The organism is Mesorhizobium sp. LSJC285A00, assembly GCF_000503155.1.
GTDB lineage: Bacteria > Pseudomonadota > Alphaproteobacteria > Rhizobiales > Rhizobiaceae > Mesorhizobium.
Map to the genome: position 1 here is coordinate 1 of NZ_AYVK01000017.1, position 95,661 is coordinate 95,661.

101 protein-coding genes, 2 tRNA genes, 6 pseudogenes and 1 riboswitch are annotated in these 95,661 nt (G+C 62.7%); of the genes and pseudogenes, 62 read left to right on the plus strand and 47 right to left on the minus strand.

Going from position 1 to position 95,661, the window contains the following annotated elements; genetic code table 11:
* Window positions 1-196, plus strand: a 196-nt coding sequence (locus tag X726_RS1000000171410) for a hypothetical protein (protein WP_210164216.1), incomplete at its 5' end; no start/stop codon positions are given.
* A gap of 45 nt (window positions 197-241) precedes the next feature.
* The gene (locus tag X726_RS153325) at window positions 242-493 is read left to right on the plus strand and encodes a hypothetical protein (protein WP_348626759.1); all 252 of its coding nucleotides are present in this window, start codon (window positions 242-244) and stop codon (window positions 491-493) included.
* Between the two features lie 34 nt (window positions 494-527).
* Here X726_RS153325 and X726_RS153320 read toward each other — a convergent pair whose 3' ends face one another.
* The 3 genes from X726_RS153320 to X726_RS1000000171120 form a co-directional block, all read right to left on the minus strand.
* Complete coding sequence (locus tag X726_RS153320) at window positions 528-830, minus strand: DUF982 domain-containing protein (RefSeq protein ID WP_023670262.1); 303 nt, start codon at window positions 828-830, stop codon at window positions 528-530.
* Between the two features lie 158 nt (window positions 831-988).
* Window positions 989-3,070: an ATP-dependent helicase gene (locus X726_RS153315; protein ID WP_023670263.1), complete on the minus strand. Its 2,082-nt coding sequence runs from the start codon at window positions 3,068-3,070 to the stop codon at window positions 989-991.
* A gap of 50 nt (window positions 3,071-3,120) precedes the next feature.
* Entirely contained in the window at window positions 3,121-3,288 is a 168-nt protein-coding gene (locus tag X726_RS1000000171120; protein WP_023670264.1) for a hypothetical protein, read from the minus strand.
* A gap of 136 nt (window positions 3,289-3,424) precedes the next feature.
* Between X726_RS1000000171120 and X726_RS1000000171125 the strand changes: the two genes are divergently transcribed.
* Window positions 3,425-3,577, plus strand: coding sequence for a hypothetical protein (locus X726_RS1000000171125; RefSeq protein ID WP_023670265.1), 153 nt, complete (start codon window positions 3,425-3,427; stop codon window positions 3,575-3,577).
* Between the two features lie 240 nt (window positions 3,578-3,817).
* On the opposite strand, the gene X726_RS153310 is transcribed toward X726_RS1000000171125, so the two are convergent.
* On the minus strand, window positions 3,818-4,786 hold the full coding sequence (locus tag X726_RS153310) for a LysR substrate-binding domain-containing protein (protein ID WP_023670266.1): 969 nt from the start codon (window positions 4,784-4,786) through the stop codon (window positions 3,818-3,820).
* Between the two features lie 111 nt (window positions 4,787-4,897).
* Between X726_RS153310 and X726_RS1000000171130 the strand changes: the two genes are divergently transcribed.
* The 6 genes from X726_RS1000000171130 (at window position 4,898) to X726_RS153280 (ending at window position 11,806) form a co-directional block, all read left to right on the plus strand.
* A complete protein-coding gene (locus X726_RS1000000171130) occupies window positions 4,898-5,731 on the plus strand; it encodes a hypothetical protein (protein WP_023670267.1) in 834 nt (277 codons plus the stop codon).
* 13 nt (window positions 5,732-5,744) lie between these two features.
* Window positions 5,745-6,713 (plus strand): DMT family transporter, encoded by a 969-nt coding sequence (locus tag X726_RS153300; protein ID WP_245272116.1) that lies wholly within the window; start codon window positions 5,745-5,747, stop codon window positions 6,711-6,713.
* The gene (locus tag X726_RS153295; protein ID WP_023670269.1) at window positions 6,706-6,939 is read left to right on the plus strand and encodes a hypothetical protein; all 234 of its coding nucleotides are present in this window, start codon (window positions 6,706-6,708) and stop codon (window positions 6,937-6,939) included. The genes X726_RS153300 and X726_RS153295 overlap by 8 nt, the downstream gene beginning before the upstream one ends.
* Window positions 6,940-7,105: 166 nt before the next feature.
* Window positions 7,106-7,552 carry a MucR family transcriptional regulator gene (locus X726_RS153290; protein ID WP_023670270.1) on the plus strand — a complete coding sequence of 149 codons (447 nt, stop codon included), beginning with the start codon at window positions 7,106-7,108 and terminating at the stop codon, window positions 7,550-7,552.
* A gap of 137 nt (window positions 7,553-7,689) precedes the next feature.
* A complete protein-coding gene (locus X726_RS153285; protein ID WP_023670271.1) occupies window positions 7,690-9,567 on the plus strand; it encodes an ABC-F family ATP-binding cassette domain-containing protein in 1,878 nt (625 codons plus the stop codon).
* A 136-nt stretch (window positions 9,568-9,703) separates the two neighbouring features.
* Complete coding sequence (locus X726_RS153280) at window positions 9,704-11,806, plus strand: molybdopterin oxidoreductase family protein (protein ID WP_023670272.1); 2,103 nt, start codon at window positions 9,704-9,706, stop codon at window positions 11,804-11,806.
* A gap of 58 nt (window positions 11,807-11,864) precedes the next feature.
* Here X726_RS153280 and X726_RS153275 read toward each other — a convergent pair whose 3' ends face one another.
* Complete coding sequence (locus X726_RS153275) at window positions 11,865-12,341, minus strand: Lrp/AsnC family transcriptional regulator (RefSeq protein WP_023670273.1); 477 nt, start codon at window positions 12,339-12,341, stop codon at window positions 11,865-11,867.
* 103 nt (window positions 12,342-12,444) lie between these two features.
* On the opposite strand from X726_RS153275, the gene X726_RS153270 reads away from it, so the two are divergent.
* The 6 genes from X726_RS153270 to X726_RS153245 all read left to right on the plus strand — a co-directional run bounded on the left by X726_RS153270 (window position 12,445) and on the right by X726_RS153245 (window position 18,270).
* Complete coding sequence (locus X726_RS153270) at window positions 12,445-13,647, plus strand: diaminopropionate ammonia-lyase (RefSeq protein ID WP_023670274.1); 1,203 nt, start codon at window positions 12,445-12,447, stop codon at window positions 13,645-13,647.
* 2 nt (window positions 13,648-13,649) lie between these two features.
* The gene (locus X726_RS153265) at window positions 13,650-14,897 is read left to right on the plus strand and encodes a Zn-dependent hydrolase (protein ID WP_031214973.1); all 1,248 of its coding nucleotides are present in this window, start codon (window positions 13,650-13,652) and stop codon (window positions 14,895-14,897) included.
* The gene (locus X726_RS153260) at window positions 14,890-16,062 is read left to right on the plus strand and encodes an amidohydrolase (protein ID WP_023670276.1); all 1,173 of its coding nucleotides are present in this window, start codon (window positions 14,890-14,892) and stop codon (window positions 16,060-16,062) included. The genes X726_RS153265 and X726_RS153260 overlap by 8 nt, the downstream gene beginning before the upstream one ends.
* 96 nt (window positions 16,063-16,158) lie before the next feature.
* Window positions 16,159-16,962, plus strand: a complete 804-nt coding sequence (gene speB / locus X726_RS153255; RefSeq protein ID WP_023670277.1) for an agmatinase — start codon at window positions 16,159-16,161, stop codon at window positions 16,960-16,962.
* Window positions 16,963-17,025: 63 nt separating this feature from the next.
* On the plus strand, window positions 17,026-17,799 hold the full coding sequence (dapB, locus tag X726_RS153250) for a 4-hydroxy-tetrahydrodipicolinate reductase (protein ID WP_023670278.1): 774 nt from the start codon (window positions 17,026-17,028) through the stop codon (window positions 17,797-17,799).
* Between the two features lie 237 nt (window positions 17,800-18,036).
* Window positions 18,037-18,270, plus strand: a complete 234-nt coding sequence (locus X726_RS153245) for a DUF680 domain-containing protein (protein ID WP_023670279.1) — start codon at window positions 18,037-18,039, stop codon at window positions 18,268-18,270.
* A gap of 191 nt (window positions 18,271-18,461) precedes the next feature.
* Here the strand turns inward: X726_RS153245 and X726_RS153240 are convergent, their stop codons facing one another.
* From X726_RS153240 to X726_RS1000000171695, 5 genes are all read right to left on the minus strand, one after another.
* Window positions 18,462-18,977 (minus strand): histidine phosphatase family protein, encoded by a 516-nt coding sequence (locus tag X726_RS153240; RefSeq protein ID WP_023670280.1) that lies wholly within the window; start codon window positions 18,975-18,977, stop codon window positions 18,462-18,464.
* The gene (locus X726_RS01000000166965) at window positions 18,974-19,306 is read right to left on the minus strand and encodes a hypothetical protein (RefSeq protein ID WP_156940648.1); all 333 of its coding nucleotides are present in this window, start codon (window positions 19,304-19,306) and stop codon (window positions 18,974-18,976) included. Before X726_RS01000000166965 ends, X726_RS153240 begins: the two co-directional genes overlap by 4 nt.
* 22 nt (window positions 19,307-19,328) lie before the next feature.
* On the minus strand, window positions 19,329-20,036 hold the full coding sequence (purN, locus tag X726_RS153235) for a phosphoribosylglycinamide formyltransferase (RefSeq protein ID WP_023670282.1): 708 nt from the start codon (window positions 20,034-20,036) through the stop codon (window positions 19,329-19,331).
* On the minus strand, window positions 20,033-21,112 hold the full coding sequence (gene purM, locus X726_RS153230) for a phosphoribosylformylglycinamidine cyclo-ligase (RefSeq protein ID WP_023670283.1): 1,080 nt from the start codon (window positions 21,110-21,112) through the stop codon (window positions 20,033-20,035). Before purM ends, purN begins: the two co-directional genes overlap by 4 nt.
* A gap of 115 nt (window positions 21,113-21,227) precedes the next feature.
* The gene (locus tag X726_RS1000000171695) at window positions 21,228-21,449 is read right to left on the minus strand and encodes a hypothetical protein (RefSeq protein WP_023670284.1); all 222 of its coding nucleotides are present in this window, start codon (window positions 21,447-21,449) and stop codon (window positions 21,228-21,230) included.
* Here X726_RS1000000171695 and X726_RS01000000166970 point away from each other — a divergent pair.
* The 5 genes and pseudogenes from X726_RS01000000166970 to X726_RS153210 all read left to right on the plus strand — a co-directional run bounded on the left by X726_RS01000000166970 (window position 21,351) and on the right by X726_RS153210 (window position 24,506).
* A pseudogene (locus X726_RS01000000166970) lies at window positions 21,351-21,843 on the plus strand (CDP-alcohol phosphatidyltransferase family protein). The gene X726_RS1000000171695 and the pseudogene X726_RS01000000166970 overlap by 99 nt on opposite strands.
* Window positions 21,815-23,008 carry an AI-2E family transporter gene (locus X726_RS153225; protein ID WP_023670287.1) on the plus strand — a complete coding sequence of 398 codons (1,194 nt, stop codon included), beginning with the start codon at window positions 21,815-21,817 and terminating at the stop codon, window positions 23,006-23,008. Before X726_RS01000000166970 ends, X726_RS153225 begins: the two are co-directional and overlap by 29 nt.
* 2 nt (window positions 23,009-23,010) lie before the next feature.
* Window positions 23,011-23,715 (plus strand): DnaA regulatory inactivator HdaA, encoded by a 705-nt coding sequence (hdaA, locus tag X726_RS153220; protein ID WP_023670288.1) that lies wholly within the window; start codon window positions 23,011-23,013, stop codon window positions 23,713-23,715.
* Between the two features lie 123 nt (window positions 23,716-23,838).
* Window positions 23,839-24,093 carry a plasmid stabilization protein gene (locus X726_RS153215; RefSeq protein WP_023670289.1) on the plus strand — a complete coding sequence of 85 codons (255 nt, stop codon included), beginning with the start codon at window positions 23,839-23,841 and terminating at the stop codon, window positions 24,091-24,093.
* Window positions 24,090-24,506, plus strand: coding sequence for a type II toxin-antitoxin system VapC family toxin (locus X726_RS153210; RefSeq protein WP_023670290.1), 417 nt, complete (start codon window positions 24,090-24,092; stop codon window positions 24,504-24,506). The genes X726_RS153215 and X726_RS153210 overlap by 4 nt, the downstream gene beginning before the upstream one ends.
* A 307-nt stretch (window positions 24,507-24,813) precedes the next feature.
* Here the strand turns inward: X726_RS153210 and X726_RS153205 are convergent, their stop codons facing one another.
* The 4 genes from X726_RS153205 to X726_RS153190 form a co-directional block, all read right to left on the minus strand.
* Window positions 24,814-25,074: a hypothetical protein gene (locus X726_RS153205; protein WP_023670291.1), complete on the minus strand. Its 261-nt coding sequence runs from the start codon at window positions 25,072-25,074 to the stop codon at window positions 24,814-24,816.
* 359 nt (window positions 25,075-25,433) lie between these two features.
* Window positions 25,434-25,745, minus strand: coding sequence for a hypothetical protein (locus X726_RS153200; protein ID WP_023670292.1), 312 nt, complete (start codon window positions 25,743-25,745; stop codon window positions 25,434-25,436).
* A 180-nt stretch (window positions 25,746-25,925) separates the two neighbouring features.
* Window positions 25,926-26,002: transfer RNA gene (locus tag X726_RS153195), tRNA-Pro, on the minus strand.
* Between the two features lie 51 nt (window positions 26,003-26,053).
* On the minus strand, window positions 26,054-27,238 hold the full coding sequence (locus tag X726_RS153190; RefSeq protein WP_050588542.1) for an NAD(P)/FAD-dependent oxidoreductase: 1,185 nt from the start codon (window positions 27,236-27,238) through the stop codon (window positions 26,054-26,056).
* Between the two features lie 173 nt (window positions 27,239-27,411).
* Between X726_RS153190 and X726_RS153185 the strand changes: the two genes are divergently transcribed.
* The 3 genes and pseudogenes from X726_RS153185 to X726_RS1000000171700 all read left to right on the plus strand — a co-directional run bounded on the left by X726_RS153185 (window position 27,412) and on the right by X726_RS1000000171700 (window position 28,216).
* Window positions 27,412-27,717, plus strand: coding sequence for an ETC complex I subunit (locus X726_RS153185; protein WP_023670294.1), 306 nt, complete (start codon window positions 27,412-27,414; stop codon window positions 27,715-27,717).
* Window positions 27,718-27,777: 60 nt separating this feature from the next.
* Window positions 27,778-27,854, plus strand: a tRNA-Arg gene (locus tag X726_RS153180).
* 50 nt (window positions 27,855-27,904) lie between these two features.
* A pseudogene (locus tag X726_RS1000000171700) lies at window positions 27,905-28,216 on the plus strand (HigA family addiction module antitoxin).
* A gap of 111 nt (window positions 28,217-28,327) precedes the next feature.
* Here X726_RS1000000171700 and X726_RS153175 read toward each other — a convergent pair.
* Window positions 28,328-28,813 (minus strand): NUDIX domain-containing protein, encoded by a 486-nt coding sequence (locus tag X726_RS153175; RefSeq protein ID WP_198037330.1) that lies wholly within the window; start codon window positions 28,811-28,813, stop codon window positions 28,328-28,330.
* Window positions 28,814-29,057: 244 nt separating this feature from the next.
* Here X726_RS153175 and X726_RS153170 point away from each other — a divergent pair, with 244 nt between their 5' ends.
* Window positions 29,058-29,393 (plus strand): hypothetical protein, encoded by a 336-nt coding sequence (locus X726_RS153170; RefSeq protein ID WP_023670297.1) that lies wholly within the window; start codon window positions 29,058-29,060, stop codon window positions 29,391-29,393.
* Window positions 29,394-29,425: 32 nt separating this feature from the next.
* Complete coding sequence (locus X726_RS153165; RefSeq protein WP_245272117.1) at window positions 29,426-30,283, plus strand: alpha/beta hydrolase; 858 nt, start codon at window positions 29,426-29,428, stop codon at window positions 30,281-30,283.
* A 46-nt stretch (window positions 30,284-30,329) separates the two neighbouring features.
* On the opposite strand, the gene X726_RS153160 is transcribed toward X726_RS153165, so the two are convergent.
* From X726_RS153160 to X726_RS153135, 6 genes are all read right to left on the minus strand, one after another.
* Window positions 30,330-30,962: a LysE family translocator gene (locus tag X726_RS153160; RefSeq protein WP_023670299.1), complete on the minus strand. Its 633-nt coding sequence runs from the start codon at window positions 30,960-30,962 to the stop codon at window positions 30,330-30,332.
* Between the two features lie 89 nt (window positions 30,963-31,051).
* The gene (locus X726_RS153155; protein ID WP_023670300.1) at window positions 31,052-31,858 is read right to left on the minus strand and encodes an ABC transporter permease; all 807 of its coding nucleotides are present in this window, start codon (window positions 31,856-31,858) and stop codon (window positions 31,052-31,054) included.
* A complete protein-coding gene (locus tag X726_RS153150) occupies window positions 31,858-32,691 on the minus strand; it encodes an ABC transporter permease (RefSeq protein WP_023670301.1) in 834 nt (277 codons plus the stop codon). Before X726_RS153150 ends, X726_RS153155 begins: the two co-directional genes overlap by 1 nt.
* 21 nt (window positions 32,692-32,712) lie before the next feature.
* Window positions 32,713-33,828 carry an ABC transporter substrate-binding protein gene (locus X726_RS153145; protein ID WP_023670302.1) on the minus strand — a complete coding sequence of 372 codons (1,116 nt, stop codon included), beginning with the start codon at window positions 33,826-33,828 and terminating at the stop codon, window positions 32,713-32,715.
* A gap of 80 nt (window positions 33,829-33,908) precedes the next feature.
* Window positions 33,909-35,000: an ABC transporter ATP-binding protein gene (locus tag X726_RS153140; RefSeq protein ID WP_023670303.1), complete on the minus strand. Its 1,092-nt coding sequence runs from the start codon at window positions 34,998-35,000 to the stop codon at window positions 33,909-33,911.
* A gap of 103 nt (window positions 35,001-35,103) precedes the next feature.
* The gene (locus X726_RS153135; RefSeq protein WP_023670304.1) at window positions 35,104-36,000 is read right to left on the minus strand and encodes a LysR substrate-binding domain-containing protein; all 897 of its coding nucleotides are present in this window, start codon (window positions 35,998-36,000) and stop codon (window positions 35,104-35,106) included.
* Between the two features lie 83 nt (window positions 36,001-36,083).
* Between X726_RS153135 and X726_RS153130 the strand changes: the two genes are divergently transcribed.
* Window positions 36,084-37,685 (plus strand): peptidase M20, encoded by a 1,602-nt coding sequence (locus X726_RS153130; RefSeq protein WP_031214977.1) that lies wholly within the window; start codon window positions 36,084-36,086, stop codon window positions 37,683-37,685.
* A gap of 19 nt (window positions 37,686-37,704) precedes the next feature.
* Window positions 37,705-38,637 carry a dimethylarginine dimethylaminohydrolase family protein gene (locus X726_RS153125; protein ID WP_023670306.1) on the plus strand — a complete coding sequence of 311 codons (933 nt, stop codon included), beginning with the start codon at window positions 37,705-37,707 and terminating at the stop codon, window positions 38,635-38,637.
* A 324-nt stretch (window positions 38,638-38,961) separates the two neighbouring features.
* Here the strand turns inward: X726_RS153125 and X726_RS1000000168990 are convergent, their stop codons facing one another.
* From X726_RS1000000168990 to X726_RS01000000166980, 3 genes are all read right to left on the minus strand, one after another.
* Window positions 38,962-39,147 (minus strand): FCD domain-containing protein, encoded by a 186-nt coding sequence (locus X726_RS1000000168990; RefSeq protein ID WP_198037332.1) that lies wholly within the window; start codon window positions 39,145-39,147, stop codon window positions 38,962-38,964.
* Between the two features lie 212 nt (window positions 39,148-39,359).
* Entirely contained in the window at window positions 39,360-39,782 is a 423-nt protein-coding gene (locus X726_RS153120; protein WP_023670308.1) for a hypothetical protein, read from the minus strand.
* Window positions 39,783-39,911: 129 nt separating this feature from the next.
* Window positions 39,912-40,301 (minus strand): cytochrome c, encoded by a 390-nt coding sequence (locus X726_RS01000000166980; protein WP_245272118.1) that lies wholly within the window; start codon window positions 40,299-40,301, stop codon window positions 39,912-39,914.
* 774 nt (window positions 40,302-41,075) lie between these two features.
* Here X726_RS01000000166980 and X726_RS153115 point away from each other — a divergent pair.
* The 9 genes from X726_RS153115 (at window position 41,076) to X726_RS153075 (ending at window position 51,364) form a co-directional block, all read left to right on the plus strand.
* The gene (locus X726_RS153115; RefSeq protein WP_245259950.1) at window positions 41,076-42,509 is read left to right on the plus strand and encodes a tlde1 domain-containing protein; all 1,434 of its coding nucleotides are present in this window, start codon (window positions 41,076-41,078) and stop codon (window positions 42,507-42,509) included.
* Window positions 42,510-42,654: 145 nt separating this feature from the next.
* On the plus strand, window positions 42,655-43,440 hold the full coding sequence (locus X726_RS153110; RefSeq protein ID WP_023670311.1) for a ThuA domain-containing protein: 786 nt from the start codon (window positions 42,655-42,657) through the stop codon (window positions 43,438-43,440).
* A 103-nt stretch (window positions 43,441-43,543) separates the two neighbouring features.
* Entirely contained in the window at window positions 43,544-44,602 is a 1,059-nt protein-coding gene (locus X726_RS153105) for a Gfo/Idh/MocA family oxidoreductase (RefSeq protein WP_023670312.1), read from the plus strand.
* Between the two features lie 20 nt (window positions 44,603-44,622).
* On the plus strand, window positions 44,623-45,024 hold the full coding sequence (locus X726_RS153100) for a GFA family protein (protein ID WP_023670313.1): 402 nt from the start codon (window positions 44,623-44,625) through the stop codon (window positions 45,022-45,024).
* A gap of 196 nt (window positions 45,025-45,220) precedes the next feature.
* Window positions 45,221-45,886, plus strand: a complete 666-nt coding sequence (locus X726_RS153095; protein WP_023670314.1) for a hypothetical protein — start codon at window positions 45,221-45,223, stop codon at window positions 45,884-45,886.
* Between the two features lie 7 nt (window positions 45,887-45,893).
* The gene (locus tag X726_RS153090) at window positions 45,894-48,572 is read left to right on the plus strand and encodes an OmpA family protein (protein ID WP_031214979.1); all 2,679 of its coding nucleotides are present in this window, start codon (window positions 45,894-45,896) and stop codon (window positions 48,570-48,572) included.
* An 11-nt stretch (window positions 48,573-48,583) separates the two neighbouring features.
* Window positions 48,584-49,078: a Rab family GTPase gene (locus tag X726_RS153085; RefSeq protein ID WP_023670316.1), complete on the plus strand. Its 495-nt coding sequence runs from the start codon at window positions 48,584-48,586 to the stop codon at window positions 49,076-49,078.
* Between the two features lie 3 nt (window positions 49,079-49,081).
* Window positions 49,082-50,152, plus strand: a complete 1,071-nt coding sequence (locus X726_RS153080; protein WP_023670317.1) for an adenylate/guanylate cyclase domain-containing protein — start codon at window positions 49,082-49,084, stop codon at window positions 50,150-50,152.
* A gap of 144 nt (window positions 50,153-50,296) precedes the next feature.
* Window positions 50,297-51,364 (plus strand): cyclic nucleotide-gated potassium channel, encoded by a 1,068-nt coding sequence (locus X726_RS153075; protein WP_023670318.1) that lies wholly within the window; start codon window positions 50,297-50,299, stop codon window positions 51,362-51,364.
* 208 nt (window positions 51,365-51,572) lie between these two features.
* Here the strand turns inward: X726_RS153075 and X726_RS153070 are convergent, their stop codons facing one another.
* The 8 genes and pseudogenes from X726_RS153070 to X726_RS01000000166985 form a co-directional block, all read right to left on the minus strand.
* Window positions 51,573-52,301: an amino acid ABC transporter ATP-binding protein gene (locus tag X726_RS153070; protein ID WP_023670319.1), complete on the minus strand. Its 729-nt coding sequence runs from the start codon at window positions 52,299-52,301 to the stop codon at window positions 51,573-51,575.
* Between the two features lie 71 nt (window positions 52,302-52,372).
* Window positions 52,373-53,047 (minus strand): amino acid ABC transporter permease, encoded by a 675-nt coding sequence (locus X726_RS153065; protein WP_023670320.1) that lies wholly within the window; start codon window positions 53,045-53,047, stop codon window positions 52,373-52,375.
* Complete coding sequence (locus X726_RS153060) at window positions 53,044-53,721, minus strand: amino acid ABC transporter permease (protein WP_023670321.1); 678 nt, start codon at window positions 53,719-53,721, stop codon at window positions 53,044-53,046. The genes X726_RS153065 and X726_RS153060 overlap by 4 nt, the downstream gene beginning before the upstream one ends.
* Window positions 53,722-53,843: 122 nt before the next feature.
* The gene (locus X726_RS153055) at window positions 53,844-54,632 is read right to left on the minus strand and encodes an ABC transporter substrate-binding protein (protein WP_023670322.1); all 789 of its coding nucleotides are present in this window, start codon (window positions 54,630-54,632) and stop codon (window positions 53,844-53,846) included.
* Between the two features lie 109 nt (window positions 54,633-54,741).
* Complete coding sequence (locus tag X726_RS153050; RefSeq protein ID WP_023670323.1) at window positions 54,742-55,905, minus strand: saccharopine dehydrogenase family protein; 1,164 nt, start codon at window positions 55,903-55,905, stop codon at window positions 54,742-54,744.
* On the minus strand, window positions 55,902-56,411 hold the full coding sequence (locus X726_RS153045) for an Lrp/AsnC family transcriptional regulator (RefSeq protein WP_023670324.1): 510 nt from the start codon (window positions 56,409-56,411) through the stop codon (window positions 55,902-55,904). Before X726_RS153045 ends, X726_RS153050 begins: the two co-directional genes overlap by 4 nt.
* Window positions 56,412-56,728: 317 nt before the next feature.
* Window positions 56,729-57,772, minus strand: a complete 1,044-nt coding sequence (locus X726_RS153040) for an acyltransferase (RefSeq protein WP_084630758.1) — start codon at window positions 57,770-57,772, stop codon at window positions 56,729-56,731.
* Window positions 57,773-57,944: 172 nt separating this feature from the next.
* Window positions 57,945-58,683: pseudogene (locus X726_RS01000000166985) on the minus strand (3-keto-5-aminohexanoate cleavage protein).
* Window positions 58,684-58,883: 200 nt separating this feature from the next.
* On the opposite strand from X726_RS01000000166985, the gene X726_RS153035 reads away from it, so the two are divergent.
* Both X726_RS153035 and X726_RS153030 read left to right on the plus strand, forming a co-directional pair.
* Window positions 58,884-59,306 carry an OsmC family protein gene (locus X726_RS153035; protein ID WP_023670326.1) on the plus strand — a complete coding sequence of 141 codons (423 nt, stop codon included), beginning with the start codon at window positions 58,884-58,886 and terminating at the stop codon, window positions 59,304-59,306.
* 44 nt (window positions 59,307-59,350) lie between these two features.
* Window positions 59,351-59,890, plus strand: a complete 540-nt coding sequence (locus X726_RS153030) for a hypothetical protein (protein ID WP_023670327.1) — start codon at window positions 59,351-59,353, stop codon at window positions 59,888-59,890.
* Window positions 59,891-59,936: 46 nt separating this feature from the next.
* On the opposite strand, the gene X726_RS0135290 is transcribed toward X726_RS153030, so the two are convergent.
* Window positions 59,937-60,395 (minus strand): hypothetical protein, encoded by a 459-nt coding sequence (locus X726_RS0135290; RefSeq protein WP_156940649.1) that lies wholly within the window; start codon window positions 60,393-60,395, stop codon window positions 59,937-59,939.
* A 65-nt stretch (window positions 60,396-60,460) separates the two neighbouring features.
* Between X726_RS0135290 and X726_RS153025 the strand changes: the two genes are divergently transcribed.
* Entirely contained in the window at window positions 60,461-61,204 is a 744-nt protein-coding gene (locus X726_RS153025) for a 2OG-Fe(II) oxygenase (protein ID WP_023670329.1), read from the plus strand.
* Window positions 61,205-61,256: 52 nt separating this feature from the next.
* On the opposite strand, the gene X726_RS153020 is transcribed toward X726_RS153025, so the two are convergent.
* Window positions 61,257-61,577 carry an EthD family reductase gene (locus X726_RS153020; RefSeq protein WP_245272119.1) on the minus strand — a complete coding sequence of 107 codons (321 nt, stop codon included), beginning with the start codon at window positions 61,575-61,577 and terminating at the stop codon, window positions 61,257-61,259.
* Between the two features lie 220 nt (window positions 61,578-61,797).
* Between X726_RS153020 and X726_RS153015 the strand changes: the two genes are divergently transcribed.
* Window positions 61,798-63,420, plus strand: coding sequence for an ABC-F family ATP-binding cassette domain-containing protein (locus tag X726_RS153015; protein ID WP_023670331.1), 1,623 nt, complete (start codon window positions 61,798-61,800; stop codon window positions 63,418-63,420).
* Window positions 63,421-63,465: 45 nt separating this feature from the next.
* Here X726_RS153015 and X726_RS153010 read toward each other — a convergent pair whose 3' ends face one another.
* The 3 genes from X726_RS153010 to X726_RS153000 all read right to left on the minus strand — a co-directional run bounded on the left by X726_RS153010 (window position 63,466) and on the right by X726_RS153000 (window position 69,216).
* A complete protein-coding gene (locus X726_RS153010) occupies window positions 63,466-66,087 on the minus strand; it encodes an EAL domain-containing protein (protein WP_031214984.1) in 2,622 nt (873 codons plus the stop codon).
* A gap of 262 nt (window positions 66,088-66,349) precedes the next feature.
* Window positions 66,350-67,243, minus strand: coding sequence for a hypothetical protein (locus X726_RS153005; protein ID WP_023670333.1), 894 nt, complete (start codon window positions 67,241-67,243; stop codon window positions 66,350-66,352).
* A 326-nt stretch (window positions 67,244-67,569) separates the two neighbouring features.
* Window positions 67,570-69,216, minus strand: a complete 1,647-nt coding sequence (locus X726_RS153000) for an acyl-CoA synthetase (protein ID WP_023670334.1) — start codon at window positions 69,214-69,216, stop codon at window positions 67,570-67,572.
* Between the two features lie 201 nt (window positions 69,217-69,417).
* Here X726_RS153000 and X726_RS152995 point away from each other — a divergent pair, with 201 nt between their 5' ends.
* The 4 genes from X726_RS152995 (at window position 69,418) to X726_RS152980 (ending at window position 75,676) form a co-directional block, all read left to right on the plus strand.
* Window positions 69,418-70,539, plus strand: coding sequence for a KamA family radical SAM protein (locus X726_RS152995; protein ID WP_031214985.1), 1,122 nt, complete (start codon window positions 69,418-69,420; stop codon window positions 70,537-70,539).
* Window positions 70,540-70,689: 150 nt separating this feature from the next.
* The gene (gene metH / locus X726_RS152990) at window positions 70,690-74,499 is read left to right on the plus strand and encodes a methionine synthase (RefSeq protein WP_023670336.1); all 3,810 of its coding nucleotides are present in this window, start codon (window positions 70,690-70,692) and stop codon (window positions 74,497-74,499) included.
* A 192-nt stretch (window positions 74,500-74,691) separates the two neighbouring features.
* A complete protein-coding gene (locus tag X726_RS152985; RefSeq protein WP_023670337.1) occupies window positions 74,692-75,270 on the plus strand; it encodes a BA14K family protein in 579 nt (192 codons plus the stop codon).
* A 91-nt stretch (window positions 75,271-75,361) separates the two neighbouring features.
* Complete coding sequence (locus X726_RS152980; protein ID WP_023670338.1) at window positions 75,362-75,676, plus strand: DUF2934 domain-containing protein; 315 nt, start codon at window positions 75,362-75,364, stop codon at window positions 75,674-75,676.
* A 38-nt stretch (window positions 75,677-75,714) separates the two neighbouring features.
* Here X726_RS152980 and X726_RS152975 read toward each other — a convergent pair whose 3' ends face one another.
* The 3 genes from X726_RS152975 to X726_RS01000000166990 form a co-directional block, all read right to left on the minus strand.
* Entirely contained in the window at window positions 75,715-77,448 is a 1,734-nt protein-coding gene (locus X726_RS152975; RefSeq protein ID WP_031214986.1) for an ATP-dependent helicase, read from the minus strand.
* Window positions 77,436-79,169, minus strand: coding sequence for an ATP-dependent endonuclease (locus X726_RS152970; protein WP_023670340.1), 1,734 nt, complete (start codon window positions 79,167-79,169; stop codon window positions 77,436-77,438). The genes X726_RS152975 and X726_RS152970 overlap by 13 nt, the downstream gene beginning before the upstream one ends.
* Before the next feature lie 65 nt (window positions 79,170-79,234).
* Window positions 79,235-79,507 (minus strand): hypothetical protein, encoded by a 273-nt coding sequence (locus tag X726_RS01000000166990; protein ID WP_156940650.1) that lies wholly within the window; start codon window positions 79,505-79,507, stop codon window positions 79,235-79,237.
* A 318-nt stretch (window positions 79,508-79,825) separates the two neighbouring features.
* On the opposite strand from X726_RS01000000166990, the gene minC reads away from it, so the two are divergent.
* From minC to X726_RS152940, 8 genes are all read left to right on the plus strand, one after another.
* Window positions 79,826-80,656: a septum site-determining protein MinC gene (gene minC / locus X726_RS152965; RefSeq protein ID WP_023670341.1), complete on the plus strand. Its 831-nt coding sequence runs from the start codon at window positions 79,826-79,828 to the stop codon at window positions 80,654-80,656.
* Window positions 80,657-80,705: 49 nt separating this feature from the next.
* The gene (minD, locus tag X726_RS152960; RefSeq protein WP_023670342.1) at window positions 80,706-81,521 is read left to right on the plus strand and encodes a septum site-determining protein MinD; all 816 of its coding nucleotides are present in this window, start codon (window positions 80,706-80,708) and stop codon (window positions 81,519-81,521) included.
* Window positions 81,518-81,811 (plus strand): hypothetical protein, encoded by a 294-nt coding sequence (locus tag X726_RS1000000172380; protein WP_023670343.1) that lies wholly within the window; start codon window positions 81,518-81,520, stop codon window positions 81,809-81,811. The genes minD and X726_RS1000000172380 overlap by 4 nt, the downstream gene beginning before the upstream one ends.
* Window positions 81,812-81,936: 125 nt before the next feature.
* Window positions 81,937-82,383, plus strand: a complete 447-nt coding sequence (locus X726_RS16015; protein WP_023670344.1) for a metalloregulator ArsR/SmtB family transcription factor — start codon at window positions 81,937-81,939, stop codon at window positions 82,381-82,383.
* Entirely contained in the window at window positions 82,380-82,916 is a 537-nt protein-coding gene (locus X726_RS152955) for an SRPBCC family protein (RefSeq protein ID WP_023670345.1), read from the plus strand. The genes X726_RS16015 and X726_RS152955 overlap by 4 nt, the downstream gene beginning before the upstream one ends.
* Before the next feature lie 165 nt (window positions 82,917-83,081).
* Window positions 83,082-83,663: a dihydrofolate reductase family protein gene (locus tag X726_RS152950; protein ID WP_031214988.1), complete on the plus strand. Its 582-nt coding sequence runs from the start codon at window positions 83,082-83,084 to the stop codon at window positions 83,661-83,663.
* Between the two features lie 164 nt (window positions 83,664-83,827).
* Window positions 83,828-84,733, plus strand: a complete 906-nt coding sequence (locus X726_RS152945; protein ID WP_023670347.1) for a DMT family transporter — start codon at window positions 83,828-83,830, stop codon at window positions 84,731-84,733.
* A gap of 145 nt (window positions 84,734-84,878) precedes the next feature.
* A complete protein-coding gene (locus tag X726_RS152940; RefSeq protein WP_023670348.1) occupies window positions 84,879-86,054 on the plus strand; it encodes a hypothetical protein in 1,176 nt (391 codons plus the stop codon).
* A gap of 191 nt (window positions 86,055-86,245) precedes the next feature.
* Here the strand turns inward: X726_RS152940 and X726_RS1000000169000 are convergent, their stop codons facing one another.
* The 3 genes and pseudogenes from X726_RS1000000169000 to X726_RS01000000167000 form a co-directional block, all read right to left on the minus strand.
* Entirely contained in the window at window positions 86,246-86,344 is a 99-nt protein-coding gene (locus X726_RS1000000169000) for a hypothetical protein (RefSeq protein WP_023670350.1), read from the minus strand.
* A 58-nt stretch (window positions 86,345-86,402) separates the two neighbouring features.
* Entirely contained in the window at window positions 86,403-86,501 is a 99-nt protein-coding gene (locus X726_RS1000000169005; RefSeq protein WP_023670351.1) for a hypothetical protein, read from the minus strand.
* A 285-nt stretch (window positions 86,502-86,786) separates the two neighbouring features.
* Window positions 86,787-88,036: pseudogene (locus tag X726_RS01000000167000) on the minus strand (DNA polymerase IV).
* A 233-nt stretch (window positions 88,037-88,269) separates the two neighbouring features.
* Here X726_RS01000000167000 and X726_RS152935 point away from each other — a divergent pair.
* The 3 genes from X726_RS152935 to X726_RS152925 all read left to right on the plus strand — a co-directional run bounded on the left by X726_RS152935 (window position 88,270) and on the right by X726_RS152925 (window position 89,555).
* A complete protein-coding gene (locus tag X726_RS152935; protein ID WP_023670353.1) occupies window positions 88,270-88,506 on the plus strand; it encodes a hypothetical protein in 237 nt (78 codons plus the stop codon).
* Window positions 88,507-88,659: 153 nt separating this feature from the next.
* Window positions 88,660-89,067: a hypothetical protein gene (locus X726_RS152930; RefSeq protein WP_023670354.1), complete on the plus strand. Its 408-nt coding sequence runs from the start codon at window positions 88,660-88,662 to the stop codon at window positions 89,065-89,067.
* Between the two features lie 266 nt (window positions 89,068-89,333).
* Window positions 89,334-89,555, plus strand: coding sequence for a hypothetical protein (locus X726_RS152925; RefSeq protein WP_023670355.1), 222 nt, complete (start codon window positions 89,334-89,336; stop codon window positions 89,553-89,555).
* A 300-nt stretch (window positions 89,556-89,855) separates the two neighbouring features.
* Here the strand turns inward: X726_RS152925 and X726_RS1000000171705 are convergent.
* Both X726_RS1000000171705 and X726_RS0135310 read right to left on the minus strand, forming a co-directional pair.
* Window positions 89,856-89,942: pseudogene (locus X726_RS1000000171705) on the minus strand (PRC-barrel domain containing protein); the annotation flags it as partial.
* Between the two features lie 13 nt (window positions 89,943-89,955).
* The gene (locus tag X726_RS0135310) at window positions 89,956-90,282 is read right to left on the minus strand and encodes a hypothetical protein (protein WP_023670357.1); all 327 of its coding nucleotides are present in this window, start codon (window positions 90,280-90,282) and stop codon (window positions 89,956-89,958) included.
* 161 nt (window positions 90,283-90,443) lie between these two features.
* Between X726_RS0135310 and X726_RS152920 the strand changes: the two genes are divergently transcribed.
* The 4 genes from X726_RS152920 (at window position 90,444) to X726_RS152905 (ending at window position 92,063) form a co-directional block, all read left to right on the plus strand.
* Window positions 90,444-90,746, plus strand: coding sequence for a hypothetical protein (locus X726_RS152920; protein ID WP_023670358.1), 303 nt, complete (start codon window positions 90,444-90,446; stop codon window positions 90,744-90,746).
* A gap of 341 nt (window positions 90,747-91,087) precedes the next feature.
* Window positions 91,088-91,417 (plus strand): DUF1236 domain-containing protein, encoded by a 330-nt coding sequence (locus X726_RS152915; protein WP_023670359.1) that lies wholly within the window; start codon window positions 91,088-91,090, stop codon window positions 91,415-91,417.
* A gap of 98 nt (window positions 91,418-91,515) precedes the next feature.
* Window positions 91,516-91,731: a hypothetical protein gene (locus tag X726_RS152910; RefSeq protein WP_023670360.1), complete on the plus strand. Its 216-nt coding sequence runs from the start codon at window positions 91,516-91,518 to the stop codon at window positions 91,729-91,731.
* A gap of 92 nt (window positions 91,732-91,823) precedes the next feature.
* A complete protein-coding gene (locus X726_RS152905) occupies window positions 91,824-92,063 on the plus strand; it encodes a DUF2934 domain-containing protein (protein ID WP_023670361.1) in 240 nt (79 codons plus the stop codon).
* A gap of 160 nt (window positions 92,064-92,223) precedes the next feature.
* Here X726_RS152905 and X726_RS152900 read toward each other — a convergent pair whose 3' ends face one another.
* Both X726_RS152900 and X726_RS152895 read right to left on the minus strand, forming a co-directional pair.
* Complete coding sequence (locus tag X726_RS152900; RefSeq protein ID WP_023670362.1) at window positions 92,224-92,475, minus strand: hypothetical protein; 252 nt, start codon at window positions 92,473-92,475, stop codon at window positions 92,224-92,226.
* A gap of 355 nt (window positions 92,476-92,830) precedes the next feature.
* Window positions 92,831-93,127: pseudogene (locus tag X726_RS152895) on the minus strand (GSU2403 family nucleotidyltransferase fold protein); the annotation flags it as partial.
* 198 nt (window positions 93,128-93,325) lie between these two features.
* A riboswitch (TPP riboswitch) is annotated at window positions 93,326-93,438 on the plus strand.
* On the opposite strand from X726_RS152895, the gene X726_RS152890 reads away from it, so the two are divergent.
* From X726_RS152890 to X726_RS152880, 3 genes are all read left to right on the plus strand, one after another.
* A complete protein-coding gene (locus tag X726_RS152890; RefSeq protein ID WP_023670364.1) occupies window positions 93,429-94,037 on the plus strand; it encodes a YkoF family thiamine/hydroxymethylpyrimidine-binding protein in 609 nt (202 codons plus the stop codon). (Overlaps the previous riboswitch by 10 nt.)
* 329 nt (window positions 94,038-94,366) lie before the next feature.
* On the plus strand, window positions 94,367-95,209 hold the full coding sequence (locus tag X726_RS152885) for an ABC transporter permease (protein WP_023670365.1): 843 nt from the start codon (window positions 94,367-94,369) through the stop codon (window positions 95,207-95,209).
* The coding region (locus tag X726_RS152880; protein WP_023670366.1) for an ATP-binding cassette domain-containing protein at window positions 95,206-95,661 on the plus strand (456 nt) is incomplete at its 3' end. The genes X726_RS152885 and X726_RS152880, both read left to right, overlap by 4 nt.

The following is a 95,661-nucleotide window of genomic DNA, read 5'->3' on the forward strand; positions in this document are numbered from 1 at the left end:
AAGAAGCTCGCTCTGCGCCAAGCCGCATGACCAGCATCATGGCCGCCCCATTTTGCAGAACTTGACGCACACAACCTGGTTTGGCCAGGCATGCGGCCCCTGCCGGCAAATGGCAGCAATCCGTGGCCAGCCGCGATTCGTTCATCCCCTGGCATTAATCTCTGGCGAGCCGATCTTCGGCCGCAACGACCGTTGAAATGGCTGCTGGCGTCACCGCAATTTCATCACTGGCATCATGCCAATGAGCGCGAAGCCTGGGACAAGAATTTCGCCGGGCAGCTGCCCTTTGCTCGACATGCTGGCAGGCACATTGTTCATGCCCGACAGGATGCCGCAGAAATACGGCACCGATGACCCGGTTCCCTCGCTCTATCATCGGCAGCTTGCCTATCCCTTTGTCGGCGATCAACTCTTTGTCGGCAACACCGAACAAACCGCCCCGCCGGCAAGGCTGGCAGAGGCCTCGCCGACGTCTGCCGGCAAGTCCGAGTGATCTTTTTTGCTGGGCAGGCCTGGTCCCGGCCGTCTCAGACGGCGTAGCCGCCATAACCGTGTGCGACCGGCTTGACCGAGACGGCCGGCTGGACCGCGGGCCAGAGGATGCCTGCCGTGACTGCAAAGGTGATCAGGGCATCGCGTGCGGCCTCGGTCGAGATTTCGCCGGCGCGCGCCGCCTCGCACGCCCTCACGGCCGCGCCATAGCTCAGGCGCCGGCGTGATGGCGGAAATTCGGTCAGGAAATCATGCATCTCGAACAGCGAGGCGAGCATGCGTTTGTGGCCGGCGCCAACGCTAACGGCAACCGGGGTGAAGAACATCGCGTCGTGCATTCTGGCCTCTCTGGATGGGCGGAAAGGCGGCGGCCGCCGCCCTCCGATCGCGGGTTGGACGCCAGAAAACGCGGCTGGCGGCCCGAGGTTCCCTGAGAGATGCCATGACAGGACGATTTGCTCTTGAGGTCGCTCCCTGCCGGCATTCGCGGTTGCGGCTATTTCCACATGCCGCGCATGCGGGCGCCGAGGTCGACGCGGACTTCAGGTCTGTGGCGCGGATCGTCCTTGGCGTGGACGCTCGCCCACGACGTCTGCTCGAAGGCGCCGAGGATCGAGGCCGCGATGAAACGGGTTCGCGAGGCATAGACGTGGCGGTCGCCGCGCGCTGCCTGGCAGTGAGTGAAGAAGCGCTGCGGCGTCACCAGATGCAGGCCGTCCTTGGCCCGCGTCATCGCGACGTAAAGCAGCCGGCGCTCCTCCTCGATGTCTTCCTTGGTGCCGACGCCGAGATCGGCCGGGATGCAGCCATCGACGGTGTTGAGCACGAAGACGTTCTTCCATTCCTGGCCCTTGGCCGAATGAATGGTCGACAGGATCAGATAGTCCTCGTCGCGGTGCGGCGGCCCGGCCTGGTCGCTGGTCGCATCCGGTGGATCCAGCGTCAGCTCGGTCAGGAAGCGCTCGCGCGAAGCATAGCCGGAACCGATCTGCTCGAGCTGCATGAGGTCGGCTCGCCGCGTCGTCGCATCCTCGTGGATGCGCTCAAGATGCGGCTCGTACCACAGCCTGACCTGTTCGAGATCGGCCGGCCATTTCCCCGACCGGGCGCGCAGGCCGGAATAAAGCGCAACGAAGGCTGGCCAGTCCTCAGCCGCGCGTTGCGGCGGCCGGTAGCGGGCCAGCCCCATTTCCTCGTCGAGCGATGTCGCCATGGTCTCGACGATGGTGCTCGCCGCCGAAGGGCCGATGCCGGGCAGGAGCTGCAGCACGCGGAAGCCGGCGACGCGGTCGCGCGGGTTCTCGGCAAAACGCAGCACCGAAAGCACGTCCTTGACGTGGGCGGCGTCGAGGAATTTGAGCCCGCCGAACTTGACGAAGGGGATGTTGCGGCGCGTCAGTTCGATCTCCAGCGGGCCGCTGTGGTGCGAGGCGCGAAACAGCACCGCCTGCGATTTCAGCACCGTGCCGGCCTCGCGCTCGGCCAGGATGGCCTGGCAGACATAGTTCGCCTGCTCCGCCTCGTCGCGCACGCTGACCAGTTTCGGCTTTTGCGAGGATTTGCGCTCCGACCAGAGGTTCTTGGTGAATCGCTCCGACGCCTCCGAGATGACCGCATTGGCTGCCGCCAAAATAGTCTCGGTCGAGCGGTAGTTGCGCTCCAGCATGATGACATCGGCGGCTCGCGCGAATTGTTGCGGGAAATCGAGGATGTTGCGCACTTCCGCGGCGCGAAACGAATAGATCGACTGCGCGTCGTCGCCCACCACCGTCAGTCCGGCGCCGTCCGGCTTCAGCGCCGAAAGGATCGAGGCCTGCAGCCGGTTGGTGTCCTGGTATTCGTCGACCAGCACATGGTCGAAACGCGAGCCGAGATGCGCCGCGATCTCCGGCTCGGCGGCCATCTGCGCCCAGTAGAGCAGGAGGTCGTCGTAATCGAGCACGTTCTGCGCCTGCTTGGCCTCGACATATCGGGCGAACAGAGCCTTCAGTTGTTCGGCCCAGCCGGCACACCACGGAAAGGCCGAACCCAGCACCTCGCCGAGCGGCGCCTGCGCGTTGACCGCGCGCGAATAGATCGCCAGGCAGGTGCCCTTGGTCGGAAAACGGCTTTCGGTCTTCGAGAATCCAAGTTCATGCCGGGCAAGATTCATCAGGTCGGCGGAATCCTCGCGGTCATGGATGGTAAAGGCGGGGTCGAGGCCGATCGTCAGCGCATAGTCGCGCAGCAGCCTGGCGCCGATGCCGTGAAACGTGCCGGCCCAGGCCAGCGCATCCGCGATGACGGACGCGTCTCGGCCCAGCACCTCGCCGGCGATGCGTTCGACCCGCCTGGCCATTTCGGTGGCGGCGCGGCGCGAGAATGTCATAAGCAGAATGCGTCTGGGATCAGCCCCCTTGACGATCAGATGCGCAACCCGGTGGGCGAGCGTGTTGGTCTTGCCGGAGCCGGCGCCGGCGATCACCAGCAGCGGCCCGGCGATCTGGCCGTCGCCATGTTCGACGGCGAGCCGCTGCTCGGCGTTGAGCTTCGTCAGATAGGCGGGCTGCAAGGACGAATCATTGATGGCGATGGTCATCGCCTATCAAGCATCGTTTCCGCTTTGTTCGCAACGGGCCGAAGTCGCCCCTATCGCCGTGGCGCGACACCCGTCGCCGCCGACTGGCGCCGCAAGGTGGCGCGTTCGTCGCCAGGCACCGGCAACGGATCGAAATTGTCGGGCACGTCCTTGATGATCTCCTTGGCGATGCGATAGGTCGCGTAAGCGAAAAGGCCGGTAATGAGCAGACGGATCATGGCGCGATCTCCTTTGGGCAACCAACCTCAGAGCCGCCGTTTGGTTCCAGCCGACGCCGCGTCGTTTGCGAGCGTGCAACCAAAGCCGAACCGCCTCGTTGCCTTACGAAGGAGAGGGCAGACCTAGGAGGTCGCCATGAAGAGGCTTCTGATTCTGCTAGCCGCCAGCTTCGCGCTCGCCGCCTGCGACAACAATATCCAGCCGACCAAAGCACCCTTGCTCGACCGGGCCCCGCAGTCGGATGCGACGCCAAAGCCGGCGGCCGGCGGCGATCAGCTGGCACAATGATCGTTTTAGCGGGACGACAAGGCTGAAGGTGGCCTTCGGGAGAAGAAGGCCGGCGCCGCTTGGGAGGTGAGCCGATAGCGCCGGCCAGGCGGATATCAGGTCCGCCGCAACAACCGAACATAGCTGAGTCTCTCGCCTGCGTCATGAGGTGGGCCGCATCGACCTGCTTCATGACGGCGCTTCTGCACAAAACAACTTCGATGTCAGATGGCGTGCGGAACGAAACTCGACGGGAGGACCTCAGGCAATGGCCTTGCGCAGCACCGGGCCGCCGGCAATCCCGGCGTCCAGTTGGCACTGCGTCAGCGCCGCCTCGGCCATGATCCACTGCTTGAACAATTCCACCTTGCGCGTGTAGGGCGCGGTGACCGGGCAGACGAAATACCAGCCGGCGGTGTTGGGGTGATGCACGGCAAACGGCGCCACCAGCCGCTCTGCGCGGATCTCGCTCGCCATATAGGCGCGGTTGGCGACTGCAAAGCCCATGCCGGCATTGGCCGCCTCATAGGACATCATGCAGGAATCGAAATAGATGCTCTTGGTCTCGCCGAGCACGGAACTCGCGCCGGCAAAACCCAGCCACGACTGCCAGTTCTGCGTGCAGGTGTCGGAATGCAGCAGCGTGAAATGCCTGAGGTCGTCGGGCGTCACCTTTGACGGCGGCCTATCGCCGAGAACCTCGTGGAACAGCTTCCTGCTGCACACCGGCGTCAAATCCTCCTTGAACAGCAGGTCCGCCTTGAGGTCGGGAAAGCTGCCGTCGCCATAGCGGATCTCGAGGTCGAACTCGGAGGTGGCGAACTCATTGGTGGCGTAGGAGGTCGAGACCCGCATTTCGATTTCGGGATATTGCCGCTGGAACAGCGGCAGGCGGGCAAACAGCCAGCGCGCCGCGAACGTCGGCAGCACCGAAATCTTCAGCACATGCGCCTGCGACTGTCCGGTCGCCTCCATGCTGGCCGCCACGATGCGCTCCAGCGCCTCGCGAACGCGCGACACATAGGTCTCGCCTTCGGGTGTCAGCGACACCGCATTGCCGCCGCGCTGGAAGATCTTGAAGCGCAGCTGTTCCTCGAGGCTTTTGACGCGCTGGCTGACGGCGGAAGCAGTAATAAACTGCTCTTCGCCCGCGCGCGTGAAGTTACGGTGCCGGGCGGCACTTTCGACAATCTTCAGCGAATTTAGGTTGACCTGACTGAGCAGACGCACGCGTTTCGACCTTAAGCTGGGCTTACACTAGCACCAGCATTCCTAATTTTACAGGGGTGGGGAAATTAATCGACAGTTTACCAAGTGATGCCCCCATCCTGGAGAAGTAGAATGAACGCCCATACCATACCTGAACTGCGCTACGCGATGAGCCGAGAAGCCATTATCGGCCATGAGACGGCCTGGAAAGTGTCGGGTTTCGGCGTTGCGCAGTATCTGCATGGCTACGACCCGGCGCTGCTGGCGGCGATCGAAGAGGCGGCGTTGAAGCTCAAGGCCAGCCACGCCGTGCACAAGCACCTCGACCTTACCTTCATCACCGGCGCCGACCGTTTTATCCCGGAGATCAAGGAATTGCTGCATGACAAGCTGCGCCTGGAACGTCTGTCCGACATGATGGGCACCAAGCTCGAGCCCTATCCGCTGTCGATCGTCGGCTCGACCGTCACTTTCATGAATCCCAAGGACGGCGCCGTCGATTGGCATTGCGACGGTGTCCCGGTCACCGAACTCATTCCGCTGTCGATCAGCAATCCGCTGGTCGGCGGCCATCTCGAAATCTACTGCGACGATTCCGAGACCGGCCGCGCCATCCTTGAATCCGGCCGCGAGATTCCGCGCAACCAGGTCATGCGCATCGACCACAAGATGAACTACGCCACGCTCGGCCAGTTTCTCGGCGTCCTGCACCGCACCGCGCCGATCCAGCTCGGCTCGCGCGTCACGCTGGTCCTCAACCAGCGCTCGGTGGCCAAGCCTTATGTCGACGACAATCGCATGTTCTATCTCGCAGCCGACAATGATCACGATCGCGAGTGGGTCAACGAGCTCGCCGAAGACGTCTGGACGAACCAGCTGCCGGCCTATCGGCGCTTCGAGGAAGAACGTCCCGTTGCGGCGGCGGCCGATGCGCCGGTCCCGGGCGGGTCAAGGGAATCCTGGTAGGCAGAGCATAGAAGTGGACGCCGGTTTGGCCGTCGGTAACATCATGGTCGGCGATAAGGACAAGGCACCGTCTCGGCGATTCCGGGATGGATCGGGCTCGCCATCGGCCCTGGTCTTCGCCGCCGGCGCGGTCGCCCTGTGGTCGACCAACGCGCTGGTCGGCAAATCGCTGCTGGCCAGCCATCCGGTGTCGCTGGTGCAGTTGCTGCAATTTTGTGGAGCGGCTCTGGTGTTCGCCGTCATCCATCTGGCGAGCCGGAAGAGGGGCCTGCAAGACGCAGCCTTTTCCAAGGGTGCTGACGGCACCCTGGCGCCGGTCGCGGTCGGCTTTATTGGCCTGGTCGGCACTATGGTGCTGCAATACATCGCCTTTGCGTCCATGCCGGTGATCGAGGCCAATCTCGTCGCCTACACCTGGCCGCTGATGGTCGCGGCGGCGGTCATCGTGCTGGGCAAGCGGCAACGCCCCGTGCTGCTGGGTTTGACTGCGGTGCTCGGCTTTGTCGGCGTGGCGCTGGTGATCTCGGGTGGTCGCGGCCAGCCTTTTCTCCAAGGCAGCATCGTCGGCTATCTCGCTGCCTTCGGCTCGGCGCTGTGCATGGCCTTCTATTCGATTGCGGTCGCCCGCCTAGCCACACCGTCGGAGCGTTTGCTTTTGCCTTCGGCATTGGTCGGCGTCGGCCTGACCTTGCTGTGGTGTATTCACGACGGCGCAGCCTGGCCATCCAGCGAGCACCTCCTGCTTGGCCTCTATCTCGGCGCCGGTCCGATGGGGCTGGGATATTATTTCTGGTCGCGCGCCTTGAAGCTTAAAGGCGGCGGCAAGGTTGCGGTCATCGCCTATCTGACGCCGATCGCATCGACGCTGCTGCTGACGCTGTCGGGCGAAAGGCTGACGCTGACCGCGATAGCCGGTGCGGTCCTCGTCATCGGCAGCTGTATTGCGGTGGGCATAGAACGCTCGGAGGCTGAACATGCTTGACGACGATGAACGCCTCGCCAGACAGGAAGCATTCTGGCTGATCAAGGAGTTCGGCGCCGAGGCGCCGCTTTATGCCGCCATGAAGGCCGAAAAGGCGATAGAGCAAAAAGATTTCGGCCGGTGCGCCCGCTGGAAGCGCATTCTGGAGATACTGGCCGACTCCAAACCTGCGGGGGCCGTGCAGTTGAAATCTGCTGGCGCGAAGTCGGCCGTTTTCAAGTATTAGATTTTCTAATTTGCAACGTTGCAACCTGTTGTGGAAACATCCTCCTGTTCCGATTCTTGATCGTTTATTGAGACTTAGCGACCCGTTGGGGGGTGCAGCTAGGTCGATACATCAAGAGAAGTCTTAAAAAAAGCCGGCAACTTCATGACCGGCGGGAGAAACAGAATTGCACACCATCGACAGCAAGACCGCTATTGAACTGACTGCTGACATCGTCTCAGCCTATGTCGGCAACAATCCTCTCCCTGCGTCCGGCCTGCCGGATCTGATCGCCAGCGTCAGCGCATCGGTGCGCAAGCTGGGCAGCATTGCCGCCGTGGAAAGCCCCGCGCTGAACCCCGCTGTCAATCCGAAGCGGTCGGTGTTTCCCGATCACATCGTCTGTCTTGAGGACGGCAAGAAATTCAAGTCGCTGAAGCGGCACCTGATGACCGACCATGGTCTCAGCCCGGAGGAATATCGTGGCAAATGGGGCTTGCCGTCGGACTATCCGATGGTGGCGCCGAACTACTCCGCGACCCGTTCGGCACTGGCCAAGTCCTCGGGCCTCGGCCGCAAGCCGGCCGTTCCGGCTGCCGCGGCCAAGGTGACGAAGCGCAAACCCAAAGCCTGAACCAGGCAGCCTCTTAAAGTCAGTCTGCAGTTAGCAGTGATGGACGGCGCGCTTTGGGCGCGCCGTCTTCATGCCTTATGCCCCCGCCAGCGCCCAGGCCCTTGCGAAGCGCCGCCCTCCCGTGCAAAAGCCCCGGCATGCTTATCATCAACGATCTTTCGCTCCGCATGGCCGGACGCTTGCTTCTCGATCATGCCTCGCTGACCTTGCCGGCCGGCACCAAGGCCGGCCTCGTCGGCCGCAACGGCACCGGCAAGACGACGCTGTTCAAGGCCATCACCGGCGACTTTCCCTCCGAGACCGGCTCGATAAGCCTGCCCAAGAACACCCGCATCGGCCAGGTGGCGCAGGAAGCGCCCGGCACCGAGGAGCCGCTGATCGAAATCGTGCTCAAGGCCGACCTCGAGCGCACCGCATTGCTCGAGGAGGAAAAGACCGCCACCGACGCGCACCGCATTGCCGACATCCATATGCGGCTGGCGGATATCGATGCGCATTCGGCGGAATCCCGCGCGGCCACCATCCTCGCCGGCCTTGGCTTCGACGACGCAGCGCAGAGACGGCCGGCCTCGTCCTTCTCCGGTGGCTGGCGCATGCGCGTCGCGCTCGCCGCCGTGCTGTTTGCCGAGCCCGACCTTTTGCTGCTCGACGAGCCGACCAACTATCTCGATCTCGAAGGCACGTTGTGGCTGGAAAACTATGTCTCGAAGTATCCGCACACCGTGCTTCTGATCTCGCACGACCGCGACCTGCTCAACCGCGCCGTCAACTCCATCGTCCATCTCGACCAGAAGAAGCTGACCTTCTGGCGAGGCGGCTACGACCAGTTCGAGCGCCAGTACACCGAGCAGAAGGAGCTGCAGGAGAAGGGACGCGTCAAGCAGGAAGCCGCCCGCAAGCACATGGAATCCTTCGTCGAGCGTTTTCGAGCCAAGGCTTCGAAGGCGCGACAGGCGCAGTCGCGCATCAAGGCGCTGGAGAAGATGAAGCCGATCGCGGCGCTCGTGAACGACACGGTGCGGCCGTTCTCTTTCCCCGAGCCGGTGAAAACGGTGGCCTCGCCGATCATTGCCTTGAACAACGTCAATGTCGGCTACACCGAGGGCCAGCCGATCCTGAAGAAGATGACGCTGCGCATCGATGCCGACGACCGCATCGCGCTGCTCGGCGCCAACGGCAACGGCAAGTCGACCTTCGCCAAGCTTCTGTCGGGCCGGCTGAAGCAGGAGAGCGGCACCATGACGGTCGCGCCGGGCCTGAAAGTGGCGATCTTCGCCCAGCATCAGCTCGACGACCTACGCCCGGATGAAAATGCCTATGAGCATGTCCGCCGGCTGATGCCGGAAGCGCCGGAATCCAAGGTGCGTGGTCGCGTCGCCCAGTTCGGTCTGACCACCGAAAAGATGAACACCGCCGCCAAGGACCTGTCGGGTGGCGAGAAGGCGCGCCTGCTGATGGGCCTGTCGGCTTTCGAGGGGCCGAACCTGTTCATCCTCGACGAGCCGACCAACCATCTCGACATCGACAGTCGCGAATCGCTGATCCATGCATTGAACGAGTTTCCCGGCGCCGTCATCCTGATCTCGCATGACCGCCATCTGCTGGAAGCGACCGCCGACCGGCTGTGGCTGGTCAAGGATGGCGCGGTCAACCCGTATGACGGCGACCTGGAGGACTACAAGACGCTGGTCACCGGCGTGTCGGGTGACCGCCGCGGCAAGCGCGAGGCCGAGAAGGCATCAAAGGCCGATCGCCGCCGCGATGCAGCCGCGCGCCGCGCCGCCTTCGAGCCGCTGGCCAAGGAAATACGCGCCACCGAAGCGCTGATGGACCGCATCCGCAAGCGCATCGACCTGATCGAGGACGAACTCGCCAACCCGGCGGTGTATGAAAAGGATCCATCGACGGCGACCCGGCTTGCCAAGGAGCGCTCGCAACTGGCACAGCAGCTTGCCGGTCACGAGGAAAAGTGGCTGACCATGTCGGCCGAGTATGAGGAAGGCACGGCGGAGTGATTTACCCTCCCCCTTGTGGGGAGGGTCGATCCGCGAAGCGGAGCGGGGTGGGGNCGCTGCGCGCCGACCCTCCCCATCAAGGGGAGGGTAAGATCTGGCCCTACAAGTCGCCCGCAAAACCCGCTAAATACGCGGTATGAACCAGCAGCTTCGCATCGGCCACTCCGCCTGTCCGCATGATTGCCCGTCGACCTGCGCGCTCGAGGTCGAACTTCTCGATGGCAACCGCATCGGCCGCGTCCATGGCGCCAAGTCCAATAGCTACACATCGGGCGTCGTCTGCGCCAAGGTTGCCCGCTATGCCGATCGCGTCCACCATCCGGACCGGCTGCTGAAGCCGCTTGTCCGCGCCGGCGCCAAGGGCGACGGCATCTGGAAAGAATCCAGCTGGGAAGCGGCACTCGACCTCGTCGCCGAAAAATTCATCGCGGCCGAGGAAAAATACGGCTCCGAGACCGTCTGGCCTTATTTCTATGCCGGCACGATGGGGCTGGTGCAGCGCGACGGCATCGACCGGCTGCGCCATGCGAAAAAATACTCCGGCTTCTTCGGCTCGATCTGCACCAATCTGGCCTGGACCGGCTGGATGATGGGGGCGGGCGCCTTGCGCGGTCCCGACCCGCGCGAAATGGCCAAATCAGATTGCGTGGTGATCTGGGGCACCAACGCCGTGGTCACGCAGGTCAATGTCATGACCCACGCCATCAAGGCGCGCAAGGAACGCGGGGCGAAGATCGTCGTCATCGACGTCTACGAGAACGCGACGATGAAGCAGGCCGATATAGGCCTTGTGCTGAAGCCCGGCACCGATGGCGCGCTGGCCTGCGCGGTCATGGATGTGCTGTTCAGGGAAGGCATGGCCGACCGCGCCTATCTCGAAAGATACACCGACGATCCGAAGGGGCTGGAAGCGCATCTGGAGACGCGCACGCCGGAATGGGCGTCTGCCATCACCGGTCTTGCCGTCACCGAGATCGAGGCTTTCGCACGCCTCGTCGGCACGACGAGGAAAACCTATTTCCGCCTCGGCTATGGCTTTGCCCGCCAGCGCAATGGCTCGGTTAACATGCACGCGGCATCCTGCATCGCCGCCGTCACCGGCGCCTGGCAATATGAGGGTGGCGGCGCCTTCCATTCCAATTCCGGCATCTTCAAGCTCAACCAGGATGTGCTGGAAGGCACCGCGATGCGCGATCCCAATATTCGCCATCTCGACCAGTCGCGCATCGGTCCGGTGCTGACCGGCGCAGCGGACGCGCTTTACGGTGGCCCGCCGGTGACGGCGATGCTGATCCAGAACACCAACCCGGTGAATGTCGCATCCGAGCAGCGGCTGGTGAAACAAGGTTTTCTGCGTGATGACCTGTTCACCTGCGTGCACGAACAGTTCATGACCGACACGGCAAAGCTTGCCGATGTCGTGCTGCCGGCAACGATGTTCCTCGAACATGACGACGTCTACAAGGGCGGCGGCAACCAGCACATCACGCTTGGTCCCAAGCTGATCGACCCGCCGGAAGGGCCTCGCACCAACCATTTCGTCATCGAGCAATTGGCGCAGCGTCTCGGCGTCTCCGACCGGCCGGGCTTTGGCCTGACCGAGCAGCAGCATATCGACATCATCCTGGGCAAGCGCGGGCTGGGCTCCTTCGCCAGCCTCAAGGAAGACAAATGGGTCGACCTGCAGCCGGATTTCGAGGCGGCGCATTTCATCGATGGTTTCGGCCATGCCGACAAGAAATTCCATTTCCGCGCCAATTGGAGCGGGCAGGCGGCGCCCAACCGGCCGCCGAAAAGCATGGGCCTGTTCGGGCCGGTGGCGGAGCTCCCGGAATTCCCCGACCATGTCGACCTGATCGAGGTCGCGGATGCCGAGCATCCGTTCCGGCTCGCCACATCGCCGGCGCGCAATTTTCTCAATTCGACATTCGCCGAGACACCGGTGTCGAGAGCCAAGGAAGGCCGGCCGGAACTCCTGGTGCATCCGGACGACGCTGCCGCGCTTGGCTTGGGCGACGGCGACCGTATCGAGGTCGGCAACCGGCGCGGCGAGGTGGTGCTGCACGCAAAGCTGTTCGAAGGCCTCAAGCGCGGCGTGGTGATCGCCGAGGGCATCTGGCCAAACAGCGCCCATGAGCGTGGCGAAGGCATCAATGTGCTCACCGGCGCCGACGCACCAGCGCCCTATGGCGGTGCGGCCTTCCACGACAACAAGGTCTGGCTGCGGCCGGCGGGCTAAAGCAATTCCAGGAAAAGTGTGAGCGGTTTTCCGTCCGGAATTGCGTAAAAGAGACTGGCTATCCCGGCAGAGGCACCGTCAGCCCCACCTTGACACGGTCCATGGCAACGAAGGTGCGGAATTTTCGGACATTCTTGCTGTCGAAGAACAGTCTGCGCGTCAGGGCCTCATAGGCCCCCATGTCGGCCGCGGTGATGACTAGGATGAAGTCGGCCTCGCCGGTGACGTAGTAGCATTGCTGCACTTCGGGCTCTGCCGAGAATTGCCGCTTGGCCGCGTCGATCAGGTCCGAGCGTTCGCTCTCCAGTTCGACCTCGACGAAAATGGTGATGGGCTGGCCGACCACAACGGGGTTGATGACAGCGACGTTGCCGGCAATGACGCCGGACTGTGCCATGCGCTTGATGCGCCGCTGCACCGCCGGCGCCGACAGGTTGACGGCTTCGCCGATCAGCCGCTGCGGCGTCGTGTTGTCCCGCTGCAGGATGGCAAGGATGGCGAGGTCGAAACTGTCGAGCGAAGGCGATCGAGGCAAAGCGCTATCCTGGCGAAACAAACTTGCATTTCGAAGCGCCAATAACAGCGCTATTTGCGCCTCGGCTGCAATATGATTTCGACACACCCAAAGGAGGCCACCCGTGTTCCTGCTCAACAGCAATGCCTTGCACCGCCGGCCGCTCGATCCGGTCGATGCCGAAACGCTGGGGAATGCCGGTGCCGATACGGTCGAGCGCTTTCTTGCCCATCGCGACAATCACCTGGCAACTCCGTTGCATGCATTGCCGACGCTGGCCGGCGAACTCGGCCTCGGCGCCGTCCACATCAAGGATGAAGGCTTTCGCCTCGGTCTCGGCAGTTTCAAGGCGCTCGGCGGCGCCTATGCCGTTTTTCGACTGGTGCTGGAGGAGGCGAGCCGATCGCTTGGTCGGCCCGTTGACGTGGCCGATCTCAACCGGTTCGACGTCCGGGCGGTCGCTGCCGGCATGACGGTTGCCTGCGCCACCGACGGCAATCACGGCCGCTCGGTCGCGCAAGGTGCACAGTTGGTTGGCGCGAAAGCGGCAATCTTCGTTCACGCCGGCGTCAGCGAGGCGCGCATTGCAGCAATAGCCCGCTATGGCGCCGAGATGATCCGCGTCGACGGCAATTATGACGACTCGGTCAGCCAGGCCGCCGAGGTTTCAGCTGAGCAAGGCTGGACCGTGGTGTCCGACACCTCCTGGCCGGGCTATGAGCGCATCCCGGGCCTGGTCATGCAGGGCTATACGGCGATCGTGCGCGAAGCCTTGCGCCAGTTGCCGCAGCCGCCGACCCATGTCTTCGTGCAGGCCGGTGTCGGCGGCATTGCCGCCGCCCTGGCCGGCCATCTCGCCATCGTGCTCGGTGACGCCAGGCCGACCTTCATCGTCGTCGAGCCAGCCCGCGCCGCCTGCGTTGTCGCAGCCGCCCGGGCGGGCCACGTGGTCAAGGTCGCACACGATCAGCCGACGGTGATGGCGATGCTCGAATGCTACGAGGCCTCGCAAGTTGCCTGGCGCGTTCTGGCGCGGGTTGCCGATGCCTTCATGACAGTGGATGAGGAGGAGGCGGTCGCGGTGATGCGGCGGCTGGCACGGCCGGCTGGCAATGATCCAGTGATCGTCGCCGGCGAAAGCGGCGGCGTCGGTCTGGCCGGGCTGATCCGGGCGGTGGCCGACCACAAGGCCGCGCTCGGGCTCGACGACAAATCCCGCGTGCTGCTGATCAACACCGAAGGCGCCACAGACCCGCATCGCTATACCGAGCTGGTCGGGCAGAGCCCCGCCGATGTGCTGGCCGGCAAGCTGAAGGCCGAGGCATAGCCATGATCGGGATCGATGCACAGCGTCTGCTTGGCCGCATCCGGGAACTCGGCGCCGTTGGCCGCGACAGTGAGGATAGGCTGATCCGGCTCGCCGCCTCCGACACAGACAAACAGGGCCGTGACCTCTTTGTCGGCTGGCTCAGGCAGGCCAATCTAGAAGTCGCCATCGACCGGGTCGGTAATATCTTCGGCATCTGGCAAAGCCCCGACAATGCCGGGCAGGCGCCGCTGCTCATCGGTTCGCATATCGACACCGTCATCGATGCCGGCATCTATGATGGCTGCTACGGCGTGCTGGCCGGGCTGGAGGTGATCGAGACGCTGCAGGCTTCGGGCTTTTCGCCGTCGCGCCCGGTCGCGGTCGCCGCTTTCACCAATGAGGAAGGCGTGCGCTACACGCCTGACATGATGGGCTCGCTATGCCATGCCGGTGGCGTCAGCGCCGAGGCCGTGCTGGCCGCCATCGGCACGGATGGCAGCGTGCTCGGCCAGGAACTCGCCCGCATCGGCTATGCCGGCGACCGCGAACCCGGCTTCCTCAAGCCGCATGCCTATCTCGAACTTCATATCGAGCAGGGGCCGGTGCTGGAGCGTGAAGGCGTGCCGATCGGCGCGGTCGAGAATTTGCAAGGCATTTCCTGGCAGCGCATCACCATCGACGGCGCCGCCAACCATGCCGGCACCACGCCGATGTCGATGCGCAGCGACGCCGGCTACGCCGCCGCCCGCATCATCACCTTCCTGCACGATCGGGCCAGGGCTTCAAATGGGCCAACCGTGGCCACGGTCGGCACGATGCGCTTCGAACCCAACGCCATCAACGTCATTCCCGCGCGCGCCGTCTTCACCATCGACCTGCGCGATCCCGACGAACAGCGCCTGCAGGCGCATGAGGCGGCCCTTGCTGCCTATATCGAGGAGCTTGAGGTTTCGGAGAACGTATCGATCTCGGTCGAGCGGCTCGCCCGCTTCGAACCGGTGCTATTCGACATCGGCATCGTCGAACTGATCGAGGCGGCCGCGAAGAACCGCGGTCTCGGCGTCAGGCGCATGACATCGGGCGCCGGCCATGACGCGCAGATGATGGCCCGCCTCGCGCCGGCGGCAATGATCTTCGTGCCGAGCGCCGGTGGCATCAGCCACAATCCGCGCGAACACACTGAAGATGCCGAGCTTGTCGCCGGCGCCAACATCCTGCTTGATGTCGCCAGTGAGCTTGCAAAAGAGGTCGGGGAGAAAAATGGCTGAACTCGATCGTGATGCGCTGAAGCGGGAGATGACGGGCTGGCGGCGCGATTTGCACGCGCACCCCGAGTTCGGTTTCGAGGAAAAGCGCACCGCTGGCTTTGTCGCCGCGAAGCTGCGCGAATTCGGGCTGGACGACGTTGCAGAGGGGGTCGGCGGCACCGGCATCGTCGGCACGTTGAAGCGCGGCAGCGGCAACCGGACGGTTGCGCTCAGGGCCGACATGGATGCGCTGCGCATCACCGAGCAGTCCGCGACAGCCTATCGCTCGCAGAACCCCGGCATCATGCATGCGTGCGGTCATGACGGCCACACCACCATGCTGCTCGGCGCGGCAAAGCTGCTGGCCGCCGAGGGTGGTTTCGACGGCACCGTGCGTTTCGTTTTCCAGCCGGCCGAGGAGTGGGGCAAGGGCGCGCTGGCAATGCTCGATGACGGGCTGCTGCAGCGCTTCCCCTTCGACGAGATCTTTGGCCTGCACAACATGCCGGGCCTGCCCATTGGACATTTCGAGACCCGCGCCGGCCCGTTCATGTCGGCGGAGGACAATTTCGAGATCGTGCTCAAGGGGATCGGCGGCCATGCGGCGCGGCCACATTCCGGGAACGAGACGCTGGTCGCCGCCTGCGCGCTGGTCACCAATCTGCAGACCATCGTCTCGCGCCGGCTGAGTCCCGCCGACATTTCGGTGGTTTCGGTGACCGAGCTGATCACCGACGGCACCCGCAACGCATTGCCCGGCCTCGCCCGCATCCTCGGTGACGCCCGCAGTTTTCGTCCCGAGGTCAGCGCCGAGATCGAGCGCCAGATGCGGGTCATCGCGGCGGGCACCGCCGCTGCCTACAATGTCACCGCCGACGTGACCTATAGCAGGGAATTCGTGCCGCTGCAGAACGATGCCGACCTGGTGGACGCGGCCTTTGTCGCCGCAAGGCGCGTGCTGGCCGATGGCGCCGCCGGCATCGCGGCGGAGCCGATGACCGCCTCGGAGGATTTCGCCCGCTTTCTCGACCACGTACCGGGCTGTTTCGTCTTCCTCGGCAATGGCGAGGCCTCGGCCCCGCTGCACAATTCCAGCTACGACTTCAACGATGACGGGCTGTTGCACGGCACGAATTTCCACGCCGCGATCGTCAGGCAAAGGCTGGGCGGCGCGATCGGGAAATGACGCCTGGTCGCCTTCGCAACTGGCCCAAGCGGCACTGCTATCGCCAGCCAGCTCCCAGGTTTAGGGAGATTGCCTGTTGCCGGAGATCGCACGCCGATGACCAGGGTTTCGCTTCTGGGAATACCGCATGACGAGAATTCGTCCTATCTCAAGGGCGCGGCTGCAGCGCCGGCCCTGATCCGGCGGGAACTCAAAAGCGACGCGCACAGCTCGTGGAGCGAAACCGGCTTTGATGTGGCGGACAGTTTCGTCGACCACGGCGACATCGACTTTTCAGGCGCCGGCGGTCCATGGGAGCGGATCGAGGCCGAGGTCGGCCGCGCGCTGGATGCCGGCCACCCGTTGATCAGCCTCGGCGGCGATCATGCCATCGCCTGGCCGGTGCTGCGTGCCGTGCGCCGCCGCCATGCCAGGCTAACGATCGTCCAGATCGACGCCCATCCCGACATCTACGATGCCTATCAGGGCAACAGGCGGTCCCACACCTCGTCCTTCGCGCGCATCCTGGAGGAGGGGCTGGCTGACCGGCTGATCCAGATCGGCCTGCGCACCCTCAATGATGAGCTTCGTGACCAGCTCAAGCGCTTCGGCGTCGAAATGATCGAGGCGCGGCATTTCAGCGAGGATATGCAGCTCGATCTCAAGACGCCGGTCTATCTCTCGGTCGATCTCGACGGCCTCGACCCGGCTTGTGCGCCCGGCGTGTCGCACCGCGAACCCGGTGGTCTTAGAACCCGGCAAGTGATCAACCTGATCCAGCGGATCGACCAGCCCATCGTCGGCGCCGATGTCGTCGAATACAATGCAAGCCAGGACGTCTCCAATCTCACCGCGCTGGTTGCCGCCAAGCTGGTCAAGGAGATCGCCGGCATGATGCTCAAGACGCATGGCGCCGGCTGAATCAATCTGGCAGGGCGGCATGGTAGATCATTGTTGTGACTCGCATTTCCAGTGAAAGCCGCCATGCCGCATCCATTGAAAATAGCCATAGCCGGCGCGCTCGGTCGCATGGGCAGGGAGATGGCGCTGGCCGTCGAGACCGATCCCAGGCTGGCGCTCGTCGCCCGCTTTCACAGGCCGGGCAGCGCCGGCGAGGGGCTGGTCGAGCGCGACGAAGCACTGGCGCTTGCGGATGTCGTCATCGATTTCACCACGCCTGCGGCCTCCATCGAATTGGCGAAGACTTGCGCGGCCCGCGGCGGCCCTGCGCTGGTCATCGGCTCGACCGGCTTCGAACCGGCCGATCTCGCCGCCATCGCTGCTGCTTCGAAGTCCGTCGCCATCGTTCGCTCAGGCAGCTACTCGCTGGGGCTCAAAATGCTGGCTGGGCTGGTCGAACAGGCGGCGCGAGCACTTGGTCCCGCCGCCGACATCGAGATCCTGGAAGCGCATCACCGCATGAAGGTCGACGCACCGTCGGGCACGGCGCTGATGCTGGGCGAGGCGGCCGCTCGCGGACATGGCGTCAGGCTGGACGATGTGGCGAAACGCATCCGCGACGGCGTTACAGGTCCACGCCCTGCCGGCGAGATCGGCTTTACCGTGCTGCGCGGCGGCAGCATTGTCGGCGAGCACAGCGTGAGCTTCCTCGGTGAGGGCGAAACGCTTACGCTCTCGCATTCAGCTGGCGACCGCTCGATGTTCGCGCGCGGCGCCATTGCGGCAGCACGCTGGGTCGCCGTCCGGCCGCCCCGCGAATACGACATGCGCGACGTACTGGGCTTCACGACCTTTTGAGATACAAGGGTAACGCAACGAGGGGCGTTGCGAGGTCGGAGCCGCCTAGAGAATAGAACATAGCAACAACTACGCCATTTCGCGCCTTCCTAGACCGAACCGAACGGTTCGGTTCGCACATTTTTGTGATTGGCAATGGCAGCAACGCACACCCATTTCGGGGTGGTCCGAGCGACGCGAATTCCTGCCAAGGCACGCCACTTGACGGACAGAACTGAAAAATCTGGATTACCTGAAATGACCAAGATCGCACTTACCGCTGCTGCCATCCTCCTTGCCACCGGCACCGCTTTCGCAGGCAGCGACCACTACGGCTCCGACGGCGTCAACCAGCCTGCTATGGCAGCGCCCGCCGGCAACATCGATCACAATTATACCGCCTCGATCCGCAAGCCGGCCAGCCTCGGCGATTTCACGATCAAGGGCGACTCGAACCAGCCGGAATCCGGCCAGGGCATCTGGGGTCGTTGATTTTCTGAGAAATCTACGACCACAAAGAGCGGTGGGCCCGGCCCACCGCTCTTGTTTTTATGCAATCGACTCGGGCCGCAAAGATCTTGAATCAATCCGCCAGCAATTGGTCCTATCTCCTGTTTGACCGTGGTCTTTTCAAAACACGGTTTGCGGCTGTCACCTGCGGCTAGCCCGTTAGGCAGCTTGGTCTAGCTTAGATCCTTCGGCTTGATGCAATGCGTCAACCGGGCCGCGCCGAAGCCGAGATCCGCCCAGTCGCCGTCGATGACAAAGCGGGCAAGGGCGCCGGTCGGGAATTTCTCTTCAAGTTTCCTGAGAGCAGCCACACCCGATCGCGGACCGGCGAGCCGGCGGGCAAAGTCCTCCAGGCCGGGATTATGGCCGAGCACCAGGAGACAGCTAGCCGATGCGACTGCCTGCTGCAGCTCGGCCAGAATGTCGCCAGCCGTGGCTTCGAAAAGCGCATCGGCGAACTCCACCGTTACGCTCGCCGACAGTTCCGCCGAGACCAGCCGCCATGTCTCGCGCGTACGCAGCGCCGGCGACACCAGCGCCAGGTCAGGCAGCCAACTGCGCCGGGCCAGTTCGCGCCCCATCAGCGGCGCCGTCTTCAGCCCGCGCGGCCCGAGCGGCCGGTCGAAATCAGCAAGCGCCGGGTCGTCCCAGCTCGACTTGGCGTGGCGAAGAAGAAGCAGCTGTTTCATCTGTTAGATCTCAGGACCAGGGAATTTCGCGCTGGAAGTCCATGCCGTATAGCGCCAGTAGCGGCATCAAAGGCTGCCGACAAAGTGCCGAAGACGAAAAGGCCGACGCGCCTCTCATCATTGTCCCATTGGACGGCAATATCCGCTTCGGTGATCGCCCAGGCACCCGATCGAATATGAATTGCGCCGATGATCCGCCCAACTACCTCGTCATGCGCTTCGTATAGGTAAAAATAAGCCGTGGCGTTTGCTGGCCCTTCAGTGTCGTCATGTTCAAAGACGCCGGCGAGATCGCCTTTTCTCCGGATCGCGCTGTCAAAAATATCCAAGGGCTTTCAGGTCCTGAAGCGCCTACGGCGTGATCCGCGCCAGATGTTCGAGATCGCGCTCTTCGCGCAGCGGGTCGGGGGCCATCACCACGGAAGTTCCGTTTTCGGCATCGTCGGCGAAATGTGCCAGCACGGTGCGGCCGCCTTCCATGTGCGCCTTGCCGTCGGCGACCAGCCCGAGCGCCAGCGCATAAAGCCGGTGCTCGGCCTTCAGCACTCTGGCGGCCAGCGTGTCTTCGTTGTCGCCGACCATCACCGGCACCGCTGCCTGCGCGATGATCGGGCCGTCATCCATCTCTGATGTGACGAAATGCACCGTGCAGCCATGAATGCGAATTCCGGCGCGCAGGGCGCGCGCATGCGTATCGAGCCCTTTGAAGGCCGGCAGCAGGGCAGGGTGGATGTTGAGCATGCGCCCTTGCCACTTCTCGACCAGGCCGCGGGAGAGAATGCGCAGATAGCCGGCCAGCGCCACGATCTCGGCGTTGAACGCAATCAGAGCGGCGTCGATCGCCACATCATGCGCTTCCTTGCTGGCATGGTCGGCGCGCACGATGACTTTGGTCGGGATGCCGCGCGCGGCCGCGATGCCAAGGCCGGCGGCGTTGGCTCGGTCGGAGATGACGCCGACGATCTCGGCGGGATAGGCCGGGTCGCTCGCCGCCGCGATCAGCGCCGTCATGTTGGAGCCGCGTCCCGAGATCAGAACAACCGTGCGTTTCCTGCTCATAGGCCGATCGAGCCCCGATAGATGACGCCGGCGTCGCGGCGCGGCACGATGCGGCCGATCGGCGTCACCGTCTCGCCGGCCTCCTGCAGCACGGCTGCGACCTGTGCGGCCTGGCCGGAGGCGACGACGAGGATCATGCCGATGCCGCAGTTGAAGGTGCGCATCATCTCCTCCGGCGCCACGCCGCCAGTCTTCGCCAGCCAGGAAAATACCAGCGGCACATCGATGGCATTGAGATCGAGCTCTGCGGAAAAGTCCTTCGGCAGGACGCGCGGAATGTTTTCGGGAAAGCCGCCGCCGGTGATATGGGCCAGCGCCTTGATGCCATGCGTGTTGCGGATCGCCTTCAAGATCGATTTCACATAGATGCGGGTCGGCTCGAGCAGCGCTTCGGCCAGCGTAGCCTCATCGTTGAACGGCGCCGGATCGCTCCAGGCAAGCCCGCTGACGCCAACGATGCGGCGCACCAGCGAAAAGCCATTTGAATGCAGGCCCGAGGAAGCCAGCCCCAGCAGCACGTCGCCTTCGACAATATCGTCTGTCGGCAGCAACTGGCCGCGTTCGGCCGCACCGACGGCGAAACCGGCAAGGTCGTAATCCTTGTCGTTATACATGCCGGGCATTTCAGCGGTCTCGCCGCCGATCAGCGCGCAGCCGGCCTGTCGGCAGCCGATTGCTATGCCGCCGACGATTGCCGCCCCCTGGTCGGGGTCGAGCTTGCCGGTGGCGAAATAGTCGAGGAAGAACAGTGGCTCGGCGCCCTGGACGACGATGTCGTTGACGCACATGGCGACGAGGTCGATGCCGATCGTGTCGTGCTTGCCGGCATCGATGGCGATCTTCAGCTTGGTGCCGACACCGTCATTGGCGGCAACCAGCACCGGATCCGTGAAACCCGCCGCCTTGAGGTCGAACAGGCCGCCAAAACCGCCGATCTCGCCATCGGCGCCCGGCCGGCGCGTCGCGCGCACCAGCGGCTTGATCTTCTCGACCATGAGGTTGCCGGCATCGATGTCGACGCCCGCCTCGGCATAGGTGAGCCCGTTCTTGCGCTTGGCCCGGTCGCCCTTGCTCATCGTCGGCGCATCCCTGTTTCCCTCGGCGGCTCTTCGCATGAATGGTTTCGGGGGGCAAGGATGACGACAGGATACCGGGCTTTTGCCCAAGATAAATACGTGGACAGTCGCCCCTTCACCGCTGGTCCTTGCAGCCACAATCCATCTCCATCATCGATCTGCAGAACAAGCATGGCGGGACATGCCTTTGACCATTCCCAACCTCATCACCATCCTGCGCTTCGTGCTGGTGCTGGCGATGCTGAACATGCGCTGGGACTGGGCCTTTGCCGGATTTCTCGTTGCCGGAATTGCCGATGGCGTCGACGGCTTCATCGCCCGCCGCTTCAACCAGCATTCGAACTCGGCGCCTATCTCGATCCGATGGCCGACAAGGTGCTTCTGGTCTCGGTGTTCGTGGTCATGGGCTTCATCGGGCAATTGCCGCTGTGGCTGGTGGTGACCATGGTGTCACGCGATGCGCTGATCATCTGCGCCGTGCTTTTGTCCACGGTCATGGCGCATCCGGTCGAGATGAAGCCGCTCTATGTGTCGTAGGCCAACACCGCCGCCCAGATCGTGCTGGCGCCGTGGTGCTGGGCGAACTTGCCCTTGGCCTCCACCTCGACCCGCTCAGGCCTGCGCTCATATTGCTGTCCGGGGTCTTGACCGTGGCTTCGGCCGCGGCCTATCTCGTGGCTTGGCTGAGGCATATGAGCGGCTATGGCGAAGGCTCCACCCCGGGTAGTTGACAAGAATGCCGCGACTGCCGCGTTAGCAGACGCGGCTGCGTCCCTGGCGTTTCGCCGCCAGATTTTCTTCTGGCTGGGCACGGCAATCTTCCTGGCGCTGTTCCTCTACATTTTTTCCAGCATCCTGTTGCCGTTCGTTGCCGGCATGGTGCTGGCCTATTTCCTCGACCCGGTCGCCGACCGGCTGCAGCGCCTCGGCCTCTCCCGGCTGATGGCGACGGTGGTCATCCTGATCGCCTTCATCGTTCTTTTGGTGCTGGCCTTCGTCATCCTGGTTCCGGTTCTGGCCACGCAGATGGCCGATTTCGCCAGCAAGCTGCCGGAATATCTGACCCGGCTGCAGTCGCTGATCACCAGCTTCGATCCCAAATGGCTGGAGCAGAAATTCGGCGTCAATGCCAATGGCCTGCGCGACGGGCTGAATTCGCTGCTCACTTCCGGTTTCGGCCTGCTGAGCACCGTCTTCACCTCGATCTGGAGTTCTGGCGTTGCTCTGGTGTCGGTGGTCAGCCTGTTCGTGGTCACTCCGGTTGTCGCTTTCTACATGCTGCTCGACTGGGATCGCATGGTGGCGGTCGTCGACAGCTGGGTGCCGCGCGATTATGTCGGGACGGTCAGGGCGATCTCCAGGGACATCAACACCGCGACCGCCGGCTTCGTGCGCGGCCAGGGCACGCTGTGCCTGGTGCTCGGTGGCATGTATGCCACTGGCCTGACGCTGACCGGGCTGAATTTCGCCATCCTGATCGGCCTCTTCGCCGGGCTGATCTCCTTCATTCCCTATGTCGGCTCGCTGACCGGGCTGGTGCTGGCCGTCGGGGTCGCCTTCGTCCAGTTCTGGCCGGACTGGACCATGATCGTTGCTGTCGCGGTGGTCTTCTTCATCGGCCAGTTCATCGAGGGCAACATCCTCCAGCCGAGGCTGGTCGGAAAAAGCGTCGGCCTACACCCGGTCTGGCTGATGTTTGCGCTGTTCGCTTTCGGCTCCCTGTTCGGCTTCGTCGGCCTTTTGATCGCCGTTCCTGCTTCGGCGGCGGTTGCCGTGCTGGTGCGGTTTGCCATTGCCCGCTATCTCGAATCGCCTCTCTACAAGGGACACTCCACCGAGCCCGTCCCGCCGCTGCCCGCCGCTCGCGGCGGGGGCCACCGGTCGCCGCGCGGCTGAACGTGACGGATCATAAGACCGAACCGCCGCGCCAGCTGCCGCTCGACCTTGGCCACGGCACCGGCTACTCGCGCGACGAACTGGTGGTGTCGGCCACCAACCGCGAGGCGGCAGCCCTTGTCGACCGCTGGCCGGACTGGCCGTCGCCGGTAATCGTGCTCGCCGGCCCGGCCGGTTCCGGCAAGACACATCTGGGTTCGATCTGGCAAGCGCGGGCCAACGCTGTGGCGGTCGATACCCAGCGCATCGGCAATGCCATCACCGGGCTTGGCGGCAGGCCGGCGCTGATCGACGATGTCGACAAGACAGCCATCGACGAGGCGGGCCTGTTCCATCTCATCAATGAAGTGCGCGGCGCCGGGGCCACCTTGCTGTTGACGGCGCGGCGCTTCCCCGCCGCCTGGAGGGTGACGTTGCCCGATCTCGCCTCGCGGCTGAAGGCGGCGGCAACGGTCGAGATCCATGAGCCGGACGATTTGCTTCTGGCTGGTGTCATCACCAAACTCTTCGCCGACCGCCAGGTCGAGGTCGAGCCGCACGTCGTGCAATATCTGGTGCGCCGCATCGAGCGCTCACTGGCCACCGCCATGCGCGTGGTCGAACGCCTCGACCGCACCGCGCTCGAGCGCAAGACGCCGATCACCAGGGCGCTCGCCGCCGAAACCGTCAGCGCAATGGACGAAGGGCAGGGCGAGTTCGAGGTTTAGATCCTGCTGCAATTCCCTGGACGGCGATTGTCGATCCCGCCCGTGCGACGTTTTCAAAACATGCATGGTGACATCACCTGAAATAATATGATACTTTCAATCAATGACATCGGAGCGATATCAATGCCTGCAGTGACCGTCCGAAATCTTCCGGAAGCGACCCACCGAGCTCTGCGTGTACGGGCGGCCTTGCACGGTCGCAGCACCGAGGCCGAGATACGCGACATTCTGGAAAACGCGGTGCGGCCGGACGGCCGTGTGAAACTCGGCTCCGTTCTGGCAGACATTGCCCGACGCGCCGGGCTGACCAATGAAGACGTGGAGGTCCTGGAGCAGGCTCGCGACAAGGCGCCGGCCGAACCGCTGGGGTTCGAATGATCCTCCTCGATACCAATGTCGTTTCGGAGGCCATGAAGCCCGAACCGCATCAAGCTGTGTTGGCCTGGCTTGATGACCAGGCCGAGGAAACGCTTTACCTCTCCAGTGTGACGCTCGCCGAAGTGCTGTTCGGCATCGAGGCCATGCCGGCGGGTCGTCGCAAGGCTGCGCTCGCTGAAACCTTCGCCGGTGTGTGCGCCGTGTTTGAGCGCCGCATCCTGCCTTTCGATACCGAGGCGGCCCGGCACTATGCCCGACTTGCAGTGAAGGCGAGGGCAGCCGGCAAGGGGTTTCCTGTGCCCGACGGCTACATCGCGGCAATCGCCTCCGCAAACGGCTTTCATGTCGCCTCGCGTGACACGGCGCCATTCCATGCGGCCGGCGTGCGTGTCATCGATCCTTGGCAGCCGTAACCAGGTACGGCAGCCCGACCAGAGCGCGAGCTGCGAACATGCGTTTCGGCAGGATTTCCTCTTCAGCGACGACAGCGTGTTCGAATGAATACACTCGATCTCTCCGTGCCCACCGCCGCATGAGGGCCGCTGTCCCATTTCGGGAAACATTATTTGGCATCCGTCTTGCACCTGGGAACTTGCCGGCTGACCCCGGTCCTGGTCGCGTTCCTGATCGGGTTGTAGGCTCGCCGGGAGTGATGATTGGGGTTCTCGCCCGGCGAGCTTACCTTCGTAGAGCAGTCACCGGAGTGTCCGGGAGGGTGCCCTATAGCCACAACGCCGCCAGATACCGGACCAGCAGATAGACCACCGTATGCGCTGCCACGTAGCACGCGGCGACGACGACAAAGAACAGCACGCTGGCGGGCCACGAGCGGGGAGGGCCTTGCCTCTTGCTCGGCCGGTTGTTCCAGATCCACAGGGCCGCACAGATAATGGCCCAGACGACGACGAACGGAACCGTGATGCCGATGTAAGCGAAGTACGCAGGGCCAATCAGCGAAAGCCATGCCTCGAGACCAAGCATCCAGAATCTCCCCTTTGCCCGAAGTCTAATGCATGTCGCTCAAAAGTGGTCCCGGTTTTGAGAGAACGACATGCATCACCTGGATACGTTTCAGCGCGACGCGCTTTTAGACCGGCGATAGAGGTGGAAGCGAGGGGATTATCCCTGCGGCGGATTTTCAGCCAAACCCGCCGAAGGAATGCTGTTCGATGATACGGGCGCCTGATGCATGTCGCTCAAGTGGCCCCGGTTTTGAGAGAACCACATGCATCAACAAGACCTCAAGCGCGTCGCGTGAGTCCGTTCAAATGAGACGCGCTTTAGGTCAGATTGGTGCTCCGGTCGCCAAACTCGGCCGTAGCAGGTCTAAAGCGATCGGATCAGCCGCAGACCCTGACCTCTTCGACGACCCTGTGGTGATGGCGCCAGTGCCTGACCAGTTCGATATGGCAGCGGTGATGGCGATGGTGGCGCCGCCATTGGCCATCCTGGTTGTCGCTGTAGTCGTCGCCATAGTCGTCGCTATAGTCTTTGTGGCGCTGGTGATGGCGAAGAATCTGTATATCGCCATCGTCGGACGAATATTGATCGTCGTCATCGGACTGGATAGTCAGACTGGCGGCTTGCGCCGGTGCGATCAAAGCCGCCGTTCCGGCGAACGCGATCATCGAGGCGACGAGAAGGGTTTTCATTGTTGGCTCCTTGCATTGAACATACACAACTCTCGGAGCGAACTGCCGTTCCAATACAAATTGTAGGTCGATCGGCGAGCGGCTGCTGCTGGGCAATGTGTGCCGCCAGGCGCAACCGGCGAGGCAGCCATTGGCGACCTTGGGGGTGACCTGGGCAAGGATGGGCTTTGTGGGAAGAAATGGTCGGAGTGGAGAGATTCGAACTCCCGACCCTCTGGTCCCAAACCAGATGCGCTACCAGGCTGCGCTACACTCCGAGGCCCTGCGGCGTATACGGTTCCGAACCCTGTCGCGCAACCCCTAAATCGTCAAACGGGGCTTGGCGGTCTGCGCTCCCGTGCAATCCTGGCTGCGATCGCTTTGGCCTGGATGCGGGCATTGGCGAAGCAGCCGCGGATGCTTGGCCGCATGCCGGTGAACCACAGGCCCGGCAGTCGCGGGTCGCTGTCGGCGCCGTTGAACAGCGGCACGCCCTTTTCGTCGAGCACGCCGAGCTTGCCCAGCATGGCCTCGAGCCCGGTGCGGTAGCCGGTCGCGGCGATGACGATATCGGGCTGGATCGTCGCGCCATCGTCGAAAACGACCGTGTCGCCGGTAAATTCCCGCACGGTTGGCAGCACGATGATCCTGCGGTCCTTGATGGCATCGACGGCGCCGTCATCGGTGGCGATGGCGGTATAATCCGACGCCAGCCGGCTTGCGCCGCCCGAAGGCGTCGGCGGCAGGCCGTAGGCCGTGAGGTCGCCGAAGGCCCATCGCTGCGTCGCCGCCATCACCGCATCGGCGAGCTTGAACGGCAGCCGCGCCAGGATCGGCGAAAACCGGTGGACGGCGATCTGGCCGAGGCGCTTGGGCAGCAGTGCCGGACCGTTGCGCGCCGACAGCCAGATCTGTCCCGTGCCGGCCGCCGCCAGGTGATTGAGCACGTCGAAGCCGGAATTGCCGGCGCCGACGACCAGCACTTTCTTGCCCGCATAGGCCTTGGCGTCGCCGAATGCGGCCGAATGGATGATGCGTCCGGCAAAGGCCTTCATGCCTTTCCAGGCCGGAATGAAGGGCTGCCGGTCGCGCCCGGTGGCGATGACGACATGGCGCGCCAGCCGCGGCCCGGCACTGGTCCGCACAAGCCAGTGGTCGCCCTCGAAGCCTATCTCCTCGACCGCGATGCCGAACTCGACCGGCAGCCGGTGCATGGCGTGGAATTCGTTCAAATGGCCGATGATGGTGTTTCGGTGCGGAAAGGCAGGGGTGCCGGCAGGAAAGGAAACGCCCGGCAGCGCCGAAAGGTCGCGATGCGTGTTGAGATGCAGTCGCTCGTGCCGGCCGTGCCATGGCTCGGCCAGCCGGGCTTCCTTTTCCAACACCATCACAGGCACGCCGGTCTTGAGCAGCGCATGGGCTGCGGTCAAGCCGGCTGCCCCGGCGCCGATCACGATCGCGCCGTCGAAAATCGCTTGGCTGCCGGCCTCGGCGTGCAAAATCCCTGCGTCCATGCCTCTTTGTGTCGCCATCATGACCATGACTTTTGATGCTACGCCAGTGTATCCAGTCGATGCCGCTGCCGAAGCGGCCTGGTTGCAGGCCGCTTCGGCCTTGCCGTCGGCAGTGTTGCACAGTATTGACTGAAATAAGGCGGCGCTACCGCCAACGCAGCTACGAGGTGCCCATGTCCGCGCGTATTTTCAGCCCAGCCAAAACCGCGATGCAGTCCGGCAAGGCCAAGACCGGCCATTGGGTGCTGGAATTCGATCCCGCCCAACGCAAGAAGATCGACCCGCTGATGGGCTACACCACATCGGGCGACATGCTGAGCCAGATCAGGCTGACCTTCGACACCAGGGAAGAAGCGGTGGCCTATGCCGAAAAGCAGGGGCTGGCCTTCCGTGTCGAGGAGCCGAAAGAGACCAAGCGCCGGCAGATTTCCTACGCGGAAAATTTCCGCTATGACCGCAGGATACCCTGGACGCATTGACCGGCGGTCAGCGCCTGGCACATAGACACCAGCCGGCCAAGATATCAAATGCCGGCCAGCGGTCCCGTAGCTCAGCTGGATAGAGCACCGGCCTTCTAAGCCGATGGTCACAGGTTCGAATCCTGTCGGGATCGCCAATTTTGCCGGGTCCATTCCGGACACATAGGTTACGGTTTGTACCTGGCATATGGGTAGCACTCTGAAGGTGTACGAACGAAACAGAACGACCGAGCGCTGCCCTTCCCATCCTGGCGCGTTGCTCGACGACATCGTTCCCGCCACCGGCAAGACCAAGGTGGAAATCGCCAATCTGCTCGGAATCTCGCGCCCAGCAGCTCTACGATATCATCCGTGAGAAGAAGCCGGTATCGCCTGCCGTGGCCGCCCGCCTTGGCAAGATGTTCGGCGATGGCCGCGATCTGGCTCAGGATGCAGGCCGCGTGCCTGGCATGCGGAGCGCGAAGTCGACGTCAGCGCCATCCCGCTGCATGCTGCATGAAGTGCAGGGTGCGTTCGCTGACAGCAACGTTCCCGTAGCAGATTAGAGCACCGGCCTTCTAAGCGGATGGACACAGGAACTCATTTCGGCAATCGGCACGCTGCGGAACGGCTAAGCCTGGTCTGGCATCTGAATCAGGTGACGGTCACTGAGATAGGTTCCAGACGCCACGGCATCACGAACGACGAACGGGCGAAGGTTTGCGCTCGCCAATTCCACGAGAGGCAGCCAGTGCTGAACGAGATGGCCTTCGCGGCTGGTCACGTCGCGACGGTCAATGGAGACCAGGAAGAAATGTTCGGCCTGTTGAATGGTCTGGCCTTTGTATTGGAAATGGTTTTCCACGCAAAACAGGTAGCGAGCGGTCACGACTAGGGCGTTCGTTTCCTCCTCAAACTCTTTACGAAGCCGCGTCTCAAACGTGTCCCCGATTTCGTACTCGCCGCCGATGAAGGCATAGAACGAACTCGGATCATCGGCGGGCCTTTGGACAAGCAGCTTGTCGTCATCCACGACAATCCCCGCCACTCGAATGCGCGGTATGCCGCGGGATGCGACGGCTCGGAAGAACTGATCCTGGCCAAACGTCTCGCTCATGCTCACTTCCCCTTCATTCAGCCAACCCCCACTTTCGTTGCTGGACTGCAGTATCCAAAGCATCCATTAATTTTAATCGGCCTCTAGTTAGACGCGCCAGTGAAATCAATTCACTTTGTGGACATAGGCAGATTGCATATGAGCCTTGAAATCGATTTCAGCCGCCCGGCCTTCCAGGCCGATGGTTACAGGTGCGAATGCTGTCGGGATCGGAACGCGGCTCGCGTTCAGGCGTTTGTCGCTGATGGCACCGAAAACCCCGACCATTGCGCGCATCTGGCGCGGCAGGACCTCGCCCGACAGGGCCGACGCCTATGAGCGCTACAATTACGAGGCTGGTATCAAGCCGCTGATCGAGAAAGCGCTTGGCGTGCAGACTTTTCGCGAGGACACGCCGACACATTCGGAATTCATCACCATCTCCTATTGGGAGAGCGTCGAAGCAATGGCCGCCTTTACCGGCGGCGATCCGCAAAGCATCCACCATCTCGACCGCGATAAGGAGTTCCTGATCGAATTGCCGAAGGGTGTCCAGGTGTTGCGCATCCTTTCCAGCCACGGAATGGTTGGCGGCAGCTGATGTTTGCGGGCTTTGACGCCAGGACCGTTCAAATGGAGGAGACATCGATCTTCGTCAGGGCCGGTGGCTCAGGGCCGCCGCTGCTGCTCCTGCATGGCTTTCCCGAAACGCATGTTATGTGGCGGGACATTGCCGTGGCATTGGCGCCGAACTTCAGCGTGGTTGCCGCCGATCTCAGGGGCTACGGCCAAAGTGGTTGTCCGGCTTCCGGAGCCGATCATGCCGCCTATTCCAAACGAGCGATGGCGCGCGACATGGTGCAGGTTATGGACGTTCTCGGCTTCGGCCGCTTCACGGTTGCCGGCCATGACCGTGGCGGCCGCGTCGCCTACCGGCTGGCGCTCGACCATCCCGAAACCGTGTCGAAAGTCGCCGTTCTCGACGTCATCCCCACGGCCTCCGCCTGGGATCGTGTTGATGCCAGGCTGGCGCTGGCCTTCTGGCCGTGGAGCCTGCTTGCCCAGCCCGATCCGCTGCCGGAACGCCTTCTGGCTGCCGCACCGGATGTAGTCCTCGACAATGCGATCACCGGCTGGGGCTCGGCTCCGGATGCTTTTCCCGCTGAGGTCAGGGCCGCCTATATCGAGGCGCTGCGTGATCCCGCCCATGCCCACGCCATTTGCGAGGAATATCGCGCCGCCGCAGGCATCGACCGCGAGCACGACGCGCAGGACCAGGCTGATGGCCGTCGCATCAGATGCCCGCTGCTTGCGCTCTGGAGCGGCGAGGGCGGGTTGGAGAACTGGTATGCGGAGGAGGGCGGCCCGTTGGCGATCTGGCGGCAATGGGCTGATAACGTCGGAGGCGGCTCGGTCAAGGGTGGGCATTTCTTCCCGGAAGAGCACCCCGAAGACACGGCTGCAAGGCTGTCGAGATTCTTCGCAAGCTGACTACGGGCCGATTGCTAAAATCCGGGCCTGTGTGTTCCTGTGTCGACTATCTCAGATGGCCGAGGGATTGCAGGATCAAAGTGCTCGAAAGACCAAGCAGGGCGATACCGTAAAACCGGTCGATCCACACGGCGTTTGGCCCAGCCAGAAGCCTTGCAGCCCGCGCGCCAAGGGCTGCGTAAAACGTCAGCACAAACACATCGGCAAGCGCGGCGATAATGGCCAGGATGCCATACTGGATCGCGATCGGCTCATCCACGCGGACAAAATGCGGCAGGATCGCGGGGAAAAGCAGCCAGGCCGCCGGATTTGTGACCGCCACCAGGAAGCAGCGCCCAATGAGTGCCTTGGCTGAATGGCGTGTTTCGGGAAGGTTAGGGTTGAACGAAGGTCGGGATGCGGTGCGCAGGGTACCGATGGCGACGAAAAGCAGATAGCCCGCGCCGAACATCCTGAGAGCCGACAGATAGAATTCCGAAGCCAGCAGAAGAGCGCCGAAGCCCAGCGCGACGATGCTGATAAGAACGAAATCAGACAGTACGACGCCGGCCATGCCGAGAAACGCGCGTCGAAAACCGTAGCGGGAGCCGTTGGTAATGGCGAGCACGACGTCCGGTCCCGGAACCGCCATTCCGAGCACCGACACGAAGGCAAATGTCACCAGCGGCAGGTTTCCCATGACGCCGCGTAATGTACCCGGCGCTCACCGTCCGTAACGCCCTTCACACAGCGGCTTGGCTATCGCCGATTGTTGTTGGCCACCTTGGCTCAGTGCCCGCCGCGCATCTTCACCACCACAGTCCTCACCGCCAGCACCAGCACGGTGATGATGATCAGGATCACCGAGAGCGCGGCGATCGCCGGGTCGATGTTGTCGCGCAGGCCCATCCACATCAGCCGCGGCAGCGTGATGGCGTTGACCGAGGTGATGAACAGGGTGACGCCGATCTCTTCCCAGGACAGCACGAAGGACAGCAGCGCGGCGGTGACGATGCCGAACTTGATGTTGGGCATGATGATGCGCGTGGCGCGTTCCCACACGCCGGCGCCAAGGCCGCGCGCGGCAAGGTCGATGCGGCGGTCGAGCTGGCTGAGCGAGACCAGGATCAGCACCGTGGCGAAAGGCACCGTCATCACCGAATGCGCCATGGCGACGCCGAGCCAGGTGTCGTAGCCGAAGAACGAGCTCATGCCCGAGATCGACGTCAGCAGGAAGTAGAGCGTGATCGCCGAGACCACCGGCGGCACCACCATCGGCAACAGCACGAAGCCGACAAGGGCGGCGGTAAATCGCGGCTGGAACATCCAGGCGCCAAGGCTGAAGCACAGCGCCAGCACGGTCGAGATGACGCTGCTGACGATGCCGATGCGGACCGACAGCAGGATGGCGTCGAGCCAGCGCGGATCCTCGATCAGCGCGCGGTAGTGGCGCAGCGACAGTTCGCCCGTCGGCATAGCCAGCATGCGGCTTGGCGTCAGCGACACCGGGATGACCGCCAGCAGCGGCAGCAGCAGGAACAGCGCCACCAGCACGGCGAGGATCAGCGAGACGGGACCGGGGCGATAGGTCGGCATCAGATCAGCTGCTTCGGTCTGACATAGCGGAACAGCAGCGCCATGAGCGCGCCGACGAACAGCACCAGCACGACGCTGATCGCTGCACCCAGTCCCCAGTCGGGGCTTTGGAATATCCTGAGGTAGATCAGCTCGGCGATCATCACGCTGCGGCCGCCGCCGAGGATCGCCGGCGTGACGAAGAAGCCGAGCGAGAAGACGAACACGATCATCGCCGAACCGATGATGCCGGAGCGCGTCATCGGCACGAACACGGTCCAGAAGGTGCGCATGCGGCTGGAGCCGAGCCCGCGCGCCGCGAGCAGCACGCGCTCGTCGAGGCTGCGCATGGCGGAGGCCAGCGGGAACACCGCGAATGGAATCAAAAAATGCGTCATACCGACGATGACGCCGAACTCGTTGCGCACCAGCGCCAGCGGCTCGGAGATGAAGCCGATCGATTGCAGCCAGGTGTTGATCAGGCCGCGGTTGGACAAAAGCGCCACCCAGCCGAAGGCGCGGGTAAGCACCGATATCCAGAAGGGGACGAGAATGCAGAATTCAGCGATTATGCGCTGTGCCGGGCTGCCGCGCACCCACACCATGGTGATGGCGTATGCCGCCGCCACGGAAACCACGGTGACGATCAGCGCGATGCGCAGCGTGCGGATGAACACAGACTGCACCAGGGCATCGGTGGCGAGCGCGCCATACTGGCCGAGCCCCGGTGTCGGCAAGGTGACGCTCCACTTGACGACGCCGAGGAACGGCCAGGCGTAGGCCAGCACAAGGAACAGAAGCAGCGGCGCCATCAGCACCGCCGCGCCCATCCTGTCGGAGAGGGTGCCTCTCATCGAAGCTCGTGCCCGGCCTGGTCAGGCCGAGATGATCTTGGTGTATTCGTCGAGTGCTGCCCCGTAATTCTTGGCGTACCAGTCCATGTCGAGCGCGATCTGCTTCTTCATGTTTTCGGGATCGACCGGGTTGATGCGCTTCTTGTCGGCGGGGATCAGCGCATCGGCGGCCGGATTGGCCGGACCCTGTCCGAGCTTGTCGAACATCACCAGTTGCTTTTGCGGATCCTGGGCGCTGGCGATGAACTTCATCGCTGCGTCCTTGCCGCCGGGGTTGCCCTTGAGCACGGCCAGCGCGCCGGGCGAAATCAGGCCCTGGTCCCAGATGAACTTGATCTTGCCGCCCGAGTCCTGCTCGATCAGCGAGGCGCGGGTCGACCACACGATCGCCATCGAGGCTTCGCCGTTGAGCAGCACGCTCTGGCTCTCGGCGCCGCCGCCCCAGTAAGCCACGACGTTTTCCTTGAAAGCGGCGATCTTGTCATGCGCTCGCTTCAGGTCGAGCGGGTAGAGCGAGGCCGGCGCGATGCCGTCTGCAAGCAGCGCTGCTTCCCAGCTCGACACGCCCCATTTGTAGAGCGAGCGCTTGCCCGGAAACTTCTTCACGTCGAAGAAGTCGGCCATGCCGGTCGGCGCGTCCTTGCCGTATTTCTCCGAGTCATAGGCGATGACGTAGGAGAAGAAATAGGTCGAGGCCGCGTATTCCCAGCCGAAGCCTTCTCGCATCTTCTTCTTGTCGACGACGGCGTAGTCGATCGGCTCGAGCGCACCCTGGGCGCCGAGCGTGATGGCCGAGAACGGGTCGACATCGACGAGATCCCAGGTCGGCGCGCCGCTCTTGAACTGTGCGGCAATCGCGCCTTCGGTCGGGCCCGAACCGTCCATCTTGACGGCGATGCCGGTCTCCTTGGTGAAGGCCTGGCCATAGGCGGCGTCATAAGCGGTGAGGGCATCGCCGCCCCAGTTCACCAGCACCAGCTCCTTGGCCGCGGCGAAGGCTCCGGTCGAGCGCAAGAGCATCGGCGTGCCGGCCAGCACAAGTGCGGCGAGCTGCGTGAATTGCCGGCGCGAAATCTCGCCGCGCGCTGCCCTAGCGGACAAGCCGTCCATGGCTTGTTTTTTGGTTTCGTTTGTCATGTCAGTTCCCCTTTTTGTTGTTGATAATTCCGGTAGTTGGCGCGAATCCCAGATTCATTGCTGGAAGCCCGCTTTGGTCGTCATCCTCCGTCCGGAAGGAGGAAACCTTTTTCCGCCGGCCAGGTCAGCCAGACGGAATTGCCTTTGCTCAGCGCCGCGGCCGCGACCTCGTTCGGCACCGACACCGTCACCTTGGCGCCCTGGCGCGTCGTCAGGTCGAGCTTGGTCGCCGCACCCAGATAGGTCGAGCCGATGGCGGTGGCGGCGATGCCATTCTCGCCGGTGGCGGCTTCGCGCGCGATCGACATATGTTCGGGCCGGATCGCCAATATGGCGTTGCCGTTCACCGCCTCGGCATTGCCGCGCAGCGTGATCGCGCGGTCTTCGCAGAGCGCGGTCGCGCCATTGTCGGCGCGCTTCACGCCCTTGAGCGGCAGCATGTTGATCTCGCCCAGGAACTCAGCGACGAAACGATTGGCCGGCCGGTCATACACCTCGTCCGGTGCACCGACCTGCAGCAATTTGCCATGGTTGAAGATGGCGACGCGCGACGACAGCGCCAGCGCCTCGCTCTGGTCGTGGGTAACGAAGACGAAGGTGGTGCCGGTCTCCTGATGCAGCCGCTTCATCTCGGCCTGCATCTGGCCGCGCAGGCTCTTGTCGAGCGCTGAGAACGGCTCGTCGAGGAGCAGCACGCCGGGTTCGAACACCAAAGCGCGGGCCAACGCCACGCGCTGCTGCTGGCCGCCGGAAAGCTGCGCCGGCAGTTTCGTCTCATGGCCCTTGAGGCCGACGCGCTCGATCATCTCGGCAACGCGGCGCTTGATCTCGCCAGCCGATTTCTTGCGTACCTTGAGCGGGAAGGCGATGTTGGCCTCGACCGACATGTGCGGGAACAGCGCATAGCCCTGGAAGACCATGCCGGCGGCACGCTGTTCGGCCGGCCGCTCGGTGATGTCGATGCCGTCGCTGAAAAGCTTGCCGGCGGTCGGTTGCACGAAGCCGGCGAGGATCATCAGGAATGTGGTCTTGCCCGAGCCGGAGGGACCGAGCAGCGTCAAAAACTCGCCGCGGCCGATATTGAGCGTCAGGTCGTCCAGCGCCTGGAACGAGCCGAAGCTCTTGCCGATCCCGATTGCCTTGATCTCTGCGGCCCGGCCGGGTTGCTGCATCCTGCCTCTTCCTTGATCGTGGCTTGAGCGTAGGGCAGTGCGCCGGCTCACCGCAACCGAATAGTTTTCGCCTGATCGGCAAATTTGATTCACGGATGGGAGGCTAGTACGGGCTGATCCGGTTCTCCGACAGCTTCGAACTCAACCACCCATTGAATGCTTCCAGCACCGGGTGGCTGGCCTTGGCATGTTCCGACACCAGGAAATACGAGCGCGGCGAGGGGATCGCGATGTCGAAGGGGCGCACCAGACGGCCTTCGCTCAGCGCCCGGCGGCTGGTCAGCTCGTCGCCCATGGCGATGCCCTGGCCGGCGATCGCCGCGGAAAAAACGAGGTTCATGTCCGAGAAGAAGATGCCGCCTTCGGTGTCGGGGTTTTCCACCTTGGACAGCGCCAGCCAGCGCGCCCAGTCCTCGGTGTCGCCGAGATGCAGGAGATTGGCGCGCAGCACGTCGGCCGGTTTTGAAAAGCCGCCGACCTTGTTGAGCAGTGTCGGGCTGCAAAGTGGCGTGAACGAGATTTCGCACAGCAACTCCACCGAGCGGTTCGGCCAGTTGCCGACGCCAAAGGCAATGAAGGCATCGGCGTCCGGATTGCTGACATCGTCCAGCCGCCTGGGCGTCAGGATCGACAGCGCCACGTCCGGATACATCTGCCGGAACTCGCCGATGTGGGTGCATAAAAACAGAGAGGCGAAGCCCGGCGTGCAGGAAACGGCGAACGAACCGCCGACGCCGGTGCCGGCCTGGCGCGTTACCGCATCGCCGAGCACGGTCAGCGCCTTCCTCACATCGGCGGCATAGCGCTGGCCGCGCGGTGTCAGCGCCACGCCCTTGCCGATGCGCTCCAGCAGGTCGAAGCCGAGGTCGCGTTCGAGGAGCCGCAACTGATGGCTGACGGCGCTGCGGGTGAGGTGCAGTTCGTCGGCGGCGCGCCAGACGCTGCCGTGACGGGCAAAACTGTCGAGGGCGCGCAGCGCCTGTGTGGAAGGTATTCGCAAGAGGCCTCAGGTGAACCGAATTTGCATGAACCGGAAAAACATATCACTTTTTGCAATGCCGCTTCACTGCTTTCTTGGGCCGCATGGAGAAACCGGTGACGACCTCGGCGCAAGCCACCGCGCTTGCCTGTCTCGATAGCATCCAGCCGTCGCTGTCGGCGTGGACGCGCACCATTTTCGATTTCGGCGAAACAGCCTGGCGCGAATACCAGTCGGCGGCCTGGTATGTCGCGCGGCTGGAGCATGAGGGCTTTTCGGTCGAGGAAGGGTCGGCCGGCATGCCGACCGCCTTTTGCGCCCACTGGACGAATGGCCCGGGGCCGACCATCGGCATGTACGGCGAATACGACGCCGTGCCCGGCAACTGCCAGGACGCGGCAACGGTGAAGCGATCGCGGCCGGGCCTCGGCAGCGAGGCCGGCGGCCACACCGATCCGCATTCCGGGCTTGGCATTGCCGGCCTCGGCGGACTTCTCGCCACCAAGGCGGCAATGCAACGCCACGGCATCAAGGGGACGCTGCGCTTCACCGGCGAGCCGGCCGAGAAGGTCAGGGGCTCGAAGCCGATCCATGCAGCCAAAGGCTATTATGACGGCCTTGCCGGCATGATCTCGTTCCATCCCTTCTATATGCTGCCGCTCTGCAACACGGCGCGTTGGGACACGCATTGCGGCGCGGCCTACGCGATGATCTACCGTTTTGTCTGCGACGAACCCGAAAACTGGGTTCGCGCAAGCGATGGCGCGCCGATCCCGCAGGCGCATTCGGCGGTGCGGGCGCCCGGCGCCAATGACGCGCTGATGACGATGTACATGGCCTCCAAGGCGCTGCGCGATTCCATGCTACCCCACCAGGGCGGCTGGTCGATCAGCGAGGCGATCCTCACCGCCGGGCAGGCGACCGCCGACAATCTGCCGGCGGGGCTGGCCGAGATCCAGTACATGATCCGCGTGCCGACCATTGCCATGGCAGAGCAGGTCACCGCGGTGCTCGACCGTAATGCGGCCGCGGCCGCGGCGATCAGCGGTTGTCGCCATGAGCGCCATTGGGTGTCGAAGTCGAGGCCGGGCCTCGCCAATCACGCCATGGCGGGGATTGCCTATGAGGCGCTGTCCACCGTTGGCGCTCCGAGCTGGGACGAGGCGGCGAAAGCGATCGGTCGCGAGGTCCAGGTCAATGCCGGCGGCACCGCGACCGACAACCCTTTCATCGACGAGATGGAGCGGCTGGTTGCGCCGCAAGAGGCCGAGGCAATCCTGCGCCGCGATTTGCCTCCGTCGCAGATCAACTCGACCTCCGACGACTACACCGACATGTCGTGGCACACGCCGACCGCACGCTTCTATGTCGCCCGCCCGGCGCTGCGCTCGGCGAATGGCCATGCCTATCCATCCTGGGCGATGAACGCGCTGGGCGGTATCTCGGCCACCATCGACCCGATGGTCATTTGCGCCGCCAAGACGGTTGCGCTTGCAGCCCTCCGCCTGCTCGAGGACAAGTCCGCGCGCGATGCAGCCATGGACGAATTCGTCACCCGCACCGGCGGCGGCGTCGGTGGCTCCAACTGGATCGCGCCGCTTTGCGACTATGACCCGCCTATCAATTTCCGCTGGCCGGAATATGTCACCACCGCGCGCGGACGCGATTGGTGGATTCCGAGCAGCCAATCCAATCAAGCTGCATAGTCAAATCGAGGAGAACCTTATGACCGTCCATGATCGCATCATCGCCGAACCGTTCTCGCTGCAGCGCCGCAATCCCGCCGGCGGCACCAAGCCGCTGACGTCATGGGGCTTTGCCAACGAGACCGACGTGCTGACAGACGTGTTGCTCGGCTCGCCAAACTTCCTGCGCCACCTCTCGACCAGCTCGCTCTCGCGCAAGCATTTGCGCGAAGCGCCCTGCAACGTTCAGATCGCCCAGGCGCAGCACAAGGACCTCGTCGCCGCCTATGAGCATTTCGGCGTCAACATCCACTGGCACGAGCCGACGCCGGAACTGCCGATGCAGGTCTATTCCAGAGACTCCAGCGTCATGACGCCCTACGGCGCCTTCATCACCGCCATGGCCAATTGGTGGCGGCGCGGCGAGAACTATGCCGCCATCCGCACCTATGAAAAGCTCGGCATCCCGATCTACGACATGGTCACGGCTGGCACCTTCGAAGGCGGCGACTTCAACGTCATCGAGGAGGGCGTGGTGCTGATCGGCTGCGGCGGCGCCCGCACGCAGGAAGAGGGCGCCCGCCAGGTGCAGGACTGGTTCGAAAAGGAAGGCTGGGAAACGCGCCTCGCCTTCATCGACGAATATTACGTCCATATCGACCTGATGGTGGTGCCGATCGCCGAAAAACTCACCGCGGTGTGTCTGGCCTGCACCGAGCCCGGCATCGTCCACTGGCTGAAGGGCAAGGGCCACGAGATCATCGACGTGCCGTTCCAGGACACGATGGCGCTCGGCTGCAACTTCATGTCGCTTGGCAAGGACAGGGTGATCGCGCCGACGTCGAGCCAGTCGCTGATCGGCCAACTCAAAGCGCGCGGCTTCGAGGTTGCTGCCGTCGACATGAGCGAGATTTCCAAGACCGGCGGCGGCATTCACTGCATGGCGCAGGCGCTCAAGCGCGAGCCGGCGTAAGGGCACGAATTGCCGCCGGGACCTGTGACGGACTGCTGTCAGATTTGACAAAACAGGCCTGGCAGAGGAAATTGATGCCATTAGAGGAGGGATTCTGTGAAGAAAACTTACGAAAAGCCGAGTCTGGCCAAAGCCGGCAAACTCGGATCGCTGGTCGCTTCAAACCCGTCGAAGCCCGCCCCCTGAGCGCAACCAGCCGCTGAAGGCCGAAATTCGGTCGTCCTGGTTACCGGCGAGCGGATCGCGCTGTATGATTGAAGGGAGCCCGCCGGCTTTGAACGGCGGGCTTTTTGCTTTGCGCCAGAGCGCCGCCGCGTCAACTGGCTAGCCCAGTCTTCCCGACCCTGAATTGAACTTGCGCCGGGCGTTTTCCAGATGCGCGCGCATCGCTTGGCCGGCCGCTTCCGGGTCGCGGCGCTCGATCGCCTCGAACACCGCCTGGTGGCCGGCAAAACTCGTGCGGTTTCGATCTCCGTATTGGCCACGTGGATGCGCTGATTGATCAGCCATTCGACCTAGCCGTTGATTTTGAAACCAAGCCAGCTTCCCCAAAAGATCATGCCCAAACAAAGCCATAGCGCGAAGACCACATGCGCGCCGTTCCCGCCCGCCCGGCGATCAGGGAGTGGCTGGCGTGAGATGGCCGCGCTGACGACGGAACGAGATCGCCTCGTCTGGCCGGCCGGACTCGCGACGGCGTGGTCCGGCCGGAATTCCATCTGCTATGCGGGTATCAATACGGCGATGCGATGCACGCCGACCTCCTTGCTTGTATTCGTCGCTTCATCGGTCTTGCCCTTGGAGCAGGTGTACATATCACCCGTCTTGAGCTTGAATTCCTTGTCCGCTTTCTTGATCGTGAATGCACCTGAGGTAATGGTGCACACCATGTCGTTGTCCATCACGGTTTGAGGAGCATGTGCTCCGGGCTGAAACACAACGTCGATAATTGCGATGCTCTTGTAGGCGGGAATGTCTGCATTGCCGGTGCCGACCTCCACCACCCTGACACCGGGCGCAATCTCCTTGCCCTCTTTCGGGCCGTATTTCTTGATTTTTGCCGATGCCGCCAAGGGGAACAAAGGCGCTACCGCGGCGGTCGTCAGACCGAGGGCAATTGCAGACCTGCGATTCATGGTTTTCATTGCATCCTCCCGATGCTCGTCATGCATGGATATGCACGACCGGCGATATATTAGCACAAACGAATTTACTTGTATGCAAAGTGACTGTGGCGCAGGCCAGCAAGAAATGCTCCGCCGGATAATGTCGCTTCACTGTACCTTTTGCCGGAATTTCGAATGACAGGTCGAGCAATCCTGCAGGATGAGATGCAGGATATGCTCCGCCGGCAGTTTGGTCGGATCGGCTTCCTCTGGAATCGAGCGCTTGCCGAGCAGGCTGCCGCCGCCCATCGCCAGGCCGGTGCCCATGCGCATGTCATCGGTGATGACGGCCGGCGCGCTTTCGGCCTTGGCGGCCAGAGCGTCGGCGAGCGTTCCGATATGATTTGCCAGGGCCTCGAATTCCGCCCGTGACTGATCGATCTCCAGCCTGGCTTGCGAAGGCGGTCCAAGCGAGCCGCTCGGAAATTCGGCAATCAGGGCAGGGCCGGTGCGCGCGCGCAGCGTGTCCGCTGCCGCCTTGAAGGCTGCCGCGTCCATAGGCTTGCCTGCGGTCGAACACGCCGGCAATGGTTTTCGCAGCCGCCGCCATCTCCTTCATCGACGCCTGCCGGGCCGCGACCATCGGTCCGCCGCCGACGGAGGCGGCCATCGTAAGGGCACAGACCAGCCACAGCAGCGCCGCTTTCACAGTCCATCTCACGGCGCCATGTCCTTGCCCCATCCATCTGTGATCAGCCAGCCGCAGCAGGGGTTCGACCTGCAGTCGGATTCTTCGGTCGTGATGCCGGTTCTCATCGGTAAATTTCCGTCGCCGGAAGTCTCCGTCTCTGAGCGGATAGACCTTCCAGCCACCGGAAGGTCAACTGATTGAGAAGGCCGATCAGCGGGCAATCAGCACAGGCTTGCAGCAAGCTGACGCAGCGTTTCCTTGACTTGGATCGCAAAAACGGGCAGCAAGGCGGGGGTGAGGGAGAGCATTCTACCGTGGCGCAGACCATGGAGTGCTCTTTTTTTCGTATCAGGCGCCGCATAATCGGTGGCTGATGGAGGGATTGGTTAACCAACTTTGTCCATCTTTTGATTCAATCGGCAACAGACGCGAAAGGTGCAGGGGGCACCAGCGAACTGTGGATGTCACGGATGCGAGGGTCGCAAGCCTGCATGCCGATTGAGAGTGGTTGTATGGCGTTTTTGCGTTTGAAAGACCGGGGCGACACTCCTGAACGGGGTTTGACTTCGAAGAGATCCGGCCAGCGCTGGGTGGTGGTGCCGGTTGTCGGCGCGGCCTTGGCGCTGTGGTCGGTGGCAACCATGGCCGGCCTCTATTCGCTCGGTACCTCGCTCACCGCAGCCTCCAACAGCCTTCCGCACAGTCTGCTTCTGCCGAACGCAGCACTTGCCGATTCGCGCCGCAGCCTCGCCAATTCGTGGGCGCCGCGGCTTTCGGCGCAAAAATCACAGGCCTCGCTGCTCAGCCAATGCGACGCCGGCTGCGCGCATGCCGCCGCGAACTTCGCGCATGACGGCAAGATGGCGCGGCTGAAGCCGGCCGCGCACGCTGTGGCCCCGAGCAGTGTCGCCTCAAACATTGCGCCAAACACCAGCGTCGCTCTCGCCACTTCGCGCGGCATGCGCTTCGACGGCGTGGTGGCCAAGGCAGAGCTGTCGCCGCAAAAGCTGGCTGCCGCCTTCGCCAAGGCCTCGAATGCGCCCTTCATGCTTGCCAGCCTTCCGGTCGCTGCCCGTTTCGCCGAAGTCCGGCTGCCCGATCAGCATGGCCCAGCCTCGGAACGCTTTGGGCCGGAAGTGGCTGAGATCGAACGCTCGTCGCGCCTGGCGCTGGCGCTGGCCAACAGCTTGCCGGAAGACGCTGACATGCTGGCCCCGCCGCCGGCCGTTGAAGCAATCGCCGGAGGGCAGGATCCTGAGCAGGCCGAAGTTCAGGTCGCTTCGCTGCCGCCGCAGGACGATCTGCCCGACAACATTGCGTTGCCGGGTTGGCGTCCACGCGCCGAAACCGCTCAGCCTGCAGAGCCTCGGCAAGCCAGCAAGCCCAGGGCAGCCAAGCCACAGACCGACGGGACGGCCGAGAGCCCCGCACCCCAGTCGCCGGGCAATTCGTCGCCGCGCTCGCCACGCAGTACTTCGGAGGTCGCCGCACTGCCTGGCGTGCCAGACAGCCAGAGCATCCAATCAAGCCGGATCAAGCCTGGCAAAAGGTCGAAGACACAGGCCGGTGAGATGCTGGCCTATGCCAAGCCGGACGTCCCGGCGGGCGGTGTCGGTCGCGCCTTCAAGGATCTGTTCGCCACGCCCGGAATGGGCGGCGGCGTCGCCGTCTACGATATCTCGGCCAAGACCGTCTACATGCCGGACGGCTCGCGGCTGGAGGCCCATTCGGGGCTGGGCTCGATGGTCGACCAGCCGCGCTTCGTGCACAAGAAGAATGTCGGCCCGACGCCGCCCAACACCTATGATCTGCGGCTGCGCGAATCCCGCTTCCATGGCGTCGAGGCGCTCCGTCTCACTCCCGTCAGCGGCGGCAACAAGTACGGCCGCGACGGCCTGCTCGCCCACACCTACATGCTGCGCGGCGGCCGTGCGGAGTCCAATGGCTGCGTCGTCTTCAAGGACTACGCCCGCTTCCTTGCCGCCTACAAGAAGGGCAAGATCAAGCGCCTCGTCGTCGTGCCGCGCCTGACCAAGCCGCTGACGCGGGTCGCTCAGGAAGGCCGGGGAGCGTAAGGCAGTAGGCAGTAGGGCCCAGGAGCGTCCATCGCCTGTTCCTTGTTTTTCTGCCCCTATAGCCTATTCCCCACTGCCTATTCCCTTTTGACCCCCAGGCAGACTATGAGTGACCGCTGCGGGTCGGCTTCACCACGAGGACATCATGACAATACGCGCTGTCGTTTGGGGCGAGAACATCCATGAGCGGACCAATGAGGTGGTCGCCGCCCTCTATCCCGAAGGTATGCACACGACCATCGCCAAGGCGCTGAACGCCGACGAGGCGATCTCCGCCTCGACCGCCACGCTCGAGCAGCCGGAGCACGGCCTGCCGGCCGGCCGTCTGGCCGAGACCGACGTGCTGGTCTGGTGGGGCCACAAGGACCATGGCGCCGTTGCCGACGAGATCGTCGAGCGCGTCGCCCGCCGGGTCTTTGAAGGCATGGGGCTGATCGTTCTCCATTCCGGCCATTTCTCGAAAATCTTCAAGCGGCTGATGGGCACGCCCTGCACGCTGAAATGGCGCGAGGCGGGCGAGCGCGAGCGACTCTGGGTGACCAGTCCCAGCCATCCGATCGCCGAAGGCGTCGGCGAATATTTCGAGCTCGAGAATGAAGAAATGTATGGCGAGCAGTTCGCCGTGCCCGAACCGCTGGAGACCGTCTTCATCTCCTGGTTCCAGGGCGGCGAGGTGTTCCGTTCTGGGCTGACCTATCGCCGCGGCGCCGGCAATGTCTTCTACTTCCGCCCGGGCCACGAGACCTATCCGACCTATCACGACGCCAATGTGCACAAGGTGCTGCGCAATGCGGTGAAGTGGGCGCACAATCCGCAGGGCACCAAGTCGGCGATCCTTGAGGCGCCGAACGTGCCGGTCGAGAAGGCGCTGGAGCCGATCGTCGAGCGCGGCGGCAAGCTGCACGCTTCGGGCGAGGCCGGCTTCCGCTAAAGCAAAATCCAGCAAAAAAGGCGTGGCGGTTTTCCGCATGGGTTTCCTAGACCGTATCTGCGCCATATGATTGAATCGAACCAATTCGCTCGGAGTGCAGAAAATGCGGCTTTTGATACTGGGAACCGGCTGGATGGCGCAGGAGCATGCCCGCCGCTTCGGCGGTATCGACGGCGTCGAGATCGTCGGTGCTGTCGACGTCGATGAAAAGCGCGTTGGCGAATTTGCCGACGGGTTCAAGATACCGAAGCGGTTCACATCCCTGGAAGACGCGCTGGCGTGGGGCGAGTTCGATGCGGTCGCCAACGTCACGCCGGACCGCATTCACCACCCGACCACCATGGCGTTGATCGCGGCCGGCAAGCCGGTGCTGTGCGAAAAGCCGCTGGCCGAAGACTTCGGCAAGGCAAGCGAGATGGCCAAAGCGGCTGAGGCGGCCGGCATCGTCAACATGGTCAATCTCACCTATCGCAATGTCGCTGCCTTGCAGAAGGCGCGGCAGATGGTGCTGGTCGGCGAGATCGGCACCGTCCGCCACGTCGAGTCCTCCTATCTGCAGAGCTGGCTGGTCTCGAAATTCTGGGGCGACTGGCGCACCGACCCGAAATGGCTGTGGCGGCTGTCGCGCGACCACGGCTCCAACGGCGTGCTCGGCGATGTCGGCATCCACATCCTCGATTTCGCCAGCTATGGCGCCGCACTCGACGTCGACCACGTGTTTTGCCGGCTGCGCACCTTCGACAAGGCGCCAGGCAACCGCATCGGCGAATACGACCTCGACGCCAATGACAGCTTCGCCATGACGCTGGATTTCTCCAACGGCGCCTTTGGCGTCGTTCACGCCAGCCGCTGGGCGACCGGCCACATCAACGAATTGCGCCTGCGCATCTATGGCGACAAGGGCGGCATCGAAGTCGTGCACAATCTCGAGGGTTCGGAACTGAAGGCGTGTGTCGGCGAGGATATCGAGAACGCCAAATGGCAGGTGCTCGACGCCGGCACGGTGCCGACCAATTACCAGCGCTTCGTCGATGCGGTTCGCAGCGGCGTGCAGGCCGAGCCTTCATTCCACCATGCCGCCGAACTGCAGAAGGTGCTGGATCTGGCCATGGTTTCGGAACAGAAGCGGACGGAACTGAGGGCCAGCGCCGATACGCAGTGATGTGAAGGGAGGAAGAAACAATGGTCACGCGCCGCGCGCAATGTCTCTGCGGCCAGCTTTCAGCCGTCTGTTCGGGCGAGCCGGTGCGCATCTCGGTCTGTCATTGCCTCGACTGCAAGCGCCGCACCGGCAGCGCCTTCAGCTACAATGTCCGGTTTGCGCAAGCTGATGTATCGATCGAGGGACGGGCGAAGCAGTTCACGCGCACCGGCGACGAGGGCGGCCGCGTCATCTACAATTTCTGCCCGGAGTGCGGCGCCGCCGTCCACTATCGCATCGACACGCAGCCCGGTGTGATCGCCATTCCCGTCGGCGCCTTCGCCGACCCGTCGTTCCCGCCGCCATTTCAGTCTTTTTACCACGAAAGCCGGCGCTGTGAGTGGGTCGAGATCAATGCCGAGCCGCTGGCGACGTTCGACTGAAGGCCGCTTTTTGGATACCCGGAACCGTCCGCACGCTCCGCGCCTTCAAGAGGGCATCGCCCCTGATTGCCATTGCCGGGCCGTTAGCCATCGCGCTCGGCTGCCCCATGAATAGGCATAAGTCAAGACGAATCCGGCTTGCGGCCCGATTGCTGACATGCTTACCTGACGGCATGTGTTCAATGGGGGTATATGGATGGCTAAGGAATCTTCGAATTCCGCTTCTTCAGAAAAGAAGGCGGACGTAAATCTGATAGGTAACACAGAAGGAAACGGGCTGAACTTCATGGGAGTTCAGGCCCGCGAAAACGGAACCGCCGGCGACGCCGTCGGTGTCGACAAGATCCGTGACCTGCTGTTCGGCAACCAGATGCAGGACTATGACCGCCGCTTTTCCAAGCTTGAAGAACGGGTGTTGCAGCGCTTCAAGGATGTCGAGTCCGAGGCCAAGCGCAATCTCGAAATGTACGAGTCGAATGCAAAGAAGCAGATCGATTCGCTTGCAGGGCAATTGCGGAGCGAAAAAGATTCACGAGCCGATGCCGACAAGGAGATCGACCGGAATCTTCGCGAGCAAAACCAGGCTCTTGAAAAGCAGGTGCGCACGTTGTCGGATCAGTTGAGCGCGCTCGAGCGCGACGTTTCGGACCGGATAAATCGAAACGATCATTTGCTGCGTGAGGAAATCAAGCAGAAGAATGAAGGCGTTCAGATGCTGATCGAGAAGATGTTTGCCGACCTCAGCAACGTCAAGACCGACCGAAATCTTTTGGCTGGCCTGTTTGTCGAGGTTGCAAAGTGTCTCAATCAGGATCCCGTCGGGAGCAAAAGCAACTCGGACCGCAGCTGGAAAGTGAGTTGATGGGACCTTGACGTCCACCGTCGACCCATTCAACCTTCCGCAAAGAACAGCCTCGAACGATACAGAGATTGATCGCGAGGCTCTGGCTCGTCTTTTGATCGAAATTGCCCGGAACGTTGATCCGGACTACCGTGCGCAGTTCGAGGCGGTTCCAACCGCCGATCCGCGCATGGAAACGCTGCGGCAGTTGCTGGTCAGCCGCGAAATCTCCGAGCTTTCACGCGTCACGCATCTGCTCGACGAACCCGAGCAGCTTGCGGCGGCCGTGGGCGACGTTCTTCCCAGTGCTGCCGGACGAGCGCCTTACGCGCAACTCGGCGAGGCGCTTGCGCCAGCTGTCGAACGGGCTGTGCAAAGGTCGATCCAGAAGAGCCCGCGCACGCTGACGGACATATTGTACCCGGTGTTTCTGCCGGCAATTCGCAAGTCGATCGGCGAAAAGATCGACCAGACCTTTCAGTCGCTGAATGAAACTCTAAGGCACATATTCACCTGGCACGGGCTCAAGTGGAGACTTGAAGCCTGGAGAACAGGGGCAAGCTTCTCGGCAGTTGTTCTGAAGCATTCCCTTGTCTACCGTGTGGAACATGCCTTTCTCATTCATCGGAATTCCGGCCTTTTGATAGCGCATGTAACTGCCGACAATGCGACGAGCGAAGATCCTCAGCTCATTTCTTCGATGCTCAGTGCGATTCAGGATTTTGTAAAAGACTCATTTAACGAGAAAGAGCAGAGCGGCCTGGACACAATCCGTTTCGGCGAGCTTCGTCTCTGGTCGGAAGTTGGACCGTTTGCGACACTGGTTTCGGTGATCCGGGGAAATCCGCCGGAGGAATTGCATGAAATCGTTCGCGATGTGTTGCTTCGCATCCATGAGCAATCCTCAGAGGCTTTAGAGCAGTTCGACGGCGACGGTTCGCAGCTGGCCTCCGTAGAGGCGCAGTTGCAGACCTGCGTCGAGCTGAAGCAGGAGGAATCAAACGACGGATTTCCGTGGCTGGTGGCGGCCGTTGCCCTGCTGCTTTTGAGTCTGGCAGGCGGTTGGTACTTTCTTTCCTGGCAGTCAGCGCAGCGCTGGCAGGCTTACGTGTCGCGCTGGCAGGCTTACGTGTCGCGAGTGGAGGCCCAGCCGGGCATCATCGTTGCCGAACAGCAGGTACGCGATGGCCAGTTCTATATTGCCGGCCTGAGGGACCCGCTTGCCGTCGACCCGCAGTCGCTGTTGTCAGGCACGGGAGTCGATCCGGCCGGGGTTCATTCGCAATGGCAATTCTATCAGAGCCTTGAGCCGGAGTTCGTGCTGAAGCGGCTGACGGCGTCGCTGGCTCCGCCGGATTCAGTGCGACTTTCGATTGTCGATGGCCGCATCGTCGCCGAGGGTGAGGCTCCCGACACCTGGATCAGCCGGGCGCGCGCGGCGGCCCAGCAGCTTTCGGCAGGCGGGCCGGTCTTCGATATCTCGGGGGTTCGTGACGTAAGTCCCCAAGTGCGCGAGGCGGAGCGCTGGCACGCCTATGTGTCGCGACTGGAGACCCAGCCGGGCATCATCGTTGCAGACCAAAAGATAAGCGACGGCCAATTCTATATCGCCGGCCTGCGAGACCCGCTTGGCGCCGATCCGCAGTCGCTGTTGTCGGGAACAGAGGTCGATCCCGCCCGGGTTCATGCGCAGTGGCAGTTCTATCAGAGCCTTGAGCCGGAGTTCGTGCTGAAGCGGCTGACGGCGTCACTGTATCCGCCGGATACAGTACGACTTTCGATCGTCGATGATCGCATCGTTGCCGAGGGTGAGGCTCCCGACACCTGGATCGATCGCGCGCGCGCAGCGGCCCGGCAGCTTTCGGCAGGCGGACCCGAATTCGACATCTCCAAGGTTCGTGACGTGAGCCCCGAAGCACGCGCGGCGGAGCACTGGCAGTATTATGTGTCGCGACTTGAGGCCCAATCGGGAATCATCGTCGCCCAACAAAGCGCGAGGGGCGGACATTTCTACATTTCCGGCTTGAGAGACCCGCTTGCCGCCGACCCGCAAGCCCTGCTCTCCGGAACGGACGTTGATCCTGCCCGCGTTCATGCACAGTGGCAATTCTATCAGAGCCTTGATCCGAAGTTTGTGGTGAAGCGGCTGACGGCGGCGCTGTCCCCGCCGAAAACCGTTCAGCTCTCGATCATCCAGGGTCGCATCGTGGCCGTGGGTGAGGCTCCTGCCGGCTGGATCAACCGCGCGCGGGCCGCCGCTGAACAACTTTCGGCGGACGGAGTGGTTCTGGATGTCTCGCAGCTGCGTGAGCTGAACCTTGCAGAACTTAATCATTTGCGGCAGGCGATCCAGACGACCGATATTTTCTTCTCTTCCGGCAAGGTTGTGCCGGGACCGGAGCAGACGCCGGTTCTCGACAGGTTGGCGGATCAAATAAAGGAATTCGCCCAGAGTGCCCGCAATTCCGGCGTAACGGCGCGGTTCATGTTGACCGGGCATTCGGACACCACGGGCCGTGAGACGGCCAACGCGTCGATCAGCGCCGCCCGCGCCGAGACAGTTCGTGCGCTTCTCAACAAGCGCGGCGTTGCTCCCGAACTGCTGCTGGTTCGGGGCGCGGGCACTTTTGAGCCGGCTGTACCTGAAAACAGTCTAACCGGTAGCTCCACCAATCGCCGGGTTTCGATTACGGTAAACCTGGACTAGCGGAGCCCAACATGTTGCAAAAAAAGATCTGCATGCTGGGCGGCTTCGCTGTCGGAAAGACGAGTCTGGTCCGCAGGTTTGTGCAGAGCATCTTCTCAGAAACCTACTTGACCACCGTCGGAGTGAAAATCGACAAGAAGAGCGTCGCGCTCCCGGACAAAACCGTGGATCTGATTTTGTGGGATTTGGCCGGCGAAGACGATATCGGCTCATTCCGCGTCAGCTATGTTCGCGGTGCAACCGGGCTCGTGCTTGTCGTCGATGGAACCCGCGCCGCTACTCTTGCCGTGGCACTCACGCTGCGCGAACGGGTCGAGGCCGAATTCGGCGCCATGCCGTTCGTATTGCTGTTCAACAAGTCCGATCTGGCCGATCGGTGGGCGATATCGGATGGTGAGATCAACGAGTTGAGGCAACGTGGATGGCAAATCTATCTAACAAGTGCGCTTTCGGGCGAGCAGGTCGATGACGCCTTTCGTCAACTTGCCTTGATGGTCACCAAATAGACCATGCACGAATTGCCAAAAGAAGTCAGAAATTGGTTTTTCAATTTCTTCTTCGACGGGCACGCTGTCGCTTATCTGAAAATCGACCCTGAGCTTTGCATAGCTGCCAAGGGCGGTAATGTTGAACATTACGGGCTGTCATCACTTCGCATCGGCAAGCCTGTTGCCGAGCAGCTTGAATTCATGGAGGGCTTGCTGCCTTGCCCGGAGCTTCCGTTTCGCATGGACATGGTTGAACTGCCCGGCGGGCGTGTCGCCGACCTCCATTTTTTTGCTGACAATGCGTTCGTGTGGCTGCTTTTTCTGGACGCCACTGCCGAACGAGACAACAGGCAGCGGCTTCAACAGAAGGCCTATGAAATGACGCTCCTGCAAGAGAGGGAGCGTCAACTCAACGAAAAATTGCAATCGACGAACGAGGCGTTGAGGAAGAGCCAGGAGGGATTGGCGCGTGAATATCAGCGCGCCGAAAACCTGCTCCTCAACATTCTCCCGGCCTCGATCGCGGAGCGATTGAAAGCGCAAAAGAAAATTGCCGACAACCACGCAGAGGTGAGTGTGCTTTTTGCCGACATCGTCGGTTTTACGGAACGAGCGCGCAGCGTCGGAGCGGTGACGACGCTCGCTATTTTAAACTACTTCTTCAAGGCGGCGGATCGGCTCTCTGAGCGATACGGCTGCGAAAAGATCAAAACAATTGGCGATTGTGTGATGGTGGTCGCCGGCCTGCCCACGGCGCGATCCGATCATGCAAGGGCCCTCACGCGCTATGCGATTGAGCTGCGCAAAGCGGTCAAGCGGGAACGCTTCGCAGGAGAACCGATAAGGCTGAGAATTGGAATTCACTCAGGACCGATCGTCGCCGGCGTCATAGGCAAGAGGCGGTTCGCCTATGACCTGTGGGGTGAGACCGTTAATCTCGCCTCACGTATTCAAACGTCCGCGGAGCCCGATGAAATTCGTATTTCCGATGCAACTTGCCAACTGCTTGGACCGAAATTTGCTTGCGACCCACTCGAGGAAACGGAATTGCGTGGTGCGGGTCGTGTGCGAATGTGGCGGCTCCCGAGCTGATCCGTCGCCTGCGGTGCGACCCTGGAGCGCCGATAGCGGCGCCCGACAGGCGTTGGCGTGACCTGATCTTGCGATCGGAAAGCACCCTTTGCGCTTGCCCGGAAGGCCTCTATTCTGGAGCACAGTGGCCGCTGGTGGGATAGAATGTCGGTACTGCCTTTTCTGAGAATCTACGCACCGCTAAATGCGGTGCTGGCTGCGCCTGGGCTTCTGGCGGTGGCTGCGCTCACGATGCCGAACATGTCCGGACGAAGCAGACTGGCTCTGGCTGCCGTGCTCGCTGTCATTTGGGCCGCCTATCTTCTGCAGATGGCCGAGACCCTGCTCAAGCGCTGGGCGGGAGACCTTCGGGACAGGACGCCGGCAATCGCAATCGATGTGCTCGCGGTTTTGGTTCCACTCGCCGCATTCCTGCTCGACGGCACGCCCGACCGCAGCCTCTACTGTGCTGTCTGGCTGCTGAAGCCGCTGCGCGACTCGACGTTCTTCCCGCTGCTTGGCAGGGTTCTGGCCAACGAAGCGCGCAACCTGGTCGGCGTCACCACGGTCTTCGGCCTGGTTCTGTTCGGTGTCGCACTTGCGGCCTATGTCATCGAGCGCGACGTCCAACCGGAAAAGTTCGGCAGCATCCCCGAGACAATGTGGTGGGCGGTGGTCACGCTGTCCACTACCGGCTATGGCGACGACATTCCGCAAAGCTTCGCCGGCCGCGTCCTTGCCGGGGCTGTCATGATGTGTGGCATCGGCATCTTCGGGCTCTGGGCCGGCATTCTTGCCTCCGGCTTTTATCAAGAAGTCCGTCGCGAGGATTTCGTCCGCAATTGGCAATTGATTGCCGGCGTTCCGTTGTTTCAGAAGCTTGGCCCGGCCACGCTGGTCGAGATCGTGCGCGCGTTAAGACCTCGCACGGTGCCGGCGGGCGCCGTGATCTGCCGCAGCGGCGAGACCGGCGATCGGATGTTCTTCGTCGTGGAAGGCCGCGTCAGCGTCGCGACGCCGAACCCGGTGGAGCTTGGCCCTGGCGCCTTCTTCGGCGAGATGGCGCTGATCAGCGGCGAACCGCGTATGGCGACCGTCAGTGCCGCAACTTCTGTCTCACTCCTGTCGCTGCATGCGGCGGATTTCCAGATGCTGTGCAGCAGCAGCCCGGAAATCGCGGAAATCATCCGCAGGACCGCGCTCGAGCGGCGCGGCGCGGCGCCGGTGGCTTGACCGTACAGCCGATGGTGGCCCGGCTGGAACTGGATGGTACGGCTCTATCGACCACGCGCGGAGGTTATGGACGGCACGTGGAAGTTCCCAGAGGCGTAGCCGGAGACCTAAACGTAGCCGATCCACTCTACCGGCGGCTCGTTGTTTGGCGCTGTGCGTCGACAGTTCCTGCCCCGCGGCCTTTCGGACGACCGGCTTTGGCTAAACTCTAATGCCTTAGAATCTTGCTTAGAAAAGCCCGGCTGCGGTCGGTCTTCGGGTCGGAGAAAAACGCCTCCGGCGTGCCGCTTTCGACGATGGCGCCGGCGTCCATGAACACCACGCGCTGCGCCACCTTGCGGGCAAAGCCCATTTCGTGCGTCACCACCATCATGGTCATGCCTTCCTCGGCCACCGCGACCATGACGTCGAGCACTTCGGAGATCATCTCGGGATCGAGCGCGGAGGTCGGCTCGTCGAACAGCATGATCTTGGGCCGCATGCCGAGGCAGCGTGCGATGGCCACACGCTGCTGCTGGCCGCCGGACAACTGTGACGGGTATGCATTGACCTTGTCAGCGAGGCCGACCTTGGCCAGCAAGTCGCGCCCGGCCTGCTCGGCCTCGGCGCGGGGGATCTTGCGCACATGGATCGGCGCCAGCGTGACGTTTTCCAGCGCCGTCTTGTGCGGGTAGAGGTTGAATGACTGGAAGACGAAGCCGATCTCGGTGCGCAACTGCGTCATGTTGGTGGCGGGGTCGCCGAGGCGCTGGCCGTCGACGACGAGGTCGCCATCCTTGATCGCTTCCAGGCCGTTGATGCAGCGGATCAGCGTCGACTTGCCCGAACCACTTGGGCCGCAGACGACGACCACTTCGCGCGGCTCGACGCTGAGCGTGATGTCCTTCAGCACATTGAGCGAGCCGAACCATTTGTTGACGCCGCGAAAGTCGATCATGCCCGTTTTGGTCAGGTTTGGTTTGGTCGGGCTCGGATTGGTCATGGCGGTCAGCCCTTTGGGGTTCGATGTCACAGCTGCACCTCGCCATGCGCCGCGCCCATGCGTCGCTCCAACCGGCGGGCGAGCATGATCAGCGGATAGCAGACGACGAAATAGCCGACGCCGACCAGGAAGAAGACCAGCAGGCCGTTGGGCACACGCTGCACCACAAGCCAGCCGACGCGGGTGAGGTCGGTCAGCCCGATCGCCGAGACGACGGAGGAATCCTTGATCAAGAGTACATATTGCCCGACCAGCGGCGGCAGCACGATGCGCATCGCCTGCGGCAGCACCACCTGGCGCATGCGTTGCCAGCGCGACAGGCCAGACGCCAGAGCTGCCTCAACCTGGCCGGTCGGCACCGAGCGGATGCCGGCGGCGACGATCTCGCAGATGAAGCACGCGGCGAGGTTGGTGAGCGCGATGATGCCGGCGGTGAAGGCATCGAGCTCGATGCCGAATTCCGGCAGGATGAAGAAGATCAGGAAGATCTGCACCAGGAACGGCGTGCCGCGGATCAGGTCGACCCAGGCCCCGACCACGCTCGAGATCAGCCGGTTGCCGCCGGTGCGCAATATGCCGAGGCCGAAACCAAGCAGCGTGCCCAGCACCAGGCTGATCGCCGACAGCATCACGGTCATCCCGAGGCCGCGCAAGGCGAGGGGGTAGCTGCCGGCCAGGCTTTGCAGCTGTTGCCAGATCATGTGCTGCTCCTTGCCGGCTGCAGACCGAGCCAGCGACTGGACAGCCCCGCCAGTCCTTTGAGGCCGTAATAGAGCAGCAGATAGAAGGCGGCGATGGTGAGAAAGCCTTCCGCCGGCATGAAGCGGTCGGACGCCAGCAACTGGCCGGCGCGCGTCAGTTCGGAAACCGAGATCAGCGACAAAAGCGCGGAATCCTTGACCAGCACGATCGCCTGGCCGAGCAGCGGCGGGATCGTCACCTTGAAGGCTTGCGGCAGGATGACCAGGCGCATGCGCTGGACATAGGTCATTCCCGAGGCAACCCCGGCCTCGACCTGGCCGCGCGGGATCGACAGGATGCCGGCGCGGATGATTTCCGCGACATAGGCGCCGCTGTTCAGCGACAAAGCAATGATGCCGACGACGAGCTCGGGCAGGACGAAGCCGAGACGCGGCAGGCCGAAATAGAGGAAGTAGAGCTGCGCCAGCAACGGCGTGGCGCGCACGGCATCGATATAGCCCTTGGCCAGCACGCGAAACAGCTGGCCGCGCTGCAGGTTCATGGCGGCGAGCACGATGCCGACGGCCAGCGCGCCCGCAAAAGACAGCGCCGACAGCCACACGGTCGTGATCAGACCCTGCCCGAACAGCGGCAGATATTCGACGATGGTGCGGAAGCTGAAATTTTCGAGCATGGCGGTGAATTGTGAATGGTGAATGGGCAGTAGTGAGTGGTGAGCAGTGAAGGGCGTCCGGAATGGCCATTCACCATTCACCATTCACTACTTCCTACTCACTACTCCCTGCTTACCTCTGCTTAGTGATCCTTCTTCCAGGCGTCGGAATTGACCCAGTAGTCGAGGTTCTTCTGCAAGCGGCCGTCGATGCTGACCTGGTTGAGGAACAGGTTCATCCAGATCAACAGGTCCGGCTCGTCGTAGCGGGTGGCGAAGGCAAGCGGCTCCTTCGACAACAGGTCCGGCATGATGGTGAAGGTGCCGGCGGGATAGGCTGTCGACTGACCCTTGACCGCCGAGACGTCGTTGACGCCGCAATCGGCTTGGCCGTTGTTGACCGCGTCGAGCAGCAGCGGGCCGCCGCCCTTGTAGCTCTTGATGTCGGCATCCGGGAAGGCGTTCTTGGCTTCCTTTTCGCCGGTGGCGCCCAACAGCACGGCGATCTTGGTGCCCTTGGCCTTGCAGTCCTCGGTTGTCTTGAACTTGCTGTCGGCCTTGGTGAAGACGGTGCTGCCCGTATACATGTAAGGTGTGGTGAAGGCGACCTTCATGCCGCGCGCCAGCGTCGGCGTCATGTCGGCGACGAGCAGGTCGGCCTTGCCCGAAAGCAGCGCCGGGATCAGCCCGTCCCAGTCATAGTCGAGGAAGGTGATCTTGACGCCCATTTCCTTGGCCATCAGCTCGGCGAGTTCGACCGAACTGCCGGTGCGCTCGCCGGCCGCGCCGACCAGCGAGAAGGGAGGTCCTTGCGTCTGTACCGCGACGCGCAGTTCGCCGCGCTTGGTGATCTCGTCGAGCGTTCCGGCACTGGCCGCCGTGGCGAGCCCCGCAAGCGCAAGTCCGGCGATAAAAAGTCTGGCAATCTTCATTTTGGCATTCCTCCTGTTATCGTTGTTGTTCCACTTTGTTATTCCACCCTTTTGGGTGTTTTTTGAGCGGCGGCACCGTTTGCCGGCGGCAGCCACCGTTCGAAAATCGTCAGTCCCAGGCCACCGTTTCGGTCACCTTGATGCCACGCCTCGCCAGATCGTCAAAGAAGGGTTCGTCCGGCACATGCAGCAGCGGGTTGAGCAGGCCAGGTGTGGCGATCTCGCGCCGCGCCAGCATCTGCGCCACGATGCTGGCGGGATAGCCGACCCCGAGGCTCATGCCGAACAGGCCGGATGCCAGGTCGCGTTCGATGATCAGGTCCGATGTCACCGTTTTGGCGCGACCGCCCTCGAGACCGGAAAAGACATTGCGCATCACGCAAAGGTCCTTCTCGTCAGCGCCATACTGCAATTGCGGGCCGAGCAGCCGGCCGAGAAATTCGCGGGGGCTGGCGCCGGTGCCGGGCACCTTGTCTTCGGAGAGGAAGCCGAGTTCCTTCAGCGGCGCCCAGAACGCCGACCATCCCGGCCAGCGCAGTGTATAGCGGCCCGAGCGTTGCAATCCCTTGGCGGCCGCCAGCATCTCGACATAGTGCAGCGCGTCGCCATTGGGGAAAGCTTCCAGCCGGCCGAGGCCCGCGACCTCGATCTCGTGGATGAAGGCATTGTCGTGCTGTCGGCCGGCCGGCACTTCGACGCGCTTGCCATGCTCGATCATCACGCTGTCGCGATTCTGGCTGACCAGAACCATGTCGAAATTCCAGCTCACCTTGTAGCAGAGCGGCTTGGCCATCGCCTTCGGTTCGGGGATGCCGCCGCAATAGGAATCGATCGAAGAAATCGTAGAGAACTGCTTTGCGGCGCGCGCGTAGAGCACGAGGTCGATGCCGGGATCGAGCCCGCATTCGGTCATGATCGAAACGCCGGCCTGTTCAGCCTCCGCCGCCAGATCGGCAATCGCCTTGCCGTAATTGGTGGTGACCAGCGGCGTGCGCGTTGCGATCGCGGCCTGCACCGCCTCGCGCATCAATGGCTGTGGCAACAGATCGATGGCGGCGTCGACATCCGCCAGCACGGTGGCAAGTGCCGGGCCGATGGGGCCCTCGGGCACGACGAAACGCACGCGGGAAAGGTCGGTCAGCCCGGCAAGCCGGGCAGGGCCGTCGGCCGACGTATCGACGCAGACGACTTCCTCGACGCCGGCGCTGGCGACGAGATCGGCGATGGCCGCCCGTCCCTGCAGGCCGAGGCCGCCGAGAACAGCTATTCTCATGCCGGCTCCTTGCGTGACGGTGTTTCTTCCGACCAGCAGCCTTCGGGAAGGCTGACCCATTTGTTGCATGAAGCCATGACGACGAAGGTTTCGCTGCGCACGACTTCGCCGGGAATGCCGGCGCCCGGAATCAGTTCGCTGGTGATGCGGTAGAGGTCGGCGACATCGCCGGCGACGGTCACGTCGACGATGATGTCGAAGCGCCCGGTAACCACCGAGGCCGAGTTGACGAAAGGCAGTTCGGCAATGCGCTGCGCCAGTTCCCGGGCGCGGCCACGTCCCTGAGCGTTGATGCCGACAATGGCCGAGATCAACTCGGGGCGTTCGGTCAGATTGAGCAGCCCGACGATCTTCAAGAGGTTGCGGTCGAGCAGATTGCGCAACCTTGAGCGCACCGTCGGCACCGAGATCGCCATCGTCTCGGCGAGCCGGTTGATGCCGGGCTGGGCATCCTGCGACAACAGCTTTACCAGCCGTCGATCGGTTTGATCGAGATGCTCACGCAAAGGCAAGCCTTTCATAAAGGGAAAGAAACGATCGGATTTTCTTTCGGATATGAAAAATACCTTATGGGGAATTTTTTACAGCAGCAAGAGCTATGTCATCCCTCTGTGTCCCTTCCGTGTGCGTTCGGGCAAGACAGGATGCATGTCGTCCCAAAACCGCTGCGCATTTTGGGGCAGTCGAGGATGTGCGCGACAGCACTAGGCGACGGAGTGCGAAGACGATCTTGCCGCCGCCGTGGTCGCTTGAACGCGACGCGAGGTCGTAGTGAGCAACGCACCCGCATAACAGGCCGACCAAGTTGCGGCGTAGCCGCAACTCACGCCTTCACCTGATAAGCGGAGAGGCTCATTCGCGACATGGCCAGAAGCGGCCTTTCAATAAAACTATAACTCGCCAGGGACACGGCGATGCAGGCGGTGACAATAGCTATGCCTGCAAGCCATGGTGACACATTGGCGGTTGCAACGACAGGAGCGATCGCGAGCAGCACGATAGGATGGGTCAGATAGAGAGAGTAGGAAGCATCTCCCAGCCTTGCCAGCACGCGAGGAGCAAAAAGTCGGAAGTAGCTCTCCAGGCTGATGCAACCCGCGACAAGGATCAGCGCCGGGATACCTTGAGCAAGGGTTCGCGGCAAGTTGAAGCCAAGTACCATCACCAGTGTGGACACAATAGCGAACCCGACAGCCGAGGCACCCAGGAAAGCGGGCAAACGCAGCAGTCTGCCGACCAGATGGCCGACAGCCATGCCGGCAAGGAACTCAAACAGGATTGGCGTGGTATAGAAAAACAGCACAGTGTCGGCGGCGGGTTTGAAGATAATGCGTGCGGCTACGGCGATTGCAAAGACAACGCCAATCGTGGCCATTTGCGTCAGCGCACCAAAACCCATAGTCGCCGCGAACAGAATGTAAAACAGGATTTCCAGATTGAGCGTCCAACCCACGCCAAGCACTGGCTGGACATAGCCTGTGGCCGTATCGAGATAGGGCACGAAAAGCAGGCTATTGGTAATCTGCTCAAAGGACACTCCACGACCGGCAAACAGCCAAAGTGCGGCGACCATGAGGAAGGTCATGACCCAATAGAACGGAACGACGCGCGTGAACCGCTGCATCAAAAAAGCACGGTGGTCGCGATGTCTGTTCTCCGTCGAGAGAACCATGACAAAACCGCTGATGACGAAAAACAGGTCGACGCCGCTGTTTAGAATGGGAATAGGCAAATCGAGCACGCCTAGTGCGGCCGGAAGATGATAGATAACAACCATTAGGGCTGCTAGCCCCCGCAGGGTCTGTATCGATGTATATTGTTGAATCCGACGCGGCGCAGCGTGATCATTATCCGGAATGACGTTCATTAAAAAATGTCCCCGATGCCGGAGAATATTAACACAGATGAGATCGTTGATGCGACGATTAACTGCCGGTTTAATTAATACATAAAATTTGAATAGCTTTCACCGACTTTCGCGGCCCGGGCCTTGCGATCGCCATCGTCTCGGCGATGCCTTGGCGCGCTGCTTGTATGCGCTATCGCCCGGCCTGGAAGATCGCCACCGCTGCCGCCGTCAGCGCGGCATTGCCGGCCGCAACCGTGCCATCCGGCAGATGCTTCCCATCCTCCAGCCCGACGCGCGTCGACCAGTCGCGATCCGCGGCACGGCGCACGAACGGCCACACCGTCGCGTTCTCGCCATGCAGCAGGATGGCACGGCAAATGCCGGCGCGCTCCAGGACCTGTTCGATGCCGTCGGCGACCGCAAAAGCCTCGTCTAGCGTCTGCTCGGAAATCTCGATCAGCACGCGCAGCACGCGCCCGCCATGGTCGAGGCCGACCAGCCGCTCGGCGTCGGCGACCGACGCCAGACCNCAGACCCGCCTCGATGCCGATGCCGATGCCGCGCTGGCGCAGGCTCTCCATGACGATGGGTGCCGCCGCCTCGCTGAGATTGACCGAGGCATAGTCCGGCAATTCGCGCCAGCCGGCGATGGCGACCAGCGTGCTTGTATCGTCATTCTCTATCCAGGCGCCGGTGGAGACGCCGATCAGCGTACCAGGGCAGGCACGGCGCAGCCCTGCGATCGTCAGGTCCATCGCTGCCGGCGCAAGGCTCTCGCGGCGGTCCGCGCTGCGGGCATGGACATGCAGCTCAGCTGCGCCCGCGGCAATCGAAGCCGCCCCGTCGCGCGCCATAGCGTCGGAGTCGAGCGGCAGTGTGGGGTGAAAATCGGCGGCGCGCGCGCCATTGATGCAGGCCTGGACGATCATGGCTCTCGCGATCCTGTTGCGGATCGCGCGAGCCTACCGCAGGGCAGGGCGGAGAGGGAACGGGCGTGGTGAAGATTGCTGACAGGGTGCCGCTTCTGCGGAGGTTGCGGTATCGGCCCAGGACATACCATATAGCGGGACAGGACACGCCACGGGCGATCCTTACCCCTTTGCCGGACTGCCGGCCAGAAGGATTTGCGATGGCTGAGTTGAAGGTCAGAACCCGCGTCACCGGCGCGACGGCGACGCTGCAGCCCGGCGGCTTGCCTTCCATCACCACTCCGACCGGCGGTGCAGTCGATGTCGTCACCGGCGTCAGCGCGCCGGGCTTCAATCCGCTCGACCTGCTCTACGCCTCGCTCGCCGCCTGCATGGTGCTGAGTGCGCGCATCGCCGCCTCCCGCCTCGGGGTTGCCGCCGCGCTTGGCGAGGTGCGCGCCGAGGTCAGCGGCGAGAAGGCCAAGGACGAGCCGTCGCGCGTCGAAAGGCTCAACATCAGGCTCGACATCTCAGGCGATCTCGACGCTGCGACCAAGCAGCGGATCGTCGAGGACGCCGAAGCGATCTGCACGGTGTCCAACACGCTGCGCGCCGCGCCGCAATTGCATACGACGCTTGGGTGAGGGCTTCGCAGAATGCCTCGCTGCCACCAACCAAGGACCGTCCCATGGCCATGATCCCGCCGATCGACTACGCCTCGGCATCGCAAGACATCCGCGCCGAGCACGACAGGGAGCTTGGCCTGCGCGGACGCATGACCAACATGAAGCGCATCCTGCTGCATTCACCGGCGGCCCACCGCATCTATGCCGAATGGTTCACCCTGCGCGATCTGCTCAAGCCCGCACTCGACGACCGCGCTGTCTGGCTGTTGTCGCTGGCGATCTCCGAGAGATGCCGCGCCGAGATACCGCTTACCTTCTTCCGCCGCGCGCTGATCGATGGTGGCCTTGATCCCGAGGCAATCCAGCCAACCTCCGACGAGGCGTTGCTGATCGAATTTGGCAAGGCAGTCGCCGCCGATGCCAATGTCATTCCGAACGACATCTGGGCAGCGCTGAAGGCTCGCTATGACGACACGCTGCTGGTCAACCTCGTCGCCTTCGCCGGCATCATGGTGGCGACCTGCCTGTTCACAAACGCGGTGAGGGTCGATCTGGACCCTGAGTTGGAGGCGTATCGCCGCAAGGGTGCCGATCCGATCTGATGCGATCGATACGCAGTCGATCTGCAGTGGATATCGCCCGGAAGGATCAGCCGTAGTAGCCGGCTCCAAACAGCAAAAGTGTTTCCACCTGGGAGTCCGCTTCTTTTCCTATGGCTGTCCAGATGCTGATGCCGAGAGCATTCGAAATCGCGCTATCGATCTCGACCTTCACATGGGGGTCGGTTTGTCTCAAGAACCTCAGCGCAACCTCCATGGAAATCGGAAACAGCGACGCGCCACCCAGTTCCAAGATCGCAGGCGAGGTGAATTCTAGCGCTTCGAGTGCGCCATCGGCCTTGTAATAGGCGAATACTCCAAGGTCCGGCCAATAGTCGGCCGGAACGCTGGTTGGGCTCCGCCGGAAGACCTTGAGCTCTCCTGAAAAGAAGGATCTGACAGTCGCCTTAGACGATCCGAGAGGAAGCCCCTTGACGCCATTTAGCGGTTCGATCGAAAGATGCATGTACACAGTTAATCGCTGCCGGCAGCAGATGACAATGTTCATCGCAGGAATCGGGTGGCCCAGGCGCCTCGTTCGCCCCACTTTGACCGCAAGCAAAGGAGGCATCCATGACCATCCATTCGATAAGCACCAAACGCGCAGCCCATTCGGCCGAAGCGCGCATCGCAGCGCAGGACTGGAGTGCTCTGATCGGCGAACTGAACAGCCACGGCAGCACCGTCATGCCGGCGCTGCTTTCACCCGAGGAGTGCACTGAGATCGCCGGTCTCTATCCGCATGAGGACCATTTCCGCAGCCATGTGGTGATGGCCCGCCATGGCTTCGGCAAGGGCGAGTACCGCTATTTCCGCTATCCGCTGCCGGATCTGGTCGGTGGCCTGCGCACCGCGCTCTATCCGAGGCTGGCCGGCGTCGCCAACGACTGGAACGAACGCATGGGCGTGGCACAGCGCTATCCCGATGACCACGCCGCCTTCCTCCAGCTTTGCCACGAAAGCGGCCAAACGCGGCCGACGCCGCTTCTCCTCCAATATGGCCCCGGCGACTTCAACTGCCTCCATCAGGATCTCTATGGCGACCTCGCTTTTCCCCTGCAGGTCGCGATCCTGTTGTCGCAGCCGGGCGAGGATTTCACCGGCGGCGAATTCGTGCTGACCGAGCAGCGCCCGCGCATGCAAAGCCGTGCCGAAGTGGTGCCGCTGACCCGGGGCGATGCAGTGATCTTTGCTGTCCACAATCGCCCGGTGCAAGGTACGAAAGGGCACTACCGCGTCAATCTCCGGCACGGCGTCAGCCGCCTGCGCTCGGGACGGCGGCATACGGTGGGGATCATCTTCCACGACGCGAAGTAACGTCGTCCGCTTCGGCGCGGCTCCTTCGTTCCACTCCGAGATCGGCTAAGATTCACACTTCGTCGACGTCGAACAGCAGCATCGTCAAGTCATCGTCTCCTGGGGCGAGTATACGCCGGTCAGCGGCGCAGGCAATGCCGATTTCGGTGGCAAATGCGCTCTGCATATCGGCGAGGCTGTCGAAATAGAGTGTCCCGACCAGATACGGAATCTCGCCCGCCGAGCGCTTGATGATGGGCCGCCTGCTGATGTCGTAGCGCCGCAGGCCGGGAAGCTTCTTGGCCAGCGGCACATGAACCTCGAAATAGTGCCGGTCGAACGCCTCCGGATCAGCCGGGGTTTTGTAGATCACGAGCATCTTGGCCATCGTCATATTCCTGCCTGTTGGTGTCGCTGTTTGGGGGCCATGCAGGCCGCCGTGCCAATGTCGTTCCGCGAGGGCGGTTTTCGACAATCGCTGGATTTTTGTTTCGGGCGCGATGACGGGTCCTCGCCACCATCTGTGGCGCTTCTGCCTCTTTCCTCCTTGCGCTCATTCGCGTATGGCCCCGGGCAAATCCCTCAACTTTGCACCAACTCCCCCGGACCGCCTCATGATCCGTCTTGAAAGCATCAGCAAGCAGAACGGCCGCCAGCTTGTCTTCATCGAGGCCTCGGCCTCGCTACAGAAGGGCGAGAAGGTCGGCCTTGTCGGCCCGAACGGCGCCGGCAAGACGACGCTGTTTCGCATGATCACCGGCCAGGAGCAGCCCGACGAGGGCCAGGTGCAGGTCGATCGCGGCGTCACCATCGGCTATTTCAGCCAGGATGTCGGCGACATGGCGGGCCATAGTGCTGTGGCCGAAGTGATGAACGGCGCCGGGCCGGTCAGCGACGTGGCGGCCGAAATGGCCGAACTCGAGGCGGCCATGGCCGATCCCGAGCAGGCCGACCGGATGGACGAGATCATCGAGAAGTACGGCGAGGCGCAGCATCGTTTCGAGGAGCTCGACGGCTATGCGCTCGATGGCCGCGCCCGCGAAGTGCTCGACGGCCTCGGCTTTTCCCAGGAGATGATGGATGGCGACGTCGGCAAACTGTCCGGCGGCTGGAAGATGCGCGTGGCGCTCGCCCGCATCCTGTTGATGCGGCCCGACGTCATGCTGCTCGACGAACCGTCGAACCATCTCGATCTCGAAAGCCTGATCTGGCTGGAGCAGTTCCTGAAGGGTTATGAGGGCGCGCTGCTGATGACCTCGCACGACCGCGAGTTCATGAACCGCATCGTCAACAAGGTGGTCGAGATCGACGCCGGTTCGCTCACCGCCTATTCCGGCAATTACGAATTCTACCAGCAGCAGCGGGCGATCGCCGACAAGCAGCAGCAGGCGCAGTTCGAGCGCCAGCAGGCCATGCTGGCCAAGGAGATCGCTTTTATCGAGCGCTTCAAGGCGCGGGCGTCACACGCCGCCCAGGTGCAGAGCCGGGTGAAGAAGCTCGACAAGATCGATCGTGTCGAGCCGCCCAAGCGCCGCCAGATCGTGAATTTCGATTTTCAGCCGGCGCCGCGCTGCGGCGAGGATGTCGTGACGCTGAAGAACGTCCACAAGGGATATGGCAGTCGCTCGATCTATGAGGGGCTGGATTTCCAGGTCCGCCGCCGCGAGCGCTGGTGCATCATGGGCGTCAACGGCGCCGGCAAGTCAACGCTGCTGAAGCTGGTGGCAGGCGCTTCCGATCCCGACACCGGCACGGTCGCGCGGGGGCCGAGCGTGAAAATGGGCTATTTCGCCCAGCACGCCATGGAGGTGCTGGAGGGCGAACGCACCGTGTTCCAGACGCTGGAGGACGCGTTTCCGCAAGCCGGCCAGGCGCCGCTCAGGGCACTCGCCGGCTGCTTCGGCTTTTCCGGCGACGAGATCGAGAAGAAATGCCGGGTGCTGTCGGGCGGCGAAAAGGCGCGCCTGGTGATGGCGTTGATGCTGTTCGACCCGCCCAATCTTCTGGTGCTCGACGAGCCGACCAACCACCTCGACATCGCGACCAAGGAGATGCTGATCACGGCGCTGTCGCAGTACGAAGGCACCATGCTGTTCGTCTCGCACGACCGCCATTTCCTGGCCGCACTCTCCAACCGCGTGCTGGAACTGACGCCCGAAGGCATCCACACCTATGGCGGCGGCTATACCGAATATGTGGAGAGGACCGGGCACGAGGCGCCGGGGCTGCGGACCTGACGCAGGTCCTGCGTCCGCATTTGCGTCGAGCAAAGCCAGGATTTGTCAGCTCGCCGCCAGCCATTTGCGCGACTGCGCGAAGGCCTTGAAGGCTTTGGCGTCCATCGGGTAGCCGAACAGGAAGCCTTGCAAGATGTCGCAGCCAAGCTCTTTCAGGATGCGCGCGTGCTCCATCGTCTCGACGCCCTCGGCGATCACTTCGATCCCGAGCGACTTGCCGATGTCGATGATGGATGACACAAGCTGCCGCTGTGCGGTTGAGCTGGTGATGGGGGTGACCAGCTGGCGGTCGATCTTGAGGCGACGGGGCCGCAACTTCAACAGCGAGACGATCGAGGCATGCCCGGTGCCGAAATCGTCGATCTCGACGTCGATGCCGAGCCCCTTGATGTGTTCGATGTTCCAGCTGACCAGCTCGTCGTTTTCGTCGAGGAAAATCGACTCCACCAGTTCGAACGACACGGTCCCTTCCTTGATGGGAAGCTTGCGCAAACCCTTGATCAGATCCCTGTCTTCCAGGCGCCTGGCGGAAACGTTGACCGAGACGCGCGGGATGTTGAGGTGGCTGCGCGACCAACGCTCAAAATTATCGAGCGCCTGCTCCAGGACGGTGCGGTCGATAAGCGCCACGACATTAAGTTCTTCAGCCACCTTGATGTAGGCGTCGGGGGTCAGCATGCCGCGTTGCGGATGATCCCAACGCGACAGCGCCTCGACGCCGACGATCTCCAGCGTCTTGGCGTCGAACTGCGGCTGATAGTAGACGATGAATTCGTTCCGCTCGAGCCCGCCCAGAATCTCGTCGGCGGTCTGCTTGGTCCGCACGATCTCGCTCTGCAGCTCTTCGTTGAAAAACTCGTAGCGGTTGCGGCCGCGGCCTTTCGCCCGGTACAGCGCCAGATCGGCATTGACAAGCAACTGCCTTGCATCGACGCCGCTATTGGCCGCAATGCCGATGCTGACGCCGAACCGGCACTGGTGACCCAGATAGTCGACCGGCTGGCGCATCGCATCGATAATGTGGTCGGCCAGCGCGGCGAGTTCCTTGTCGTCGCGTCCATGGCTCAGCACGACAAACTCGTCGCCGCCGATGCGCGCAACGAAATCGGCACTGCCGACGCTGGCCTTGATGACTTTCGAAGCATGCACCAGCAAAGCATCGCCCGCTGCATGGCCGAGCGTGTCGTTGATCTGCTTGAAGCGGTCAAGGTCGAGATGCAGCAACGCCGCACGGCCGTCGGCTTCGCGGTTTTCGGCAAGCATCTCGTCCAGATACCGACGGTTGGGCAGACCGGTCAGCGAATCATGCATCGCGACATGCTCGATGCGGGCTTTGGCCAGGTTCAGTTCGGCATTTTTCGATTCTGAAAGGCGACGTTCACGCACGAGATTCTCGTTGAGCAGCACGTCGCCTGTCACATCCCATTCGGCGCCGATCATTTTTGGCGTGCCGTCGATGTCCCGGAAGAAACTGGCGCGGGTGCGCACATGGCGAATGGTGCCGTCCGGCCGCAGGAGCCGATACTGCGAAGAGTAGGGGCCTTGTGTTGCAACAGCCGAATCGAAATCTGCTTTAGCCCGTTCGAAGTCTTCGGGATGAATCGCCAAGGCCCAGTCGTCATAGCTACGGGACTTGCCGCCTGAGGGTTTGCCATAGATTTCGTTGATGCGGTCGTCCCATACGAGTTCGTTGCTGACGGTATCGTGCTCCCACACGCCTATAGCAGAGGCTTCCAACGCCAGCTCCAGCCGCCGGGACAGGCGCCTCAACTCGGCGTCATTTTTCTGCCGCTCACCGAAAAGACGTCCTGCCACGAGGATCGGCAGCACCACCAGCGCGCCGGCAAGCGCCATGAGCAGACGCAACAGCCACTCATTTTTCGGAGCGGTCGGCCAGCCGCCCTTCGGTATGGCTGAAATTTGCCAGGAGCCTGAAGGCAATTGCACCTCTGCCATCACCGGATTGCCGGACACGACATTATCGCCGCCGAAGAACAGTTCCCCGCCGCCGCCGAGCGCATCCTTGCCGATAAGCGCCACATCGATATCCAGATCAGGGTCGGTCAGTCCGCTGGCAGCGTAGAGCCGATCGACATCGATCACGGCCGAGACGATACCCCAGAAACGGTCGCCGCCACCCGCCGTCGGCACGAAGACCGGGATACGGCCGATGAAGCCGCGTCCGCCTTGCGCCAGTTTGACCGGCCCGGCGAGCACCAGCGCGCGCTGGTCACGGGCGCGAAGCGCGGCCATGCGTTGCGTATCGCTCTTGCGGTAGTCCAGCCCGATGGCTTTTTCATTGCCTTCCAGCGGATACATCAGCGCGATGACGAGGTCGGGCGCACCGGCAATATCGCGCAACTGCGATTTTTGCTCGAACAAATTACGGGCGAGTGCCCCAAATCTTTGCTGGCCCATAAAGGGCTCGGTAACGATTGTCGAAACGAGACCCTGAACCAGCTGGAGATTGCCGCCTATGTTGCCTTCGAGCTTGGCGCGTATGATGTTGACCTTGGCCAGGACGTCGGCGCGCGCCAGCTGATCGGAGACCTCTCTGTTCCTCTGGTCGGCAACCAGGGCGCAGACGAGAAGCACGACAAAGGCAATCGCCGCCGGCAAGTTGGCGGAAGAAAAAACGGCCCGTTTCAACCGGCCGGAATTGAGCATTGCACCTGCCAACTCGATCCGAAGACCTTTCCAGGACAGTAGTCCTTCGGTCGACCATAGTAGCTAAAGCTTAAGTTTGAGCTTCGAGACGAATCCGAGAACAAACGGTAAGCTTTTGGCTGCCAGGGTCCAGCCGAAATCTGAATGAGTGTCCGAAAGTAGGACGCCAGGTTGCAGCGTTCTGCAACCCAGCGGCGAAGTCATATTCGCCTCAGATTGCAACAAGCCGCCTGATCTTGCCGCGCGGGCCCTTGCGGGAGGCTTACTTCCCAGCCATTTGATCGGCCAGCGCCTGCGCCTGGGCGAGCAGCGCCGGGAAAGCCGGGTCAGCCGGCAGGCGCTGCGCCATGCAGGCCCGGTAGTCGCTGTCGCCCTTGTCCCAGGCGGCGTTGGAGGAATCGAACGCTTTTTCGTCCTTCAGGTCCGATGCCTGGTAGGCCGCCTGGAATTTCTGCGCTGCGGCGTCCGCTGCAGCCCACACTGCGTCGCAGGCGGCGATCTTCGGAACTGCAGGGGCTGCCGGCGCTGCGATAATTCTCACGCTGTTGCCTTTGACGAGCGTAACGACGACTTCCTGCTCGTAGATCGGTCCGACGTCCTGCGTCCAGCCGCCGAGCCGTGCGAAGGCGATGTCGGCGCCCTCAGGCTTCTTCAATGGAAAGTCGAGCGTTCCCTCGAAGGCGGCGTCGCTGTTGATCGCCTGGGTGTAGAAGGCATCGAGCTTAAGCGCCTCATCGATGCCGGCGGGCAGTTTGAAACTCTCGTCGGTCTCGGCGGTTCTGGACTGGAGCCAGCGCTCCAGCAGCCCTCGCGTCGTTGCCACCAGGCTAGGCCCGTCGTCGTCCTTGGTGTATCGCAGTCCATCGAGCATGCCATAGCCGATATCGGAGTCGCTGAGGCTTTCGATATTGATTGTGCCGGTTGGGGGAAAGTCCTTGACCGCCAACGGCCCGATAATGCCGGCAAGACGCTGCTGGAGGTCGGCCAGCGCCTTCTCGTTCTCAGCGTCGATGGTCTCGATTGCCGCGTTCGCACTGTTCAGCGCCGCGATATCAGCAATCGCCTTGTCACGCGCGGCCACATAGTCGTCCTCCGGCGAGGCCGCGAAAGCCACGCTGCTCACCAGCGCAAACAGAAACGTCCAGACCCACCGCATGATATAAACCCTGCTCTACGTTCGATTCCAAGGATACATGACAACATTGGGCCGAAAAAAGACGGCGTTGGAGCTGCAGATCTCTCCCCTTGAGGGGGAGATGGCCGGCAGGCCAGAGGGGGTCGCCGCGCGTGAAGCGCTGACTCCTTTTGCAGCGCGAGACGACGTTAGCGCTTCACGCGCAACGACCCCCTCTGTCGCCTTCGGCGACATCTCCCCCTCGAGGGGGGAGATTAGCCGCAGCCATCGCCAAGACCATCCCCGCNACGACCCCCTCTGTCGCCTTCGGCGACATCTCCCCCTCGAGGGGGGAGATTGGCGCCTAATCACGCCTTGCGCTTCTCCACCTCCGCCTTCCTCAGCAGGAAGCGCTGGATCTTGCCGCTTGGGGTCTTCGGCAGTTCCGTGATGAACTCGACCTCGCGCGGGTAGGCGTGCGCCGACAGCCGTTTCTTGACGTGCTGGGCAAGCTCTTCGGCGAGCTCCGAATTGCCCTTGTAGGCCGGCGCCAGCACGACGAAGGCCTTGACGATCTCGGTGCGCTGCGGATCGGGCACGCCGACCACGGCCGCCTCGTTGACCGCCGGATGCTCGATCAGTGCGCTTTCGACGTCGAACGGGCCGATGCGATAGCCGGCCGAAGTGATGACATCGTCGGCGCGGCCGATGAAGGAGACCGAACCGTCCGGCTCGTACTCCACCGTATCGCCGGTGCGGTAGTAGCCGCCCGTGATCGCCGGCGTTTGCGCCTGGTGATAGCCGTCAAACCAGCGCAGCGGCGACTTCGCGATATCTACGGCGAGGATGCCGGGCTGGTTGGGGCCGAGCTCGTTGCCGGCCTCGTCCAATACCACCATGCGATATCCGGGCATTGCGAAGCCGGCCGAGCCCGCGCGCACGACATGCGAGAGCCCATGATGGTTGTTGACCATCATGCCGTTCTCGGTCTGGCCGTAATGGTCGTGAATGGGCGCGGCGAGATTTGCGTCGAACCAGCGGATGACTTCCGGGTTGAGCGGCTCGCCGGCGCTACTCACCACGCGCAGTCTGCCTTTGACACGGGCCGCAGCTTCCGCGCCTTCCGCCATCAGCAGGCGATAGGCGGTCGGCGAGCCGGCAAGGCTGGTGACGCCGAGCCGCTCGATGATGTCGTAAGTGCTCTTGGCGTTGAAGGCGCCTTCATAGAAGGTCGTGGCGATGCCCAGCTGCAACGGGCCGGTGATGGCGTAATAGAGGCCGTAGGCCCAGCCGGGGTCCGCGATGTTCCAGAAGATGTCGTCGGGCAGCAAGCCGATCGCGTCGCGCATATAGGCGCCGAAGGCGAGCAGGGCGCGAAGCGGCACCGGCACGCCCTTGGGCAGGCCGGTCGTTCCCGACGTCGACATCATCATGAACAAGTCGTCGCCCTTGCGCATCACCGGCTGGCAGTCGGGCGACGCGGTGCCAAGCGCGGCGCGGAAATCGATGTCGCCTGCAGGTAGCACATCGCCATTGCCAAGAATGGTGGCGATTTGCGCTGATCTCTGGACCTCGTCGAGCTTACCGCGATTGGCCGGGTTGGTCACCACGATCCTGGCGCCGCTATAGCCGAGGCGGTGCTCGATGGCTTTCGGACCGAAGGCGGTGAACAGCGGCTGGTAGACCGCGCCGATGCGCCACGTCCCGAGGATCAGCGCCACCAGTTCGGGGACGCGCGGCAGCATGCCGGCGACGACATCGCCGGCACCGACGCCGGCGGTCTTGAGCACATTGGCGGCGCGCCCCGACATGTCGGCGAGATCGTCGAAGCTGAATTCGCGAAGCTCACCGCCGGCCGAGATCGCGCGCAGCGCCAGCCGGTTTTGTCCGGTGTAGCGGCCGCAGCATTCGACATAGGCATTGATGCCGGTTCCAGGGTTGCCATACGACCGGGCGATCTCATCTTCGATGCGAAAGCGCTGAACGGCATCCTCATAGCGCGGCATTTTGCTCATCGCGGTCCTCCCTAAGCGGCGCCCATCTCCCCTTGGAGCGCCTTATCGGTCAGATTGCCTGAAATTGCTGCGCTGGTCGATTACGGCGATAGTCGGGGGATGCGAAGGACCGCAGCGCAGCGACAATCCGCGCTGAGCCACTGCTGTTGACCGAACCATCCATCCGGCCGATAGCACCGCCAGAATTGCCCCGAGGCCCCAATGATCCCAAACTCAACTTTCGATGACGCGGCCACAGCCGACGAAGGACGCGACGCCGACACCGCGTGGCAGGACGACATCCGCGCCGGTGTGCGCCACGTCCGCGATCTCGCCTCGCTGCCGCTGTCACCCGCCGAGCACGCGGCGGCGCAGGAGGCGGCCGTACGCCACAAGGTGCGTGCCCCCAAAACCTATCTCGACCTGATCGACTGGAACGATCCCGCCGATCCGATCCGCGCCCAGGTCATTCCATCGCCGGATGAGCTGACGGAAACGGAAGGCGAGCTCGACGATCCGATTGCCGACCATGCCTTCAGTCCGGTGCCGCGACTGACGCACCGCCACGCCGACCGGGTGCTGTTGTTTGCGACCTACCAATGCGCGGTCTATTGCCGTTTCTGCTTCCGCAAGGAATCCCTGACCTCGATCGGCCGCGGCTATACGCGAGAAGCGCTCGAAGAAGCTTTTGCCTATATCGAAGGCCATACCGAAATCCGCGAAGTGATCCTGACCGGCGGCGATCCGCTTTCGCTGCCGGACAAGGCGCTGGCTGAAATCCGCGCCCGCATCGAGACGATCGCGCATGTCAGGCTGCTGCGTATCCACACGCGCGTGCCTGTCGTACTGCCCGCGCGCATCACGCCGGGGCTGGTTGGCGCCTTGCAGGGCCGGCTGATGGTCACAATCGTCACCCATTTCAACCATGGGCGGGAGATCACGCCGGCCACCGAATTGGCCTGCCGCGTCATGCGCCAGGCAGGCTTCGTGCTGCTCAACCAGAGTGTCCTGCTCAAGGGCGTCAACGACACGGTCGAGGTGCTGGAGGAACTCTGCCGCGAACTGATGTACCGGCTCGGCGTCAAACCCTATTACCTGCACCATGGCGACCTCGCGCGCGGCATGGCGCACAGGCGCACCACGATTGCGCAGGGACAGGCGCTGGCCGGCGCGCTGCGCGCCCGCCTGTCGGGCATCTGCAATCCGGTCTATGTGCTGGACCTGCCGGAAGGCGGTGGCAAGGTGCCGCTCGGGCCATGCCATGTCGAGGGCCGGGACGGGCAGGACTGGCGCATCCGCGGCCAGGATGGCGAGGTAAGGGTATATCGGGACGTGGTGGTGTAGGCACGGCGCAGCGGCGACGATGACCGCCGCCGTCACATTGTCGATCGGGATGACCATCGCACCAAACTCCCGCCACGACGCGTTCGCCTGCATTCCGTATGTTGACATAAAGATATCCTTATGTGATGGTTGTCGCCTCAAGGATAAAAAATGTCGCAGAATTCTGCATCGCTGGACGCATTGTTCGGCCCCGTCGCGGCCAGACCCGATGGGTCCGAAGTGCTTGCGGCGCTGACGGCAGCGGCGCGCGAGCGCATCCTCATTCTCGACGGCGCCATGGGTACGCAAATCCAGGGTCTCGGCTTCGACGAAGAGCATTTCCGCGGCGAGGCTTTTGCCGGCTGCACCTGCCACCAGCAGGGCAACAACGACCTCTTGATCCTGACGCAGCCGAAGGCGATCGAGGAGATCCATTATCAATACGCCATCGCTGGCGCCGATATCCTCGAGACCAACACCTTCTCCTCGACCTCGATCGCCCAGGCGGACTACGGCATGGAGGATGCCGTCTACGCGCTGAACCGCGACGGCGCGCGGCTGGTGCGTCGGGCAGCGGCGAGGGCACAGCAGGAGGACGGCAAGCGCCGTTTCGTCGCCGGCGCGCTCGGGCCGACCAACCGCACCGCCTCGATGTCCCCCGACGTCAACAATCCCGGCTACCGCGCGGTGACCTTCGATGAATTGCGCCTGGCCTATGGCGAGCAGCTGCGCGGCCTGGTCGACGGTGGCGCCGACATCATTCTCATCGAGACCATCTTCGACACGCTGAACGCCAAGGCGGCGATCTTTGCCTGCAACGAGATTTTCCTCGAAAAGGGCGTGCGCCTGCCGGTGATGATTTCGGGCACCATCGCCGATCTCTCCGGCCGCACGCTGTCGGGCCAGACGCCGACCGCCTTCTGGCATTCGGTGCGCCATGCCAACCCCTTCACCATCGGCCTCAACTGCGCGCTCGGCGCCAATGCGATGCGCGCGCATCTGGCCGAAATTTCAGGCGCCGCCGACACCTTCGTCTGCGCCTATCCGAATGCCGGCCTGCCCAATGAATTCGGCCGCTATGACGAGAGCCCGGACTTCATGGCCGCGCAGATCGAGGATTTTGCGCGGGAAGGGCTCGTCAACGTCGTCGGCGGCTGCTGTGGCTCGACGCCGGACCACATCCGCGCCATCGCCGAGGCTGTCAAGAAATATCCGCCACGCGCCATCCCCGAGATCGAGCGCAAGATGCGCCTGTCGGGGCTGGAGCCGTTCACGCTGACCGACGAGATTCCCTTCGTCAATGTCGGCGAACGCACCAACGTCACCGGCTCGGCCAAGTTCCGAAAGCTGATCACGGCGGGCGACTATGTCCCGGCGCTCGACGTGGCGCGCGACCAGGTCGCCAATGGCGCACAGATCATCGATATCAACATGGATGAAGGCCTGATCGATTCGAAAAAGGCGATGGTCGAGTACCTCAATTTGATCGCCGCCGAACCCGACATCGCCCGTGTCCCGGTGATGGTCGACTCCTCGAAATGGGAGATTATCGAGGCCGGGCTTAAATGCGTGCAGGGCAAGCCGCTGGTCAATTCCATCTCGATGAAGGAAGGCGAGGAAGCGTTCCTGCACCACGCGAAGCTGGTGCGCGCCTATGGCGCGGCCGTGGTCGTCATGGCCTTCGACGAGGCCGGTCAGGCCGACACCAAGGCGCGCAAGGTCGAGATCTGCACCCGCGCCTACAAGCTGCTCACCGAACAGGCCGGTTTCCCGCCCGAAGACATCGTCTTCGACCCCAATGTCTTCGCGGTCGCCACCGGCATCGAGGAGCACGACAATTACGGCGTCGACTTCATCGAGGCCACCGGCGAGATCACCGCCACGCTGCCGCATGTCCATATCTCGGGCGGCGTCTCGAACCTGTCCTTCTCGTTTCGCGGCAACGAGCCCGTGCGCGAGGCGATGCACGCCGTGTTCCTCTACCACGCCATCCAGCGCGGCATGGATATGGGCATCGTCAATGCCGGCCAGCTCGCCGTCTACGACACGATCGAGCCGGAGCTGCGCGAAGCGTGCGAGGATGTCGTGCTCAACCGCGTGCCCAGGGCCGGCGTCACCGCCACCGAGCGCATGCTGGAGATCGCCGAACGCTTCAAGGGCACCGCCGGCAAGGAAGCCAGGGAGCGTGATCTCGCCTGGCGCGACTGGACGGTCGAGCAGCGCATTTCCCATGCGCTGGTCAACGGCATCACAGAATTCATCGACGCCGACACCGAGGAGGCGCGGCTGGGGGCCGAGCGGCCTCTGCATGTCATCGAAGGCCCGCTGATGGCCGGCATGAATGTCGTCGGCGATCTGTTCGGCGCTGGAAAGATGTTTCTGCCGCAAGTGGTGAAGTCGGCGCGCGTGATGAAGCAGGCGGTGGCCGGATTGCTGCCGCACATGGAGGCCGAAAAACTGGCCAACGCCGCCAATGGCATCGACAATGGCGAGCGCCAGACGGCCGGCAAAATCCTGATGGCGACTGTAAAGGGCGATGTCCACGACATCGGCAAGAACATCGTCGGCGTCGTTCTGGCCTGCAACAATTACGAGATCATCGATCTCGGCGTCATGGTGCCGGCGGCGAAGATCCTGCAGACGGCGCGTGAGCAAAATGTCGACATCATCGGCCTGTCCGGCCTGATCACCCCGTCGCTGGACGAGATGGTGCACATGGCCGCCGAGATGGAGCGTGAAGGCTTCGACATTCCGCTGCTGATCGGCGGCGCCACGACCAGCCGCGTGCACACGGCGGTGAAGATCCATCCCCGCTACTCCAGGGGACAGACGGTCTATGTCAACGACGCCAGCCGGGCGGTCGGCGTCGTCTCGTCCTTGCTGTCGAACGAGACCAAGGGCGGCTACGTCGACACAGTGCGGGCCGAGTACGAAAAGGTCGCCGACGCGCATGCCCGCTCCGAGGCCGACAAGCGGCGGCTGCCGCTGGCCAAGGCCAGGGCCAATGCGCACAAGGTCGACTGGTCGACCTACGAGCCGCCGAAGCCGTCCTTCACCGGCGTCAAGGTTTTCGGCAACTGGGACCTGACGGAGCTCGCGCGCTACATCGACTGGACGCCGTTCTTCCAGACTTGGGAGCTAAAGGGGCGTTACCCCAAGATCCTCGACGACGAGAAGCAGGGAGCCGCCGCGCGCCAGCTTTTCGAGGACGCGCAGGCGATGCTGAAAAAGATCATCGCGGAAAAATGGTTCGCGCCGCGCGCCGTCATCGGCTTCTGGCCGGCGAACACCGTCGGCGACGACATCAGGTTGTTCACGGATGAGGCACGCTCGCAGGAACTGGCAACCTTCTTCACGCTGCGCCAGCAGCTGACCAGGCGCGACGGCAAGGCCAATGTCGCGCTGTCGGATTTCGTCGCGCCTCAGGACATAGGCAAGCCGGATTATATCGGCGGCTTCATCGTCACCGCGGGGATCGAGGAGGTGGCGATATCAGAGCGCTTCGAGCGCGCCAATGACGATTATTCCTCGATCATGGTCAAGGCGCTGGCCGACCGTTTCGCCGAAGCTTTCGCCGAGCGCATGCACGAGAAGGTGCGCAAGGAATTCTGGGGTTACGCCGCCGACGAGACGCTGGCGCCGGATGAACTGATCGGCGAGCCCTATCGCGGCATCCGCCCCGCGCCCGGCTATCCCGCGCAGCCCGACCATACCGAGAAGGCGACCTTGTTCCAACTGCTGGATGGTGAGCGCAGTGCCGGCGTGAGCCTCACCGAAAGCTATGCGATGTGGCCGGGTTCATCGGTCTCCGGCATCTATCTCGCCCATCCCGAAAGCTATTATTTCGGTGTCGCCAAGGTCGAACGCGACCAGGTCGAGGACTATGCGCGGCGTAAAGCCATGCCGCTGGCAGATGCCGAGCGCTGGCTTGGGCCGATCCTCAACTATGTGCCCGTGGATTATGCCGAGGCGGCGGAATAGCCGGGACGTGATCTTGCCCAATGGCTGCTCGACCGCTCCCTTGATTTTTCACCGTCGAAAAAAATCGCGCCGCACCCGGTTCTCGGCGAGCTGCCGGTTGTCGGTCGGTCAGACTTAGGTCCCTCGCGCCTGCTTTTCTGGAACAAGCCGTGATGTCCCGCATTTTATTGGCAGGGACACAAGGAGTGTCGAGTGAAAGCGATTTTGGGACTGGTCGGCGGCTTCGTGCTGACCCTTGCGGTGTTCGGCAGCGGGCTGGTCTTCGCAGCCTGGCTGCTTGCCGCCAAGCCCGCGCGCGAAGCAAGGCCCACCGTCAGCGTGGCGGAGCTGTGGACCCGGAAAGCGCGGCCGGTGGACGAGACGGCGCAGGACTTCGAACGTGTGCCGCCCGAGCAGTCCGCGCCTGCCGACATCGCCGCCAAGAAGGCGAACCCGGCCGACCAGCAGCCCGATCCCACCGTCACCGGCGCCATCGCGCCGGTCGAACTGTCGCCGCCACATCTCGCCTGGTGCGCCAGCCGCTACCGCTCCTACGATCCCGACGACAACAGCTACATGTCCTATAGCGGACAGCAGCGCACCTGCGTCTCGCCCTATCTCGCCGCCGACCGCGCCGCGCCGCGAGAGGCAAGCTATGTCGAGGGCGAGGGCGCCTACGCGGCCGCCGGCGGCGATCATGTCGCCTCCTGCTTCAGCCGCTATCGCTCGTACCGTCCGGAAGACAACAGCTACCAGCCATATTCCGGCGGGCCGAGACGGCAATGCGAGTAGCGCGGGCTGCGAGCCCGCGCCGCGAACGATTGCGACCGCGCGATTTCTGGGATCGTCCGGATCGCCCTCAAAGCCCAGGGGAGGAACCACCATGGAAGACGACCGGCATCTGAAGATTCAGAAGCGCGCCTACCAGATCTGGGAGCGCGAAGGCACTGGCGACCCCGAGCATCACTGGCACCGGGCCGAGGCCGAAATCGACCGCGAAGCAGCCCTGCCGCTGACCGCAGACGACGCCCTTCCGCGCGAGATCGCCAGCACCGACGTGCTGACCGTCGAGGAACTCGCCGTGCGCACAGGCATATCGGGCGACGAGGCGCAGGAGCTGATCGACAGGCTGGGCACGGACCGCGCGGCGGTTGAGCAGGCGGCGAGGGGGATTGAGGGGAAGTTAAAACCCAAATAGTTGCGGGCTAAGTGGTCAGAGCGATTGACATCTGACTGCTACGCAGCTTTCCCTGGTTTCATAAAGCCCATTTTCACCAACCTTGGCTCAAGTGCGCCGAGGGCGTTGCTAGGAACCGCTAGAACAAATAGATTTCGCGCTCGCGTAAGTGCAACATATCCAATACGCCCAACTTCGGTTCCTGTCCCATTCAACAGTCCTTCAGCGTGCTCCTTGCTAACCACATACATGACGCCTTCCAAACTCTCACCCTTAACCTTGTGAACGGTCGATACACGAAACTGCGGCGGACTATCCGGCTGCGCAAGGTCGGGCATTTGGATCAGCGGCTTATTCAGTAATGCTTTTTTGGCAAGCCTATTGCCTAAATTCTCGCCTGCGCTCAATCCGAAGTCAGATTCCAGAAAGGCAATAAACGATTTTGCTCTCTCTACCAGCAATGGGTGCCATTGCGTATCTGCCAACAACGTTGCAGAGGGGAGCCCGGCTGCAGGATCGCGCGCGTATCCCCAAATTGCCCTTCTCAGTTTCATAATATCCGCACTTCCCGCGGGGCGAGAAAGTTTTGAAATCAAATCGCGGTGTTGGTTTGCGAGCAGGCCTACGATGCCGATGCATGTGTGATCATAAGCCTGGTCGAGACGTCTAAACTTGTCTCGACAAACAGCGGCATCAGCAAAAGCCTTCACTATCCCTTGGCCTTGACCATCTTCGCCACCGCTCCATTGGTCAGCCCACTCTCCCGAACGGCACACCACGACGCCGTCTTTGTCCGCGATGCCGGCCTCTTTCAGCATGTACCTGAAGGTTGCAAGCGCATTGTCTTTCTCGTCCTTTTTAAACGGTATGAAAAAGGCGCCATTAAGTATTTCTGGAGCAATCCTCTTCGCTTTATCGTTCCGCCCACAAAGTTTGTTTGCGAGGTCGACGATTGCAGGCACTGAGCGGTAGTTGATGCTCAAATTTCTTTCAGTAACGCCGAGTTGCTTCGCGTATCCGGAAAGAAATGAGCCATTTGCGCCGGAAAACTCATAAATTCCTTGATGCGGATCGCCGATCAAAGACAAGCGGGATCCGCCGTCCACCATGAGCTTGAGAATGGCTTCGTGCTCAGGGCCGACATCCTGCGCTTCATCAACAAGTATGTGGGGGTAGCGTCGCACTAGAGCACGCAAGACATATGGTTTTTCTTTGAGAACTCGCAGGACCCAGTAGCGCGCTGAAGCGTGGGTGTATGCGCCTACTGCTCCCAATTTTCCTAACGCTTTCTTGGCCTCAGCAGTCGGGATTTTTTTTGGCGCATTCCTTCCAATCTTGAAAGAAAAGTCGCCGTTCTCAAAGCTGATACGGAGATCAGCCGTTGGGTTGGGCCTAACACCGTCGAAGACTGTGAAGTTCTTTAAGAAAGGTTCACGACCATCCACCAGATAAGGCGTGCACCCACAACCCATGACATGATAGCCATGCGGCCGAAGTACATTTGTGGTTATAAAGCCGTCAACGGTATCGATTTCAATACCGAAGGGTTGTTGGCCACCGTCATTGGCGCGCATCAACGCCAGATAATCTCTCCGGAATGTATCCACTGCAATGTTCGAAAATGACAGCAGTGCCACCATCCCATGTCTGTCGTCCAGACGCCGCCGCATCTCGGCAAGGCGATGAACCGCTGTTCTGGTTTTTCCGCTACCGGCGCAGGCAGTAATCGCAATCGGCTCAAGAGGGAGTTCAACAACGTCTGTTTGTTGTTCAGATAATTTTATTTCTGGCATGCGTGCTTCACGGCCTCCTCAATATATAACGGAACCGCTACATCTAATTTATTTTCAACTATTTTCGCGGCAAGCGCCTGTGCAAATTTACCTTTCTGTACATTGTTTGTCGGGCGCTCAAACATTCCTTTGAACAGCGCCGTAGCCTTTCCATGATCGGTCAGTTCACCGTTCACCACGGCTCTCAAATCCTTGCCGATTCCAGGATGAATTTCTTCAAGTGCGGCGAGCATAGCTTCGCGATTTTTATCGACGAGCGCAAAATCATACTCGAAGGTTTTCTTGCCACAAAAGACACGGACTAAATTGTCCTGCATTGCCTGCATTGAAGCCGTGTTGGCTGAAACCGCTATTGCCTCATCCGGGCCTGGATAGTGAGCTTCCATTTTCCCATCGGCACCGGCTATCTGAGGGTCGGCGTCGGTAATAACGGCGACTGGAATTTTGATTGCGTCCTTGCCGAACAGTGGCATGAAGGAATCAAAGTTCAGACCCTCCACACTGATCAAGCTGACCCCGTGGCTTCTAAGATCAAAACCAATTCGAGCAGCAAGAAGACTGACCATCAGCAATTCGGCCGCGCCTTCTACAAAAATAATTCGTCGAGCAAAAAACAGTTCTGCACGTGTCACGTCCAGGTAGCGCTTCAACTTTTCACGCTTGCCCTTTTTGAATGTGACGGTGCGCGGGTGGAATGCTTCCACCTGCGCACCGGTGTCGACAAGGCAAGCAATCGAGTCGAGATCGGCTACACTGGCGAAATTTGGGGAATGGCTGGTGACAAATACCTGAACCGGCTTCTCGCCGGCGGCACTTTCTATATTGGAAAGATAGCGAAGCAATACGGCCTGGAGTTGTGGATGTAGATGGGCCTCTGGTTCCTCGACGATAAGACTGCGAAATGCAGCGGTTGGATTCATTGCGAGTTCGCTCAATACCACGGCCATATAAATCAGATTGTTATAACCTAGGCCGTTTCGCTCTATCTCAAAATCATCGACGACCAAGGAAATTCTAGCTGCTAGTTTTGTAAAATCGTTTCCTGTTAGTTCCACATTCAGCATCTGAGCGAACTGCTCGCTAAGCATTGTCTTGTGTCTGCCCGCAATCGCATCCTGCGTGTCAGTTATCGATTTAAGATTCTTGAGCTTTGCATCGAGCTTCGCGAGTTCATCGGCAATCTCAGCCCGGCCCGCATCATCGGAGAGGAGATGCAGAAGTCTGGAAAGTAGACTGTTCCGACTAGGGCGCAACCCCTGCTCCGCATCCCGAAGGGGTTGAAGATAAACACTTCGAAGGTTGTCCAGCATCGTAGGAGTCATGGCGACATCGGTATGCTCTCCGCACCATTTTCTGGCTCGCAAACGTCCCGATCTATCCGGGTCTCCATAGCTAACGCCCAATACGGCCTCTAAAGCTCCATCGGCGCCAGGACGTAGTGCGTGCAAGAAGTCCGCCTCATCGTCCCCAGTAAGGTCCTTGAAAACATACCCAAACGTGATTTCACCGCTTGATGTGCCACCTTTTGGCAGATGCAAGTCGTCTCGGGCGAACCGTGGATACGGATCGTCTACCCCGGCTAGCAGCGCGCGCAGCGCATCGACCACAGCGGTCTTGCCGATGTTGTTAGGGCCGACGATCACGTTAAGGCCGGGTTGAAAATTTATGGTCGCGCTTTGTAGGCGTCGGAAGTTATTAATCGACAGAGCTGCCAAATACAAATTGGTGACTTTCCTGTGGTCTATCTTCGTATTATTGCCTATCCATCCAACTCGTAGGACGGCACCTAAGTCTTCGGTGCCCCACATCGCCCCTTGAGAATAGCGATCTCGGCCTCGTGGTCGCCTCCCGACATCGACGCCAGCGGCACGCCGATCAGGAAGACACCCAGCGCATCACCGGATGCCGACTTGTTCTGCTGGTTCGTTATGACGGCAAGGCGCTGTCTGTCGGCCGGGGTGCAGGGGCCGGAATTTGGAACGCCCGCTATCTTGTCGGGTGGCGTGGCGCACGCTACGAGGCAAGCCAGCAGCGATAGTGTCAAAACACTACGTTTCATTATTCCCCCCATTTAAACCCATCCCACGCCAACATTACGCGGCGTATGACCGTGCGCAAGTATTCGACGCTTGGTAATACATGATTATTTTCAACAGTCTGCGCCGACACTTGTCGCGTTGCGGTCGTCGCGATTGCAATTTGGTTGGTGGGGCCGGGGAATTGGTCACGTCGATTGGTGCCTTTGCAACGGTAGCAGGATACCTGGCACCGGCTGTCAGGAAGGGCGCTCTCGAAGCTCGCAAACACCCCCTCCTCATTAACCTTTCATTAACCATACCACCGCTAGCGTTTACCTCTCAGTAAGGAATCGCCCGCCGTGACCTTTGCCGCTCCCCTCGAGGCCAAATCCATTCGCTTTCGCGCCCGCTCCTTCGTCGCTTTCACGCTGACGCCGGAGGCGCCTTTGGATGTGTGGCTGGAGAGCCTGGATCGCTGGGTCGGCAACTCGCCGGGCTATTTTGCCGGGCGCCCGGTGGTGCTCGACCTGAACGTGCTGAAGCCGGATATCGTCGCCATCGAAGCGCTGGTCGATCTGCTTGGCCAGCGCGGCATCCGCATCTATGCCATGGAACTCGATGGCGGCGGCGAGCTTGGCGCGCATCTGCCGCCGGTGCTGGTCGGCGCCAAGGAGGCGACGACCGACGGCCTGCTGCAGCCGAGCCGCAAGGCGGGCAGGGCGGAGGATGCCACTGCGGTGAGCGACATGAAGGCGGCCGGTGACATCAAGGCAGAGGCCGGCGATTTGAAGGCGGGCGATTTGAAACCGGCGGGCGGTGCCAAGACGCAGCCTCAAGACGTCAAAATTGCCGCGCCGGACGCCGGCACGCTGATGATCCGCTCGCCGATCCGTTCAGGGCAGCTGATCTTCCATCCGCATGGCGATGTCATCGTGCTGGGCTCGGTCGCGTCCGGCTCCGAGATCGTCGCCACCGGCTCGATCCATGTCTATGGCACGCTGCGCGGCCGCGCTTCGGCAGGCGCTCAAGGCAACACGGCGGCGCGTGTCTTCTGCCGCAGGAACGAAGCCGAGCTTCTCTCGGTCGATGGCTGGTATTGCACGGCCGAGGAGATGGACCCGTCAGTCCGGGGCAAGCCTGTGCAGGCATTTCTCGACAACGGCATGCTGCGCATCGCCCCTTTCAGCTAATGCGTCTCGCCCGACAACGACATAACGAACAACAACGGAGGCTTTATTGATGGGCAAGGTAGTGGTGGTCACCTCGGGCAAGGGGGGCGTCGGCAAGACGACCTCTACCGCGGCTCTGGGGGCGGCGGTCGCCAAGACCGGCAAGAAGGTGGCGCTGGTCGATTTCGATGTCGGACTGCGCAACCTCGATTTGATCATGGGCGCCGAACGGCGCGTGGTGTTCGATCTCGTCAACGTCATCCAGGGCTCGGCAAAGCTGTCGCAGGCGCTGATCCGCGACAAGCGGGTCGAGACGCTGTTCCTGCTGCCGGCCTCGCAGACGCGCGACAAGGATGCGCTGACCGAGGAGGGCGTGGCCGAGGTCATCGGCAAGCTGCGCTCGGTGTTCGACTATGTCTTCTGCGACAGCCCAGCCGGCATCGAGCGCGGCGCGCAGCTCGCCATGCGCTTTGCCGACGAGGCGGTCATCGTCACCAATCCGGAAGTGTCGTCGGTGCGCGATTCCGACCGCATCATCGGCCTGCTCGATTCCCGCACCTTGCGGGCCGAGGAGGGCGAGCAGATCGCCAAGCATGTGCTGGTCACGCGCTACGATGCGGGACGCGCCGCGCGCGGCGAAATGCTGTCGATCGACGACGTGCTGGAGATACTGTCGGTGCCGCTGCTCGGCATTATCCCCGAGAGCCAGGATGTGCTGCGCGCCTCCAACCTCGGTTCGCCGGTGACGCTGTCGGAGCCGCTCAATGCCGCCGCCAAGGCTTACATCGACGCGGCCAAGCGGCTCGAGGGCGAACAGCTGCCGGTCATCGTGCCCTTCGAACGCAAGGGCTTCCTCGATCGTCTTTTGGGAAGGAGGGCGGCATGAACCTGCTCGACATCTTCAAGCGGCGCACCAGCGCGCCGGTGGCGCGCGAACGGCTGCAAGTGCTTCTCGCCTATGAGCGCCGCAACCGCAGCCAGCCCGANGATCCCCAACAAGAGCGCGGTGCCGCTGGCCATGGCTGGGTGAGGGCACTTTACCCTCCCCCTTGTGGGGAGGGTCGATCCGCAAAGCGGATCGGGGTGGGGGTCTGCGCGGACCTCCGCCATCTTGGGTTCCTCTCCCAGACTTTCGTGAGGGAAGAGGAAATCCACATCCCCCACGGTCAGCGCTAGTACCCCCGCCCGGACCTACGGTCCGACCTCCCCACAAGGGGGAGGTAGGGGGGCCAGCGCCTCTCCCCAAAAAACATTCAACCAACCAGTTGACTATCTAAAATCTCGCCTCTATATTCAACTACATGGTTGAATTAGAGCCGCCCCAGATGGACCAGGTTTTTCACGCCCTTGGCGACGCCACGCGCCGGAACATGCTTAACCACCTCGCCGGCGGCGAGCGTACGGTGAGCGAGTTGGCACAGCCCTTTGCCATGTCGCTGGCCGCCGCCTCCAAGCACATCAAGGCGCTGGAGCATGCCGGGCTGATCCGGCGTGAAGTGCGCGGCCGCACCCATGTCTGCCGCCTCGAGGCCCGCCCGCTGGCCACCGCCTATCAGTGGCTCGGCCAATACGCGCGTTTCTGGAACAGCCGCCTCGATGTCCTCGAACAGCTTTTGCGCGAGGAGGCGGGGCGCAAAACGTCGACAACGCCGTCAACGCCGGCACCGGCAAATCCAGAACCATCCAAGCCGGAATCACCCAAGCCAGACACATCCAGGCCAACATCATCCGAGGGAGACGACCGATGAACCAGATGAACAGCTTCGACGGCTACGCCCAGCTGATCCAGCCGGCCACGTTGAGGATCGAACGGCTTTTGCCCGGAACCAGGGAGCGCGTCTGGGAATATCTGACGCAGAGCGATCTGCGCCGCCAATGGCTGGCGGCCGGCGACATGGAGATGGAGGAAGGCTCTTCCTTCGAGCTGGTCTGGCGCAACGACGAACTGACCGACCCGCCCGGCGAAAGGCCGGCCAGCTTCAGTGGCGGCGAGCAGCGGATGCACAACCAGATCGTCGAGTGCGATCCGCCGCGCAAGCTCACCATCACCTGGAACGGCAGCGGCAATGTCACCTTCGAATTGGCGCAGCGCGGCGACGATGTTCTGCTCACCCTGGTCCACCGCCGCCTGCCGGACCGCTCGAGCCTGATGATGCATGCCGCAGGCTGGCACGTGCATCTCGACCTCCTGGTTGCCCGCGTGGCGGCCGAGAAACCCGAACCGTTCTGGGACAGCTTTAGCCGTATCGTGGCGGAATACGACCGGCGCCTGCCGGCCTGACCTGACCTGACGCATCGCCCGGTCCAACCGGGCACCATCGATCCCTTGCGCCGGATGCCGGCGCAAGGGTCGGCGAAACACGCGCCTTCGCCAGACACCGCGGCGCGTCAGCGGAAGTGAAACCAGGCAACGTGCTTGCATCCCGCAAGCCCGAAGGAGGAAGTCATGCGTAAATTGATCACCGGAATGAAGATCTCCATCGACGGCAAGATCGAAGGCCCCGAAGGCTTCGCCGACTGGGTCGACAACTGGTCGGAGGAATACGGCCTGATGCCCGAGATCGACGCCTGCCTGCTCGGCGGCGTCATGTATGCCGGCTATGAGCGCTACTGGAGCGCGATCCTTGAGAACGAGCCGGACCAGCCATTGCCGATGACCGGCAGACTGGTCGACCCGGCCGAACTCGAATGGGCGCGCTTTGCCGCGAAAACCCCGCACTATGTGCTGTCGAACACCATGACTTCGGCCGCCTGGGCCTCGACGCGCTTCCTGCGCAGCCTCGACGACATCGCGGCGCTGAAGCGCGAGCCCGGCAAGAACATCTATCTCATGGGCGGCGCACGCATCACCGCCAGCCTGATCGAGGCGGGGCTAGTGGATGAAATGCGGCTCATCGTCTATCCGCTGCTCGCCGGCGACGGCAAGGCGCTGTTCGGCACGGTGCACGCCCGGCACGGACTGGAGCTGCGCAAGGCCGAGGCGCTTTCGGATGGACGTGTGAGCCTGGTGTATGGGCTGGCGAGCTAGCTTCTTTTCCTCTCCCCCGATCGACGGGGGAGAGGAAATGCGTCGGCGTTCGCCTCCCACCCTTGCCCTATCAACAGCCCGCTCGTGCCACACGACAGCCAGGCCCTTTATCCCTATCTCCAGCCTGCGCTACGGCCTGCTGGTCGCGTGGGGAGGGACTGGAATTGACGTCGACGTCGATTGCCGCAGCTGAAGCGAAGGCCTTGCCGATCGGCGCGTTGCTTGGCGCCATGGTGTCGATCCAGATCGGCGCCACCTTCGCCAAGGGCCTGTTTCCGCTGATCGGCGCCAATGGCACCACGGCGCTGCGGCTGGTCGTGGGGGCGCTGATGCTGGCGGCGGTGCTGAGGCCGTGGCGGGTGCGGCCGTCGCGCGCCGTGCTGCCCTGGCTCATCGCNGCCGTGCTGCCCTGGCTCATCGCCTACGGCGTCAACCTCGCGGCGCTGAACCTTTTGTTTTACGCAGCGCTCGCCAGAATCCCGCTCGGCGTCGCGGTGGCGCTCGAATTCTCCGGCCCGCTGCTTGTGGCGACGCTGTCGTCGCGGCGCGCCACCGACTTCGTCTGGGTGGTCCTGGCCGTTTCCGGCATATTGCTGTTGTCGCCCTTCATCCACTCCGGCAGTGCACTCGACCCGCTCGGCGTGATGCTGGCGCTGGCCGCCGGCGGCTGCTGGGCGCTCTACATCGTCTTTGCGCAAAAGGCGGGCGCCGAGCTTGGCAGCCAGACCACGGCTTACGGGCTGGTCATTGCCGCTGCCGTCGCCCTGCCGTTCGGCCTCGCCGAGGCGGGTACCGGCCTGATCGCACCCGCGATCCTGGTCAGCGCGCTGCTGGTCGGGCTGTTCTCCAGCGCCTTGCCGTTCTGGCTGGAGATGGTGGCGCTGACCCGGATGCCGGCCAGGCTCTACGGCACGCTGACTTGTCTGGAGCCGGCGCTGGGCGCGCTGGCCGGCTTCCTGTTCCTGCACGAGACCCTGAGCCCGCTGCAATGCGCGGGCATCGCCGCCGTGGTCGTCGCCGCCTTCGGCGCCGCGCTGACCACGAAGCCGCCGGTGCCATCGCCGGAATAGTTGCCTGAAATGGGTATGTGACGCCGATGCCGTGGTCCGCCGGTCCCGTGTCCGGTTGCTCAAGCGCCTGCAGCATCGATATATGGATCGATGTATGTGCAGGAGATCCAGATGAGCAGGGCCGACAGCATTGCTTGAGCCGTCCGTGATCAAGGCAATACTCCTTGTCGGGTTCGCCGCTGTCGTTGCGGCTCTCGCCTGGCGGCTGGCGCGGTCTCGTCGCAGAGCCCGGCTTCGTGAAGATCCGGCCAACGACTACGCCGTGCGCCGCGACTGGTCGGGCAACCACGGCAAGCTCAATCATTCGTCCTTTGTCTATTTCGATGCCGATCGCGACGGCCGCTACGGGCTCGGCGACCGCCCGATGGCCGGCATCATGGTCAGACTGCATGATGGCGACGGCCGCTTCGTCGCCGCGGCGCGGAGCAATCGCGGCGGCTTTGCCAATTTCCTGGCGTCGACGAAACGTCGCGCCGCGCCCATCCATGTGCCGGGCAGCTACCGCTTCACCGTGTCGGTTCCGCCCGGCTGGCGCGCGAGCAGCGCCAACGAGGTCCAGTCGCAGCACCTCCGGCCGCTGCCGGGCTCGCCCACCGGGCTGGCCTCGGAAGCAATGCTGCAGCCGGTCGGCCTGTTTGCGATACGCCGGCTCAGCGGCCGCGTAGCGGACGGTGCTTCGGCGAGCATCTCGGTGATGGCGAAAGGGCAAAAGGTGGCAGTGCATCCGCTAAGTGCTGGGGCTGGCTTCCGTCTCGATCTGCCCGATGACGCCGACGCGATCGAAGTCACCGGCGATGGCATGGAACGACGACTGGCCTTGTCCGCCTACCCGACCGAGCTCGGCCTGCTGTCGCCCGAGAACGCGGCTGTCGACAGCGCCGCGTCCTTGCAGGCCATCGGTTTCGACGATGTCACGACGCGCGGCCTGCGCAAGGTGCCGTCCGGTTATGCCGGGTTGACCTGGTTCAACCTGAACGCACTGGCGCGCGATCATACCGAAGGCAGCGAAGGCTACGTCAACGGCAATATCTCGGGAGACCATGTCTGCTATACGAGCAGCGGACACCCGGCCGAATTGTCGAGCGACAAACCGTTCGGGTTCCATTCCGTGATGCTGACAGCGGCATGGTTGAAGTCCGAAGGCGAAACCGCACTGGTCGAGAGCTGGCTTGGCGACCGGCTGATCGCCAGCGACACGATCGTCCTGTCGGCACTGGCGCCCGTCCACTATGCGCCGATGCTGGCGGCGGTGACGCGCGTGCGTTTTTCAACGAGCCACTATTGGCAGCTCGTGCTCGACGATCTGGTGGTTGTGCGCTGAAGCGTGTCGCGATCAATCGGGGTGAAAGGGTTTATCGCGGATTGGAAGCACCGTTCGCGGTGACCTGCGAGAGCTTGCCTTTTTTGACCAGCACCGGTTTCAGATAGGTTTTCTTCATTTCCACTCTCCACGTCGGGCACCCAAAGCCCTGTTCCCGGCCAGACGGCACGAGGCGTCCGGATGATCGGCTGTTAGATGGTGACCGGCCCGGAGCCGTTACCATTATCGGCTGTAACCTGCGAGAGCTTGCCCTTCTTGACCAGCACCGGCTTCGAATAGGTCTTCTTCATGCCGCATCTCCAGTGTCAGGCGGGCCGCCAGATCAGGCGACAGTCGGACTCAACGACCTCACTCGATCGGGCCGGAACCCGCTCCATTGGCGAGCGCCGTAACCTGCGAAAGCTTGCCTTTTTTGACCAGAACAGGCTTCGAATAGGTTTTCTTCATAGTGAATCCTCCAAGCTTACGCGATAATGCCAGACGGATCGGCACTGTCAACCTTCGCGGCGCCGTCGTCCCGTCCCGGGTTTTCTTGGTCCCGATGCGCTAACTGCAAGTCCACCTTCATCGACAAAGCGTTGTTCTTGGGCGTGCATGGCGTGGCCGGGTTGCGGTGCGAAAAATGTCCGAAACTGCGGCGGGTCTGGCCTGGTTGGTCGGCTTGCTCAAACAGAGCGGCAATGCAGCGCGGACTGGCCCAGCCTAAACATTGGCCTTGCCGTCGCGCCGCACTCACAGTTCCTTTTCCGCCAGTTCGCGGAAGGCATCGGGAACCGAGCGCCGGGCTTCCAGCGCCACGGCGCCATAGCCGACAGCCTCTCTGCCAAAGCGCTGGCGGATCTTGTCGATGGCGCGGTCGGCGCCAAAGCGCGCCAGGCCTTGCCTGCTGCCGGGTCGCTGCTTTTCATCGGCAAGCCCGAGCGGCAGCTCCAACTGCAGCTCGGCACTTTCTTCCAGCTGCGACACCGAGATCGCCAGCAGCGAGATGGTCTTCTCCCGAGGGTTGGCGGCCAGCACGCCGCGCACCAGCTCCCCGGCGATTTCGGCCAGCATCGCGGTTGCCGAAATCGGTTGCTCGAGCGTCAGCGAGCGTGTGACCGCGTGCAGATCGGCGAAACGCACGCGCACCGTCACCGTGCGCCCGGGCCGTGATTTCGCCCTGAGCCGGCTGGCGACCCGGTCTGCCAGATGCAGCAGGACGGGTCCGAAGATACGCGCCTCGGCCGGCCGTCTGCCAAGCGCCGACTGCGCGCCGGCGGAATGCGACCGCCTGTGGGTTTCGAGCTTTCGCGGGTCGCGGTTCCATGCCAGCGACGCCAGCTTTTCGCCGGTGGCGGGCCCGAGCAACCTTCGCAGCGCCCCGCTATGCGTCTTTGCCAACTGGCCGATGGTCTCGATGCCGANGATGCCGATCTCGGCCAGCCGCGCCTTGGTCGCCGGGCCGACGCCCCACATCAGCCCGACCGGCAGATCATGCAGGAAGGCAAGTTCGGTGTCCAGATCGACCACCACCAGCCCGTCGGGCTTGGCCACCTGCGAGGCGATCTTGGCCAGATGCTTGGTGCGCGCCACGCCGATCGAGATCGGCAGGCCGAGCTCTGCCCGGACGCGCTGACGCACCGTGGCGGCGATCTCGGCCGGCGGCCCGAACAGATGCGTGCAGCCGGCGACGTCGGCAAAGGCTTCATCGATGGAAATCCGCTCGACCAGCGGCGTGAAATCGTCGAGCACCTTGATGGCGGCGTCGCCCAGCCGCTGATAGTCGGCGAAATGGCCGCCGACGAAGATCAGTCCGGGGCAAAGCTCGCGCGCGCGTCGTCCGGGCATGCCGCCGCGCACGCCGAAAGCCCTGGCTTCGTAGGAAGCGGCAAGCACGACGCCGCCGCCGACGGCGATCGGCTTGCCCCTGAGCGCCGGGTCGAGCAGCTGCTCACCGAGGCGTAGAAGGCGTCGAGATCCGCATGCAGGATGGTGGGCTCCATCCCGACCGTTCCCTTTGCGGCGTTGCAGCATTAGCCGCGTCTGTTGTGAGAGGCGTTTTTGCCGAACAAATAGAGAACAAACAGGGCCTATTGTCAAGCGAAGCGGTTGTCGCCGGCCGGCCCGTTCCAGGTCGGGCTGTCGAGTGCTCCGCCTGGGCATCGGACCTGCGGAACATTGTCTCTCGCCTCGGCGTTCATATCCGCGACGGGACGCTGTTTTTGTGGAGGCCGGTATGGGCCAGTTCGAGATGATCGACCTCGTCAGCGTCATTGACGCCTGCACGAGCGATCGCGTTGCCGGGCACTGCGTGTCAATGGCCAGGGCGGTGGAGGAGTTGCGAGTGCTGACCGGTGATTTCGTATCGCCGGACGAGACGGTGGCCAACGCGCTGTCGGCAGTGGCGCTGGGGCGCGGCTGCGCGGTGGTGTTCGACGAGCGAGCGGGCGCCGACATCTTGCTGACGCCGTAGCGGGGCGGCGCCGGGTTGTGGCAGCCAGAAAAGTCGAACAGCGTGCAAAAAGCTGTGCAGGCATGGCCCATAAGCGCGGCGTGGAAAATTTCTGTGCGTGGGTGTATTCTCCAGGACGCAAGCGGTCGCAGACCGCATAGGGGGAGAAATGACATGCCGAGGATTTCGGAACTCTTTTTCAAAACTGCCATCTTGTTCCTGATGTTGGGGATTGCGGCCGGCCTGCAGATGGCGATCTCGGGCGACCACGCCGCTTTTCCGGCGCACGCGCATATCAATCTGCTCGGTTGGGTGACGAGCGCCATCTTCGGCGGCTACTACGCGCTCAATCCGCAAAAGGCGGCGCGTCGCATCGCCATGATCCACTACGGGCTCTACACACTCGGCCTGGTGATCATGCTGCCGGCGCTGTATGTGATGCTGCAGGGAAACCCGGCGCTTGAACCGATCGTCGCCGGCGGCTCGGTCATTATCGCCGCTGCCGTTCTGGTTTTTGCTTTCGTGGTGTTTTCGCCCGAAACGGCGCGCTCGGTGTCCGGCGTGGTTCCGGCCTCTCGCTGACTGTTCGCGCGCGGCGATCAAAGTCCGACCCGCATTCGCGACCCGCGACACGGGTTGGCCAGGCCGATGGCCGCAGCCGCTGGCTGCGGTGTCTATCGCCGCGTCGGCGCTTAACATACCCGAGTCCCACCACGTATTATTTCGTGACTATTTGGCGCCGGAACCTTCCCAGATATCGCGCGTTGCGGCGACTGTATTCGCGCTGCCTTATATATAGGCAGACTTGAGTACGTCCACAGCATGGGTTGGGGGAGGAGCAGGCCACCATGTCGAACAGAGAAATCGGAACGTCGGCCTCACTGGGCCGACGCATCGCCGATCTGAAAGCCAGGATGCGAGACGCCAGCGTTACTGAACACGAGATGCAGACCTTCCAGAAGGTCGCGGCCATCATGGGGGGTGTCGAAGGCTCCCTACGCCTCGACGCCGACGACCTGATCGCGGCGTCCTTCGTCACCGAGGCGCTCGGCGATCCCGGGTCGAACTGAAGGTCAGAGCCCGTCGGCACTCAAGTGCCGGCGGGCGATGGCCCGGTTCGCAGCGTTGCGATGCTGGAGCGTGTCTGCGCCGCCCGCGGCGGGGATATCTTGCGCACTTTGAAGATTCAGGCGAGCGGCCTCAACGGCGCTTGAGATATTGGGCTTCGCGTTCGTGCTTCTCGGCTGCCTCGCGGCTGTCGAACGTGCCGAGATTGCGTCGCCGCCGGCCCTTGACCACAAGGGCTAAATTTAACCAAACCGCCAAGGCGCCTTAAACGAAGGATCAGACCAGCCGGATCCTTCGAAATATCAATCGCGATGCTCCGGCATCGCCTTCAGCTCATCCTTGGTCCAACTGGTGACGGCGTGGACGTCCCGGGAAACCTCTCGAAAGTCCGCGGTCGCTGCCTTACACGTCGTCGAACGGGCCGCCGCGCCTCGCCAGGTCGTGACCAATGGCGGCTTCCTCGGCGTCGTCGGGCAAGGCATCGTCACTGTCCTGGTAGGGGTTGTCGTCATCCTCCTCGGGCAGTTCGCCTTCCTTCTCGACACCGGTGGTGTCCGGCAGGCTTTCCTCATCTGCTCCGTCGGGCAGGACCGTTGCGCCACGCAGCGCATCCCAATCCTGCCGACCCGGCGTCGGCGCTTCCACGTCATCATTGGCGATCCTGTCGCGGGCATCGTTTTTGCTCGGTGGCGCCTCGACCTCGTCATTGGGTTTTCTGTTTCGTTCCATGATTGCCTCCTCTGGGCGGCTTAGCGTCGAGAAGGTGGAACTCACTTCCGGCCGCCAGGTTCCAGCAACCACTCCAGCTTCAGTGGAACCAATTGCCGCCAGTCTGCTTTGCCAAGGACTAGTCTGCTTTGCCAAGGAGATGAATCCAGAGGAGCTGGACCATGAAGACTTTCCCCCTCATCTCATGCGTGCTGCTCTTGGCGCTGGCCGACCCGGCGGCTGCGCAGGACAATGGCGACCGGAACGGCCCTGCCGCGCCTTGCCAGGCGCAGCCTCAGGACGATGCTCAGAAGCCGCCGGTCGCCAATGGCGGTGGCGAATCGACCAGCACGCTCGGTCCCTGCGGCGGCGTGCTGCAGCCGCCGCCCAGTGGTGACCAGGGTATGACGCAGCCGCCGCCGGACCAAGGCAAGACGCCGGTGATCAAGCCTGGCGAGGTGCCTGCGCAGCCGCCGAAGCAATGACCTTTGCTTGAACTTCACGGCGTGGCACGAAGGCGGTCGGTTCCGGTCTTGGCCGGGCCACGCGGTCACCGGATCAATGCCGGCGCCGGCCGCGATCGCCACCGGAATTTGGAGCCGTGCATCGTCCACGTCGAAGGTCTCCTGAGGGATTGTGCTTCAATGCGAATCTTGCGGGTGCGGGTTCTGCTGGCATGACCGGGAAGCCGATCAATTTAGTCTCCGCTTGCGGAACAAGACCGTACCGGCTGCGTTTGCCTCCAGGAGCCCGCCACCTCGATCTGCGCTGTTTTCGCCTCATGCGGGAACACGGCGGAGCTCGCCAACAACGACAGGAGACGAAGATGAAAACCATCCTTATTCCCGCCGTCGCCGGGCTCGCCATGATCGCTGGTATCGGCATTGCCGCCGCCGACGAGGTCATCGTCACGCAGCCGGCACAGCAGCAGGTGATCATCACACCGGAACAGCGCACGGTCGTGCACCAGTACGTAAAGAAACATCCGCTTGCCTCGGTCAATCTGCTCGGCGTCGAATTGAATGTCGGCACTGCCTTGCCTGACACTGTCGAGCTGCAGGAAGTTCCCGACGTCCAGTACAGATACGCCGTCGTCGATAACCATACCGTGTTGGTCGACCCCAGCACGCGCAGGATTGTCGAGGTGGTCGAGTAACGCTCGACAACCTAACCATTCATCGGTGATACGGCCCTGTCGTTCTTCCTAGAAGGGCGGCAGGGCCGAATGACGAACATGATGAAAGGAGAATTGCCATGTTGCCGCATGTCGAGACCCCGAACTCCGCCAATGTTGCGGCGTGTTGCGACAAGTTGCTGGCCGAGCGCAACACGGCGCTGTTATCGATGAAGGAAGCGATCGCGCTCCTGCGGGAGCGCACCGGCACCGATCGTTCGGATGCCGACCTCGCGGGGCTGATCGTCAAGAAAGCGGCGCTGCTCGGCGTTGCGGTGATTTCCGACCCGCGCTGAGATGTCTCGTCACTCAAGACGCCGGCCGAATTTTCGGCTAATGTTTTCGTGGAATCTGGACCAACCGACCGGACCCAACCACGGAGGCTTAAGTGACGGACGACAAACAGGACCGCATTCGCCAGCGCGCGCACGAGATTTGGGAAAAGGCCGGCCGGCCTGAAGGCGCGCATCAGGAACACTGGGAGCAGGCCACGGCTGAAGTCGATGGCGCGGTCGCCAAGCCAAAAAAGGCGGCGAAGAAAGCTGACGCCAAGCCCGCCAAGGCAGCCGCCAAGCCAAAGGCAGCGAAGCCTGCCGCCGCAAATTCCGGCAAAGCCAAATCGAAATAAGGCCAAGTTGAAACGAGGCCAGTCGAAATAAAGCAAGGCCGGAATTCGCTGGCCGGGCCATCCTTGGCGCCCGCCGTTCAGGCGCGCCCGAGCCTCTCAACCTGACGAATTGCGCCTGCGACGGGCAGCGCAATTCCTTGTGTTTGGCGACAGCCGCCCCTCATGCCTCCCAGGCATAACTCGACAGCGCAAAGCGAATCCCGGCAGCTGTCATAGCCAGTTCGCATTCGGTGATCTGGCGCAGGTGGCGCAGATAGCGCGTCACGGTCTGTGGCAGCCAGCCGGCGCAGGCCTCGACATAGGCGCGGCTGTGAACAAGGGTGCCGGTCGACAGCCTCTCGTTCTTCTCGGCAACGACTTTCAGATATTGGCGGATGAAGCGGATGTCGTCGGCGATGTCCTGGCTAGCCATTCGCCAAGCCCCGGCGAGGCGTTCGCACTGATCGAATGACAAGGGCAACAAAGGGGGCGGCAACAAAGGCGGCGGCAACGACGGGGGTGACAGCAAAGGACGAGAGAGATCGGCGAAGGCAACATGGTTCGCTGTGCTCAAGGACATTCCTATCTGCGAAAAGAGATATCGTACTTTATGTACGAATCAGCGTCAAGCCAATTTCGTACGGTTGGGACGATGGCAATGAATATAGCAGCGGTCGCTTCAGCTAATCCCGCATCGTGAATCCTTCAGGAGTCGCACCAATTTCGCGGAGGGATTTCCCCAGGATGGTGTGACTGTTTTCCCTCGTGGCGGCGTCGAACAGGTTCAAGCCGCCCCGGATCGTCTCGCGCCAGTTTTCGCCCTTGTCCCACGCTTCCATGAAGGCGAAGGCAAGGTCGTCCTGGCGACGCGTGGCTTCGAGCGCTTGGGTCAGCAGGCGCGCTTGATGGAGATCCTTCTCCCGCTTGGCGCCAGCGCTCGGCCCGCGTCGCGAGGCGACGATCAGCTTGTGGATGGCGTAGCGCTGGGGCGAGGGGACCAGCACAGGCAAGCCCGAGCGATGCAGGAGCACAGTCCGGATGGGGTCGCGGATAAGGAAATCCAGAAACCGTAAGGGCTGCGCGGAGTCTCTGCCGTTTTCTTATAATTACGTTTATCAGCTTGAATTTCAACGCAGTTATAAGAAGTTCGTGGAAACGTTATAACGCAACGAACTGACGAGTCGTCTGTTAACGCCCGGGCGCCCGGCACGTCTGGCCCAAAACACTTTCCCGCAGTGCCTCAACAAACGGCTTCCCCAATGCCGCGAACGGTGCTTTAACCCGCCCATCCACAGGGGTGCTCCGTATCGTCGGGGCTGAGATGAGGGCGGCAAGCCTTCGGACCCTAAAGCTGATCTGGATAATACCAGCGGAGCGAGGCGGGCGATGTTTTCAGGCGCACAGATTTCCCTTTATCCCATGACCGACGATTTCGTCGGCGTCATCCTCGGCGCGCTCGGCGCGCTCGATCCCTGGCGCGACCGGCTGCGGATCGAAACCGATGACATCTCGACCCTTATGGTCGGGCCGCCCGAGGTGCTGTTTCCCGCCATGCGCGACCTGTTCGTCGCGGCGGCCAAAAGCGGCAAGCACTGCGTGCTTTCGGCGGCGGTCTCGCGCGGCTGTCCGGGCGAGCCCGACGATCCGATCTGCCGCTCCGACGAGACCGGCGGCCCCGCCATTCCGCTGGACGAGCGCAAGATCGCCGCGATCCGCGCTGTCCAGGCCACGCCGTCGACCGGCCAGCCGGTGGCGGCGCAGTTCTCGCTCTACGTTATGGGCACGGGCGACCATATGGACGAGATCTACGGCTGCATCGATTTCCTGAAACAGTCCGGCGTCTTTGAGCGCTCAAAGAACTTCTGCACCAAATTGCGTGGCGATGCCGGTGCGGTGTTTGCCACGCTCAACGAGGCCTTCTGCCGCTTCGGCCCCGGCGCCGGCCACGTCACCCTCGACATCACGATCTCGGCGAACAGCCCGAGCGCCGTCTGAGCCGCGGCTCAAGCGTCGTTCCTTGAGGATATTGCCGTGGCTGGTTTATCTGACCCATTGCGTGGAGGAGATGCCTCTGACCCCTCAGCACAGAGAGGAGGGGAGCCATTGGCGATTGGCGAAGACCGCGATGCCCACGAATCTCCCCCCTCGAGCAGGAGATGGCCGGCAGGCCAGAGGGGGTCCCAGCGCGTGGAGCGCCGACGTCCTTTTCGCATCGGCAAGGCGTGGGCGCTCTATGCGAGACGACCCCCTCTGTCGCCTTCGGCGACATCTCCCCCTNTTTTCGCATCGGCAAGGCGTGGGCGCTCTATGCGAGACGACCCCCTCTGTCGCCTTCGGCGACATCTCCCCCTCGAGGGGGGAGATTAGCCGCAGCCATCGCCAAGACCATCCCCGCCGCCTGCGCCTCCGCCCTGCTCCTCGCGGCGTGGGAGCTCTACGCCCGCTATGGTGGCACTGCGCCCACCATGCTGCCGGCGCCGTCGCGCGTGCTGCAGCAGGCCTGGGAGCATCGCGCTGCCCTTGCCGACAACACGCTGCCCACCATCCGCGCCACATCAGCCGGCTTCGCCTGCTCGTTGGTCGCTGCCTTCGTGCTTTCGGCGCTGGTCGATTTCTTGGCCCCGCTGCGCCGCGCGCTGTTTCCGCTGCTGATTATCAGCCAGACCTTGCCGCTGGTCGCGATTGCGCCGCTCATCGTACTGTGGTTCGGCTTCGGGCTGATGCCAAAAATCTTGCTTGTGGCGCTCGTTACCTTCTTCCCGATGATGGTGGCGCTGGTCGAGGGTTTTGCCGCGACCAGCAAGGCGATTTCGCAGATGCTCGCCACCATGGGGGCAGGGCGCTGGCGCATCTTCTGGCTGGCGCGCCTGCCTTCGGCGCTGCCCTATTTCTTCGCCGGGCTGCGCATCTCCATCACCTACGCCGTCGTCGGCGCGATCTTCGCCGAATATGCGGGGGCGGCGAAGGGGCTGGGCATCTACATGCTCAATGCCAAGAACAACTTTCGGCCCGATCTGGTGCTCGCCGCGGTCGCCGTCAGCGCCGCGCTCACGCTTGTCTTGTTCGCCATTGCGGTGCTCGTCCAGCGCTTCGCCATGCCTTGGGAGAATGCAGGGAGCGAAAGCCGCGACGGCAAGGTTGAAGCTGCAGAAGAGAACCGTCAATGACGCGGCTCGAACTCCGGGACATCAGGAAGAACTTCGGCGCGCTTGAGGTGCTCGCCGGCATTTCGCTTCATGTCGCGGCCGGCGAGTTCGTCTCCATCCTCGGCCCTTCCGGCGCCGGCAAGTCGACGCTGTTCCAGTTGCTGACCGGCGCGCTGAAAGGCGAGGGCGACATGCGCTTCGACGGCGCGCCATTGCAGGGCAGCCCCTTCGCCTTCATGCCGCAGCGCGACGCGCTGATGCCGTGGCGGCGCGTCATCGACAATGTGACGCTGGGGCTGGAAGTGCAGGGTCTTGGCCGCAAGGCGGCGCGCGAACGCGTCGCGCCGTTGTTCGCTGAGTTCGGCCTTGCCGGTTTCGAGCGCGCCTGGCCGGCCGAGCTTTCCGGCGGCATGCGCCAGCGCGCCGCCCTTTTGCGCACCGTGGTGCAGCAGCGCGACATGCTGCTGCTCGAC

What these genes read in the sequence shown, in the direction of transcription:
- X726_RS153325 (WP_348626759.1), top strand. Translation starts at nt 242, where the DNA reads ATGAGCGCGAAGCCTGGGACAAGAATTTCGCCGGGCAGCTGCCCTTTG.
- X726_RS153320 (WP_023670262.1), bottom strand. Translation starts at nt 830, where the DNA reads ATGCACGACGCGATGTTCTTCACCCCGGTTGCCGTTAGCGTTGGCGCC.
- X726_RS153315 (WP_023670263.1), bottom strand. Translation starts at nt 3,070, where the DNA reads ATGACCATCGCCATCAATGATTCGTCCTTGCAGCCCGCCTATCTGACG.
- X726_RS1000000171120 (WP_023670264.1), bottom strand. Translation starts at nt 3,288, where the DNA reads ATGATCCGTCTGCTCATTACCGGCCTTTTCGCTTACGCGACCTATCGC.
- X726_RS1000000171125 (WP_023670265.1), top strand. Translation starts at nt 3,425, where the DNA reads ATGAAGAGGCTTCTGATTCTGCTAGCCGCCAGCTTCGCGCTCGCCGCC.
- X726_RS1000000171130 (WP_023670267.1), top strand. Translation starts at nt 4,898, where the DNA reads ATGAACGCCCATACCATACCTGAACTGCGCTACGCGATGAGCCGAGAA.
- X726_RS153295 (WP_023670269.1), top strand. Translation starts at nt 6,706, where the DNA reads ATGCTTGACGACGATGAACGCCTCGCCAGACAGGAAGCATTCTGGCTG.
- X726_RS153285 (WP_023670271.1), top strand. Translation starts at nt 7,690, where the DNA reads ATGCTTATCATCAACGATCTTTCGCTCCGCATGGCCGGACGCTTGCTT.
- X726_RS153280 (WP_023670272.1), top strand. Translation starts at nt 9,704, where the DNA reads ATGAACCAGCAGCTTCGCATCGGCCACTCCGCCTGTCCGCATGATTGC.
- X726_RS153265 (WP_031214973.1), top strand. Translation starts at nt 13,650, where the DNA reads ATGATCGGGATCGATGCACAGCGTCTGCTTGGCCGCATCCGGGAACTC.
- X726_RS153260 (WP_023670276.1), top strand. Translation starts at nt 14,890, where the DNA reads ATGGCTGAACTCGATCGTGATGCGCTGAAGCGGGAGATGACGGGCTGG.
- speB (WP_023670277.1), top strand. Translation starts at nt 16,159, where the DNA reads ATGACCAGGGTTTCGCTTCTGGGAATACCGCATGACGAGAATTCGTCC.
- dapB (WP_023670278.1), top strand. Translation starts at nt 17,026, where the DNA reads ATGCCGCATCCATTGAAAATAGCCATAGCCGGCGCGCTCGGTCGCATG.
- X726_RS153245 (WP_023670279.1), top strand. Translation starts at nt 18,037, where the DNA reads ATGACCAAGATCGCACTTACCGCTGCTGCCATCCTCCTTGCCACCGGC.
- X726_RS153240 (WP_023670280.1), bottom strand. Translation starts at nt 18,977, where the DNA reads ATGAAACAGCTGCTTCTTCTTCGCCACGCCAAGTCGAGCTGGGACGAC.
- purN (WP_023670282.1), bottom strand. Translation starts at nt 20,036, where the DNA reads ATGAGCAGGAAACGCACGGTTGTTCTGATCTCGGGACGCGGCTCCAAC.
- purM (WP_023670283.1), bottom strand. Translation starts at nt 21,112, where the DNA reads ATGAGCAAGGGCGACCGGGCCAAGCGCAAGAACGGGCTCACCTATGCC.
- X726_RS1000000171695 (WP_023670284.1), bottom strand. Translation starts at nt 21,449, where the DNA reads ATGCTGGTTGAAGCGGCGGGCGATGAAGCCGTCGACGCCATCGGCAAT.
- X726_RS153225 (WP_023670287.1), top strand. Translation starts at nt 21,815, where the DNA reads ATGGCGAAGGCTCCACCCCGGGTAGTTGACAAGAATGCCGCGACTGCC.
- X726_RS153215 (WP_023670289.1), top strand. Translation starts at nt 23,839, where the DNA reads ATGCCTGCAGTGACCGTCCGAAATCTTCCGGAAGCGACCCACCGAGCT.
- X726_RS153210 (WP_023670290.1), top strand. Translation starts at nt 24,090, where the DNA reads ATGATCCTCCTCGATACCAATGTCGTTTCGGAGGCCATGAAGCCCGAA.
- X726_RS153205 (WP_023670291.1), bottom strand. Translation starts at nt 25,074, where the DNA reads ATGCTTGGTCTCGAGGCATGGCTTTCGCTGATTGGCCCTGCGTACTTC.
- X726_RS153200 (WP_023670292.1), bottom strand. Translation starts at nt 25,745, where the DNA reads ATGAAAACCCTTCTCGTCGCCTCGATGATCGCGTTCGCCGGAACGGCG.
- X726_RS153190 (WP_050588542.1), bottom strand. Translation starts at nt 27,238, where the DNA reads ATGGACGCAGGGATTTTGCACGCCGAGGCCGGCAGCCAAGCGATTTTC.
- X726_RS153185 (WP_023670294.1), top strand. Translation starts at nt 27,412, where the DNA reads ATGTCCGCGCGTATTTTCAGCCCAGCCAAAACCGCGATGCAGTCCGGC.
- X726_RS153175 (WP_198037330.1), bottom strand. Translation starts at nt 28,813, where the DNA reads ATGAGCGAGACGTTTGGCCAGGATCAGTTCTTCCGAGCCGTCGCATCC.
- X726_RS153170 (WP_023670297.1), top strand. Translation starts at nt 29,058, where the DNA reads ATGGCACCGAAAACCCCGACCATTGCGCGCATCTGGCGCGGCAGGACC.
- X726_RS153165 (WP_245272117.1), top strand. Translation starts at nt 29,426, where the DNA reads ATGGAGGAGACATCGATCTTCGTCAGGGCCGGTGGCTCAGGGCCGCCG.
- X726_RS153160 (WP_023670299.1), bottom strand. Translation starts at nt 30,962, where the DNA reads ATGGGAAACCTGCCGCTGGTGACATTTGCCTTCGTGTCGGTGCTCGGA.
- X726_RS153155 (WP_023670300.1), bottom strand. Translation starts at nt 31,858, where the DNA reads ATGCCGACCTATCGCCCCGGTCCCGTCTCGCTGATCCTCGCCGTGCTG.
- X726_RS153150 (WP_023670301.1), bottom strand. Translation starts at nt 32,691, where the DNA reads ATGAGAGGCACCCTCTCCGACAGGATGGGCGCGGCGGTGCTGATGGCG.
- X726_RS153145 (WP_023670302.1), bottom strand. Translation starts at nt 33,828, where the DNA reads ATGACAAACGAAACCAAAAAACAAGCCATGGACGGCTTGTCCGCTAGG.
- X726_RS153140 (WP_023670303.1), bottom strand. Translation starts at nt 35,000, where the DNA reads ATGCAGCAACCCGGCCGGGCCGCAGAGATCAAGGCAATCGGGATCGGC.
- X726_RS153130 (WP_031214977.1), top strand. Translation starts at nt 36,084, where the DNA reads ATGGAGAAACCGGTGACGACCTCGGCGCAAGCCACCGCGCTTGCCTGT.
- X726_RS153125 (WP_023670306.1), top strand. Translation starts at nt 37,705, where the DNA reads ATGACCGTCCATGATCGCATCATCGCCGAACCGTTCTCGCTGCAGCGC.
- X726_RS1000000168990 (WP_198037332.1), bottom strand. Translation starts at nt 39,147, where the DNA reads ATGGCTGATCAATCAGCGCATCCACGTGGCCAATACGGAGATCGAAAC.
- X726_RS153120 (WP_023670308.1), bottom strand. Translation starts at nt 39,782, where the DNA reads ATGAAAACCATGAATCGCAGGTCTGCAATTGCCCTCGGTCTGACGACC.
- X726_RS01000000166980 (WP_245272118.1), bottom strand. Translation starts at nt 40,301, where the DNA reads ATGGACGCGGCAGCCTTCAAGGCGGCAGCGGACACGCTGCGCGCGCGC.
- X726_RS153115 (WP_245259950.1), top strand. Translation starts at nt 41,076, where the DNA reads ATGGCCGGCCTCTATTCGCTCGGTACCTCGCTCACCGCAGCCTCCAAC.
- X726_RS153110 (WP_023670311.1), top strand. Translation starts at nt 42,655, where the DNA reads ATGACAATACGCGCTGTCGTTTGGGGCGAGAACATCCATGAGCGGACC.
- X726_RS153105 (WP_023670312.1), top strand. Translation starts at nt 43,544, where the DNA reads ATGCGGCTTTTGATACTGGGAACCGGCTGGATGGCGCAGGAGCATGCC.
- X726_RS153100 (WP_023670313.1), top strand. Translation starts at nt 44,623, where the DNA reads ATGGTCACGCGCCGCGCGCAATGTCTCTGCGGCCAGCTTTCAGCCGTC.
- X726_RS153095 (WP_023670314.1), top strand. Translation starts at nt 45,221, where the DNA reads ATGGCTAAGGAATCTTCGAATTCCGCTTCTTCAGAAAAGAAGGCGGAC.
- X726_RS153085 (WP_023670316.1), top strand. Translation starts at nt 48,584, where the DNA reads ATGTTGCAAAAAAAGATCTGCATGCTGGGCGGCTTCGCTGTCGGAAAG.
- X726_RS153080 (WP_023670317.1), top strand. Translation starts at nt 49,082, where the DNA reads ATGCACGAATTGCCAAAAGAAGTCAGAAATTGGTTTTTCAATTTCTTC.
- X726_RS153075 (WP_023670318.1), top strand. Translation starts at nt 50,297, where the DNA reads ATGTCGGTACTGCCTTTTCTGAGAATCTACGCACCGCTAAATGCGGTG.
- X726_RS153070 (WP_023670319.1), bottom strand. Translation starts at nt 52,301, where the DNA reads ATGATCGACTTTCGCGGCGTCAACAAATGGTTCGGCTCGCTCAATGTG.
- X726_RS153065 (WP_023670320.1), bottom strand. Translation starts at nt 53,047, where the DNA reads ATGATCTGGCAACAGCTGCAAAGCCTGGCCGGCAGCTACCCCCTCGCC.
- X726_RS153060 (WP_023670321.1), bottom strand. Translation starts at nt 53,721, where the DNA reads ATGCTCGAAAATTTCAGCTTCCGCACCATCGTCGAATATCTGCCGCTG.
- X726_RS153055 (WP_023670322.1), bottom strand. Translation starts at nt 54,632, where the DNA reads ATGAAGATTGCCAGACTTTTTATCGCCGGACTTGCGCTTGCGGGGCTC.
- X726_RS153050 (WP_023670323.1), bottom strand. Translation starts at nt 55,905, where the DNA reads ATGAGAATAGCTGTTCTCGGCGGCCTCGGCCTGCAGGGACGGGCGGCC.
- X726_RS153040 (WP_084630758.1), bottom strand. Translation starts at nt 57,772, where the DNA reads ATGAACGTCATTCCGGATAATGATCACGCTGCGCCGCGTCGGATTCAA.
- X726_RS153035 (WP_023670326.1), top strand. Translation starts at nt 58,884, where the DNA reads ATGGCTGAGTTGAAGGTCAGAACCCGCGTCACCGGCGCGACGGCGACG.
- X726_RS153030 (WP_023670327.1), top strand. Translation starts at nt 59,351, where the DNA reads ATGGCCATGATCCCGCCGATCGACTACGCCTCGGCATCGCAAGACATC.
- X726_RS0135290 (WP_156940649.1), bottom strand. Translation starts at nt 60,395, where the DNA reads ATGAACATTGTCATCTGCTGCCGGCAGCGATTAACTGTGTACATGCAT.
- X726_RS153025 (WP_023670329.1), top strand. Translation starts at nt 60,461, where the DNA reads ATGACCATCCATTCGATAAGCACCAAACGCGCAGCCCATTCGGCCGAA.
- X726_RS153020 (WP_245272119.1), bottom strand. Translation starts at nt 61,577, where the DNA reads ATGACGATGGCCAAGATGCTCGTGATCTACAAAACCCCGGCTGATCCG.
- X726_RS153015 (WP_023670331.1), top strand. Translation starts at nt 61,798, where the DNA reads ATGATCCGTCTTGAAAGCATCAGCAAGCAGAACGGCCGCCAGCTTGTC.
- X726_RS153010 (WP_031214984.1), bottom strand. Translation starts at nt 66,087, where the DNA reads ATGCTCAATTCCGGCCGGTTGAAACGGGCCGTTTTTTCTTCCGCCAAC.
- X726_RS153005 (WP_023670333.1), bottom strand. Translation starts at nt 67,243, where the DNA reads ATGCGGTGGGTCTGGACGTTTCTGTTTGCGCTGGTGAGCAGCGTGGCT.
- X726_RS153000 (WP_023670334.1), bottom strand. Translation starts at nt 69,216, where the DNA reads ATGAGCAAAATGCCGCGCTATGAGGATGCCGTTCAGCGCTTTCGCATC.
- X726_RS152995 (WP_031214985.1), top strand. Translation starts at nt 69,418, where the DNA reads ATGATCCCAAACTCAACTTTCGATGACGCGGCCACAGCCGACGAAGGA.
- metH (WP_023670336.1), top strand. Translation starts at nt 70,690, where the DNA reads ATGTCGCAGAATTCTGCATCGCTGGACGCATTGTTCGGCCCCGTCGCG.
- X726_RS152980 (WP_023670338.1), top strand. Translation starts at nt 75,362, where the DNA reads ATGGAAGACGACCGGCATCTGAAGATTCAGAAGCGCGCCTACCAGATC.
- X726_RS152975 (WP_031214986.1), bottom strand. Translation starts at nt 77,448, where the DNA reads ATGCCAGAAATAAAATTATCTGAACAACAAACAGACGTTGTTGAACTC.
- X726_RS01000000166990 (WP_156940650.1), bottom strand. Translation starts at nt 79,507, where the DNA reads ATGAAACGTAGTGTTTTGACACTATCGCTGCTGGCTTGCCTCGTAGCG.
- minD (WP_023670342.1), top strand. Translation starts at nt 80,706, where the DNA reads ATGGGCAAGGTAGTGGTGGTCACCTCGGGCAAGGGGGGCGTCGGCAAG.
- X726_RS16015 (WP_023670344.1), top strand. Translation starts at nt 81,937, where the DNA reads ATGGTTGAATTAGAGCCGCCCCAGATGGACCAGGTTTTTCACGCCCTT.
- X726_RS152955 (WP_023670345.1), top strand. Translation starts at nt 82,380, where the DNA reads ATGAACCAGATGAACAGCTTCGACGGCTACGCCCAGCTGATCCAGCCG.
- X726_RS152950 (WP_031214988.1), top strand. Translation starts at nt 83,082, where the DNA reads ATGCGTAAATTGATCACCGGAATGAAGATCTCCATCGACGGCAAGATC.
- X726_RS1000000169000 (WP_023670350.1), bottom strand. Translation starts at nt 86,344, where the DNA reads ATGAAGAAGACCTATTCGAAGCCGGTGCTGGTCAAGAAGGGCAAGCTC.
- X726_RS1000000169005 (WP_023670351.1), bottom strand. Translation starts at nt 86,501, where the DNA reads ATGAAGAAAACCTATTCGAAGCCTGTTCTGGTCAAAAAAGGCAAGCTT.
- X726_RS152935 (WP_023670353.1), top strand. Translation starts at nt 88,270, where the DNA reads ATGGGCCAGTTCGAGATGATCGACCTCGTCAGCGTCATTGACGCCTGC.
- X726_RS152930 (WP_023670354.1), top strand. Translation starts at nt 88,660, where the DNA reads ATGCCGAGGATTTCGGAACTCTTTTTCAAAACTGCCATCTTGTTCCTG.
- X726_RS152925 (WP_023670355.1), top strand. Translation starts at nt 89,334, where the DNA reads ATGTCGAACAGAGAAATCGGAACGTCGGCCTCACTGGGCCGACGCATC.
- X726_RS0135310 (WP_023670357.1), bottom strand. Translation starts at nt 90,282, where the DNA reads ATGGAACGAAACAGAAAACCCAATGACGAGGTCGAGGCGCCACCGAGC.
- X726_RS152920 (WP_023670358.1), top strand. Translation starts at nt 90,444, where the DNA reads ATGAAGACTTTCCCCCTCATCTCATGCGTGCTGCTCTTGGCGCTGGCC.
- X726_RS152915 (WP_023670359.1), top strand. Translation starts at nt 91,088, where the DNA reads ATGAAAACCATCCTTATTCCCGCCGTCGCCGGGCTCGCCATGATCGCT.
- X726_RS152910 (WP_023670360.1), top strand. Translation starts at nt 91,516, where the DNA reads ATGTTGCCGCATGTCGAGACCCCGAACTCCGCCAATGTTGCGGCGTGT.
- X726_RS152900 (WP_023670362.1), bottom strand. Translation starts at nt 92,475, where the DNA reads ATGGCTAGCCAGGACATCGCCGACGACATCCGCTTCATCCGCCAATAT.
- X726_RS152890 (WP_023670364.1), top strand. Translation starts at nt 93,429, where the DNA reads ATGTTTTCAGGCGCACAGATTTCCCTTTATCCCATGACCGACGATTTC.